Source organism: Aeromonas tecta, from assembly GCF_000820185.1.
GTDB lineage: Bacteria > Pseudomonadota > Gammaproteobacteria > Enterobacterales > Aeromonadaceae > Aeromonas > Aeromonas tecta.
In genome coordinates this window covers 56277-171619 of the sequence record NZ_CDCA01000025.1, presented here as the reverse complement: position 1 = coordinate 171619, position 115343 = coordinate 56277, and the positions used below count along the sequence as shown (strand labels likewise).

The window sequence follows — 115343 nt, the reverse complement described above, 5'->3', positions numbered from 1 at the left end:
ACCAGATCGTTGTCCAGCTGCTGAGCATGGATACGGCTTGGTACGACATCGTGGCCAACGAAGCGCCGTGCCACTTCACGGTAGTCGTTGACCCAGCTCTGTTGGGAGCTGCTCGCCTGACGGATCTGCTGGTTGAACTGTTGCACCGGGGTCGAAGCCAGGCGTCCGAACAAGACTTGTGCGCCAGCGTGCGCCGTTGTCACCATCAGCAGTAGTAGCGTGGTAATGAACCCAAGTTTTTGCATGAGGTATTCCGGCTTAAAACGACCATTGTATGACAACAGAAAAGCGGGGTTGGTTCAATCTTGCCTGCCCAGGAGTGCGATATCACTCATTTAGTCGTCGGCTTCAATGGCGCTGCAGCGAGAAGGTCGGCAGTGACAGGTGCCAATAGATGGCCGCTACCCGCAGTCCGAACACGGCCGTCATGCAGATAAGCATGGCGACGACCCGATCCACACCGACTTCCAGTGCCAGGGTATAGAGTATGCCGCCCAGGATGCAGGCTGTAGCATAAATCTCTTTCTGCAATACCATGGGCACCTCTCGGGCCAGCACATCCCGGATCATGCCGCCAGCGACCCCGGTCATGGTGCCCATGAGTACCGCGATCAGACCCGAGGTACCGAAGTTCAGTGCCTTCTGTGCACCGATCACGGTAAACAACGCCAGGCCGAAGGCATCCGCCACCGGCAGCACATACCAGGGCATGCGCCTTGGCAGCTTGACCATCCACATGCCAAACAGCGCCGTGGCGATGACCACCCAGATATAGAGAGGATCGCGCACCCAGAACACCGGGGTTGCCCCCAGGATCATGTCGCGGATGGTGCCGCCGCCGATGGCGGTGACCGCCGCCAATACCATGACACCGAAGCCATCCATTCGCAGGCGGCCCGCGACCAGCACCCCGGAGAACGCGAAGACCGCAGTACCAAACATGTCGCTGATGTAAACAATCTGCTCAACCAGTGTCTGCATGGAGAACAACTCACGTCCGATAAATGATGGGCGGCGATTTTAGGGGCAAGCCGTGGGTGCGAGCAACGGTGCTGTGCAAAAGTGGGAGCCAGCGCCAGTTTCTTGGGGCGTTCGTCGCGGGCAGCACAGTCGTTGAGGAAGAGTTCGGGGCTTCGCCCGATCTGAGCCCAGGTCTGCCACTCGGTAAAAAATCTCAAACAATGTTCTCAAGCATCCCTGATACAGGCCGATATATAGGGTAGGCGGCGATAACAGTATCAAAGGCTTTAAAAAAACAATTAAAGCATCCTTAAAAGGCGCCGTTAACTAAACATATCAGGCACACAACAAAACAAAGCCTGAGTGAATTAAAGATAAAATTTAATAGCTTAGGAGAAAAGTTATGAGCCTGTTTATTAATACCAACGTTTCATCGCTCAACGCTCAGCGTAACATGATGAACAGCACCAAATCCTTGGATACCTCTTACACTCGTCTGGCCTCCGGCCTGCGCATCAACAGCGCCAAGGACGATGCGGCGGGTCTGCAGATCTCCAACCGTCTAACCTCCCAGGTGAACGGATTGGATCAAGGTAACCGCAACGCCAACGACGGCATCTCTCTGGCACAAACTGCCGAAGGGGCCATGGATGAAGTGACTGGCATGCTGCAGCGCATGCGTACTCTGGCGCAGCAATCTGCCAACGGCTCCAACTCCGCCAAAGATCGTGAAGCCCTGCAAAAAGAAGTGGATCAGCTGGGTGCTGAGGTCAACCGTATCTCCACCGCGACTACCTTCGCGGGTACCAAGCTGCTGGATGGCTCTTTCGGTGGCTCCTTCCAGGTCGGTGCCGATGCCAACCAGACCATCAGCTTCAGCCTGTCTCAAGCAGATGGCTTCAGCATCTCCGGGATCGCGGCGGCGGCGGCAACCACCATTGCTGGTACAGCGGCTGCGGTAGGTATCTCAACCGTTTTTGTTGGTGGTAGTGCCGGTGGTATCAGTATCAGCAGCCAGAGCAATGCCCAGAACGTGCTGGCGGCTGTTGACTCCATGTTGACAGTGGTCGATGGCAAGCGTGCCGAATTGGGTGCGGTGCAGAACCGGTTGGATTCAACCATACGCAACCAATCCAATATCTCCGAAAACGTCTCGGCTGCGCGCTCCCGCATTCGTGACGCGGACTTCGCGACCGAGACTGCCAATATGACCAAGCAGAATATTCTGCAGCAGGCGGCGTCCAGTATATTAGCCCAAGCCAATCAGCGTCCGCAGTCAGCACTCTCCTTGCTGCAGAACTAATCGGGAATTAAAGAAAAAGAAAAGGGCGGTTGTTCAGGCCGCCCTGGTAAGAAAGATGGAACAATGGGGTGTTCGGATTTACGCCTTGTCCTATCGAAAGAGATGTTCTCTTATTGGTATACCCCTCGAGTGTTGCGCAGATCGTTCACTCTGTCACCCTCGAGGTTGTTCTCCTGAGCGTAAGCTCTTCTTTGGCCGACACTGTCGGCCTTTTTTATGGGCGTCGAAAAATCGACACCCTATAAAACAAAGCACAAATTGTGCCAGTGATGACACCATATGATGCGGATGTGTGGCTTCTACTTAGAGGCAATGAGTGATGGGTCATTACATGTTCTAGTGAATCAGTAGTTGCCTCTTTGTTGATGAGAGCGGTAATAAATTCTTTAAAGCTTCTGGTGGGGCGGCCGTTACAGAGTATGAAGCAAATTGAGGGGTGTTCGGAAATCCAACATTTGCGCGACTGCGGGTCCGATGTCCGTTCAAACAGCGGATCCGCCAGATGGTACAGACCGTTCAATCTGTCCGTCTGAACGGTGGGATCCTGACTGTGTTAATACCAGCAGAGCCCGCAGTTTCTTGTTCATCAGGAGAAATCTTTTATGGCCATGTTTATCAATACCAACACTTCATCACTGAACGCCCAGCGTAACTTGATGAACACCACCAAGTCGTTGGATACCTCGTACACCCGTCTGGCATCCGGACTGCGCATCAACAGCGCCAAGGATGATGCGGCGGGTCTGCAGATCTCCAACCGTCTCACCTCCCAGGTCAACGGTCTGGATCAGGGTAACCGCAACGCCAACGATGGCATCTCCCTGGCGCAGACCGCCGAAGGGGCCATGGACGAAGTGACCGGCATGCTGCAACGTATGCGTACCCTGGCTCAGCAATCAGCCAACGGCTCCAACTCCGCCAAGGATCGTGAGGCTCTTCAGAAGGAGGTGGATCAGCTGGGTTCCGAGATCAACCGTATCTCTACCGATACTACCTTCGCTGGCACCAAGCTGCTGGATGGCAACTACAACGGTAGCTTCCAGGTTGGGGCGGATGCCAACCAGACCATCGGTTTTAGTCTTTCCCAGGCAGGGGGGTTCAGCATTTCAGGTATTTCTGCTGCGGCGAACACGACTGTAACCGCAGCAAGTGGTGGTACCCTTGCAGTGAGCACCATCTTCTTGAGTGGTAGCGCAGGTGGCATCAGTATCAGTACTCAGACTAATGCGCAAAATGTGCTGGCCGCAGTTGATTCTATGTTGGGCATTGTCGATGGCAAACGTGCCGAGCTGGGTGCGGTGCAGAACCGCTTGGATTCAACCATTCGTAACCAGTCCAACATCTCCGAGAACGTGAGTGCCGCGCGCTCCCGTATCCGGGATGCGGATTTTGCGACTGAGACCGCCAACATGACCAAGCAGAACATTCTGCAGCAGGCGGCGTCCAGCATCTTGGCCCAGGCCAACCAGCGCCCGCAGTCAGCCCTGTCTCTGCTGGGTTAAGCAAAAAGAAAAGGGCGGTTGTTCAGGCCGCCCTGGTAAAAAAGATGGAACAACGGGGTGTTCGGATTTACGCCTTGTTCTATCGAAAGAGAGATTCTCTTAATTGTGGTATACCGCCTCGAGGGTTGAGCAGACGTTCACTCTGCTACCCTCCAGGCTGTTCTCCTGAGCATAAGCTCTTCTTTGGCCGACATTGTCGGCTTTTTTATGGGCGCCATAAAAGCAGCGACTCATAGCCCAAGCATGAACCATGCCATTCTTCATGTGTGCTATAGAACCCAAACAGGGTGGATTCTCTGCATTTGGATGTGGATTGAATGGTTTATCCCTATCCGCCAGTTCATGAAGGCGGATGGGTCTTGCCTCTTTGCTGATGAATGCGGCAATAAATTTCCTAAAGCTTCTGTTGGGGCTGCCGTTACAGGATATGAAGCAAATTGAGGGGTGTTCGGAAATCCAACATTTGCGCAACTGCGGGTTCGATGTTCGTTCAAACAGCGGATCCGCCAGATGGCACAGACCGTTCAATCTGTCCATCTGAACGGTGGGATCCTGACTGTGTCGGTATCAGCAGAGCCCGCAGTTTCTTGTTCATCAGGAGAGTTATTTTATGGCCATGTTTATCAATACCAACACTTCATCATTGAACGCCCAGCGTAACTTGATGAACACCACCAAATCGTTGGATACCTCGTACACCCGTCTGGCGTCCGGTCTGCGTATCAACAGTGCCAAGGACGATGCGGCCGGTCTGCAGATCTCCAACCGTCTGACCTCTCAGGTTAACGGGTTGGATCAGGGGAACCGCAACGCTAATGATGGCATCTCCCTGGCGCAGACCGCAGAAGGGGCCATGGACGAAGTGACCGGCATGCTGCAGCGCATGCGCACCCTGGCTCAGCAATCAGCCAACGGCTCCAACTCTGCCAAGGATCGCGAGGCCCTGCAAAAAGAAGTGGATCAGCTGGGGTCCGAGATTAACCGCATCTCCAAAGACACCACCTTCGCCGGTACCAAGCTACTGGATGGCTCTTACGCTGGGAATTTCCAGGTAGGCGCAGATGCCAACCAGACCATCGGCTTTAGTCTGTCTCAGGCTGACGGTTTCAGCATCTCTGGTATTGCGGCAGCGGCCAACACGACTGTGGATGTAGGTACTGTCATCGGGACAGCCATCAACGTCACTGCGATTTTCGCCGCGGGTAGTTCTATCAACATCAGTACTCAGAGCGGCGCTCAGCAAGTTCTGGCTGCTGCTGATGCCATGTTGGGCGTGGTTGACAGCAAGCGTGCCGAGCTGGGTGCGGTGCAGAACCGGTTGGATTCGACCATCCGTAACCAGTCCAACATTTCCGAGAACGTCAGCGCCGCGCGCTCCCGTATCCGTGATGCGGACTTTGCGACCGAAACAGCCAACATGACCAAGCAAAATATCCTGCAACAGGCGGCTTCCAGCATCCTGGCCCAGGCCAACCAGCGTCCACAGTCAGCCCTGTCGCTGCTGGGCTAAGCGGTTAAACCGTCAACATTGACATAAAAAGGAGCAGCAGATGGCCACTGAATCGATAGTCTTGCCTTCTGTTACTTCGACGCTAACTCAACATGGCGGCCCCCAGGCCGCCATGTCTGTTTCTTCGCCAATCATTGGAGGAGAAACTCAGGTCGAACAGACGGGTGTCGAATCGACAGCCAAGGTGTCGCAGGAGCAGCCCGCGCATGCCAAGGCCTCCGAATTACGTAAAGAGCAGGCCTTGATTGAAAAAGAGGCCCAGGAATTGCAAGAAAGATTGGACAGTCTGAGCAAGCTGAAAGGATGGACCATCAATTTCAGTCTGGTCCCGGAGTTCGATCAACCCGTGATCAAGGTGATAGACGCGGATACCAAGCAGGTGATTCGCCAGATCCCGAGTGAAGAAATGCTGTTGATAAGCAAGCGGTTACAGTCGCTGGATCAAACGAGCAGCGGTGGAGTCAGCCTTTCTGGACTGCTGTTCGATGGTCAGGTGTAACCTACATTTTTAAGTTGATAGACAGGAGGACGTGATGGCAATTACCTCTGCGGGGGCGGGTTCTGGACTCGATCTTGAGAGTGTGATCGCGGCGAGTGTGGCAGCCAAGAAAGCCCAGTTGCAACAGCCGATCGTGACTAAGCAAAACAGTACTCAGATCACCTTGTCTGGCATAGGTCAGCTCAAGTCCTCCATCTCTGCTTTCACCGACATTCTCGACAAGTTGAGTGCTCCCGGCGCTTTCAACAAGCGCGCCATCAACATTACCCAGAGCAAAGACGATCCCATCTTGAAGGTGGAGAGCAAGTCTGGCGCCTCCAACGGGCAATACAACATCACCGTCAATAAGTTGGCAGAGACGAGCCGTCAGGAGGGGGTCTTCGATAGCTCTACCACTCCCATGGTGACTCAGGATGGTCAGCTGACGTTCAAGGCCGGTGACAAGACGTTCAAGGTCGATGTGAAGGCGGGTTATACCCTGCAAGATATCCGTAAGAGCATTAACAGCAACGGAGACAACTTCGGTCTCAGTGTCAACATCGTCAACACGGCGGATGGCAAGGCCAAGCTGATGATTGACTCCGGTATCTCGGGGGATGGCAAGGATCTGACCATCACTGGGAGCACTTCTGAGCTTGAGGTTTTCGATGTGAAGACACCGGGTAGTGCGATGAGCCAGACACGTGGGGCCAGCAGCGCCGAGATCAACGTGGATGGCAACGTTCTCAAGAGCGATACCAATACCTTTGATGACTCCGTTCAGGATCTCAAGATAACTGTACTGCGCGTCTCGGACGCGGACAAGGACAGTGGCGTAGCGGGAGCGAAAAAGTCAAACAAGGTGGATATCACCACCGACAAGACCTCTATCCAGGAACTGGTTCAGCAGTTTGTCGATGGCTACAACACGCTGCAAGACAAGATGAACGCCCTGGACAAGCGTGGCACCTTCGTCGGTGGGGTGAAGCAGGATGACGGTGGCGCCCTGGCTGGAGACGCGACTACCCGCGCCATAAGTTCTTTCATGAGCAATTTGCTGGTCAGCCCCTCCAAGAACAGTGGCACCTATTCCACCGTCTTCGAGATCGGCATGAAGATGGATAACAAGGGTAAGTTGTCTCTGGACAAGACGAAGTTCAGCGAGGCTATCGACAAGAATTTCGATCAGGTCGTGGCACTGTTTGGTGGGGATGATGGCTTGGCATCCACCTTGAACAAAGGTCTGAAAGAATACACCAAGAGCGGTGGCATGCTGGCACAGCGGGAAGACGTGCTGAATTCAGATTTGCGTGCTCTTACTCAGAAAGCATCTACCGCCACGACGCAATTGGCCAAATATGAAGCAGCCTTACGCGCTCAATACGGCAGTCTGGATGCCTTGCTGGTTAAAATGAATAATTCTGCATCCGCCCTGACGTCGCTGCAAATAAACAATAAGAATTGATTAATCGTGATATTACGAGGATTCATATCATGTACAACCGTAATCTGAAGGCATATAAGGCAACCAGCATCGCTGCTGATTTAACGGTTGCCGATCCTCATCGTGTCATTCAGCTTATGATGCAAGGCTTTCTCGAACGCTTGGCCCAGGCCAAAGGTGCCATCGAACGGCAAGATATGGAGGCAAAGTCGATTGCCATCTCCAAAGCGCAAGGACTACTGCACGGCCTGCAGGATGCGCTCGATCTGAGCCAAGGCACCATGGCCGAGGATCTGTATGGACTCTATGCCTATATGGATGAACGTATCTGGGATGCCAGTCTGGCACGGGATATTGCGCCGCTCGAGGAAGTTATGGGTCTGATGGTGACCATCAAATCCGGTTGGGACCAGCTGCCAGAGGCAGAAAAACTGCAAGGCTATCAAATGCGGCAGCAGTTGGGGGCATTGTGAGTACAACCCTCGCCGTCCTCGATAAGGCATTGAAGCAAAATGCCCATCAGATGGAGGCGCTGCTACAACAGCAACAATATGATGAGGCGCTGCGGTGCATGGATGAGCGGCTGGCCTTGATCGCGAGTCTTGTGCAGTTAGCTAAGGAGGATCCTGCGCAGCAGCAGGGCGTCGCTACGCTGGCAAGCGAAGTCGCCATTCAAGAAGCCAGCATGACAGCCCTGGCTGAAAATCATCATCAAACCATTTTCAAGCAGCTGACTCAGGTTGGGAGAGCCAACAAGGCTGGGCGAGCTTATCGAGTGAACAGCAAGGAGTTCTGATGTCCGTCAATATGGATGCTGCCCTGGTCAAGGCCGAACAAGAGGCACTGCGACTTCAACAACAAGCAGAGCAGGAAGCAGCCATGGCGGCGGCGTTACCGCTACGGTTTGAACAGAATATGGCTGCGTTTCGCCAATATATCCCTCACATCGCCGATATGTACGAAGTCTACCAACCCCAGCGCCCTTTCCGGTTCTTCTGTAACGAGAATGGTCAACCCAATCTGGCGTGGCTAGATGATAAGGTCGCCGTCTACGGCAAAGAACCCTACCTTATTTGCGAAACCCTGGTGAAGGAATTCATGGAGAAGGGGGCATTGTCCAAATTCTCCTTCAGCCAGGAAGCCAATACTATTGGCTTTGTACATGTGGAGTACCTCAACAAGCTCAACGCCTATCTCGACTACATTGCCTCGCGGGAAGAGATGCTGACCCAGGTGCCCCACGAGGTACCGAGTGCCCTGGTGTTTGGGGTCGGATTGGGTTATCACCTCGGCTATCTCTATGAACAGTGCAAGATAGGTACCCTGTTCCTGTTCGAGCCGGACTTGGATCTGTTCTACGGCTCGTTGTTCTGTTTTGACTGGGCGCCTCTGCTCTCCTATTTGCATCAAGAGAACCTCGGTCTGCATATTCTGCTTGGGCAGGATGAAGAGACCATCGTCAAGGACTTCTCATCAGCCATTCATAGCCGTGGCTCCTTCCTGATTGCCAATGCCTTCATCATGTGGGGGTATCAGAATGAAAAAATCAGGAAACTGATAGAGAAGGTGCAGCAGGAGTATTACCTGCTGGTGATGGGATGGGGCTTCTTTGACGATAACCTGATCGCCTTGTCCCACACCATCAACAATATCGAGCGTGCCGTCCCCTTCCTGAAAAGTGGCCTCAGGATCTCGCCCAAGCATCAGCGTACCCCCATTTTCATCGTTGCAAATGGCCCCTCGCTGGACGAGTCCATTGCAGTCATCAGGAAGAATCAAGACAAGGCCATCATCATCTCTTGCGGCAGTGCCATCTCTGCCTTGCACAAGGTGGGGATCAAGCCGGATATCCATGTTGAAACCGAGCGCACCAAGATTGTCTATGACTTCCTGGTCAATCTGGATGACCCCGAATATTTGCGGGACGTGTTGTTCCTGAGTACCGACGTCATTCATCCGGATTGTGCCACCCTGTTCAACCATTCGGCACTTGTTTTCAAACTCAGTGAACCTGGTGTCGTACTCTACCGCAACTATTTCTCGGGCTTGCAATCTTGCGCCGCCCTGGGCGGCGTCAACCCGCTTGTGGGTAATATAGGCATCAGCGCACCCGTTCATCTGGGCTTCAAAAATCTCTACCTGTTCGGTGTGGATAATGGCTACAAGCACAAGGGTCATCACCATTCTAAGCTCAGCTCCTACTACAACAATGAGGAGAGTGCCGGGACCTTGGGAGACCTGATGTATGGGGATAGTCCGTGGCAGCGAGAAGGCAATTTTGGTGGCATGGTCACCAGCAATGCAATGTTTGATACTTCCCGTCGTGTGATGGAACAGGTATTGGCCACCAACGACGATGTCCAATGCTTCAACTGCAGTGATGGCGCCAAGATTGAGAAGACCAGGGCTCTGCCAAGTGCCGAGATTAGTCTCGTCACGCCGGTTGATAAGCCGGCTATGATTGCGGAAATTGCCGCGCTCTGTGTGCCTATCCCCTTGTCAAAGCAAGATTTTATCACGCTGCTCGACATTGAGTTCTTCAATGTTTTTGTCGACAAGATGATAGTAGAGTGGCAGCAGGAGTTTTCATCCCGCAACGAGTTGAACCAACTGATGCTGCGTAACTTTGGCTACCTAGCCCAGATCGCAGCCACCCGTCAGCAACACATTTCCCAGACCATGGTGGGGTCGATGAACTATGTGTTTACCCTGCTGAGCTCCATCCTCTATTCGTTCGAGGGGGAAGAGGAGACGCTGGCGCTGATGAGACCCGCCATCGAGCTGTGGTTGGAGTTCCTGACCAAGGTGAGGGAGATGTATCCCAAGGCATTCGACAGCGTTGATATGAATGACAATGAGCTGATGGCCCTGTTTAGAAAGAAAAGTTAAAAGGCCTTTTTGAAGGGATTCTTGATTGATTTAAAAAATAAAAAAATGCCGACCTCAGGGTCGGCATTTTTTATCGCTTTGGATAGGGATTTTGTGCCGCCAGTAGACGTGCATCCTTGCGCAAGATCTGCACCGAGATCAGCGCATCCGGCTCCAGTTCGGTGCCGCCATCATGATGTTGTACGTGCTCGAACAATCTATGGTAACTCGGGTGCCAGCCAAACAGTCCGCCGTAATTCATCTTGTAGCTGAAGAGATTGGCGTGATGCTGGTAGTCGTTGCGATAGTGCCCCGCCGGTGGATTGAAATCCAAGATGGTCATCAGGCCTCGATCGGTCAGCAGGGCATCACTACCGGCGGCGATCTTGAATAGATCCTGCGGGTCGCACAGATAGAGGCAAAAACCGAAGATGATGAGGTCGACGGGCTCAATCTCGGGCAAACTATCGGCCGTGCCTACGAAGAGCTGCAAGCCGGGATAACGGGAGAGGCCATCCTGGATGGCGCTGGTGGACGGGTCTACCCCATAGCAGTGAGCGCCGTAATGTTCGGCCAATTGCGCCAGTCGCCAGCCGTTGGCACAGCCTATCTCCAGGATCCTGACGGGTTTGCTACCAAGATATTCCAGCGCCTTGAAGATGGGATCGCTCGCCAGGGACTTGCCGAGAATGGCCGCCCTGTTGCGCTCATACCACTCGTTCCCTTCCTGCGCCATGAAGACGTTTTTCTGTTTCATCTCTAACTCCTTCGCCATTTCAGGAAACCAAAGACCAGGTCATGGGTGTGCCGGCTTCAATGTCCTGGCTGGCGCTGCGACCCAGCAGGGATGGCAGGTGAACAGGAGCCAGCCCATGAGCGGGGCGAATTGATCTCAGGTTGCGAGGGGTAAAGGCTTCACCCGCCTTCACATCTTCACAGACGAACAAGGAGCGGGAGAACTGGCGGCTCAGCATCGCCTTGTCGCTCAGCAGATAGCTGACCTCGCCCAGTGCCGCTTCTGCTTGTCGTATTCCTTCAACCATTGAGCTGAACTCGCTCGGTATCATCGAGAAAGAGGCATCAGGCCCACCGATGGCACGATCCAGAATGAAGTGTTTCTCGATCACTGTGGCGCCGAGGGCGGTGGCGGCGATGGCGACGGCATGGCCAAGGGTGTGATCCGACAGCCCGACCTTGACCCCGAAGGTCTGCGCCAGGTTGGGAATGGTGAGCAGGTTGGCCTCTTCCACCGGTGCAGGGTAGGAGGAGGTGCACTTAAGCAGGGTGATATCCTGGTTACCCATGCGCCGGCAGGCCTGCACGGCAGCATCTATGTCTGCCAGGGTGGCAATCCCTGTCGAGATCAGCATGGGTTTACCCTTACTGGCAGCATATTCGATCAGCGGTATGTCGGTGATCTCGAACGAGGCGATCTTGTAGAGCGCTACCTCGAGGGTCTCCAGGAAGTCGACCGCGCTGAAGTCGAAGGGGGTGGAGAAAAAGACCAGCTCTTCCTTCTGCGCCTCGGCCTGGATGGCTGCATGCCACTCCCAGGGGGTATAGGCCTGCTGATACAGCTTATGGAGGGTGGTGCCATCCCAGATGGTCCCCTGCTTGATCTGGAAATAGTCGTTGTCACAATCCAGGGTGATGGTGTCCGCGGTATAGGTCTGGATCTTGATGGCATCTGCGCCGCACGCCTTAGCTGCGCGCACCGTTGCCAACGCCGTCTCCAGGGAGTGGCCATGATTGGCCGATAGTTCGGCGATGACGAAGCATCGATTCGGATTGATGGCCTGAGCCATGGCTTGGGTCATGGGTGTCTCCACTCCTGTTCGGTGATCCCCATGAGCAGGAGATCGATAAAACTGTGTTGATCCTGGCGATAGACGGCTTCTCGCCAGGCGCCCTCGTGGCGAAAACTGGCTCTTTGATAGGCCTGGATGGCTCGCTCGTTATCGGCGGCTACCTCCAGTTTGAGGCTGTGCAGACGGGCAACATCAAATGCCAGCTGACCGACGGTCGCCAGCAGACGCGCACCCAGGCGTTCCCCGTGCCGCGAGGGGTTGCGGTAGATTCCGAGCCAGGCGAGGCTATTGTGCCAGTCCAGTTGGTGCAGGGAAACGACCCCGGCGGGGCCCTGGCTATCTAGGCAGAGGTAGTTGAAGTTGCGGGTCTCGTGCTGCTGGCGCGCCATAAAGACCTGATGCGCAGCTAAGGGGATTTCCCCCCCCGAACTCATCCAGTGGGCGACATCCGGGTGGTTGCGCATCTGCCAGACGGTTATCACTTGCTGTTCATCCAGATCGGCGAAGGGGATGAGTGTCAGCCCCCCGAGCTCGAAGCGCTGCTGTAGCACTAGGGCCGATTGAGCCATGTGAGAGCCTCCAGGGTGCCATTTCCGCTCATCCGTGCCTGCAGCTCGCTCACCCGTCTGGCCCGTTCATCTTGGCCGAGCAAGGCCATGCCTTGCGTCAGCCGGGTAAATAGTTCGTCCTCGTGCCACCAACCGCCACAGACAAAACCGTCCGGGCCGCACCAGCCGGCGAGTTGCTCGGCCTGATTGTCGGCGACCCCGATGAGGAGGCCGGGCAGGCCGCAGCGGGCCAGCTCGTAGGTGACCTGGCCGGCACTGCTGATGGCGAGATCGCAGCGGGACATGAGATCGGTCATCTGCTCGGCATCGAGACCGTGGTGCTGATGACAATGGGATAGACGGGGATCTGGCGCAGCGGTGACAACCTCCAACTCAATGCCGGGATATTGGCCGTGCAACCAGGTCACCAGTCTAGGGGTCAGATCGCGGATATCTGTGCCCCCCATGATGATCAGGATGCGCTCGATGCGGGCAGAGATCCGAGTGCGGGCGGGCACCGACCAGAATGGGGGGCGCAGCGGTTGCCAAGCCGGCCCCCACTGCCAGCGGGCAGCGCCTTGCGGATGTCCCGGCGTACCTGGGCTTGCATGGATCACCAATCCCGCCGGGTAGGGCAGACGCTTGGTGTCATCGAGGTAGATGACCCGCACAAAACCTGCCGAGATGCTCTCCAGAGTGGTGAGGCTCGCCGAATAGGAGTCGACGATGGCGACCGCTTGCTGGGGGGGAATGTCATTGTGCTGCCAGCTTGTCCAGCTGACTTTCTGGTCTTTGAGCCGATCCCGGGCGAGCGCATCCCCGTCCACTACCCAGTGGACGGCGCCCCCCAGCTGTTGCCAAGCCGAGGCATAGGCACTGCAGCGACTGAGGTGACCAAGCCCTCGCGCCTTGTCTCCTTCGGTGAAGATCCAGAGTGGCAGCACTCAGCGCACCTTGAACACAGGCTGGATGGGTTCGCCATCCAGGGCCTGGTGGATGGCCCCCTCGGCATCCAGGCGGATCAGTGCAGGCAGCACCTCGGCATAGACTGCGAGCAGACGGGCAACGTCGGCCTCGCTGTGCGCCAAGTTGATGTTGTGGCTGCCGAGGCTCAGGATCCCCCGTTTGCACAGCTCCTGGATGAAGTAACTCTTGAGCAGCCAGCTGGAGTGGTTGGCCGAGTCACCGATGAGCAGGAAGCTCCAGCTCGGGTGGCCGGCGCTCTGCAGCCAGCTCGGGGCATCCAGCGTTTGCAGCAGGGTATCGAGCTTGTTAAGCAGTAGTTGACCACGTTCGGCCAGTCGGGCGGGCACATCCAGCTGACGCATCTTCTTGATCACGGCGTTGGCGGCCGCCAGGGCGATGGCATCGCCGCCAAAGGTACCGGAGAAGAAGATATCCTCCATGCGCTGCATGTGCTGGCGGCGTCCCACCACGGCGGAGATGGGGAAGCCGTTGGCCATCCCCTTGCCGAAGGCGGCGAGATCCGGGATGACGCCGAACAGGGTCTGGGCACCGCCAAGATGGAAGCGAAAGCCCGTAATGGTCTCATCGAAGATGAGCAGGGCACCGTGCTCATCGCACAGCTGGCGCAGACCTGGCAAAAATTCCTGGGTCGGCCAGGCGACGTTCATGGGCTCCAGGATCACGGCGGCAAACTCATCCGGGTGAGCCTCGAGCTGCGTCCGAAGGGAGTCCAAGTCGTTGTAATCGAAGCGATGGGTGAGCTCGCGCACACACTCGGGCACCCCCAGGTGGCGGGTGGTGGAGCCTATATACCAATCCTGCCAGCCGTGGTAACCGCAGACGGCGACCCGCTCGCGACCTGTGACGGCGCGGGAGAGGCGAATACAGGCAGAGGTGGCGTCTGTGCCGTTCTTGCCAAAGCGCACCATCTCGGCGCAGGGAATGAGCTCGATAAGCTGCTCGGCCACCTCGGTTTCCAACCTGTGGGGCAGGGAGAAGATGGAGCCCAGATTGAGCTGTTCCATCACGGCCTGATTCACATCGGGATCGCAGTAGCCGAGGCTGATGGCCAGCAGGCCGCTGGCAAAGTCCAGATACTGGTTGCCATCCACATCCCAGACCGTTGCGCCCTCACCGCGTTCGATAAACAGGGGGGCGGCACCATAGGGGAAGCAGAGGCGGCTCTTGGAGAAGGTCTGGGAGCCGAGAGGAATACTCTGTTCGGCCCGGGCGGAGAGTGCCAGTGAATGCTGATAGCGTGAGGTCATGAATGATGCTCCTTGGCCAGCGAGCTCGCCAGCCCTTCATTGCGCTGATGATGGGTATTCAGGGTCGCGAGATGTGGCTCCCGCGCCAGCAGATCGAGAATGTCATCGGTAGAAAATGCTGGATTTTCCGGATAAAGCTTGTTGTAGATCTGCTCAATCAGCTCAAAGTCGGCAGGTTCATCTACCGTCCAGCGCAGATGAGACAGGCTCGACTGGCGTGCCAATTTGCCAACCTTGAACAGGTCAGCGTGCTGGCGGATGTAGTAGGTGACGTGTTCACGCTGAGCCTGGCTATGGGCCCGCTCGGCCAGCAGCTCCAGGGTGGCCGCGCTCAGGATCTCTGCGTCCAGGCCATCCGGGTAGCTGGGGTCCCAGCAGTTGCTGCTGTAGTCGTAGCCGCCAGCCAGATGCAGTTCGATGAGCTCGTCGATGAGGGCGGGATCTGCCAACGGGCAGTCTCCAGTGAGCCTGACCACATGAGCCGGTGCAAAGGATTGAGCGGCCAAGTGGAAGCGCGCCAGTACGTCGTCCAGAGGACCGCGAAAACAGGGGACCCCGAGCCGCTCACAGAGCAGGGCGATGGCTTCATCGTCGGCCTGAACGCTGGTCGCGACTATCAGTTGGTCCAGCCGTTTGGCACGTTTGAGCCGTTCAATCTGGCGCGCGAGCATGGGTTCGCCTAGCAGGGGCCTGAGCACCTTGCCAGGCAGTCGGCTGGAGCTGGCTCTGGCTTGCAGGATCCCGAGGATCATGATGATGTCCACCTGGCCGGGTTGATGAGGTCGGGTTCGTCACAGGCCAGGGTGGCGAGCTCGGCGTCTTGCCAGGGATGCAGATGGCCGTAGGCTGCGCCTATGGCAGCCAGCTCGTGAGCATGGCAGACCCCCACCACGAAGCGGCTGACCTGGGGCAGGGCCGCAATCAGTGACAGCGCCTTATCGAGGGGGCTGAGATGGGGATGGGCACTGTCCAGCCGCCCTAGCGGGCCAGCGAAGGACTGGAAATAGTCGGGGCGCAGCGCCGGTTGCATCAGCAGCAGCCCTTGCAGGAAGAGGGAGCGTACGTGGATCTCGCAGCCCATATCCTGCAACCGATCGAGCCAGCCCGAGCGCAGGAAGCGCTGATCCAGCAGGTTGGCTGGCAACTGCACCAGTTGTAGGGGATAGCCCTGTTCGAGCCAGTGCTCGAGCTCCTGGGGCGAGTAGACGGAAACCCCCATCTTGCCCACCTTGCCTTGCTGTTGGAGATCCTTGATCTGCTTGAACAGCGCAGGGCTGGCATCCTGGCTGCGATGCAGCAGCAGGCCGTTCAAACAGGGGCGAGCAAGCCTGTTCAAGCTCTCTTCAACCGCGGTGGCGACCCCGGCGGCTGTGATACCCGGAGCCAGCTTGCTGACTAGGTTGAAGTCGGCGGTCTGCTGGCTGCCAAGCCTTGCCTCGGCATTGCCATAGGCCTGGGCCGTGTCCAGAGTATCGATCTTGAGGCGACGGGCCAGAGCCAGGATGGCGCCGAGTTCGTCATCCGCGACCTGGCCTGCCCGGTTGCTGATGCCGTAATCGAGGCCAAATTGCACTGTGCCAAGGGCTAGGCGCATAGCGCCGACTCCAGAGCCTGGATGACCCTGTCCTGCTCCGCCAGCGACAGCGTGGGGAACAGGGGCAGGCTGATGGCTTGCTGGTAATAGGCCTGGGCACCCGGGTAAGCCGCGGGGTCATGGCCCAGCTCACGGTAGTAGGGTTGGGCCGGGATGGGCATGTAGTGCACATTCACCCCTATGCCTGCGTCTCGCAGGCGGACAAATACCTGGTCGCGGTTGGCAACCTGGATCACGTAGAGGTGATAGCCGGAGTGGCGATCATCGCATTGACGCAGGGGTTGCACCGGCAGCCGGGTTAGCAGCTCATCGTAGCGGGCTGCCAGTTGTTGGCGCTGGTCGATAAAGTGGGGCAAGCGGCTCATCTGGCTCAGACCCAGCGCGGCCTGGATATCGGTCAGGCGATAGTTGAAGCCCAGCACCTGTTGCTCGTAGTACCAGCCACCCGGGCTGGGACTGTGCATCAGTTCGGGATCCCGGGTGATGCCGTGACTGCGATAGAGCCTCAGCTTGGCCGCCAGTTCGTCATCACGAGTAGTGACGGCGCCGCCTTCTCCGGTGGTGATGGGTTTCACCGGATGGAAGCTGAAGACAGTCATGTCGCTGTGGGCACAACTGCCGATGGGCATCTCTTGATAGTGGGAACCCAGGGCATGGCAGGCATCCTCGATGAGACGAACGCCATATTGCCGACACAGGGCACCGATCTCTTCAAGATCGCAGGGCTGACCCGCCAGATGCACGGCGACCAGCGCCTTGGGCTGGGCGGGTGTCCCCTGAACTGCTTGCAGCTTGGCGCGCAGCGCCGCCACGCACAGGTTGCCGGTATCGGGCTCCACGTCGATGAAATCCACTTGGGCACCGCAGTAACGGGCGCAGTTGGCGGAGGCGACGAAGCTGATGGCGGAGACCCAGACCCAGTCACTGGGCTCGAGATCCAGCACGGCGCAGGCGAGGTGCAGGGCCGTGGTGCCATTGTTGCAGGCCACCACATGAGGCACCTGACAGTAATTGGCAAGCCCCTGCTCGAAGGCGGGGACCATCTGACCTTGTGTCAGATAGTCAGATTTCAGGACGGCGACGACGGCATCGATATCATCATCTGTGATGGATTGGCGTCCGTAGGGGATCATTCGATTAGCACCTGCTGATTCATCTTCTGTAGCTCGTCTATCGACAGGAAGTGCTGATTGTTTAGGGAATTGTATTCAAAACCGGGCTCGACCAGAGTGGCGGTTTCTCCCAGGGCATTGGTCGCAAAGTCATTGTTGCGACTGCTGAAACTGATGCTGGGGGAGATGACGTAATAGTCCTTGAACTCGAAGGTGTGGTAGGAGTCGTCTGCCGGGCACATGACTTCGTGCAGCTTTTCGCCTGGGCGAATGCCGATGATCTCCTGGGGCAGGTCGGGCGCCATGGCACTGGCCAGATCCGTGATGCGTACGGACGGGATCTTGGGAATAAAAAGTTCCCCCCCCTTCATGCGCTGGAAGTTGGTCAGCACGAAGTCGACCCCTTGTTGCAGATTGAGCCAGAAGCGGGTCATCTCCGCATGAGTGATGGGCAGATGGCTAGCACCCTCTCTGATCAAGCGGTCGAAGAAGGGCACAACGGAGCCGCGCGACCCTACCACGTTGCCATAGCGGACGACGGAGAAGATGGTGGGGTTGTTACCCGCCATATTATTGGCGGCGACAAACAGCTTGTCGGAGCACAGCTTGGTAGCGCCATAGAGGTTGACCGGGTTGGCGGCCTTGTCGGTGGAGAGGGCGATGACCTTTTCGACCCCGTTGCTGAGGGCCGCCTTGATGACGTTTTCCGCCCCCCCAACGTTGGTCTTGATGCACTCCATGGGGTTGTATTCGGCGGCTGGCACCTGTTTGAGTGCCGCGGCATGCACCACGAAATCCACGCCGTGCATGGCCATGTTGAGGCGCTCCGCATCCCGCACATCCCCGATGAAGTAACGCATGCAGGGGTGGTTGAAGCGCTGTTGCATCTCGAACTGCTTGAGTTCATCACGGGAGTAAACGATCAGCCGACTCGGCTGGTAGCGGGAGAGGATCGTTTCGATAAATTTCTTACCAAAGGAGCCGGTGCCGCCGGTGATCAGGATCGTTTTTCCGTTGAACATGTCGCTGTCCCATTATGAAGGTGTGTGTCTATAAAAATTAAAAGCATATTCTGTGCCAGAACCCATTAGTGGGCACTGAGGTGGTCGGTTCGCGCTAGCAATATGGCTCAGGAGGCCGGGTTGGCGTGGGCGATGGCCTCACACACCTGCTCCACCGCATTGAGGGCGCGCGGGGTGAAGCGGTGCAGCTCATCCGGGTTGATGAGGCGCAGTTGCCTGTGTTTGACGGCATCGAGCATGGGCCACTGCTGCCAGTGGGTCAGCACGGCGGGATCCTGACTGCCGGCCAGGATCAGGCTCGGATTGGCCTTGATCACCTGCTCCAGCCCGATCTGGGGATAGGGGGTCCTGGCCCCGGCCGCGACATTGGTGGCGCCGCACAGCTCGATGGCCTGCGCCGGCCAGGCCGAGCCGCTGACGCTGGTGAGCGGCGGGTTCCAGAGCTGGTAGAACACCGACACCGGCTTGGCCTTGCCATAACGGCGCTTGAGGCCATTGAGCCGCGCCATATAGGCATCGGCCTGGGCATTGGCACTTTGCTCCAGTGCGAGCAGTTTGCCTAGGCTGCGCATCTCGTCTGCCAGAGAGGCAAAGTCGGTCGGCTCGGAATAAAAGACCGGGATACCGAGCTGCTCGACGGGGGCCAGCATGCGGGATTGGGCCGAGCGCCAGGCCACCACCAGATCCGGCTTTTGTGCCAGCAGGGCTTCCAGGTTGATGCTTCGGTAGTTGGCCACCTGAGGCCGGGTTTTCACCTCGGGCGGAAAATCGGAGGCATCGTCGGTGGCGACGATGCGATCCCCTGCGCCTATGTCGAACAGCAGTTCGGTCAGATGAGGGGTGAGGCTGATGATGCGCTGGGGCGCCTGTGCCCATGTCGACAGCGGCCAGCAGAGCAGGCCAAGCAAGGCGCACAACAGGCGCAAGGAGATTGGGTTAACCACGCACTTGCTCCAGCAGGGTTAAAAGGAGCGCCAACCCCAGCCAACCCCAGCCGATCAGCAGCAGACGATTGAGCAGCCGCTGCGGTGTCGAGGCGGTCGGTTCCCCGCTGGCTTCCAGCACCGGGAAGCGTACCAGCTGACCCTGATAGTAACGCGGTCCCCCCAGACGGCAGCCCGAGCCTTGCGCCAGCAGGCTGAGCAGGCAGCCCATGGCTGGATAGGGCCAGTGCAGGGCAACTCGCAGTCGACTGCCGAGCTGACGTAGCTGACTCATGCACAGGGGCAGTGCCAGCAGCAGGATGGCGGGGGTACAGAGTGCCTGATAGAGGGCGGCGGCGGGGCGGCCGAAATGAGCAAAGCCGGCCTGTTTCGGGCTCCAGCCTTGGTTCATCAGTTGAGCGAGACGCCAGAGCAGGGCTCCTTGTACCCCGGCCAGGGCGAAGCCCAGCAAGGGGCCCGCCCATTGGCCGACCAGTCGCAGGGCGCAGCTCTCGCTCACCGCCTTGGTCAGCCCCATCACCGACAAAGCCCCCGTCTCGCGCTTGAGCCAGGGGGATGTCTGTAGCCGCGCCACCACCAGCGTCTCTTTCGTCGCGAGCGCCCGGGTCGCCTTGGCGAACTCGCTCAGGGGCTGGGATTCCAGCATCAGCAGCAGGAACAGCAGATCGAACAAGGGCTCGGACAAAGAGAGGTTGCGCACCGCCCAGAGTCCGGCCGCACAGGGCAGCCAGACCACCAACAGGGCCAGCAGACCGGCCTGGAATTGTTGGCGGGGGGAGCCATCGGGGCGGTGCACCCTGTGGCCTAGGCGGGTCAACAGGGGCAGGGTTGCACCGAGCCGGAAACGGGCAGGCCAAGGCAGGATCGTCTCCAGCAGGGCGGCCCCGATAAGGATGGCCGCCGGCGTGACCAGCAGCGACTCGAGCGCACCAGCGCTTAAGGGATCCCAGCCGGGGAGTGCGATCACAGCTTGCCGAGCAGCTTGATGATCATCTCGGCCGAGTGCTGGCCCGCCACTTCGATGAAGGCATCGAAGGATTCCACCTGCTCTTTGCCGGCGATGTCAGACATGGCGCGCACCACCAGGTAGGGCACCTTGAACATGTGGCATACCTGGCCGATGGCGGCCCCTTCCATCTCCACCGCCAGCATCTGCGGGAAGTCGGCGCGGGCCTTGGCGATGGCGTCCGGCTTGCACATAAACTGATCGCCGGTGCAGATGAGGCCGACCTTGGTCTGGTGCTTGCCTTGCTCGGCGATGCAGGCCTGCGCCACGGCCATCAGCTTCTCGTCACAGGGGAAGGCGGCGGGCTGCTGGGCCATCTGACCCATCTCGTAACCGAAGGCGGTCACGTCCACGTCGTGGAAGCGCATTTCGCTGGCGATCACCACGTCACCGATATGCAGGTCCTGGGCGAAGCCGCCGGCGGAGCCGGTGTTGATGACGCAATCCGGGGCAAATTTTTCCAGCAACAGGCTGGTGGCGACGCTGGCGGCGACCTTGCCGATACCGGAGCGGGTCAGGATCACCTCTTTACCGGCCAAGCGGCCCTGATAGAACTCGCAGCCGCCCAGTTGCAGGGTGGTCAGTTCGCTCAGCTGGCTGCGCAGCAGGGCTACTTCCTGCTCCATGGCGCCGATAATACCTACTTTCATCCTCTACCTCGTCTCTCTGATCTTGCGCGGGGTCGGCCGCTTGGCCGAATAAGTTGGCGCGGATCATAGCAAAAGATAAGGGCGGCGCCGAGTGCCGCCCGTTGAATGGGTCACTAAAGGAGGAGTATGCGCAGAAATAGGCCAGCGTCATGAGCTGCGCGCCTATTCGAGCATCAACCCAGTGCGGTATCCAGCGTCATCATCAGGGCAAAACCCGCCATCAGGCCGAGAGTGGCATAGGTGACATAGACCTGGTGGCCGTTGCGGTGGGTATTCGGGGTCACCTTATGGGAAACCCCTGGCTGCATGGGGTGCCGGGGTATCAGCCGAGCGCGGTATCGAGTGTCATCATCAGGGCGAAGCCTGCCATCAGGCCGAGAGTGGCATAGGTCTGGTGGCCGTTGCGGTGGGTCTCCGGTATCACCTCATGGGAGACCACGAACAACATGGCACCGGCGGCGAGTCCCAGGCCAATGGGGTAGGCGATGGCCATGCCGCTGGCGAGGCCGACCCCGAGCAGGGCACCGAGCGGCTCGAGCAGACCGCTGCCGATGGCCACCAGCACGGCGACCGAGGGGCGAAAACCGGCGGCGCACATGGCGAGCGCCACCGCCAGCCCTTCCGGAATGTCCTGCAGGGCGATGGCAGTGGTGAGTGGCAAGCCGACCGCCATGTCCCCCTGGGAGAAGCTGACCCCGATGGCCATGCCCTCCGGCAGGTTATGCAGGGCGATGGCAAACACGAACAACCAGACCCGGGAGCAGCTCTCGTGGCCGGGACCGCATGGGCCCGTCTTGTCGTGCTCGTGGGGGGTGAACTGATCCAGCCCCAGCATCAGCAAGACACCGAGGGTCATGCCGGTGACCACCACGGCGGCGGCGAGAAAACCGTCCCCCGTGATCCCCTCGGCTGCCTCGAGTCCGGGCAATAACAGCGAGAAAGCACTGGCGGCCAGCATCATGCCGGCGGCAAAGCCCAGCATGCCGTCCTCCACCCGTTGCGGCACCGAGCGCAGGAACAGTGCAGGCAAAGCGCCCAGCGCCGTGGCGGCGAAACCGGCGACCCCGCCGAGGAGGCCATAGCGGGCGCCTGGGCTGATATCACCGGCCAGCAGCATCACCAGGCTCTGCAGCAGGAGCAGCAAGACAGCTACCAGGGCAACGAGCAGGCCAAGAGCGGTGAGGGGACGAGCCTGGATCTGTTCGCGCAGTTGCACGGACCAGGTGGCGGTGAGGGTTGATGCGTTATCCATGAAACGGGCACCTCGGTGGCGGGAGACGATAAGGAGATATGTGGGTGCCATTACATCCTCTGCCCCTGTCTTTGTCCACGCCGATGGTGCGATTGCATCAATCGGCTCAAGTTTCGTGTCAAAGGGTCGATAGTGTGCCGGTGCAAAGCGCCGATTGAAATCGGCCGAGCATGGCGAAAGGCGATGAAGGGGACGGCCAGGTTGTGGTAAGGTGCCGCCCCTTGCGAGGTCTCCTTCCCTTGATCTTTCGCGACTTTTTTCATTTCCCGTCAGGACTTTTCGGGTCATCGCCCACAGGGATGCGATCGCCACAGTGCACCTGCTCATCAGCAGTTGAGGATCACCGCCACCATGTCTTACAAGAATCTCTCCATCGGCAAGAAGATTGCCGTGGTCTTTTCGGTCATTGCCGTCATCAATGTGATTTTCGGTCTGTTTCTCGCCAGCGAGTTGCGCGGCATCAAGGATCGGGTGCTGAACTTCACCGATTCCACCCTGCCCAGCGTCGTCTCGGTAGAGAACCTGCTCTATGACGTCTCCTATGTGCGCCGCGCCCAGTTCGCCCTGATGATGATCGAGGACACCGCGGATCTGCAGGCCCGCCGTGCTCGCATCCAGGACAACATTGGCAAGGTCGAACGTGCCTTCAGCGCCTACGAGGCGACCGTCGGGGCCGACAATGAGCGCCAGGTGTTCAACCGTGCCAAGCAGAACTGGCAGCAGTACCTGAGCCAGGTCAACCGGGTCGATAGCCTGCTGGCTCAGGGCAACATGACCCAGGCCAAGGATGAGCTATTCCAGTCCAACGCCAGCTACACCGAGCTCGAGCGCGCGGTGAATGCGCTGGTGGAGATCAACCTCGGCTTCGTGCAGGAGAACCGGGGCAGCCTGCTTGGCAGCGTCAACATGGTGACCACCTCCGCCACCCTGAGCATCGGTGCGCTGCTGCTGTTTATGGGGTTCATGACCTGGTTCCTCACTCGCCAGATCTGCCTGCCGTTGCAGGCCGTGGTGGCCCAGGCCAATGCCATCGCCGCTGGCGATCTGACCCATCAGCTGGATCGCCAGCACATCGGTCAGGATGAGCTGGGCATGCTGGCCAAGGCGTCTCTCAAGATGCAGGACAATCTGCGTGGCCTCATCGAGGAAGTGGTCGCCGCTGTGACCCAGCTCGGCGCCGCCATCGAGGAGGTGAGCACGGTCTCCGAGCAATCGGCGCAAGGGATCCAGAGCCAGCAGCAGGAGATCGCCATGGTGGCAACCGCCATGGCCCAGATGAAGGCCACAGTCGCCGACGTGGCGGGCAACACCGAGGTTGCCTCCGAATCTGCCAGCTCTGCCAATGCTTTGGCCAGACAGGGTAATCAGGAGGTGCAGGGGGCCCTGGTGGCCATCACCCGCGTCGCCGAGGAGATGGAGCAGGCTGGCGCCCTGGTCACCGAGCTGGAGCGCGAATCTGCCCAGATCAACGTGGTGGTGGACGTTATTCGCGGTATCGCCGATCAGACCAACCTGCTGGCGCTCAACGCCGCCATCGAGGCGGCCCGCGCCGGTGAGCAGGGCCGTGGTTTTGCCGTGGTGGCCGATGAGGTGCGCACCCTGGCGGGCCGTACCCAGGCCTCCACCGGCGAGATCGTCGCCATCATCGAGACCCTGCAGGCCCGCGCCAATCAGGCGAAAGAGGTGACAGGCCAGAGCTGCGAGATGATCCGCCAGTGCGTGAGCCAGAGCGAGCAGACCAGCACCGGCATCCAGCAGATCGAGGTGGCGGTGGGTCAGATAGCCGACATGGCCATTCAGATCGCCAGTGCCTGCGGTGAGCAGGACGCGGTCTCCGACGAGCTGGGCCGCAACGTGGAGCGGATCAACGAGTCCTCCAACGAGGTGGCGACCGGTGCCGATCACACCGCCCGCGCCTGCCTGGAGCTGAGCCAGCTGGCGGCCGGCCTGCGCCAGACCATAGGTCGCTTCCGCCTGGCCTGATGTCAGGCAGCTCGCGGTCAACACTCGGTGCGCTCTAAAACAGGGCGCACTGAGGACCAAGGCAGATAAAAAAACGGGGCCATTGGCCCCGTTTTTTTATTGCTCGCAAATGACTGGCTTAGACGCTTTCGCCCAGACCGGCGCCCGCGTCTTTCTTGGCGATCAGCTCAATCTTGTAACCGTCGGGGTCTTCCACGAAGGCGATGACGGTGGTGCCACCCTTGACTGGGCCCGGCTCGCGGGTGATCTTGGCGCCGGCGGCGCGCAGGGCATCGCAGGTACCGTAGATGTCATCCGCTTCAAGGGCGATGTGGCCGTAGGCCGATCCCAGCTCGTACTCGCTCACGCCCCAGTTGTAGGTCAGCTCGATGACGGCTTCATCCTTCTCGTCGCCGTAACCGACGAAGGCCAGGGTGTACTTGTATTCGCTATTCTCGCTCTTGCGCAGCAGCTTCATGCCGAGCACCCGGGTGTAGAAGTCGATGGAGCGTTGCAGATCGCCGACGCGCAACATCGTATGCAGAATTCTCATGATTTAGCTCTCCGGATAGGATTGATCTTGTACTGAGATTCGATAGAAGAGAGGCCCCAGATCGGCTGATGTGACAGCATGGTGTGCAGAATTCTCATTGCTTGCCTCTCCAGGTTGGTTATTTGTACTGTTTTTATATGAATCAACAGAACAAATGGTAAGTATTATTTGCGCTATTAACAGAGGTCGCTGGGACTAGCTCTCTGGATAGACTTTTTCTTTGTACTCGCACAAGTCTTCGATGATGCAGGAGCCGCAGCGGGGCTTGCGCGCCAGACAGGTATAGCGCCCGTGCAGGATCAGCCAGTGGTGTACATCCAGCTTGAATTCGGCGGGCACCACCTTGAGCAGCTTCTCTTCCACCTGATCCACGTTCTTGCCCACCGCGAAGCCGGTGCGATTCGACACCCGAAAGATGTGAGTGTCGACGGCGATGGTGGGCCAGCCGAAGGCGGTGTTGAGCACCACGTTGGCGGTCTTGCGGCCCACCCCGGGCAGGGCTTCCAGCGCCTCACGATCCTCCGGTACTTCGCCGCCGTGGCGCTCAAGCAGGATGGCGCAAGTCTTGATGACGTTCTCGGCCTTGGTGTTAAAGAGACCAATGGTCTTGATGTACTGCTTCACCCCGTCCACCCCGAGCGCCAGCATGGCGGCCGGGGTATTGGCCACTGGATAGAGCAGGGCGGTGGCCTTGTTGACGCTCACATCGGTGGCCTGAGCCGACAGCAGGACGGCGATCAGGAGCTCGAATGGCGAGTTGAAATGAAGCTCGGTGGTGGGGTGCGGGTTGTTGTCCCGCAGCCGCTCCAGAATTTGTCTGCGTTTTTGGTTATTCATCGATTCTCTGTGTCTGTCTTGGCTCTCTACTCTAACGCCGGGAGCGCCGGGCAAAGCCCTAGAGCTGGGTGGCGCGGGCGCCGGGCGCCGGTACGGCGCAGTGAGCCTTGTCGGCAGCCTGCTTGCGGCCCATGCGATCGTTGATCACATTCTTGGCGGCGACCAGCAGCCCCAGCCCGATGAAACCACCCGGCGGCAGGATCGCTATCAACAGGCTGGCATCGGCGTGGAACAGCTCGATGCGCAGGGACTTGGCCCAGTCGCCAAGCAGCAGATCAGCGCCATCGAACAGGGTACCCATGCCGATGATCTCACGCAGGCCACCGAGCACCAGCAGCACCAGCGTGAAGCCCAGCCCCATCATGAAGCCGTCGGCGGCCGCCAGTAGGGGCGGGTTCTTGGAGGCATAGGCCTCGGCCCGGCCGATGATGATGCAGTTGGTGACGATCAGCGCGATGAAGATGCCGAGGGACTGATAGAGGCCATAGGTGTAAGCGTTCATCAGCAACTGCACGCTGGTCACCAGGGCGGCGATGATCATCACGTAGATCGGGATGCGGATGTCCTTGGGCGCCAGGTTACGCACCAGGGAGATGGCGAGGTTGGAGCTCACCAGCACCACCAGGGTCGCAAGGCCAAGCCCGAGGGCGTTGGTAAAGGTGGAGGAGACCGCCAGGGTCGGGCAGAGTCCCAGCACCTGTACCAGGGAGGGGTTGTTCTTCCACAGCCCCTGCAGCATCAGCTCCTTGAGCTCTTCGCGGCGGCTATTGCCTTCGTTGACGAGGCTCTGGCCGTCAATCACATCAACTTGTTCCATGACTTGTTCCGTTGTATGTGCCATACGGGCTCCGACGTTAGGGGGTGGTGTCACAGGACGGGGCATCCTGCAGCAGTTCGGGATGCTCCTGTTGCAGACGCAGCAGGTTCTTCACCGCCTTGACCACGGCGCGGGGGGTGATGGTGGCGCCGGTGAAGGCGTCGAACTCGCCCCCATCCTTCTTCACCGCCCAGCTCGCCTCATTGTCTGCATTGAGGGTACGGCCGATGAAGCTGTCGATCCAGTTGGATTTTTTCAGCTCTATCTTGTCGCCAAGACCCGGTGTCTCCTTGTGGGTGAGTACCCGCACCGCACTGACGGCGCCCTTGGCATCGGTGCCGACCACCATGCGAATGGCTCCGCTGTATCCGTCGGGGGCGACGGTCTCCAGTGCATAGCCGGTGTGCACGCCGTTCAGGGTCGCGGTATAGAGCGGCATGGCCTGATCGCTACCCAGATATTCCCGGTTGGTGACCAGCCGGCAGCTGGCCACCAGATCGTTGTCATAACTTCCCTCCGGCAGCAGGGCCGCCAGGGTACGCAGTTTTTCCAGCTGCTGCTGGTGGGCGATCCTGTCCTGGGTCAGTTCGTTGGTCAGCACCACCATGGCGGTGCAACCCAGAGCGAACAAAGCCAAGGTGACGCCATTTTTGCGCATGCTCTTTAACATGGGAAGCTTCCTAAAGATGAGAATGGCGTCTGTTTCATTTACGACGAGCCCCATAGACCTTGGGACGGGTCAGGCTATCGATAAGCGGTACACAAAGGTTGGCCAGCAGCACCGCGAAGGCGAAGGCATCCGGGTAGCCGCCGAAGCGGCGGATGAGGTAGACCAACACGCCGATCAGTACCCCGTAGACCAGACGACCGCGCGGGGTGGTGCTAGCGCTCACCGGATCGGTGGCAATAAAGAAGGCCCCCAGCATGGTGGCGCCACTGAACAGGTGCAGCATGGGGGTGCCGGTGGCATCCGGCGTCGCCAGATAGCCGAGAGTGGCCGACAGCAGCAGGGCGCCCAGCACGGCGGCCGGAATGCGCCAGTTGATCACTTTTTGCTGCAACAGGAAGAGGCCACCCAGCAGATAGCCGAGGTTGACCCAGCTCCAGCCAATGCCACCCCAGCCTTCGAACACCTTGTGAGTCATCACTTCGCTGGCGGTGAGGCCCTGGGTCAGCCCGGTCTTCAGGGTGTCGAGCGGCGTGGCCATGGTCAGCCCATCCACCCCCTGCTTGAGCTGCAGCATGCTGTAGCCGTCGAGGCTGAAACCGGTGAAGATCACCGACACCGCGTCCCCAAAGCCCAGGCCATAGGCGGCGATGCTGGCCGGTGGCAGCCAGCTGGTCATCTGGACCGGGAAGGAGACCAGCAGCAGCACATAGGCCACCATGGCCGGGTTGAACAGGTTCTGACCGAGCCCGCCATAGAGGTGTTTGGCGATGATGATGGCAAAGGCGGTGCCGAGTACCAGCATCCACCAGGGCAACAGGGGAGGCAGAGAGAGCCCGATCAGCACGGCGGTGAGGGCCGCACTGCCATCCAGCAGGGCCGGTTTGATGGGGCGGTTACGCAGTTTGAGCACCAGCGCCTCACTGCCCAGCGCCGTCACCAGCGCGAGAAGGATCTGGACCAGAGTGCCCCAGCCGAAGAACCAGGTTTGTGCCAGGAAACCGGGCAGACAGGCCAGGATCACCAGCAACATCAGGGTCTGGGTCTGTTTGCGATTATGGGCAAAGGGCGCAGTCGCGATATTGAACATGGATCAGTGGCTCTTGTCGGAAAGTGGGTCTGACTCGCGCTGGTCGAGTTTGGCCGCCTCGGCGGCCTGCTTCTTGGCCTTGGCGCGGGCGATGGCGGCGGCAATGGCTGCCTTCTTGGGATCGATCTCGGCGGCGGGCGCGGGCTCGCTTGCCGTGGGAACAACCTCATTGACGGCGGCTGGTTCGCTATCGGCATTGTCCTCAGCCACGGCCTGCGCGGCTTTCTTGGCCTTGGCGCGGGCGATGGCCGCAGCGATGGCGGCTTTCTTGGGATCGAGCTCGGCGGCGGGCGCGGGCTCGCTTGCCGTGGGAACAACCTCATTGACGGCGGCAGGCTCGCTATCGGCATTGTCCTCAGCCACGGCCTGCGCGGCTTTCTTGGCTTTGGCACGAGCGATGGCAGCGGCAATAGCCGCCTTCTTGGGATCGATCTCGACAGCAGGTTCGGTCACGGCTTGTGGCTCGGTATTGCTGCCGACGTTCTCTGCTGGCTCGGCAGTATCCCCCGCAGCTTGAGCGGCTTTCTTGGCCTTGGCACGGGCCAACGCGGCGGCGATGGCCGCCTTCTTGGGATCGACCTCGGCGGCAGATCTGGTCACGGCTTGTGACTCGGTATTACTGACCGCGTTATCTGCTGGCTCGGCAATATCCCCCTTAGCCTGCGCGGCTTTCTTGGCCTTGGCACGGGCCAACGCGGCAGCGATGGCCGCCTTCTTGGGATCCTGCGCCTCGGGCGTCACCGCCCTGATGGTATCGGCAGGCTCGCCGGCTTCGGTTGCCTTGGCGGCGCGGCGGGCCAGCGCCTCTTGTTTGCGCGCCTCGCGAGCGGCGGCCATGGCGGCGTTATCGGGCTGATCGGTCGGCACGCTCGAGGCTTCCTGCTTGGCCTTGAGACGAGCAAGGGCGGCGGCGACCGGGTCTTCACCGCCCGTCTTGGTCATGGCCTGACGGCGCTGGGCGGCGGCTTCGGCATGGCGCGCCTCACGAGCGGCTTTTTCGCGCTCGAAGCGGGCCTGCTTGGCCTCGAACCGCTGTTTGGCGCGTTCGGCCTTCTCGTGCTCGGCACGGGCCTCGCGGATATCGTCCTTGGCGACCTTGTAGTACTGCACCAGAGGGATACTGCTCGGGCAGACCCAGGCACAGGCACCGCACTCGATGCAGTCAAACAGGTTGAGCTTCTCGGTTTTCTCGTAGTCCTTGGCGCGGCTGTACCAGTACAGCTCCTGAGGCAACAGCTTTACCGGACAGACGTCGGAGCAGGCACTGCAACGGATGCAGGACTGCTCGGGGCCGGGCACGGGCAATTCGGCCTTGGTCGGGGAGAGCAGGCAGTTGGTGGCCTTGACCACGGGCACCATGGCGTGGGGCAGGGTGAAGCCCATCATGGGGCCGCCCATGATGACCCGCTGATCAGCTTCCGGCTGCAGCTCGAAGCGCTGCAACAGCCAGCGTACCGGCGTGCCGAGGCGTACCCAGGCATTGCCCGGTTGCTTGAAGGCATCGCCGGTGAGGGTGACGATACGCTCGATCAGCGGTTCACCGTCGATGATGGCGCGTTTGATGGCAAACACGGTGGCGACGTTGAGCACCATGATGCCCATGTCCACCGCGCGCCCGCCCTTGGGCACCTGACGGCCGGTGAGCAGCTCTATGGTCTGCTTGGCACCGCCCGAGGGGTATTTGGTCGGCACGGATTTGACCAGCACATCCTCATCGGTGGCGTGACGGGTCAACGCCTCGATAGCCGCTGGCTTGTTGTCTTCCACCCCGACCAGGGTGAGTTTCGGCTTGAGCAGGTGCTTGAGCACCCGGACACCGTCCATGATCTCGTCCGCATACTCCTGCATCAGCCGATCATCGGTGGTGATGTAGGGCTCACACTCCAGTCCGTTGACGATCAGGATCTCGGTGAGCTGGCCGCGGCCGTCGAGCTTGCTGTGGGTTGGGAACACGGCGCCGCCGAGTCCCGCCACGCCGGCCTGCTGGATGCGCTCGAGCAGCTCGCCGCGCTCCAGATTCCAGTAATCGGGGCGGCCGTCGCGCTCGCACCAGGCATCTTCCCCGTCCGGGGTGAGCAGGACGCAGAGATCCTCGAGGCCAGAGGGGTGCGCCACGGTATGGGGCTCGATGGCGCTGACGGTACCTGAGGTGGAGGCATGCACCGGCACGATGCGGCCCTTGTCATAACGGGTCAGCGGCTGACCCTTCTTGACCTTGTCACCGACCTGCACCAGCAGATCGCCGGCGGGGCCCGCGTGCTGGCGCACCGGGATGATGAGTTGGGGCGGCAGGCCCGCGTCCACTACCGGCGTCAGGCTGGATTGGTGCTTGTTCTCGGGAGGATGAATGCCGCCGTGGAAATCCCACAGATTGCCGGCTTTGATACGTTCGAGCAGGTGCTGCATGGTTACTCCACTATCTTGACCGGAATGGTGACCTTGGTCAGATCCCATTTCCAGTTATCGACCGTGGTCGGAACCGGGATCATTTCAATACAGTCGGTTGGGCAGGGATCGACACAGAGATCGCACCCGGTGCACTCATCGGCAATGACGGTGTGCATCGCCTTGGTGGCGCCCAGGATGGCATCGACCGGGCAGGCCTGGATGCACTTGGTGCAACCGATGCACATATCTTCGTGAATGAAGGCGACCTTCTTGACGGGCACCGCGGCCTCGTCACCACCGCCAAGGGGTTGGGGTTCGACCCCCATCAGATCGGCTATCTTGCGCATGGCGGCATCGCCACCGGGCACGCACTTGTTGATCTGATCGCCGTTGGCGAGCGCCTCGGCGTAGGGCTTGCAGCCCGGATAGCCGCATTGGCCGCACTGGGTCTGGGGCAGCAGGGCGTCGAGCTGATCGACGATGGGATCGGCTTCCACATGAAACTTGACGGCGGCGAAGCCCAGAATGATGCCGAAGGCCAGGGCCAGCAGCGCCAGCACCAGAATGGCAAAGAATATGTGAGTCATAGCGCTATATCTTGATGAGGCCGGTAAAGCCCATGAAGGCCAGCGACATCAGGCCGGCGGTGACCATGGCGATGGAGACACCACGAAACGGCGTCGGTACATCGGCGGCCACCAGACGCTCACGCATGGCCGCAAACAGGATCAACACCAGCGAGAAGCCGCAGGCGGCCCCGAAGCCATAGATGATGCTTTGCATGAAGTTGTGGCGTTCGTTGATGCTGAGCAGCGCCACGCCGAGCACGGCGCAGTTGGTGGTGATGAGCGGCAGGAAGATGCCGAGCAGGCGATAGAGGGTCGGGCTGCTCTTGCGGATCACCATCTCGGTGAACTGCACCACCACGGCGATCACCAGAATAAAGCCCAGGGTGCGCAGATAGGCGATGTTCAGCGGGATCAGGATGTAGTGTTCCATCAGATAGGAACAGGCGCTGGCCAGCGTCATCACGAAGGTGGTGGCCAGTCCCATGCCGATGGCGGTTTCCAGCTTGCCAGAGACCCCCATGAAGGGGCAAAGGCCGAGAAACTTCACCAGCACGAAGTTGTTGATCAGTACTGTGCTGATCAGTAAAAGCAGGTACTCAGTCATTGACGATGGGGTATCCGGTATGAAGGCGGCCGTATTATCTGATTTTAGGTGCCTTTAAACAACAGCAAGGCGGCATGGTTATTATTCAAATGGCCAATTCATGCTGGCATTGACCTTCTTTAGTCCATTTCTACCCGGTTAATCGGTGTGCAGCCTGCAGTTTCGAGCCTCATCTGACTTCCAATCCCCTGCTCGATGCCTGGTTGGGCGCTCTGCCGTGCGCCGCCATCGCCTCATGCTGATCTGCTGCGCGCCCGGCGCTGGCTCCCTCGGCCCTATCGGCTACAGTCTGGACAGAGGTATGCCCGCTGCATGCAACACACTCAGGAGCCTGGCGATGAACGACATGATGTTACTGGCAAGGGCGCAGACGCTGCTGACCCATCACCCCTTTACCCTGGCCGATGCGAAGGTGCTGGAGGCACTGGAAGAAGAAGCCGTGGGGGAGGAGGGATTGCGCATCACCGAGCTATGGGAGGCGGCCCTGGCAGTGGCCGATGAGGATGCCAGGCGTTATCTGCAAGGGGAGGCGTGAACCCGGACGTGAGCAACCGGCAGTTCAGCCTGCAAATAAAACACGGAGACGAGCCCCGTGTTTTGTTGTGACGACCGCCTAGTTAGATGGACAAACTTTTGACGGTGTCCGAGACCGAATTGGCATCCTCGATGATCTCCTTGATGACGCTGGAGACGATGTTGGCCTGCTCCTGTCCCGCCACCGCCTTGTCGGAGACGATGGAGACGGTCTGGGTGATCTTCGAGGTGATGTCGGAGTTGTGCTTGATGACCGAGACGATCTCGTTGGTGGAGCTAGAGGTGCGCGCGGCCAGTTGCCGCACCTCGTCCGCGACCACTGCAAAGCCGCGGCCCTGCTCCCCGGCCCTGGCCGCCTCGATGGCGGCGTTGAGTGCCAGCAGGTTGGTCTGATCCGCGATGCCGCTGATGGTCGAGATGATGGACTCGATGCTCTTGGATTGCTGATTGAGCAGATCTATCTGCTTGCTGACCTCGTTGACCGAAGTATTGATGTGGCGGGAAGTCTCCAGCACCTTGTCGATCACCTCGCGCCCCTTGGCGGCGCTCGAGACGGTCTCGCTGGCGATGGCGCAGGCCTTCTGGGCCGCCTCACGGGTGGAGATGGATTTCTCGACCCGCTCGGTGATGTCGCTCGCCAGCTTGATGATTTTTACCACCTTGCCCTCGTGGTTGAAGATGGGGTTGTAGGTCGCCTCCAGCCAGATCTTCTCGCCATGGCGTCCCAACCGCATGAAGAGCCCTGACTTGATGTTGCCCGAGCCCAGATCCCGCCAGAAGTTGGGGTTCTTATGATAAAACTCGGGATCGCAGAATTGGCGGTGGTGCTTGCCGACCACCTCCTCCAGCCGGTAGCCGAAGCAGTGGAGGAAATTCTGGTTGGCGGTGATGACGGTGCCATCCGGTTGAAAGTCGATCACCGCCAGCGACTTGTCGAGTGCCGCCAGCAGGGCCTGGGTGCGCTCCAGTGAGCTTTGTTGCGGGCTCACATCGGAGGCGACCTTGGCGACCCTGGCCACCCGGCCGTCGATCATGATGGGGAAGTAGGTGGCCTCCAGCCAGACGGCCTTGCCGGACTTCGACTGGCGGATGAAGCGGCCATTGCGCGCGGTGCCGCCGCGCAGATCCTGCCACAGGCTCTCGTATTCACGGGTCTTGACGTCTTCCGGGAAGCAGAGCGCGCTGTGGTGCTTGCCGATCAGCTCCTCCCGTTGAAAGCCCACTATCTTCAGGAACAGGTCGTTGACGAAGGTGACTATGCCCGCCGGGGTAAACTGGATGTAGGGAACCTGAGACTGGATGGCTTGTTCGAAGGCCCCCAGCTCCATCACTCTTGCCGCCTGTTCACTCGCTTCCTTGCTGGTTGTGCGTTTCCAGAACATAACAGAGCTCCTCCATGAGACCCTTGAATGACAGACTGACCGTAATCTGAGTAAATTAACAATAGCATCGCTATCCCATGAACCCTACTCGAATCACGGTGAACTTTTTGTATTTTTAATTATCAGTGCCGATTAATTTATTGGGTGAGGAACTATTGAAAATAGGCTAGTCCCTGCGTGGCCAGATAATCACAGGGTGATCTCCCGATCATGCAGGATGCAGCCATAAATACGCATCAATTGGCACCCCATTATTATGGTGCCATTCGGAATGTGATTGCAGGCCTGGGGGCGAGATTATCGGCGTCACACCCATTTACATGAGATCTATTTATATGAGGCCCATCAGATCCGCTGCCCGAGCCGGCGCCGATAGTGCAGGGGGGAAGAACCCATATGGGTCGAGAAAAACCGCGAGAATACCGAGAGGGAAGAGAAACGCAGCCGTTCGCTGATATCCTGAATACTCAGGTTGGTTTCGGCCAGCCAGCGACAGGACTTATTTATTCGCACCTTTTTTAATAGCAGGCTGAGATTGGTTTCCTCCTGACCGAGGCGAATATTGATGGTCCAGCGACTCATGCCCATGACGGCACAAATATGATCCATGAAACTGGTCTCATCCTGGATATGGTCATTCTCGATGACCTCATCGAGCAGGGAATAGATCAGGGATGAAAAACCCTGCTCATGTTCCAGCGCCGCCACCTTGCGGGTGATCAGCTGGTGCTGATTCTTGTTGAGCAGGGGCAGATAGGTCTCGGCCGGGCTGGCCAGATCGGCCCCCTTGAAGTAGATGATGTTGGCCTCCTGCCCAAACTGGCAGTGGCAGCCGAAGGCATCATCGAGCCGCTTGCGCCCGCGCTCATCGTTCCCACGCAGGGAAACGGCGGTCTCGGTGGTGGGGGCATAGAGACGGACGAGGGCCCTGAGCAGCATGAAGTTGCCGATGGCGGAGTAGTTGCGCTGCGGCATGCCTGACTCCTCGACATAGCCGATGGCGAGATGCTCCCCCTCTTTGCGCAGGACGAAGTTGTCGCAGTTGCCGATGATGACCCGGTTGCGGATATAGCCGAGCACTGCCTCCTCGGCATTTTTCTGATTGAGGCAATAACCCACCAGCTCCGGGAATAATGCGTAGGCCCCGCTGATGATCTGGTCATCTGCATCGGTTTGGCGCATGCGCTCTTGCCACAGGAAATCATATGGCTCCGTCTCTCTAATAAAGCGCAGATGCTGTTTGTCCGAGATGCGGCCATCATTCTTATCCAGCTCATATTGGCTGAGTTGACACTGCGCACGGATGGCATCGGTATTAACGCCATTTTCGCGCAGGAAATGCAGCGTCGATCTGGCAATAATATTGGAAACGCTCTTCTCCATATAAGTCCCTTCATGCCTGATAAGTATTATTGTGCTGGCCAGGCAGCATCCTGCTGTGCTGCGCGATTAAGGCATCTTCCCGGTGAGATAACTGCGCGTCAGATCAAATGCAGTGAAACTTAACGTCTGTTGTTGTAACCAAATGTAACGCTGTGATGGCGGTGGTGATATTGAATATCACCACCGCCATGCACAATTCCCGCTCCCGGATGCAAAGCGGGCGCCCTTGTCTTCGCGCTACGCTGCACAGGCTATTCTGGCTTGTTTGTTCACCTGAACATGGAATGAAAGGGAATCATATGAAACATAATAATAACCTCAACAGATGGAGTGGGGTTGCCATTGCCATCGCAGTGGCCCTGGTGGCGCAAGGATGTAATGACAACAGCTCCAGTGCCAAGACAGAGGTCAACAAGGATAACGCCTATTACCGTGCCCTCGCCGAGGGGATGGTGCAGAAGATGACGCCCGAGGAGCGGCTGGGGATGCTGGTGGGGCCTGGCTATGTGTTTGCCAATGGCGCCTTCGTGGCCAACAAGGATGCCCTGAATAACCTCAAGAGCGATGTGCCCGGCAGCGTGGGCTACATCAACGGGGTATACAACGCCGAGTCGGGTCTGGACATCGCGGCCAGCAAGCTGGCGGATGGGCCTGCCGGGGTGCGCATCACGCCGACCCGGGACGGGGAAGCGGGCACCTTTTATGGCACGGCCTTCCCGGTGGGCACTTTGCTGGCCTCGACCTGGGATGCGGCCCTGGTCAAGCAGGTGGGGGCCGCCATCGGCAACGAGATCAAGGAGTACGGGCTGGATGTCTGGCTCGCTCCCGGCATGAATATCCAGCGCGACCCGCTCAACGGTCGCAACTTCGAATACTTCTCCGAGGATCCGCTGGTGTCGGGAGTGATGGGGGCCGCCGAGGTGGCGGGGGCGCAGGCCCAGGGGGTGGGAACCACCATCAAGCACTTCATCGCCAACAATGCCGAGACCTCGCGCTCCATCGTGGACAACATCATCTCCCCAAGAGCCATCCGGGAGATCTATCTGCGGGGCTTCCAATACGCGGAGGAGCACGCCAATCCCTGGGCGGTGATGACCGCCATGAACAAGGTCAACGGCACCTACACCGGGCAGTGGGCCGATCTCAACACCGCTGTGCTGCGGGACGAATGGGGCTTCGAGGGCTTCGTCATGAGCGACTGGTGGTCGGGGGACGGCAGCTATGCCGCGATGATCAAGTCGGGCAACGACCTGATTGAACCGGGTGGACCGGCCTTGCCATACGGTTACGGGGATGCCCTGACCGGCCTGCAGGATGCCTATGCCGCCGGGGATCTGAGCGCCGATACCATAGCGCAGGGGGCGGTGCGGATCCTGACCCAGGTGCTGAAGATGCCATCGAACCAGGGCTATGTGGCCGGCAATGCGCCGGATCTCGACGGCCATGCTCGCCTCTCCCGGCAGGCGGCCAGCGACGGCATGGTGCTGCTGAAAAACAGCCAGGCCAGCCTGCCCTTGACCAAGGGCAGCAAGGTCGCCTCCTTCGGGATCACCCAGATCAACACGCTCAAGGGCGGGGCCGGCAGCGGTGATGTGAACGCGGCCCATACCGTCAATATGGTGGACGGGCTGGCACAGCAGTTCGCCGTCGATGCCGGGCTGAAGGAGTTCTATCGCAGCTTCTTCGAGGCGAACAAGACATCGAGCGACTTCGGTGGCATCTCCACCGTGGTGAGCTGCCCGGAGCCGGCGCTGAGCCCGAGCGACATCGGCGCCTACGCCGCCAGCAATGACGTCGCCGTCATCACCCTGGGCCGCAACTCCATGCAAGGGGTGGATCGCCAGAACCTGAAGGGCGACTACCAGCTGTCGGATGTGGAGCAGAGCCTGATCGACGACGTCGCGACCGCCTTCCACGGCCAGGGCAAGAAGGTGGTGGTGGTGCTCAACATCAGTGGCGTCATGGACACCAGCGCCTGGCAGGATAAGGTAGACGGCATACTGCTGGCCTACATGCCGGGGCAGGAGGCGGGCAATGCGGTGGCCGACTTGCTGTCGGGGGCCGTCAACCCCAGCGGCAAGCTGACCCAGACCTTCCCCCTCAGCTACACAGATGTGCCCTCGTCCAAGGGCTTCCCAGGTACCGACACCGACGGTGATGGCACCATAGATACCCACTACTACAACGAAGGCATCTATGTCGGCTATCGCTACTATGCGACCTTCGGCAAGGGGGTGAGCTATCCCTTTGGCTATGGGCTCTCCTACACCAGCTTCGACTACAAGAACACGGCGATCACGGCCAACAACCTCACCGAGCAAGGGGGCAAGCTGAGCCTGACGACGACGGTGTACAACAGTGGCGACCTGCCGGGCAAGGAGGCCGCCCAGGTCTATGTGGCCGCGCCGGCGGGCACCCTCGGCAAGCCGGCCATCGAGCTCAAGGCCTTTGCCAAAACCCGGTTGTTGTCTGCGGGGGCGAGCGAGACATTGACGTTCGAGATCCCGGCCAGTGACTTGGCCAGCTTCGATAACCTCAACAACGAGTGGGTGCTCGAACCCGGGCTCTACAAGCTCTACGTGGCGCCCTCTTCCGACGTGTCGGCCATCGAGCCGCTGACCTTCACCCTGGCCAGCAAGATCGTGATCAGCAAGACCACGCCGGGGACGCTGGCGCTGCCGGCCGGGGTCACGGAGGCGTCTTTCGAAACGCAGTATTGAGTTGTTGATATGAATCATGGGGGAGCCTGACTCCCCCATGTCGATCTGGCCTGCCGGATCTGGCGTCCAGGCAGGCCTGGCAGCGACGCTATTTCTTCTGCTGCAGGGTCGAGATCTGCTTGTTCAAGGCCTCCATGTCACTCTGATAATGACGGGTCGCGGCCTTCATCTCGGCCGCGGTGCGTGGCCCTTTATCATCGCCAGCCTGGGAGGGAGTCGTTCCCCTCAGCTGATCGTTGTAGCGGGTTATCTCATTGTTCATCTTCTGCTTTTTGGCTTCCGCCTCGGCGCGAAGAGACTCTAGCTGGCGCTGATCCTGGCTCTCGGCGAGCTGCTTCTCGATCGCCTGGGTCTGCTTGCTGGCCTCTGCCACCGCCTCGGCCGGTGGGGTGTAGACGCGCAGATCCATGGGTTTGGCATCGCCGCTGCAGGGAATGTCACTGAAGTGGACAGTGCCGTTGACGGTACATTGATAGACGGCGGCCCGGCTAGCGAACGGGGCGGTGGCAATCAGGCTGGCGAGACAGATGGCCAGAATGCGTGACATAGACTCCTCCTTGAATCCTATCCCTGCATGGCACCACCGGGGTAGTGCCGTTATCTGCAACAGCGGGTACTTGAAACAGTAGTCTCTTCATCGCGCCACTTCCTTGCCGCTCGCCACAGTTTATTGAGGTGTCCGCTGTTGCAGGCTCGTTTGTCGCCGTTCAAACGGGCTCTCATATAACAGAAAACCCCGCCATGGCGGGGTTTTCCATTTAATAGTCAGAGATAATATATATCAGGCGTTGGCCGGGATGCTACAGGTAGCAAGGAATTGGCCGGAAGGCTGTTTTTGGTAAACAATACGCCCACCTCGGCCATATACTTTCTTCACTACTTTAGTCCACTCGTCGCCATATTGATGTATTACCTCTTTCTTCAGCGGATCATGAATAACAAGGGAAGGGGGGATTTCGAAACCACTGCAGAGAATTGGCTTGATACTATCAAGCTCTTCGAAATCACTGACGGAGATATCACGGGCATCAACGGTAAATGTCAGTGAACCACCGTCTTTAATAAAGTCTTGGAACGCTTGAGTTGTTGAGTCTATGATTGCCATCTCATCTCCTTAAAACATCAAGTCACAGTCATCTAACTTCTTGCATAACAGTATGCAGGTGCGAAAATACTCACGCGAGGGGGTCGTGTCAATAGTTTGATCGCGGGTTATATGCTGAAATTTATATTCATCTCTTTGTCAGTGGCGTTTTAATTCCCCAAGGCACAGCTGTGAACGTTATGGACATAATAGTGGTGGAGCCTTTCGAAACAGCATCGCTATTATACCTGCGTACGTTTAATCCATTATCAACCCTGCCAGAGCGCTCCGTCGATACTGCAGTAATAACGCAGGCCATCGAGCATGCTGGATATTTCACTGCCGATCGGGCCCGTCACGGTTGCCACCCCAACCGGCCGAATGAATAGGCCTGAAGGCTTTCTCTCTGGCCGAGGCTATCATCGGGCCTGCGCCTGATGTACCGCTGATGACATCGCGGTCCAGGGCTCTGCTCAACGGTTGTCACACTGGGTGGTTGCCAGGTCGCTGCACTTGATAAACCCCATTGGAGTGGGGGCGTCTTACCTCAAGGGATGGTTCATTGTTTACCTTGGGGGACGGCATTTTGCCTATTTTCCAGGCAGTTCAACACATCAGAGCACCATAGCGGGCCACAATGAGGTATCTTATGCCCCGATTTCATTCATTTAACGGTGTCGAGACCCCCTATGATTATCAAACCCAAGGTTCGCGGCTTTATCTGTACCACCACTCACCCGGTCGGTTGTGAAGCCAACGTTCGTCGCCAGATTGCTTACACCCAGGCCAAGGGCACCATCGAGAATGGTCCCAAGAAGGTACTGGTGATCGGCGCCTCCACCGGTTACGGCCTGGCCTCGCGCATTGCCACCGCCTTTGGCTCCGGCGCTGCCACCATAGGTGTCTTCTTCGAAAAACCGAGCTCCGAGACCAAGACGGGCTCCGCCGGCTGGTACAACTCCGCCGCCTTCGACAAGGCCGCCAAAGAGGCCGGTCTGTACGCCAAGAGCATCAATGGCGATGCCTTCTCCAATGAGTGCCGCGCGAAAGTGATTGAGCTCATCAAGGCCGATCTGGGTCAGATCGATCTGGTGGTCTACTCCCTGGCCTCGCCGGTGCGCAAGATGCCGGATACCGGTGAAGTGGTGCGCTCCGCCTTGAAGCCGATCGGCGAGACCTATACCACCACCGCCATCGATACCAACAAGGATCAGATCATCACCGCCACCGTCGAGCCGGCGAATGAGGAAGAGATCGCGAACACCATCACCGTCATGGGTGGTCAGGATTGGGAGCTGTGGATGGCGGCCCTGCGTGACGCGGGCGTGCTGGCCGAGGGCGCCAAGTCGGTGGCCTACTCCTACATCGGTACCGATCTGACCTGGCCTATCTACTGGCATGGCACCCTGGGCCGCGCCAAGGAAGACTTGGACCGCGCCGCCACCGCCATCCGTGGCGATCTGGCCGCCAAGGGCGGTACCGCTCACGTGGCCGTGCTGAAATCCGTGGTGACCCAGGCCTCCAGCGCCATTCCGGTGATGCCGCTCTATATCTCCATGGCCTTCAAGATCATGAAAGAGAAGGGCATCCACGAAGGCTGCATGGAGCAGGTGGATCGCATGCTGCGTACCCGCCTCTATGGCGAGGCGCTGGTGCTGGACGAGCAGGCGCGCATCCGCATGGATGACTGGGAACTGCGTGACGACGTGCAGCAGACCTGCCGTGATCTCTGGCCGTCCATCACCACCGAGAACCTGTCCGAGCTCACCGATTACACCGGCTACAAGCAGGAGTTCCTGCGCCTGTTCGGTTTCGGGCTGGACGAGGTGGATTACGACGCGGATGTGAATCCGGACGTCAAGTTCGACGTGATTGAGCTGTAATCCCGTCTGACGGCTTGTGATGAAAGAGGGCCCTGTCTGCTGCAGACAGGGCCCTCTGCTATTGGGGGGCGTCACCGAAATGGGCTGACGGCTCATGACAGCAATGAGAGAGGCTCCCATGGGAGCCTCTTGGATTCAAGCCGGTAAACGGGCCTACTGCCTACTGTTTGTACGCCTTCAAGAAGCGGGCGAGACGGCCGATGGCGTCTTCCAGCTCCTCTTCCCTTGGCAGGAACACCAGTCGGAAGTGATCCGGCGCCGGCCAGTTGAAGCCGGTGCCCTGCACCAGCAGCAGTTTTTCCTGCTGCAGCAAGTCGAACACCATCTTCTGATCGTCGCGGATGTCGTACACCTTGGGGTCGAGGCGCGGGAACATGTAGAGCGCCCCCTTGGGCTTGACGCAGGAGACCCCGGGGATCTCGTTCAAGAGCTCCCAGGCCTTGTCCCGCTGGCGCCGCAAGCGGCCGCCGGGCAGGATCAGCTCGTTGATGCTCTGGTAGCCACCGAGCGCCGCCTGGATGGCGTGCTGCATGGGCACGTTGGAGCACAGCCGCATGGAGGCCAGCATCTCCAGCCCCTCTATATAACCTTTGGCGCGGCCCTTTGGCCCGGTGATGACCATCCAGCCCTGGCGAAAACCACAGGCACGGTAGGCCTTGGAGAGGCCGTTGAAGGTCACCACCATGACGTCGTCGCACTGGGTGCAGACGCTGGTGTGGGAGATGTCGTCGTAGAGGATCTTGTCGTAGATCTCGTCGGCGAAGATGATGAGGTTGTGCTGGCGGGCAATCTCGATCAACTCCAGCTGAAATTCGCTGCCGTAGACGGCGCCGGTCGGGTTGTTCGGGTTGATCAGCACCAGGCCGCGGGTGCGCGGGGTGATGCGGGCGCGGATGTCGTCCAGATCCGGATACCAGTCGGCCCCTTCGTCACAGCGATAATGCACCGCATGGCCACCGGAGAGGGTGACGGCAGCGGTCCACAGCGGATAGTCGGGGGAGGGCACCAGCATTTCGTCGCCGTTGTTGAGCAGCGCCTGCATGGCCATGACGATGAGCTCGCTGGCGCCGTTACCGATGTAGATGTCATCGATATCGACCTTGCGCATCCCTTTCTGCTGGTAGTACTGCATCACCGCCTTGCGGGCCGAGAACAGCCCCTTGGAGTCGCAATAGCCCTGGCTCTGGGGCATGTTGAGGATCACATCCTTGATGAGTTCCTCGGGGGCGTCGAATCCAAACGGTGCCAGATTGCCGATATTGAGCTTGATAATGCGGTGGCCTTCGTCTTCGAGACGGCGAGCCTCTTTATGCACCGGGCCGCGAATGTCATAGCAGACATCGTCGAGCTTGTGCGACTTGTCGATAGTGAACATGGTGAGCGTGATTCCTTCCCCTGGGGGCGCGTTGGCAGAAAGCGTTTTTTAGTATCAAATTTTTCTACCCCTATTCTTCACAGAATTGAATGCTAGAACAATCTTATTTATGGAATAAATTGCTGATATTAACCCCTAAAACAGGGTTGCTAATCTGTTAAATTCAGCAGGATCGTTTGCCAGTATCGCAAGAAACCAGTGAAAGATGAGGGGTGATTCCATAAAGCCGCAGGAGTGTATTGAAATATTCCCGTCATCTGGCACGATTGGCTGGACTAAAAACTGATCTCCAACCCCTCATTTCGCACCGAGTCTGCCGCTGGCCGGCGCGTGTTCATCATCTCATCGAGGCTTCATCATGCATGCACCTGCATCCGGCCGTTATCGCCACTTCAAGGGGGGCCATTATCGAGTACTCACCCTGGCCCTGCACACCGAAACCCAGGAGCAGCTGGTCATCTATCAGTCCGAGCAGGATGGCGCCGTCTACGCGCGCCCTGTGGCCATGTTCATGGAGTGGATTGAGCATCAAGGAACCGTGGTGAGCCGCTTCACGCCGCTGGCAGACTGAAGGTCGCTGCGGTTATTACCATGAAAAAAGGCGCCATCAGGCGCCTTTTTTGTCTGCAATGCGTATCGGGATCAGAGACCCAGATTGGCCTTGGCATAGGCTTCGAAGTCGGTGCAGCCACCGATGTGCTGCTCGTCCAGGAAGATCTGCGGTACCGTGGTGACCGGTTTGCCCGCCTTGGCGGCCAGATCGTCCTTGGTCAGACCCTCGGCGTGAATGTCCACGTAGCGGAACTCGAAGTCATCGCGCTCCTCGGTCAGTTGCTCGGCGATCTGCTTGGCACGCACGCAATAGGGGCAACCGGGACGACCAAAAATTTCTACAAACATCGTTTATCTCCGTCAAATGAGGCCAATGGGATCAGGCTGGCCACAGCATAGCCTCGCCACGGGGCTAGTCAAAGTGGAAATTGTCGCTATCGCTCAACATCGTCTTCGATACAGAGCGGAAAATAACTCGGAGTTTGGGCGCCATGACGACAGGTGAGTACCGCCTTGCGGGCAAGGCGGTTCCCAGTCTTTATTGCTCGGCGATCTGGATCGGCTGCTGCTGATAGATGCTCTCCAGCACGCCCTTCTCGAACACAGTCCAGGGCCAGGGGGCTTTGCTGGCGCGGTAGCGCTCGTGAGTGGCCGGGTCCTGCGACAGGCCGCGCTGGAACATCACGAAGGCCTTGCGCTGGCCACCGGCGGTGTCGATGAAGCCCGCCAGGTTGGAGGTACCGGTGATGGTGCCGGTCTTGGCGTGTACCTTGTTCTTCATCATGGGAGCGGTGACACTGCGGCGCCAGGCCAGGGTGCCGTCCACCTGGGAGCTTGGCAGCAGCTTGATGAAGTCGAGCTGGGCGTCATTTTTCTGGATGAAGGTCAGCACCGACAGCATCTGGCGGGCGCTGATGAGGTTGTGGGCGGAGAGACCCGAGCCGTCGGCCAGGGTGGCGTTGCCCAGATCGATGCCGTTCTTAGTCAGGATGGCGCGCACCGCCATGGTGCCGCTGCGATAGCTGCCCGGCTTGTCGTAGTAGTGGCGGCCGACGGTTTTGAGGAAGGTGTCGGCGTAGAGGTTGTCGGATTTTTTCAGCATCTTGGAGAGCATGACCGGCAGGGAGACGGAGTAGTGCGTCGCCAGGGTCTGTGCGCCAACCGGTGCCTTGTGAGTGACCCGCAGCAGGCCATCGTGGCTGATGCCGGCGCGGTTCATGGCCCAGCGGATGTTGTCCCAGCCCCAGGCTTCCACGTCGTGGATGGCGAATCGCAGCCCTTGTGGCTCCTTGTTCGGGGTGATGCAGCCCTTGAGCTCATAGAAGTTACCCTTGGCCATGTCCACTTCCAGAGCGCAGAACTGGCGCGCCATGTCGCCATAGCTCATCACCTCCACGTTGTCGGCGCCGATGCCAATGGGCACGCCGGTGGCCACATTGCCCACCGCCGGTTTGCCAATCTGGGTGGCGGTGACGGTGCCATAGGCGCAGTTCTTGTCGATGATGACCGAGGAGACCGGGGCCGCGAAGCAGAGGGTCTGATCCCCCCATGACCAGCCGTTACCGCGCTCGTAGCCGTTGTAGGCGCCGGTATTGACGTAGACATTGCCCTTGATGCGGGTCACGCCGAGCTGCTTGAACAGAGCGACCAAGTCCATCCGCGACAGGGTGGGATCGCCGACGAAGTTGATCCAGAGATCGCCATTGATGGCATCCCCCTGCTTGGCGCCGGGCTGGGCCTGCACGTCGGTGGCGAAGCGAAAATCGGCGCCGAGTTCGAGCCGGGCGGCCAGCGCGGTGAGCACCTTCATGGTGGAGGCGGGCGCTATCATGTCATCGGCGTGGCTAGCGAATTCCACCCCGCCGCTGCCCTGTACGATGACGGCATACTGGCCTCCCTTGGGCGGGATCAGCGGAGCGGCATGGGCCCCGATAGCAAACAGGGTGGGAAAAAGAGCACAAAAACCAATCAACAGCCGCTGCATAAGATCCTCTAACGTGACGAAAAGGCCGACAGGGTCTGCCAACCTTGGTACTCAAAATGGGTGTATTCATCTACCAGGGTGCCGTCAGTCGAGTGTTTCGGCTGTGCGATAACGACCCTGATAGTCAAAAATTTTCTCCTTCACCTGCCAGAAGCTCCCGGATTTGCGGGCGATGACAAAGTCCGGGTGGCGGAACTTGGGGCCTTCGGCCAGTACGCTCTCCAGGGTGGTGAATTCGGGCTCAAGGCCCGGGGCGGGCCAATGATGACGCACAAAGCGTTGTTGAAACAAGCGCCGCGCACCGCTCGAGTGAAAGCCGAAGTATTCCACCAGGGTCAGACCGTCCTCGTCGTGGTAGGTCACCTCCAGCCGTTCTCCCTGTTTGCCACGGCCGCTGGCGAGGGTCAGGCCGGCGCAGCGGATCACCATGCAATCCTTGAGATTGAGGGCTTCTTTGAGCTTGTCATCCGGATCCACCAGCAGTTGCTCACAGTGCAGACAACGGCGGGCGGCGATGTCGTTCTCGCCCCCACAGGCGGGACAGATCTTGGCGCGAAAGCGGTAGTCGCACTCCTCGCGGTTGCCTTCGTCATCTTCAAACAACCCCTGACAGCGGCGGCCATAGTGTTCGATCACCTTGCCATCTTCATCTGTCTTGCCCCAGAAGGTGTTGGCAAAGCCGCAGGCGGGGCAGGGCACCTGCACCGGCTCGGTGCCGGCGTGGGGCCTGGGTTCACCGACCTCGGGGGCAAACAGGTTGAAGTTGTTGCCCGCATAGTCGAGCACCAGGCAATCGGTCTTGCCCGGCGAGAGGCGCAGGCCACGGCCGACGATCTGCTGATAGAGAGAGACAGATTCGGTGGGGCGCAGCATCACGATGAGATCGACGTGGGGAGCATCGAAGCCGGTGGTGAGCACTGCTACGTTGACCAGGAACTTGAGCTCCCGCCCCTTGAAGGCCTGGATCAGGGCGTCGCGCTCCGGCCCCGGGGTCTCGCCGGTGATCAGCGCCGCTTTCTCCCCCTTGCTCCCCAGCAGGCCGTGAATTTCCCGGGCGTGCTCGACGGTGGCGGCGAAGATCATCACCCCTTGCCGCTCGCGGGCATACTCCAGCACCTGGCTCAGGATATGGGGAGTGACGCGCTGTTGGCGCTTGAGCTCGCCATTGAGATCCGCCTCGCTGAACAGACCGTTCTCGCGGGGAACGAGTTTGCTGAAGTCGTAGTGGACTATGGGGGCATCGACCAGGCGCGGCGGCGTCAGGTAGCCATTTTTCACCATGAAGCGCAGAGGCAGCTCGAACACGCAGTCGCCGAACAGCCGCTCACCGTGGCTCTTCACCATGCCGTGGTAGTGACGGCGGTAAATCCAGCCGAGGCCCAGCCGATACGGGGTAGCGGTGAGACCGAGGATCTTGAGGGCCGGGTTGCCGGCCTTGAGATGGTCGATCACCTGATGGTACTGGCTGTCATCTTCAAGGGAGACGCGATGGCACTCGTCGATGATGAGCAGGGAGAAGGCGCCATCGAAGGCCGCCAAATTGCGGGCCACCGATTGTACCGAGCCGAACACCACCTGCGCCGAAGCCTCCTTGCGATCCAGTCCGGCGGCGAAGATGTCGGCCTTGAGCCCCCAAGCCTCGTACTTGGCGTGGTTCTGCTCCACCAGCTCCTTGACGTGGGCTAGCACCAGCACCCGGCCACGGGCCTTGCGGGCCAGCTCGGCGATGACCAGGCTCTTGCCGGCGCCGGTCGGCAGCACCACCACGGCGGGATCCGGGCGTTGGCGAAAGTGTTGGATGACGGCGTTGACGGCGTCTGTCTGATAGGGTCTGAGAACGAACATGGGGAGACTGACTGGTGCAAGATGGCGCTATTATAGGGATCTTGCCGGCAAAATGCAGCGTGACGGGATCAAGAGTGCGGGAGCGGCAAAATTCAGGAGGCGGGTCTTGCCTGCAAATAAAACGGGCCGGCAGATGCCGACCCGTTGACTGGATAAATGCGTATCTTAGTGGAAGGGGAACAGGTAGTTGAGCCAGCTACCCATGCGCATCAGGATCTTACGCATGATGGCCACGTGGTGGACATGTTCGGTGTAGATGGCGGCCTGACCGCTTGAGCCCGCAATCACCTGATACTTTGCCCATTCGGGGTCGGTTATCTCGAGCACGATAGGCAGGCGACCCGGCAACTGAGCCGTGCTCTGATCGATGAGACCGGCTTGAGCCTGGATGTTACCCGGCGCCATGGCGGGGATCACCGACTGCACCTTGGCCTTGAAGATCCGACCTGGGATACCGTCAAGCACCACCTCGGCCTCATCACCGGCTTTCAGGCGCTGCATGCTGTTTTGCCAGAACCAGCCGACGTAGGAGTTGGCATCTTCATGGATGAAGGTCATCACCGGGCGATACATGAAGGGCGCCGCAATCATGCCTGGGCGCAGTGCCAGCTGCACGATGTGACCATCGCTTGGGGCATAGACAACGGTCTGCTCCAGCTCGTACTTGGCGATGTTGAGCTGGGCGTTGATGTCATCCAGCGCGGCCTTCTGTTGATCGGTCTGGGCGACGATGTCGTCCACGTTGGCCTGGGTGACGTCGAGATCACGTTGCTTGCCGATGCCACGTCGCACCAGCTCCAGGGCGCGATCCCGGTCCAGACTGGCGGAGCGCAGTCTGGCATTGAGGGATGTCAGGAAATCCTTGTTGGAGGCGAGCCGCGCGGTCAGGCTGGCGACTTTCTCCTGGAAGGGCACCGCATCGAGGCGGAACAGCACGTCGCCCTTCTTGACTAGCTGGTTGGGTTTGACCGGCACCTCGGTGACGCGACCCTTGACCAGCGGCACTATGGGAGTGGAGACGTAGTAGTTACGTGCCAGCTCTGAATAGGGGTGGTTGTAGTTCATCAGGGTGATGAGTGCCCCAATGATGAAGACGCCACCGAGTACGGCGGTAGGCACAGTCCACTTGTTGAGCGGGATCTTGAAGATCTTGAAAATGCCAATACAGATGGCGGTATAGGTGAGTATCAGTAGCAAGTCCATGAATGATTACCTATTTGTCGGTCTGTTCGAGCGTGTTCATACGGGCTTGCAATGCGGCCAGTTCTTGCTTGAGCGTCTTGATCTCGTCTTCGTCTTTGTCCAGACGGGTATTGAAACCCCAGCCGCGATCCGGGCGATAAACGGTGGCCCAGATCCAGAGGAAGGGCCATAGCACGTGCAGTGTGAAGAGGCTTACCCAGCCTGCTACGTGAATGGCGTCCTGGTGTGGGTGGTTACGATGCTTGGCGATTTCATACGGAATATCGTGAATGACGATGATCCCGTAGAACATGACCAAGACGACGAACACCAGAATGCCCAGGGCAATGTAGTCAAGTACCATCGATTTCTCCCAGCTAAGTCGCGAATAATGCCCTGTGTCGTCGAGGCAGGGCGTCGGCCATGATGACAGCATATTCGCTCAGTGCAAGAGTGCAACAGGGGAGTTGATATTCCGGTACAGGCGCGGTTCATTGGATGCTCATTAATCACACAAGTTGAAATTCCTTCTATAAAATCAAGCAGGAAAAGAGATTTGGATCACATGGGTCAGGGAGATGATCGCCTCATGAAGAGACTGAGCAGGATGCGGATATGGCTGGTGGGGTCCCTGTTGGTTTGCCTGTCGCTGACTCGTGTGGGCTGGGCGGCAGAGCCCAGAATGGAGCCCACCGCGCAAGAGCAGGCGCAGACCCTGATCCTGCTGCATGAACCCATCGTCATGTTGCAGGCCAAATATGGCAGCCTGGATGGGGCGGCCCGGGTACGGCTGGCCCATGAGCGGATCCAGGCCATGGAAGTATCCGACCTGTTACTGCCGGTGACGGTGCAGCAGGGCACGCGGCACGGTCAGGACAGCCGGGAGTTTCGGGTCAATGGCAAGCGCATCCTGGTGCTCTTGGCCGGCGATCTGGACGAGTTCGATGAGCTGACGCTGGATCAGGCCGCCGAGCGGGTACAGACCCGTCTGGATGGCGTGCGTACCAAATATCTTGAGTTGCACTCGACCTCTTATCTGCTCAAGGCCGTCGGCAAGACGCTGGTGGCCAGTCTGCTGTTCTTCGCCCTGGTCTGGCTGCTGCAAAAAGGATTGCGGCGCGTCAAGAAGTGGCTCGCCAATCGCTTGTTGCTGCAAAAGGGGCTTATTCCCCATCAATGGCGCCAGCTGGTGGGCAATGTCGAGGCTCGGCTGCTCAGTCTGTTGGTGTTGTTGCTGATCTTTATGCTCACCTACGGCTGGCTCACCTATGTGCTTGGGCTCTTCCCCCAGACCCGGGCCTGGAGCGAGCGGCTCGGCGATTCCCTGTTTGCCCTCTGTGGCGACATGCTGGAGGGCATCATCGCCGCCATGCCGGGGCTGGTGACCGTGATGCTGATTGTCATCATCACCCGCTTCTTCATCAAGATGCTGGCCATCCTGTTTGATCGCATCGAGAACGGCCAGCTGCGGGTGCAAGGGGTACATGCCGAGACCATAGGCGCCACCCGGCGGCTGCTCTCGGTGGTGATCTGGCTGTTTGCCCTGACCGTGGCCTACCCCTATCTGCCGGGAGCGGATTCCGATGCGTTCAAGGGGATCAGCGTCTTCTTCGGCCTGATGGTGACCCTGGGCTCGGCTGGCATCATGAACCATGCCATGAGTGGTCTGGTGCTCATCTATTCTCGCGCCCTGAGGCCCGGCGATCTGGTACAGATTGGTGATGTCGAGGGTATGGTGACCGAGCTCAATGCTCTCTCCACCAAGCTGGTGACGCGCCAGGAGCACGAGGTAACCCTGCCCAATGCCGTGGTGGTGGGCGGCCGGGTGACCAACCTCACCCGTCTGGCCGGGGACAAGGGGGTGGCGCTGCTGACCAAGGTGACCATCGGCTACGACACCCCCTGGCGTCAGGTGCACGCCATGCTGGAGCTGGCGGCGCGGCGTTGCCAGCTGATCAATCAGACGGAGCCGCCGCTGGTGCGCCAGCTCAACCTGCAAGACTGGTATGTGGAATATGAACTGCAGGTGCGCATGAAGGGAGATCTGCTGCCAGCGCCGGTCAAGACCGAGCTGCACGGTCACATCCAGGATGTGTTCAACGAGTTCGGGGTGCAGATCATGTCCCCCAACTTCATCGCCCAACCGGAGCAGGCGGTGCTGGTGGCGAGGGAACACTGGTATCAGGCCCCGGCCGCGCCGCCCGAGGTGCCCAGCAAGGAGTGACGAGGGCAGACAATGAAAAGGCCCGGCAGCAATGCCGGGCCTTTTGTTTCATGAGGTTCGATGTGGCGATCAGCTCTCCTTGGCTTCGCTCAGCTGGGACGACCTGAACTTGTACAGGAAGGCCAGGGTCACGAGGACGGTGCCCACCAGGCCGATGACGGTGGAGACGTTCATCGCCAGTCCAAAGCCGATGGGGGCATTGGCCAGGTAGGTGATCACCACGGCGGTCATGAACATGGCGGGGAGGGTGCAGACCCAGTGCAGTTTGCCTTCCTTGATGAGGTAGGCGGCGGCCGTCCACAGCATGACGACGGCGGTGGTCTGGTTGGCCCAGCCGAAGTAGCGCCAGATCACTTCGAACTCGGCCTTGGAGATGATGAAGCCGAGGATGAACATGGGGATGGCGATCAACAACCGCTTGGCCATAGGCTTTTGGGTCAGCTTCAGGAAGTCGGCGATGATGAGGCGGGCACTGCGAAACGCGGTGTCGCCCGAGGTGATGGGCAGGATCACCACGCCGAGGATGGCTAGGATGCCACCTATGGTGCCAAGCAGGCTGGTGGAGACTTCATGCACCACGGCCGCCGGACCGCCGCTCGCCAGAGTGGCGTTGAGCGCCTCCGTGCTGTCGTAGAAGGAGAGACCCAGGGTGCACCAGATGAGGGCGATGATACCTTCACCTATCATGGCCCCGTAGAAGATGAAGCGGCCGGATTTCTCGTTTTGCATGCAGCGTGCCATCAGCGGGGACTGGGTGGCATGGAAGCCGGATACGGCGCCACAGGCGATGGTGATGAACAGCAGCGGCCACAGCGGCAACTCGGTCGGGTGCAGGTTGGAAAAATCCATCCCGGTGTTGTAGAAGCCTTTGCCGGAGACGATGAGACCGACGATGAGGCCGACCGACATGAATACCAGCAGAGCACCGAAGATGGGGTAGAAACGGCCGATGATTTTGTCGATGGGGACTATGGTTGCCAGAATATAGTATGCAAAAATCGCCGCTATCCAGTAGACAAGTGAGGTGGAGGTGAGGTTGGCCAGCAGACCCGCCGGGCTCAGCACGAACACCACGCCCACCAGCATCAGCAATACCACGGCAAACAGGTTCATGAAGTGCTTGGCGGTGGTACCCAGGTGCTCACCGACTACGGTCGGTACCGAGGCACCCTTGGCGCGCACCGACAGCATACCGGAGAAGTAGTCGTGGACTGCGCCGGCGAAGATACAACCGAACACTATCCAGAGCATGGCAACCGGGCCGTAAAGCGCGCCCAGGATGGGGCCGAAGATGGGGCCGACCCCGGCGATGTTGAGCAACTGGACCAGGTAGACCTTTTTGTCTGACATGGGCACATAGTCCACGCCGTCGACCATGGTGATGGCGGGGGTAGCCAGCTCGGGTTTTGGGCCGAATATCCGTTCGATGAATTTGCCATAGATAAAGTAGCCTGCGACCAGCAAGCCGACACAGAGGAAGAACCAGATCATTGTTACGCTCCAGCATTGTTATTTTATGGTGTGCGCGGCGAATCTAGGTGATGTCCCCTGTTAATGGCAGGTAAAGGTCGTGAGCGGCGCCATGGCGCTGCGAGCGGCGCCGGGGTGTGATCGGGCGCACGCTGGCGGGCGTTTACTCCAGTCCGAGTTCATCCCTCAGTGCCTTGAGATAGCGGCGACTGACCGGCACCCTGGCGCCACTCGGCGTGACTATCTCGGCCAGTTGGTTCTCCAACAGCTGGATCTCGAAGATGGCCGTGGGCGCCACCAGATATTGACGGTGAGAGCGCAGCAGCGGGGTCTTCTCCTCCAGAGACTTGAGGGTGAGCTGAGTGTGGAACAGTTCTCCCTGACAGGCGACGTGCACGCCGCCGAGATCCGAGAAGGCAAATTCCACCTGCTCGATGGGCAGCAGCCGCACCCGGTTGTGCAGATAGCCGGGGATGTGGCGGATGCTGGGGGCCAGCACCGCCACGGGTTGCGGGCTGAGATCTTGCCGCAGTCGCCCCAGCGTCTTGGCGAGGCGGGCGGGCTCCACCGGTTTGAGCAGGTAGTCAAACGCGTTCTCCTCAAAGGCCTGGATGGCGTAGTCATCAAACGCCGTGACAAACACGATGCGGGGCAGGGGGTCTAGCATGGCGACCAGCTCCATGCCGCTGAGCTTGGGCATCTGGATGTCGAGAAACACCACATCCGGCTGGAGTCGTTGGATGAGGGGAAGTGCCTCGATGGCATTGGCGGCCGAGCCCAGGATCTCGATATCGGGCTCGGGGGAGAGCAGCTCGGCCAGCTCCTCACGGGCATAGGGTTCATCGTCGACGATCAGGACGCGGATCATGTGCTCTCCTTTGAGGGAAAATGAGGGGCCTTGGGAAGGGTGAAAGAGACCCGGGTCCACTGCTCGGGCTCGCACTGCACCTGGATGCCGAAGGCGTCGCCAAAGGTACTCTTGAGGCGCTTGTCCACAATGCTCATGCCAAGCCCGTCTCCCGCATCCCCTGCCTGCCAGGCCCCGGCGTTGTCCTCCACACAGAGAGTGACCCTGTCTTGACTCTCCTCGGCGAAGAGGCGGATCCGGCCCTGCTCCAGCAGGGAGCAGATGCCGTGCTTGATGGCATTCTCGATGAGGGGCTGCAGGGTGAAGCTCGGCAGCGTGAGAGCGCCCAGATGGGGCGGGATCTCGTTGATCACGGTCAGCCGCTCGCCGAAGCGGGCCTGCTCAATCTCCAGATAGGACTGGCAGTGCGCCTGCTCCTCTTGCAGGGTGGCGAGATCGTCCTGGCGCTTGAGGTTCTTGCGAAAGAAGCGGGACAGGTGCAGCAGCAGCTGGCGGGCCCGCTCCGGATCGCGGCGGGTGATGGCGCTGATGGTATTGAGGGTGTTGAACAGGAAGTGGGGGTTGATCTGGGCCTGGATCAGCTTCAGCTCAGACTGCACCAGCAGCCGCTGCTGCTGCTCCAGCTGGCCGCTCAGCAACTGCTGTGACAGCAAGTTGGCGATCCCCTCTCCCAGGGTGTGGTTGATCTTGAGAAACAGCCGTTTCTTGGGCTCATACAACTTGATGGTCCCGATCACCCCCTTGTCCCCCTGCAGCGGGATCACCAGCACCGAGCCAAGCTGGCACTGGGGGGAGATGCTGCAGCGATAGGGCTGACGGTTGCCGTCGGCAAACAGCACCTTGTTCTGGGCAATTGCCTGCAGGGTGATGGCGGAGGTGATGGGGGTGCCCGGCTTGTGGTGCTCCTCACCGGTGCCGATGAAGGCCAGGATCTTGTCGGTGTCCGTGATGGCGACAGCGCCGACCCCGGTCTCTTCCTGCACTATGTGAGCAATCTTCTGGCTGGCATCACGGGTAAAGCCCTGGGTCATGATACCGACGGTGCGGTTGGCAATGGTGAGCGCCTTGGCGGAGAAGACCCGGGAGAACTTCTCGTACATCTGTTGCTGGTCACGGATCATGCTGATAAACAGCGCCGCGCCGCAGGAGTTGGCCAGGATCATGGGGGTGGCGATGGTGCGCACCAGCTGCAGGGCGTGCTCGAACGGATTCGCGACCAACAGGATGATGATCATCTGCAAAATTTCGGCGTAGAGGGTCGTGAAGAAGGCGACCCTGGGCTTGAACAGCGCATCCACTCGATTGGTGCGCATCAGCCGCCAGTGCACCAGGCCTCCCAGCAACCCCTCGCAGGTGGTGGAGATGGCGCAGGCGAGATCGGTAAAACCACCCAGGGTATAGCGATGCAGGCCGCCAGTCAGCCCCACCAGGAAACCCACCAGCGGGCCTCCCAGCAAGCCCCCCAGTACGGCACCGACGGCGCGGGTGTTGGCGATGGCGTCGTCGATGTCCAGTCCCACATAGGTGCCGAGGATGCAGAAGCTGGAGAAGATGACGTATATCAGGATCTTGTGGGGCAGTCTGACCGAGTAGTTGGCGAGCGGGCGCAGCAGCGGACTCTTGGAGAAGAGATAGGCGATGACCAGGCTGACACTCATCTGCTGCAGCAGAGAGAGGACTAACTGCATAAAAAATGTTCCTTTAAAACCATGCTGACGGTGACACCGGGATGGCGTTTTGTGATCTCGATCGGGTTGCGCTCCCCGTCATGGCCGTATTGCGGGGAGCAGTTTGCCAGAATGGTTGTTTAAAACCACATTAAATCAGCATGTTAAATTGATATTTGTGTAATCGAGGCGAGCTTGATATTGCTGGAGGGAGCATGAAGGTATCCCCTGGATACGCCACACGGAGGTGGCATGCTCCGCCCGGCCTTCGGCTGGGCGTTTTTTATCCAGCCCCAATAGCGGACGATTTTGAGGGGGATTTGGTAATTATTCAGGTTTGTCCAATGAGTTATCCCCAGCTTCTGGGGATAACTCAGAAGGCGAAATAGTAACAGAAGCGTCGGGTCAGGTTGAAAAACAGCCGCTGCCCCTCATCCAGCTCCTCCTGGCGAATGAAGGCGGTGATGGTTCTCTCGTCTTCCCGCAGATCGATCATCGCGACCCCTTCCGGGCGCTGCGCCTTGTAGTAAGGCTGCACCTTGGGTTTGAGTGGCATGCTGGGTTCGGTCGAGAGCACCAGCGCCACCGAATCATCGTCCAGACGCACCAGGGAGCCGGGCGGATAGACCCCCAGCACCTTTATCAGCAATCTGACCAGATCTTGATCGAACTTCTTCTGGGACAACTTGTAGAGCTGAGCGATGGCCTGACTCGGGGCGGCCGGGTTGGCACTGCTGCGTGGGTGCAGTAATTCGTCATAGTAATCCACTAGGCCGATGAGGCGGGCGAGGGGCGGTATCTCGCCACCCTTGATGCCGAGCGGGAAACCACTGCCATCGAGCCGCTCATGATGCAGATGCGCCACCTGGCGGATCTTGGGCTCGAAAGCCTGCAGCTGGTTGAGCATCTCCAATCCGTACTGGGGATGCATGTTGAGAAAGTTGAGCTCGGCCTTGCTGAGTTCCCCCCGTTTCTGGGTGATCTGGCTCGGGATCCTAAGCTCCCCGATATCATGTACCAGCCCGGCTAGCCCCACCTCTTCCATCTCGACGGGGTTCATGCCCAGTTCACGGGCCATCAGCATGGCGATGAAGGCCACGTTAAGGCTGTGTTGCAGCAGGATGTCGGTGTGCTGGCTGCGGATCAGGTGCAGGCCGAGTGGCCCCTCATGAGCGCTGATGCGGGTGGCGGCGTCACGGACTATCTGCGTGGTATTGGCGAGCCCCTCGTCAGGCTTGAGATTGAGGGCGCCCAAGGCATCACGCAACTCGGACAGGGACTGACCGAATGCCTTGTCGGCAGAGCGCAAGGAACGGCGAAAGGCTTTCTCATCGAACGAAAACGGCTCAGGCTGTAAGGGCTCGTCCAGTGCCGGGTGATGGTCCACGGACGAAGGGAGGGTGTCACCGCGCAGTAGGGGCTCGACCGGCAGATCGCTGCGCTCGGGATCCACCATCAGCAGGGTGAGTTCGAGGTGGCGGATGATGTCGAGCTGTTGTTGGTCGCGGATCTTGAAGGCGCTGAACATGAAGGGGTGGCTAGTCCATCCCGTGGGGAGATGAATGTAGTGCCCGACTCTTAATTGCTCGATGGAGGCTTGGATCAGCGCCATAAACTCGCTCTTGTGTCGTGTTTACCTACCAACAAGCTAGCAAAATTAAACAGATAGACAAACAAAAAGCCCGCGCATCTGCGCGGGCTTTTTCATTCAGGCCGGTTATCAGGCCTTGGATTTCTTCTTGCTCTCAACCTTGGTCTCTACCTTGGCTTCCACCTTGGTCGCTACCTGAGCTTCCTCGGTGAAGGGACGGCCGTAGTAGGTGTCCATCAGAATGGCTTTGAGCTCGGTGATCAGCGGGTAGCGCGGGTTGGCGCCAGTGCACTGGTCATCGAAGGCTTCCAGCGCCAGCTGGTCAACCTTGGCCAGGAAGTCAGCTTCGTTCACGCCAGCTTCGCGGATGGAGGCCGGGATGCCCAGGGTGGCTTTCAGCTCATCCAGCCAGGCCAGCAGCTTCTCGATCTTGGCCGCGGTACGGTCGCTGGTGTTGGTCAGACCCAGGTGGTCAGCAATTTCGGCGTAACGACGACGAGCCTGCGGACGATCGTACTGGGAGAACGCGGTCTGCTTGGTCGGGTTGTCGTTCGCGTTGTAGCGGATGACGTTGCTGATCAGCAGGGCGTTGGACAGACCGTGCGGAATGTGGAACTCGGCACCCAGCTTGTGCGCCATGGAGTGGCAGACACCCAGGAAGGCGTTGGCAAACGCGATACCGGCGATGGTGGCGGCATTGTGCACCTTCTCGCGGGCAACCGGGTCGTTGGCACCATTCTGGTAGCTGGAAGGCAGGTACTCTTTCAGCAGTTTCAGGGCTTGCAGCGCCTGACCGTCGGAGTACTCGTTGGCCAGTACGGAAACGTAGGCTTCCATGGCGTGAGTCACCGCATCGATACCACCGAAGGCGCACAGGGACTTGGGCATGTTCATGACCAGGTTGGCATCGACGATGGCCATGTTCGGGGTCAGCTCGTAGTCGGCCAGCGGGTATTTCATGCCGGTGGCATCGTCGGTCACGACCGCAAACGGAGTCACTTCAGAACCGGTACCTGAGGTGGTGGTGATACAGACCAGGTCGGCCTTCACGCCCATTTTCGGGAACTTGTAGATACGCTTGCGGATGTCCATGAAGCGCATGGCCAGATCCTCGAACGCGGTGTCCGGGTGCTCGTACATGACCCACATGATCTTGGCCGCATCCATCGGTGAACCACCGCCCAGCGCCAGGATGACGTCCGGCTTGAAGGAGTGCGCCATTTCGGCACCCTTGCGTACCACGGACAGAGTCGGGTCGGCTTCCACTTCGTAGAAGACTTCCACTTCCATGTTCAGCTTCTTGAGCAGACGAACCACTTCGTCGGCGTAACCGTTGTTGAACAGGAAGCGGTCGGTGACCACCATGGCGCGTTTTTTACCTTCCAGATCGCCCAGGGCAATCGGCAGGGAACCACGACGGAAGTAGATGGACTTCGGAAGTTTGTGCCACAGCATATTTTCTGCCCGTTTTGCGACTGTCTTCTTGTTGATCAAGTGCTTGGGACCGACGTTCTCGGAGATGGAGTTACCACTCCAGGAGCCGCAACCCAGGGTCAGGGACGGAGCCAGGGCGAAGTTATACAGGTCGCCGATACCGCCTTGAGTGGACGGGGTATTGATCAGGATCCGGGCGGTCTTCATCTTGTCGCCGAAGTACTTGATGCGGTCGGCGTTGCGATCCTGGTCGGTGTACAGACCGGAGGTGTGGCCGATACCACCGATGTTGACCATGTCGCAGGCCATTTCAACGGCGTCTTCGAAGTTCTTGGCGCGGAACATACCCAGCGTAGGGGAGAGCTTCTCGTGAGCGAACTCGTCTTCGGCGCACAGCTCCAGACCTTCACCGATGAGGATCTTGGTGGTAGCCGGTACGGTCACGCCCGCCATGGCGGCGATCTTGGTCGCGGGTTGACCCACGATGTCGGCGTTCAGGGCGCCGTTGATCAGCAGCACTTTACGCACCTTGTCGGCTTCGTCCTTGGACAGGATGTAACCGGCGTGGGTGGCGAAACGCTCTTTGACCTGGTTGTAGATGGAGTCAACCACGATGACGGCTTGCTCGGAGGCACAGACCACACCGTTATCGAAGGTCTTGGACATCAGGATGGAGGCGACGGCGCGCTTCACATCGGCGGTTTCGTCGATGACGATAGGCACGTTACCGGCGCCCACACCGATGGCAGGTTTGCCTGAGGAGTAAGCGGCTTTCACCATGCCCGGGCCACCGGTGGCCAGGATCAGGTTGATGTCATTGTGCTTCATCAGCGCGTTGGAGAGCTCAACAGAGGGTTGGTCAATCCAGCCGATGATGTCTTTCGGGGCACCGGCGGCAATGGCGGCATCCAGTACCAGCTTGGCAGCGGTATTGGTGGAGTTCTTGGCGCGGGGGTGCGGAGAGAAGATGATGGCGTTACGGGTCTTCAGCGAGATGAGCGCCTTGAAGATCGCGGTAGAAGTCGGGTTGGTGGTCGGAACGATACCGCAGATGATGCCTACCGGCTCGGCGATGGTGATGGTGCCCATCTCGTCATCCTGGCTCAGGATGCCGCAGGTCTTCTCATCTTTATAGGCGTTATAGATGTATTCGGAGGCGAAGTGGTTCTTGATAACCTTGTCTTCGATGATACCCATACCGGATTCGGCCACGGCCATTTGGGCCAAGGGGATACGGGCGTTGCTGGCGGCCAGGGCTGCGGCGCGGAAAACCTTGTCTACCTGCTCTTGCGAGAAGCTGGCGAATTCACGCTGTGCTTCTTTGACGCGGGCAACCAGTGCATCCAGTTCAGCCAAATTGGTTACTGCCATGTTTATCTCCTGATGATTTGAAAACTGTTTAGTAAGACCTTGGCAATGCCCGGCAATTATAGCCGCCCTGTCAAGGATAGAATCACCATAACGGGGTATTTACATGTCTTAGTAAACTGCTTTCTGACTCGATTATGAGCGGGGTCGCGCCAGAAAAACTTGATCTGGATCATATGTAACAAAAGAACAAAAGAAATTTTGTTTCACAGATGTAGGTCTACCGTGGTCGCAGACGGCCTACGCCCATGGCTGGCGCGTCTCGCTGTGCTACCAGCCTATTTTATTATTTATATTTCATGTGGTTATAGATTAATTGTCGGCGAGGCTCCAAGCCGAGTCCAGTCAGCATGGCAGGGGGGAGCCCCTGGAAATGGGCCCTCAGCCGCTAGCACAAGGGTTTTCCACACAGCGAACAGGGGAAAAATCGTGTTCTTTTTATTCAAAACTGCCGGCACCCATTGGCGATGATACCTCAATAGCAGGAATTGGTATCGTTTGATGCCGTAACGTCTTCGGCAGTCCAGCAGCGTTCCCGTCCAACAAGGTCGGCCGCTAAGCCCCCAGGGGGAGTCATCTGCTCATCATGGGCTCGGTAGCTGCAACTGGCCTTCATCTCTATGGGCAGAGGCTGCGCAAGTCATCAGGAAGATGGGGCTGTTCTGCAATGGCAGGAGCAGCGGAAAGCTGTCAGTAATAGAGGACGAAATAAGAAATGGCAGCGGCAAGGTTAGGCGGCAGAGATCCCGGACTCGGGCCAGACGCAGATCGTGAATGCCTTGTTATGCTCTCCCGATCTCATCCATGAAAGGCGATTTTAGCGAAGGGAAATGTCGCAAGAGTCAACATGGGTAGAATAAAGCGCTGACGGGGTGCATCGAGATGTTAATTTACCAGACTAGATATTAACAACTCAATATGTTGATTTTTGTCGATCCATTAGAGGAACTAACTGAAAAGCCACGGAAAGGGTGAGATTATTTGATTGGTGAAGGTCTTGGCCATGGTGTAAATTTACGCACAGTTTTTGTTGGGATGGCCCATGTGGCCCCGTTTGATTCTGGATGGCGCCTATGGCAGCAATTGACCTCTCTTTATACCTGAAGTTTTTCGTTGGCCTGTTTGCGATCATCAACCCGCTGGGGTTGTTGCCGGTCTTCGTCAGCCTGACCGGCCACATGCAGCCGGACGAGCGGCGCAAGACCAACACCACGGCGCACATCGCCGTGATGGTCATCCTGATCGTGTCCATGTGCATGGGGCAGTTGATCCTGGATGGTTTTGGCATCTCGCTGGCCTCGTTTCGCATCGCCGGTGGCTCGCTGATCACCCTGATTGCCTGGTCCATGTTGCAAGGCAAGCTCGGTGAGGTGAAACACAACAAGCAGGAGAAGGGCGAACTGGCCGCGCGCGAATCCATCGCCGTGGTGCCGCTGGCGCTGCCGCTGATGGCTGGGCCCGGGGCCATCTCCTCTTCTATTGTCTACGCCAGCCAGAAGACCCTGCCCCAGATGCTGGGCATGTTCGTGGTGGTGATGGCATTTGCCTACTGCTCCTGGCTCATCTTCCGCGCCGCGCCACTGCTGTTCAAGCTGATGGGCAACACCGGCATCAACGTGGTCACCCGGATCATGGGGCTGATCATGATGTCCCTTGGCATCGAAATCATGGTGGCAGGCATCAAGGGCGTCTTTCCCGGATTGATGTGATTCAGGTCTGTTTTGTCAGAGCCGGTCCTCGTGACCGGCTTTTTATTGTTTCTTTTTTGGGCACCATTTTTTAGAATCGGGCGGGGCTGTATGTAAAAGCATCACCCCGGCCTGTTTAAATGCTAGGGAATGGCGTAAAAGCTGTTTATTTAACCAGGACCCCGCACCAGTTCTGATGATATCTGTTGCATTATCAGAAATGACAGGGAATTATGCTGACTGCGACCTCAGGCTCGCACTTATGACAAATGCATGGAATGTTCTTGTTGGAGTAAATGGAAATGACTCATAAAAAAACAATGATAAATACCCTTTTATTGGCTGCGCTATTCGGTGGAGCCAGCTTGGCTCAGGCCGCTGATGTTCCCGCTGGTACCAAGCTCGCCCCCGAGCAGACTCTGGTGAAAGGTAACGGTTCAGAACCCGCGACCCTCGACCCGCACAAGACCGAAGGAACGGTCGAATCCAATATTCTGCGTGACCTGTTTGAAGGTCTCGTCTCTTCTGGCCCCAAGGGTGAAACCCTGCCTGGCGTCGCCGAGTCCTGGGAAACCAAGGACAACAAGCACTTCGTGTTCCACCTGCGCAAAGATGCCAAGTGGTCTGATGGCTCACCGGTCACCGCCCATGACTTCGAATATGCCTTCAAGCGTGCCGTGGATCCGAAAACCGCGTCTCCTTACTCCTGGTATTTGGAAATCCCGACCATCGTCAACGCCAGCGCCATCATTGCCGGCAAGCAGCCGTCCGATAGCCTGGGTGTGAAGGCGGTCGACGACTACACCTTCGAAGTGCAGCTGGAAAAAGCGGTCCCCTATTTCGTCAGCATGCTGTCCCACACCACCACCTACCCGGTACCGAAGGCGGTGGTCGAGAAGTTTGGTGACAAGTGGACTCAGCCTGCCAATATGGTCTCCAACGGTGCCTACAAGCTGAAGGATTGGGTGGTCAACGAGCGCGTCGATGTCGAGCGTAACCCCAACTACTGGAACAACGCCAAGACAGTGATCGAGAAGGTGACCTATCTGCCGCTGCAGAACACCGCAGATCTGAACCGCTATCTGGCCGGCGAAGTAGACATGACCTACCAGATGCCCATCGAACGCTTCAAGCAGATGAAGAAGGAGTATCCGAAAGAGGTTCAGGTCAGTGGCTACGTGGGCACTTACTACTACCAGTACAACTTCAAGCACAAGCCGTTTGACGACGTGCGGGTGCGTACCGCGCTCTCCTATGCCATCGATCGCAACGTGATCGCTGACAAGGTGATGGGCAAAGGCGAGACCCCGGGTTACACCCTGGTCCCTGACTTCGTTGATGGCTTCAAGCCGGTCGCCCCGGCCTGGTCCAAGCTGACCCAGGCCGAGCGCGATGCCAAGGCCAAAGAGTTGCTGACCGAGGCCGGCTACGGTCCGGGCAAGCCGCTCAAGTTCGAGCTGCTCTACAACACCGACGACAACCACAAGAAGGTCGCCGTTGCGGTCGCCTCCATGTGGAAGAAGCTGGGCGTGCAGGTGAGCCTGGTGAACCAGGAGTGGAAGACTTACCTGGAAACCAAGAAGCAGGGTAACTTCGATGTGGGCCGTGCCGGCTGGATCGCCGACTACAACGAAGCCTCCTCCATGCTGGATCTGATGCAGACCACCCACGGCAACAACGACGGTAAGTACTCCAACCCGGCGTTCGACAAGCTGATGAACGAGTCCCGTGACCAGGTGGATGCGGATGCGCGCAACAAGCTCTATGTCCAGGCCGAAGATATCCTGGCCAAGGACATGCCGATCGCCCCCATCTATCAGTACGTGACCTCCCGTATGGTGAAACCTTTCGTGGGCGGCTACCCGGCCAACCCGCTGGATAACCTCTACAGCAAAGACATGTACATCATTGCTCACTGAGTAAAGTAACAAGTCGCATAACAAGCAGGCCCGCCGGATGGCGGGCCTTTAAATTACAACCGCGACCCTATTGGAAGCAGTACAGGACAGGAAATGTCTATGTTGAAATTCATTTTTAAACGGCTACTGGAAGCGATCCCGACCCTGCTGGTCTTGATCACCGTCTCCTTCTTCATGATGCGTTTCGCCCCGGGCAATCCCTTTACCAGCGAACGCTCCCTGCCGCCGGAAGTCTTGGCCAACATCGAGGCCAAATACGGTCTGGACAAGCCCATCGGCGTGCAATACCTCACCTACCTGGGCAACTTGGTGCAAGGTGACCTCGGTCCCTCCTTCAAGTACAAGGACTTCAGCGTCAACGATCTGGTCAGCCAGGCGCTGCCGGTCTCGGCCAAGATAGGCTTTGCCGCCTTCGTGCTGGCGGTGACTCTGGGGGTCATCTTCGGCACCATAGCGGCGCTCAAACAGAACACCTTCGTCGATTATCTGCTGATGTCGTCGGCCATGGCCGGGGTGGTGATCCCGGGCTTCGTGCTGGCGCCCTTGCTGGTGCTCTTCTTCAGTATCTATCTCGGCTGGTTCCCGGCCGGGGGCTGGCAGGGGGGAGGGGTGCAATTCATGGTACTGCCGGTGTTTGGCATGATGATGTATTACATCTCCGCCATCTCGCGCATCATGCGTGGCAGCATGATTGAGACCATGAACTCCAACTTCATCCGCACCGCCCGCGCCAAGGGCCTGCCGCTGCGCCACATCATACTGCGCCATGCGCTGCGTCCGGCCATGTTGCCGGTTGTCTCCTACCTGGGCCCGGCCTTCGTCGGCATCATCACCGGCTCGGTGGTGATCGAGACCATCTTCGGTCTGCCGGGGATCGGTCAGTTGTTCGTCAACGGTGCTCTCAACCGTGATTACTCCATGGTGCTCGGTCTGACCATTCTGGTCGGCGCCCTCACCATCACCTTTAACGCCGTGGTCGATATTCTCTATGCCGTTATCGATCCCAAGATCCGTTACTAAGTCGGGAGTTCATCATGGTTGTTTCAACTGAAAAGCGCGACGCCGTCGAGGCGTTTGCCCAGAAAGTGGAAGTGGTGGAAGGACGCTCCCTGTGGAAGGATGCCCGTCGCCGTTTCCTGCGTAACAAGGCTGCCCTCACCAGTCTCATCATCCTGACCATCATCGCTCTGGCGGTAATAGTGGGGCCTCATCTGTCCCAGTTTACCTTCGATGATCCGGACTGGGGTGCCATGCAAACCGCGCCGGACATGGAAACCGGTCACTGGTTTGGTACCGACAGCCTGGGCCGCGATCTGTTCGTGCGTACCCTGCTCGGCGGGCGCATCTCGCTGATGGTCGGCATCATGGGCGCCATGGTAGCCGTGGTCATCGGCACCCTGTATGGCGCGGCCTCCGGCTTTATCGGTGGGCGCGTCGACAGTCTGATGATGCGTATTCTCGAGATCCTCAACGCCTTCCCCTTCATGTTCTTCGTGATCATGCTGGTGACCTTCTTCGGTCGCAACCTGGCGCTCATCTTCCTCGCCATCGGCGCGGTGAGCTGGCTGGACATGGCGCGGATCGTGCGAGGCCAGACCCTGAGCCTCAAGAGTAAGGAGTTTATCGAGGCGGCCCACGTCTGTGGCGTCTCCAAGTGGAAGATCATCACCCGTCACATAGTGCCGAATGTGCTCGGTATCGTGGCCGTTTACGCCACCTTGCTGGTGCCGGGTATGATCATGTTCGAATCCTTCCTGAGTTTCCTTGGGCTCGGTGTCCAGGAACCCATGACCAGCTGGGGCGCCCTGCTGGATGAAGGCTCCAAGTCGATGGAAGTGGCCATCTGGCAACTCTTGTTCCCCGCCGGTTTCATGGTGGCGACCCTGTTTTGCTTCAACTTCCTCGGGGATGGTCTGCGTGACGCGCTCGATCCCAAGGATCGCTAACGAGTGCAGCCAAGGCGCAGTAATAGCGCCAATGGCCTGGTCAAGCATCCCGAAGAATTGATAAGAGCCACGAGGTTCGATAAGGAGTTTTTTATGAAATTACTGGATGTGAAAGATCTGCGGGTCGAGTTCAAGACCCCGGACGGCAATGTGGTGGCGGTCAACGATCTCAACTTCTCCCTGGCGGCAGGCGAGACCCTGGGGATCGTTGGCGAGTCAGGCTCCGGCAAGTCCCAGACGGCATTTGCCATCATGGGCCTGCTGGCCAAGAACGGGGTCATCACCGGTTCGGCCAAATTCCAGGGGGAGGAGATCCTCAACCTGCCGGAGCACAAGCTCAACAAGATCCGCTCCGAGAAGATCGCCATGATCTTCCAGGACCCCATGACCTCGCTAAACCCCTATATGAAGGTGAAGGATCAGCTGATGGAAGTGCTGATGCTGCACAAGGGGATGAGCAAGGCGGCGGCGTTTGAAGAGTCGGTGCGCATGCTGGACGCGGTGAAGATCCCCGAGTCGCGCAAGCGGATGAACATGTACCCGCACGAATTTTCCGGCGGCATGCGCCAGCGGGTGATGATCGCCATGGCGCTGCTCTGCCGTCCGCAGCTGCTCATCGCCGATGAGCCCACCACGGCGCTGGACGTGACGGTGCAGGCCCAGATCATGACCCTGATGAACGAGCTCAAGAGTGAGTTCAACACCTCCATCGTCATGATCACCCACGACTTGGGCGTGGTGGCTGGCATCTGTGACAAGGTGCTGGTGATGTACGCTGGCCGGACCATGGAGTACGGCCGAGTCAACGACATCTTCTATCGCCCGAGCCACCCCTACACCGAAGGCTTGCTGCGCGCCATTCCCCGCCTCGATACCGAAGGGGAAGAGCTGCCCACCATCCCCGGCAATCCGCCCAACCTGCTGCGTCTGCCCACCGGCTGCCCCTTCCAGGAGCGTTGCCACCGAGTGCACGCAATTTGTGGTCAGCAATCCCCGATCCTGACGCCCTTTGGCGACGGGCGGGAGCGGGCTTGCCACTGGGTATCGGATGCCATGGTCAAGGGAGTGAACTAAATGGGTACTGACAAGAAACTGCTGCTGGAAGTGTCTGATCTTAAAGTCCACTTCAGCATCAAGAGTGACAAGGCCTGGCCCTGGGCCAAACCCTCCGCGTTAAAGGCGGTGGACGGGGTGACCCTGCGGCTGTACGAGGGGGAGACCCTCGGTGTGGTCGGGGAGTCCGGCTGTGGCAAGTCCACCTTCGCGCGGGCGCTGATCGGCCTGGTGCCGGCCACCGACGGCAAGGTGGTCTGGCTTGGGCAAGATCTGACCAAGCTGGAACAGGGGGCGCTGCGCGAAAAGCGCAAAGAGATCCAGATGATATTCCAGGACCCGCTGGCTTCCCTCAACCCGCGCATGACCATAGGCGACATCATCGCCGAGCCGCTCATCACCTTCTATCCCAACCTCTCCAAAGAGCAGGTGAGGGAGAAGGTGCGCGCCATGATGACCAAGGTGGGGCTGTTGCCCAACCTGGTCAACCGCTACCCCCACGAGTTCTCCGGCGGTCAGTGTCAGCGTATCGGCATAGCCCGGGCGCTGATCCTCGAGCCCAAGATGATCATCTGTGACGAGCCGGTGTCGGCGCTGGATGTCTCCATCCAGGCCCAGGTGGTCAACCTGCTCAAGTCCCTGCAAAAGGAGATGGGGCTGTCGCTCATCTTCATCGCCCACGATTTGTCGGTGGTCAAACACATCTCGGATCGGGTGCTGGTGATGTATCTGGGCAACGCGGTGGAGCTCGGCACCCGCCAGGAGATCTTCGCCAACCCGCTGCACCCTTACACCAAGGCGCTGATGTCGGCGGTGCCCATCCCGGATCCGGACTTGGAGCGCAGCAAGGTCATCCAGATCCTGGAAGGGGATCTACCGTCGCCGATGAATCCGCCGTCCGGCTGCGTGTTCCGCACCCGTTGCCCGGTCGCGGGCCCGGAATGCGCCAAGACCCGCCCCATGCTGGAGGGGAATTTCGACCATGCGGTCTCCTGCCTCAAGGTGGATCCGCTCTAAGGTCGATGCCATGAAGAGGGGCGCCCAGCTGGCGCCCCTCTTTTTTTGCATGGCAGATAAGATGCCCCTTGGCGTTATCTTTCGAGGTTGCTATTATCCGCCCAACAAGGGGAGTAACTTCTCGCTGGTTTGTCGTCATTACGGTGCACCCATTTCCTGCAGTGCACCCGGCAGCCAGGCAGCAATCCAATTGCTGTAAGTGAGACCTTGCCGAGAGGCAAGGTGTATCTGCTCCAACGCAAACCCACGCCTCTCGGTCGTGGGTTTTGTCGTTTTTGGGAGAAGTGAACATGGGTGAATGGTGGATGTGGACCGGTTTCTTCAGCATAGTGCTGGTCCTGTTATGGATTGACATCCGTTTTGTCGGCGGTGGCAAGGCGCACAAGGTGTCGCTCAAGGAGGCGGGCATCTGGTCCCTGGTCTGGATCAGCGTGGCCTTGCTGTTCAACCTGGCCATCTGGTTCTGGCTGGATCACAGCGCAGGCCGGGAAATTGCCAACCAGAAGGGGTTGGAGTTCCTCACCGGCTACCTGATTGAGAAGGCGCTGGCGGTGGACAACGTCTTCGTCTGGCTGATGCTGTTCGGTTACTTTGCCATTCCGGCCGAGCTGCAGCGCCGGGTGCTGCTGTACGGGGTGCTGGGTGCCATCGTGATGCGGGCCGGCATGGTGTTCGCCGGCAGCTGGCTCATCGAGCAGTTCCACTGGATCCTCTACCTGTTTGGTGCCTTCCTGCTGTTGACTGGGGTCAAGATGTTGTGGGCCGCCGACAAGGAGCCGGATCTGGCCAACAACCCACTGCTGGGTTGGATGCGTCGTCGCTTCAAGGTGACGGAGACCCTGGAAGGGGAGAACTTCTTCGTCTGGCGTGATGGGGTGCGCTATGCCACACCGTTGCTGTTGATCCTGGTGCTGGTGGAGGTGAGTGACCTCATCTTCGCGGTGGACAGTATCCCGGCCATCTTCGCGGTGACCACGGATCCCTTCATCGTGTTGACCTCCAACATCTTCGCCATCATGGGTCTGCGCGCCATGTACTTCCTGCTGGCGGGTGTGGCCGAGCGCTTCAGTCTGCTCAAGTACGGGCTGGCGCTGATCCTGATGTTTATCGGGGTCAAGATGCTGCTGCTGGACGTGTTCAAGATCCCGACCGGCATCGCCTTGGGTGTAGTCGCGCTGATCTTGGTGACCTCCATGGGGTTGAGCCTCTGGGTCACTCGCAAGAAAGACGGTGTGAAAACGGCTTGATTGCCAAACCATTAAAAAGGGCTCCTGCGGGAGCCCTTTCTTATTTCCGATCCGCTATCAGCGCTTGATCTTCTTGGGATTGGTGTAGCCCCAGATGGTGTACATGTCCGCCAGCAGGGCGCCATTGTACTCTTCCAGATCCGCCTGCTTTACCTCGGCGTCGCCCTGGCGGCCAAACAGCACCACCTCGTCACCGGGTTTCACGCCCTTCAGATCGGTCACGTCCACCATGATGGTGTTCATGGAGGTCTTGCCGACCACCGGCACCTTCTGACCCTGGATCAACACATAGGCCTTGTTGCTCAGCGCACGGCGATAGCCATCGGAGTAACCGAGCGGCAAGTTCGCCAGCAGGGAGTCACGCTTGAGGGTGAAGGTGCGGTCATAGCCGACGGTATTGCCAGCCGGGTAGTGATTGACCGAGGCGATCTGGGTCTTGAACGCCATGACGCGCTTGTATTCGGTGTAGGAGGGGATGGAGTCGCCGTACAGCAGGCCGCCCGGGCGCACCATGTCGAAGTAGGCGTCAGGTACTTCCAGGGTGGCGAAGGAGTTGGCGGCATGGATGGTGATCTTGCTGCGATCCAGCTTGCCCGCTTCCAGCAGCCACTGGCTGTCGAGCTTGAACTGGGCCAGGCCCAGCTTGACGTCCTCTTTCTCCTCCACCGGGAAGTGGGTCATGATGCCGACCGGGGTGATGCCCTTGAGTTGGAGCATGGCCAGGGCCTCGTCCTTGGCGCCGGATTGGCGCAGATCGATGCCGTTGCGGCTCATGCCGGCTGAGTTCAGGCCGATGTGCACCGGGATCTGGGTGTTGTGACGCAGGGCGATGTCGGAGATGCCCTTGGCGCTTTCCAGGCTGCCGATGAGCTCTTCCAGCTTGTAGGGCAGCGCCTGCTCCACTTCATTGGGGGTGGCGGCACGGACCCGCATCAGTCGGCCTTCGAAGCCCTTCTCGCGGGCCACGCGGGCCTCTTCGTTGCTGGCGATGCCGATGCAGGGAATATTGGCTTTGACCACGGAGGGCACCAGCAGATCGATGCCATGACCGTAGGCATCGGCCTTCATGATGGCGCAGATCTGCGGGCCCTTGTCGCCGAGGCGATCCTTGAGGGTCTGGATGTTGTGCTCAAACGCACCCAGATCTACTTCCAGCCAGGCGTTGGCGGCGGTCTGCTCCTGGCCGTTGCGGGTGTCGCTGGCGAGTGGCAGGTAAGGGGCGGCGACCGCCTGACCGGCGAGCAGGCCGAAGACCAGGGTCGCGAGCAGGGTTTTCTTGTGCATGGGATGATTCCTTCTTATTGTTCCTGTTGAGGAGGTCTTGGTTCAGATGCGAGAGACGGTGTTGCTGGGCTGTTGTTTCTATGTAGATGATCTCTTTAACTTTTTACCCAGTCACCGGCGATGCGAGTGTATCTCATTGGTGCCATTCGTGGCACTTTTTACAGGAAGAAAATATGCGTTTCGAGCTCCGAATCCCACCTTTGTTGCTGTTTGTCGTCATCGCGCTCGCCATGTGGCTGGGGAGCGAGGAGGCGAGGGGGAGAGGTGTCTTGCTGGTACTGACCGGGGGGCTTTGGTTGGCGGGCGCTGTGCTCGGGGGCGGGGCGCTCCTGCACTTTCAAAAGCAACGCACCACGGTCAATCCGATCCGTTTGCAGCAGAGCCGGGTGCTGGTGACGGAGGGGGTCTATCGCATCAGCCGCAATCCCATGTACCTGGGGCTGCTGTGCTGGCTGATGGCGCTGGCTTGCTATCTTGGCGGTGTTTGGGTCTGGCTTGGTCCCTTGCTGCTGGTGGCCTGGCTCACCCGCTTTCAGATCCTGCCAGAAGAGCGGGCCCTGCGCGCCCGCTTCGGTATTGCCTACGTACAGTACTGCCATCGGGTGCGGCGCTGGTGCTGACACAGGCACAACAAAAAGGCCCGCAGTTGCGGGCCTTTTTCATGATGCGAGTCATCACGCCTTGGCGAGTGTGGGCTCGTCCAGAGGCTGGGTCTCTCCCAGGCTGTCCTCGGTCTTGGCCACCACGCTGGCTGCGATGGCGTTGCCCAGCACGTTGGTGGCGGAGCGGCCCATGTCGAGGAAGTGATCGATGCCCAGCAGCAGCAGGATACCGGCTTCCGGGATGTGGAACTGGTTCAGGGTGGCGGCGATCACCACCAGCGAGGCGCGCGGCACACCCGCCATCCCCTTGGAGGTGACCATCAGCAGCAGCAGCATGGTGATCTGCTGCGCCATGGAAAGCTCGATGCCATAGGCCTGGGCGATGAACATGACCGCGAAGGTGCAGTACATCATGGAGCCGTCCAGGTTGAAGGAGTAGCCCATCGGCAGCACGAAGCTGGCGATGCGCTTGTCACAACCGAACTTTTCCAGTCGGTCGAGCGTCTTGGGATAGGCGGCTTCGGAGCTGGCGGTGGAGAAGGCGAGCAGGATGGGCTCGCGGATCATGGCCAGCAGGGTGAATATGCGGCGGCGGATAAACAGGCTGCCCATGGCGATCAGCAGCAGCCAGAGGCAGGCCAGAGCCAGATAGAACTGGGCCATGAAGCTGCCGTAGGTCACCAGGATGCCGAGCCCCTCTTTGGCGACCATGGCGGAGATGGCGCCAAACACCGCGAAGGGGGCGAAGTTCATCACGTAGCCGGTGACTTTGAGCATGATCTCGGCGGTGCTGGCCATCAGGGTGACCACGGGTCTGGCCAGATCGCCGAGGGCGGCGGCCGCCAGGCCGAAGAACAGCGAGAACACCACGATCTGCAGGATCTCGTTGGTGGCCATGGCCTCGATCACGCTCTTCGGAATGGCGTGGGTGACGAAGTCCTTGAGGCTGATGGCGCCGGCGACGACCCCTGAGCTGGCGGTGTCATCCGGCAGGGAGAGGGAGAGGCCGACACCCGGTTGCATCAGGGTCACCATCACCAGTCCCAGGGTCAGGGACATCAGCGAGGCCAGCATGAACCAGCCGAGGGTCTTGGCGCCGATGCGGCCCACGGTGCGGGTGTCGCCCATCTTGGCAATGCCCACCACCAGAGTGGTGAACACCAGAGGAGCGATGATCATCTTGATAAGACGCAGGAAGATGTCGGTCAAGATGGTGATGTCATTGGCAAAACCGGCGGCCTGATCGGGCGCCAGCAGGCGGTAGCCTTGGCCAGTAGCAATGCCAAGCAGCATCGCGATAAGGATGGCTACCGTCAATTTGTTCATTTTCATGGGGGTGTCCCAGTGTCGATATGTGCAGTGCGTGTGTCGGTGGCAGGGTGCCACCGTAGTCCGTTTTTGTGATCCGGGCCATGGAATCCTGACAGCCGGTGTGCTGGCAGCATGCCTAATCACGGAATGGAAATCCAGCGGCTTATGGCAGAACTTTATGTTGTTATTAGTTGTATGTGATATAGATCTTGCATTTAACTTATATTAATCACTGTTTATTTTTACGTTTGCAATATAAACAGCTTCCAGACTCTTGTCGTCCAGTGGGCGGTGGCTGAGGGAGAAGGTCAGCAGGGCCGAGATGCGATGCTCCACGTGCATGTCGTCCATGAAGGTATCGGGTTCGTATTCATCGAAGCCAAATTGCGGGCGCGTCGGGGTGACTCTCACCGCGTCCCGCGCCATGGTCAGCTCCTGCACGTTTACCCAGGCGTAGCCTTGCGCCAGCGCCATCTCCCCCGCGCGTTTGAGCACGTATTTACGGGCCGTCTCCCTGTCCACCAGATCGTTGCCGACAAACTCCAGTTGCCACTTGTCAGCCCCGAGCCGGGTCTCGGAGAAGCCGGTCTGGCCGTTCCAGAAGGATTTTTCGCTGTCATAGGCGGTGGCGCAGCCGCCGAGCAGGGTCAGCAGGCTCCCGCACAGGGCGAGGCAAAGGAGGGCAGAGCGGGGAAAGGACATCTTGCGGGCCGATTGACGAAACACCGCATCACTACAACACAAACCGATCGGCGAGACAATCGCGGGTCGGCTGATAGCGCCACAGGGGCCACTCGCCGCACAAAAGAAAAGGCCTTGTCGTTTGACAAGGCCTTTCTCGGGGAATTTGGTCGGTGTGAGAGGATTCGAACCTCCGACCCTCTACACCCCATGCAGATGCGCTACCTGGCTGCGCTACACACCGACGGAGTCAGCTCGGCTGACGGGGGCTGAGTTTATGGAGATGGTCCTGCCCTGTCAACAGAGGAAATGGTACTTCGAGACTGTTCGCCTGCTTTGCGAGCAACTTCGGATCAAAGTGCGACCAAGGACTCCCTTTTTCGGCATCAATCCGCCTGCCGCTATGAAAAACGGCCGCCCTGATGGGCGGCCGTTTGGCACTTAATTACCAGGAGGCAGAGATCAGCGATTGAAGGTCAGCCGCTTGCCGAGCACCTGATCGGTGACCTGACCGTTTTGCCAGGCGATCTGGCCGTTGGCCAGGGTCACCATCAAGGATGGCGCTCTGGAAGCGGTTAACCTCTCATATCAGCGGTTGAAGGTCAGGCGTTTGCCCAGTACCTGATCGGTGACCTGACCGTTTTGCCAGGCGATCTGGTCATTGACCAGGGTCATCTCAATGATGGCGCTCTGGAAGCGGTTAACCTCTCAGATCAGCGATTGAAGGTCAGGCGCTTGCCCAGTACCTGATCGGTGACCTGGCCGTTTTGCCAGGCGATCTGGCCGTTGACCAGGGTCATCTCGATGGTGCTCTGGAAGCGATAGCCGTTGAACGGCGACCAGCCGCACAGGTAGAGCAGGTTGCTGTCGTTGACCACATAGGGCTTGCCGAGATCCAGCAGCACCAGGTCGGCGAAGTAACCCTCGCGGATGTAGCCGCGATCCTGCACCTGGAAGCGCTCGGCCACAGCGTGGGAGGTCTTCTTGACAATGGTCTCCAGTGAAAACACGCCGTTGTGATAGAGCTCAAGCAGGGCCTGCATGGAGTGCTGTACCAACGGCACGCCAGACGGCGCCTTGAAGTAGCTGTTCTGCTTCTCTTCCCAGGTGTGGGGGGCGTGGTCGGTGGCGATGATGTCAAGCACGTCGTTGCGTACCGCATCGAGCAGGGCGTGCTGGTCGGCGGCTGTCTTCACCGCCGGGTTGCACTTGATCTGGCTGCCCAGGGTGTCGTAGTCCGCCTCATTGAAGAACAGATGGTGAACACACACCTCGGCGGTGATGTTCTTGTCTTTGAGATCCTTCAGATCCGGGGTGGCGGTAAAGAGTGACAGCTCCTTGGCGGAGGTCAGGTGCAGCACGTGCAGCTTGGCGCCGTATTTCTTTGCCAACCCCACCGCCATGCTGGAGGACTTGTAGCAGGCATCGGCGCTGCGGATGCGGCCATGCTCGCGCATCGGCACATCCTCGCCCCACTTGGCGCGGGCTTCATCTTCCAGCACCTTGATGGACGGGGTGTCCTCGCAGTGGGTGACGATCATCACCGGGCTCTCGCGGAAGATGGCGGCCAGGGTCTCCTGGTTGTCCACCAGCATGTTGCCGGTGGAGGCGCCCATGAAGATCTTGATGCCGCAGGACTGCTTGGGATCGAGTTTCTTGATCTCTTCCAGGTTGTCGTTGGTGGCACCCAGATAGAAGCTGTAGTTGGCGGCGGCACCCTTGGCCGCTATCTCGTATTTTGCTTCGAGGGCGTCGATGGTGGTGGTCTGGGGATTGACGTTGGGCATTTCCATGAAGCTGGTGGTGCCACCGGCCACGGCGGCGCGGGATTCGCTGGCGATGGTGCCCTTGTGGGTCAGGCCGGGCTCCCGGAAGTGGACCTGATCATCGATCATCCCGGGGATGAGGTGACGACCGGCGGCATCGATCACCACCGCATCGGGGGCACTGATATCCGGGGCGATGCGAGCGATCCTTTCCCCCTCGATCAACACGTCGGAGGCATAGATGCGGCCTTCGTTGACCAGGGTGGCATTCTTGATAAGCAATTTGTTCATGGGGAGTTCCAGTTCCTTTGCCGGGAATTACAGATATTTATAGTTACAAATCAACAGCTTACTACTTGTTCTGTTCTTCATGGGGCGTATCGGGGCAACCAGGTCCCGCGACAGCATCTGTTCCCAGATCCGATTTGCCACAGCGCTGTGGGTTGAGGCAAACCATTTTCCGTAGACCGATTGTAACATTGCAAGGTCTGCGTGACCCATTTGCGCAGCAATATATGCGAGATTTTAATGGGCGCTCTGCTACTCGCTGGCAACCTCATGTTGTACGGGCTGTTGCGCCGCTCTTGCGTCTCGGCGAGTCCCATTCACTCTTCCTGCAGATGGACGAGAAGTGTTTCGAGATGCTCTGTGAGAGTTCACCCATCTTTGCTGCTCGATGCCTGGCTCAGCATAGCGCCATGCTGAGGTGTGAGATTGCAGGTTGAGGGGATCGAGATACGCCTTGGTGGGGGAGTCATGGCGAGGCCTCGCAAGTGTTGGGGTTGCCAAGGCTCTACATGGACCCTACCCAGCCGCAAGGTATGAGGTCTGAGCTGGGAGTTGTTCGGCGTTAAATATAGTGTTTATTATCAATGCCTTATAAAGATGGCATAGGGAATAATAACGATGCATTTTCCCGTCATGGCGTCATAGATAACGACTTTTTCGTGGTCTAGCCCCGATAGCTGAAGGTCGCCACCCCCTATCCTGTTGTTTAGCCCCCGTTTGTTTTTGCTAGTGCTGGGGGAGTTAAATCTCTACTGGCACTTATGTCAGTAGAGGGGGCCGTGTACTCCAACTAGGTTTCTCGAGCGGTATATCGCCGCAGCTAGAACCAAAAGGAGTTTGAAAATGGCTGAAGTAGATAAGGCAGTACAGACCCTGCAAGACATGTGGTATTTGGCGGCGGTGGATGGCTTGGGACTGGACAAGTCCTCGTTCATGCTGCTCCAACCCGGGGTGGCGTTGCCCTACACCACAGGTGATCTGTGGCAGGTGATCGATGCCATTCCACCCAAAGCGCTGACCACTGTGCTGTCTCTTGGGTCCCTCAACAGCTTCTATCAGGACTACGGTGGCCTGTTCAGCGCAGTCATTGCTCCCATGAGCGATGACTTCAAGCGGGTGATGGGTGACTACTTGAGTGAATGGATGGACTACAAGAAGAAAGTGACCCCCAAAGAGCTCAAAGAGGCCGACGGGTGGCCGGGACTGTTCGAGTTCTGGGCCGGCCAGAATCTACCGGACAACGTGGCCACGACCGCCATTTCAGTCTTTAACAAAGACACCCACAACATCGTCAACGTCGCCTCCAAGAAGTACTACACCAACAGCGATGCGGATCACCCGTTCGATCCCAAGAAAGACACCCTGTACAACATCAAGATCGACGACATCGTCGGCGGTGCCATCGCACATGGCCCGAAAAAAGAAGTGCATGTTGATAGCAAGACCTCCTCCTCCGATGTGTCCACTACCTGGGCAAAAGGTGGGGTGAGCGGCTTCTTCGACATCTTCTCCCTGGGTGGCAGTGGCGGCTACAGCAAGACCACCAGCAAGTTCACCAGCTCGGAAGTCACCATCGACGCCACTTTCCAACATGTGGTGACCGTGCAGACCTTCAAGCCGGGTGATTGGTACAACTCCAGCTTCCTGAACTACGCCTACAAGGGTGAAAATGCCTGGTCCACCGGTAACCCCATCACCTGGGCGAACACCTTCGGGCCGGATGGGAATCTGCAACGCATCATCGAAGGGTTGATCATCGTGGATGGGATCGACATCGTGATGACCTCAGATGCTACTTACTCTGCCGAGGAGCAGAAGGAGATCAATGCACAGGCAAAAGGCGGGGTATGGCCGTTCTTTTCTGTCAATGCCAGCGGGGGTTATAGCTCCAAGGTGAGCTTTAACGATCAGGGCAAGATGACGGTGAAGACCTCCTGTCCCGTGGGTAACCCGGCCATCTTTGGCGCCAATGTGAGGGCGGTTTCGGCCTATGTCTCCGCCTTGGCGCTCCAAGCCTCGGCCATGGCAAAGTGAGGTTCAGAGAGATGCGGAAGATCTTCTTCGCCAGTGTGGCGATGGTGTTCCTCCTTGGCTCACAGCCCGCGATGGCCGCCTATCTCGATTTCTCCACGAATTGGGATGCGCCATCCACGAAGCCGATGAGTAAAAGAGCGGCGACCAATGTGGTCATGCAGTGCAAGACAGTCGCGGCCTATAGCAACATGGCCGGGGCCAGGTCGGGGGCCATGGTGGTTGCGGGTCCCCATGAGACAGCGACGGATAAAAAGACCCACCTGACGGTGCGGCTCTATAAAGACAACGTGCATGAGAAGTCATGCCACGTATACACGGGAAAGAACTTGGACTACAGCAGCTGTGGCTGTGAGTATGTCGATTGACCTGTTGTCATGATGCGCCTGCCTTTGCAGGCGCTTTTTCATGTGTCCTGTCCCAATCAACGCATTATTCCCGCTTGCTCTGCCTTGGCCGTCGCATGCCGTGCTGAAAGGTTTTTCGGTGTTGCTGAATTGCTGGATATTTTGGGACGCGTTGGGGCGGAGGTGTGCTCTAACAAGGAGAGAGTGGGGCTCTTGGCTATGTCGGAGAGGCTGCCACAACCCTCTCACCATATGACTCCGGCCATGTACCGGTAGTAATCGACCGTTCCTTTGCCGATAATCCGGGGTCATAATATCCCAAACCGCACTTTCTCTTTAGCAAGGTCTGAGTGATGAAGTTATTTGTAAGAGATTTGACCGTTATCGACTCCAGCTATCTGTGCGAACGCCGTGGCATGGTCGGGGAGAGCTGGCTGGTCGACATCGAAATGAGCGGTGAGCTCAACGAAATGAGCATGCTGCTGGACTTCGGCCGGGTGAAGAAGCTCATCAAGTCGATCATCGACGAAGAGGTGGATCACAAGCTGCTTGTGCCGACCGGCTGTGGGCTGGTGCACATCGACGCGCTCGACAACGACGAGTGCACCGTGGATCTGCTGCGCCCGACGCGCTCCATCCATCTGCGCAGCCCCTCCCAGGCATTCGCCTTCATTCCCGCCACTCAGGTGGACAAGGAAGCTGTGACCCGCTATCTGCTGGGGGTGTTGGCCACCCGCTTGCCGGGCAATATCAAGGACTTGTCGCTGACCCTGCGCCAAGAGCGCCTCGACGGCGCCTTCTATCACTACAGCCATGGCCTCAAGAAGCACGACGGCAACTGTCAGCGTATCGCCCACGGTCACCGCTCTCCCATCGAGATTTTGGTGGATGGCGAGCGAGACGAAGAGCTGGAGCTGAACTGGGCCGAGCGCTGGAACGATATCTACCTCGGCACCGAAGAAGACAAGGTAGCCCTGTCAGAGCTGGCGTTGAGCGATCTCGCCAAGGCGCATCTGGGTGAGCATCATCTGGGCTTCAAGTACGTGGCGCCCCAGGGGCTGTTCCAGCTCGCCATGCCGGCGGCGGAGGTCGAGATGATCGACACCGACACAACCATTGAGCTGCTGGCCCATTACATCGCCCGCGAAGTCAAAAAGCAGGTGGGTGACAAGTTTGTGAAAATTGTCGCCTATGAAGGGGTTGGCAAGGGCGCTATCGCCTACGCCTGATCTGGCATCCCTGTTCATCGTAAAAGGCTCCCAATGGGAGCCTTTTTGTTGTCTGTGTGATGGAGGCCAGGCGCCTAACTGCGACCCTGGGCTAGCAGGCGGACGGCGAGCAGGCCGAATACCGTGGCCATCCTGTGTGACTGCACGCCTAACTGCGGCCCTGGGCCAGCAGACGGACGGCGAGCAAACCGAGCACGGTGGCCATCAGATAGCGCTGCACCGCGAGCCAGAGCCGGTGGCGGGCAAACCAGCCGGAGATATGGACGGCAGACAGGGCTACTCCCAAGTTGACGGCAGCGCTGATGAGCAGCTGCACCGTGCCGAGCTGCAGGCTCTGGCCGAGCACGGAGCCCGCCTCTGGGCTGATGAACTGGGGCAGCACCGAGAGGTAGAAGATAGCGACCTTGGGGTTGAGCACGCTGGTGAGCAGGCCCATCAGAAACAGTCGGCCGGCGGAGTGGGCCGGCAGGGGCGATGGCTCGAACGGGGAGGTCGAACCCGGCTTTATCCCCTGCCAGGCCATCCACAGCAGGTAGAGGGCGCCGGCGACTTTGAGCAGCTCATAGCCCATGGGGATCGCCATGAAAAGCGCGGTCAGGCCGACGGCGGCGCACAGCATGTGGACGCTGAAACCGAGCACCACGCCGCCCCATGACATGAGGGCCGCCATCCGTCCCTGACAGAGGGCGCGGGAGAGCAGATAGATCATGTTGGGGCCCGGGGTCAGGGCCATCAGCAGGGAGGCGGCGGCAAACAGCAGTAACTGGCTGAGGGAGATCATGACAACATCCTGGGCGCGACAGGGCCGCAAAGGGAAACATAGGGCCATGCTGGCCGAGGGGAGGGCGGCTGTCCGTGACCGGGATCCGGCTTTCATCCTCTGGCCTGCGCGGCAATGAAAACGGCAATGAAAAAGGGGCCAGCTGGCCCCTCACAATGATCTATTTCGACCCTTAGGCACTGAGCCGGAAGCGCTGCACCAGCCCTTCCTGCTGCTCGGCCAGGGTGTCGAGCTGTTGGCTGGTCTCGGCCACTCGCTCTATGCCTTTGTAGTTGAGATCCGAGATGTCGGAGATGCGGTTGAGATTGGTGGCGATGTCGGCGCTGGTGGCTTGCTGCTGTTCGGCGGCGGAGGCTATTTGGCTCGACATGTCGCTGATCAACACCACTATGCCCTGCACCTCTTCCATGGCGTTGTTGGCCTGGGAGCTCTGATCCATGCAGCTGTCCATCTCGCGGGAGCACTCCTGCATCACTGAGACCGCCCGGGCAACCCCCTGCTGCAGGTTCTCGATCATGGTCTGGATCTCGCTGGTGGACTGGGCGGTGCGCCCGGCCAGGCTGCGCACTTCGTCCGCCACCACCGCAAAGCCGCGACCTTGCTCACCGGCGCGGGCGGCTTCGATGGCGGCGTTCAGTGCCAGCAAATTGGTCTGCTCGGCGATGCCGCGGATGACATCGAGAATGTTGCCAATCTGGCCGCTCATGGCGCTCACATCGGCAATGACAGCACCGGTCTGCTGCAGTTTTCCCGCCAGCTGATGGGTGGTGGTGATGTTGCCGGCCATCACCTTGCGGCCCATCTGGGAGGCCTTCTCCACGTCCATCACCCGCTCCAGAGTCTGGTTGGCGGCCTGGGCCACCTCCCGCACCGAAGCTTCCATCTCGGTCATGGCGGCGGCGACCGAGGCGGTCTCCTGGCGCTGCTTCTCGAGATCCGCCCGCACCGATTCGGTGGTGTGGCGGTTGTCATGGGCGGCGCTGTTGAGCTGGTTGGACGCCAGGGAGAGCTGCTTGAGCACATCCCCCATCTGCTGGATCAGCAGATTGATCTGGCTGCCGAGCTGGCCGAATTCGTTCTGGCTCTTGAAGCCAACCCGCTGGGTCATGTCGCCCTGGGTCACCTCGGTCAACACCCGCAGCAATTCTTTCAGCGGACGGCGAATGGCCTTGCCGAGGGTAAAGGCCACCAGGATGGCGATCAGGATGGCGATGGCGATGCTGACAGCCTGGGTGAGGGTGCTCTGGGTCTGCACCTGATCGGAGGCGCGGATGCTGGCGTTCATCAGCTGCTGGCTCTGGGCGGTGATCCCCTCCAGCTGGTTCTGGATGCTGACGATGAGCTGGCTGGCCTGCTTGCTTTGCTCACGCATGGCCTGTTGCTGTTTCATCAGCGCCAGATATTGGGAGAGCAGGCCGTCGGGGGCGCTGGTGTCGCGCACGAAGGCCCGCACATGGTGGCCCACGTCGTTGTCGAAATTGGCAAGCTCCCCTTGCAGATCCTTGATGGTGCTGTTGAAGCTCTCGATCTGCATCTTGTTGCGTTTGAGCGCCGCCTCTATGGGGGTCGGGATGCTCTGATTGAGCGCATCCATGGTGGAGAGCTCGATGGCGGAGAGCTTGGTGGTCAGGGTCTCGGACAGCATCTTGATGAAGCTGTCGTCGATGGAAACCATCATGTCACCGAGGTTCTTCTTGAACTGGGGCAGGCTGACCTGGAACTGGCCCTTGGCCTGATTGACCTTGTGCAATCGGGTGAGCAGGGCTTCGTGCTCGGTGGGCAGGGTCTGGGTCAGTTGCAGATAGTCGCCGACCAGCTTGAGGAGGGCGCTCATCTCCCCTTGCAGCTCAGGGTGCGCCGCGACCTGCTGCTTGAGGGTGGCCAGCATCTTGTCGACTTGCAGCTTGCTCTGCTGCAATTCGGCTACTTCTCCCGGCAGCAGCTTGAGATCTTGCTCGGTCAGCACGTCGGTGAGCCACTTGTTGGCGCTGAGCAGGCTTATCTGGGTTTGGCTGCTGGCGATCACCAGCGGCATTGATTGTTGCGTTACCTGATCCAGCGCCTGGTTGAGCTCGCGCTGGCTGCGAAAGGTCAGCACCGAGGTGGCTACCATCACGGCGACCAGGATGGCAAAGCCTAAATAGACTCTCTGTAAGATAGAGAGGTCTGACATGGTTTGTTTCATTATTGTCCCGCTGTCTATGCAAAAGTCCCTTGCCTGAGTACCCCGTCCCTTTGATACCCTGCACTCCACCTTGTGGGGCTATGCATCGGGTCATGCCGAGGACGTCTCCCTGACTATCGGTATTTTTAACAATAACTGAAGAGAATGGGACAACGGCTGTGTCAAATATCGGCTTGTGTCACACTTGGTGAACCTCGCCGGCAAATTTGGGATTCGCTTGAGGTTTGTGTAGAATTTTCTTTTTCATATAAAGGAGTTACCCATGGCGCATGAAACCATTTTCAGCAAAATAATCCGCAAAGAGATCCCCGCCGACATCCTTTATCAAGACGATCTGGTGACCGCATTTCGCGACATCCAGCCCAAGGCCAGGACCCACATCCTGATCGTGCCCAACGTGCTGATCCCCACCGTCAACGACGTGGAACCGGATCATGAACTGGCGCTCGGTCGCATGTTCACCGTGGCTCGCAAGCTCGCGCAGGAGGCCGGGATCGCCGAAAACGGCTATCGCCTCATCATGAACTGCAACCGCCACGGCGGGCAGGAGGTCTATCACATCCACATGCACCTGGTCGGTGGCCAGCCGCTGGGACCTCTGCTCAGCCTGTGATGCGTCCCGTTTCTATGGCCGGCCTGCTGTTGGCCGGTTTGCTACTGGGGGGCTGCGCCTCCCACTGGCAGGATCTCTTCGTCTCCTATTCGGATCAGATGGTGCCGCTGCGCAACCAGTTGTTGCTGGGTCATGCCGCAGACGCGCTGCCCGAGGTGCGCGAGTCCACCCTGGGGGACGACACCTATGTGCTGGACAGGCTCGAGCAGGGGCGCATCGCCTGGCTCGCCGGGCAGGATGCGGGCAGCAAGCAGGCCTTCGCTGCCGCTGACAGCCGCCTCGCCTGGGAAGACGAACAGGCCCAATACCGGCTGAGCCGTGGCCTGGCTCAGGCGGGCAGCCTGCTCACCAACGACCAGACCATGGCCTATCAGGTGCCCGACTACGAGCGCACCATGCTGCACCATTATCAGGCGCTCAATTATTTGCAGCGGGGCGACGCCGAGGGTGCCCTGGTGGAGGTGCGCCGCGCCAACCAGGTGCAGGAGCGCGCCCTCAAGGCCCGCGCCGACGAGGTACGGGCGGCCAAGGCGCAAGAGGAAGAGGCTGGGGATGAGCAGATGCGCCAGCTCATGTCGCGCGGGGCACCGAGCCTCGATCGGCTGATAGGCCAGGTGAAGAACGGCTTTCAGAACGCCTATACCTTCTATTTCTCGGGAGTCTTGTATGAGGCGAGCGGGGATCTCAACGATGCCTGGGTCGACTATCAGCGTGGCTACCAGATAGCGCCGGATAACCGCAGCCTGCAGGATGCCCTGCTGCGCCTGGCTCGCCTGCGTGGCTCCCCCGACGAGCTGCGCGAGACCGAGCAGAAGCTGGGCCGCAAGGCGCCGCCACTGGTGAAAAATCAGGGCCAACTGGTGGTGCTGTTTGAAGATGGCTTGATCCCGGCGCGACGGGAATTCTTCCTGCCGCTGCCCATTGCCACCTCGGGCGGCGATTTTCGTACCTTTACCGTGGCGGTGCCTTATTACGACAATAGGGCCAGCGACAGCGGCCCCCTGGCGGTGAGCCTGGGGAGTCGCCATGAGCAGACCAGCCCGCTGGTACGGCTCGAGGCGCTGGCCGCCAAAGACTTGCAGGAGCGGCTGCCGGGCATGTTGACCCGTCAGGCGCTGCGGCTGGTGGCCAAGGAGCAGGTGCGGCGCAGTGCCGCCAAGGAGGGGGGAGATGTGGGCAATATTCTGGTTGGTATCTTCAACACCCTGTCCGAGCGGGCCGATACCCGCAGCTGGCTGACGCTGCCGGCCCAGGCCTCCAGTTGGCAAGGGTCACTGCCCGCGGGGGACATAAGGCTCACCCTGGGGGCGGGCAGCGCCATGCGCGAGTTGCCACTCAACATCCATGCCGGGAGCACCACGCTGGTGTGGGTGCAGCGCCTCGGCGCCGGTCTGACCACCCGGGTGATGCCGCTCTAGCGGCAGCGCCAAAGATAATTGATGCCCTTGAGGGTGGCCACCGCTGGCCACCTTTGACGGTCGATAAGGAGACGAGAATGAAAGCTTATGGTGCGGCCCTTGGCCTGATGCTGCTGTTGTCAGCCTGTACCACCAACACCTCCGGCGTGGCGCTCTATGCCCCGGCGGGGGGCGCAGCCCCCCTGGAGACCCATAACAGCTCTCTGGACGTGACCCTGACCGAGCAGAGCCGCCGCCAGCAGAACGGCTTGTTGCAGGTCAACGTGATCCTGGCCAATACCCAGTCCGGGGATAACCATCTGCAATACCTGTTCTATTGGTATGATGGCAGCGGCCAGGAGGTGGCCAGCGATGGTCGCGGCTGGACGCCGATCAAGTTGCACGGCCACCAGAGCCGTACCCTGTCCGCCCTGGCGCCGAACCCGACGGCTCAGGGGTACAGGGTCTATGTCCGTGAAGTGATTGAGGAATCGAACTGATGAAAATGAATCATGCCCTGCTGATGCTGAGCGGCGCCCTGCTGCTTGGCGGCTGTTCCAGCACCACCGTCAGCTATGGCGATGCGACCGAAACCGAGACGGTGACCGTGGATTACGGCTCAAGCGACCTGCAGGCCATAGCTGACAAGATGGCAGACTCCATGCTGAGTTCGCCGGCGACCAGCGAGATCACCGCCGGTGGCCGCCCCGTGATGTTTATGGACTCCATTCGTAACAAGACCTCGGAGCACATCGATACCGAGGCCATCACCGACACTATCCGTACCAAGCTGCTGCGCGCCGGCAAGTTCCGCTTCGTCGACATGAGCAAGGTGGTGGCGGTCAAGCAGCAGCTCGAATACCAGCAGGGCAGTGGCATGGTGGATCCCGCGACCATGGTGCGCCTTGGCAAGCAGACCGGTGCCCGCTACATGGTCTATGGCAACCTGGCCAGCATCGTCAAGGACAATGGCAAGCTGAAGGATGTCTACTACCAGATGACCATGAACCTGATGGATCTGGAGAACGGTGAGCTGCTCTGGGCCGATCAGAAAGAGATCCGCAAGCAGGCTAAGACCTCCACCTTTGGTTGGTAAGTGGCATCAGCCCTGTGGCGATCTTGCTGAGCTGAGTCTGCTGGCCAGCCTGCCGGCACCCTGGTGCCTGGGACGGCTCGAATCCCTGAGCCTTGGCCTCACCAACTGCAACTACCGGCTGCGCCTCCCCTCGGGGCGCAGCTATTTTTTGCGCTGCGGACACCCGGATCCGCTACGGCTCGGCATAGACCGCGCCACCGAGTGGCAACTCTACCAGGGGGCGGTGGGGCAGGGGCTGGCCTTACCCTGTCATTACAGCGACCCCGCCACCGGCCTGATGTTGCTGGACTGGTGCGACGAGCCAAACTGGGCCGCCGCGCCGCCACCATTGGCAGAACAGCCAGCCTTGTTGGCCGAGGTGCTCGGCCGCCTACACCGGCTACCGCTGCCTCGCGTGGTGATGGCGGTGCGAGCCCATGCGAGCGCGTATCGCGACCGTCTTGCCCGCATTCCGGCCTGGCTGCCGGCGCTGGAGCGGGGGCTGCTCGCCAGTCGTGAACCGGACGATTGCTGGCTCCCTTGCCATCATGATCTCAATCCGGCTAACTTGTTGGGGACGCGGCCCTGGGTCATCGACTGGGAGTATGGCGCCGCCGGTCATCCGGGGTTCGAGCTGGCCAGCATAGTGCGCACCCATGGTTGGAGCAAAGAACAGCAGTGCCAGTTGGAGAGCTGCTATCTTGAAGGCAGGGATGGTGCTCATAAGCTGCTAAATGGCAAAGGATTTCAGGCAGACGCCTTCCTGCCCTGGGTCGATTACATCGGCCTGCTGTGGGGCTTGCTGATGGCTGAGCAGCAAGCGGGGCCCGATTATCAGGCCTTGATCGACACTAATCGCCGACGGCTGGAATAGACAGAGTGACGGCGAGTATCCCGGCTGGCTCGGCCCTGATACTACACAGGCTAAGAACGCGGGCCACGAGCCTTTGATGACGCTTATTGTTCAACGAATTGGAGACACGCATGGTAACCACATTCTCATGGCGTCAACCCCGCAGCTGGAGTCTGCTGCTGCTCTGCCTGCTGCTGACGGGCTGCGCCACCCGGGTGATCTATTACTGGCTCGACTCGGCCATCGTCTGGCAACTGGATGACTATTTCTCGCTGGATCGCAGCCAGAAGCAGCTGCTCGACAGCGAAGTGAAGGGGCTGATGGCCTGGCATCGCCAGCATGAGCTGCCTATCTACACCCGGGATCTGGATGCCCTGGCCAAGGCGGTGGCGAGCCCCATGAGCCCGGAGCAGGTCGCCGTGCATCTGGACAAGACGCAGGCCAGCCTGACCCGCACCCTGGAGAACGCCATTCCCCGCACGGTGCGCCTCGCCCGCACCCTCACCGATGCCCAGGTGGCGCACTTCATGCACGATCGGGTGAAACGCCAGCAGGAGCGGCAGCACGACTTTGCCACCGAGTCGAAGACCGAGATGCTCAAGGGTTTTCGGGACAAGATGAACGAGCGGCTGGAGTTCTGGATTGGCAAGGTCAAGCCGGCTCAGGCGCCGCTGATCGCCCAGTGGGCCGAGTGGCAATACGAGATGATGGGCCCCTGGCTCGAGTTTCAGGGGGCCTGGACCATGGAGCTGGAGCGGCTGATGAAGCAGCGCCAGAGCCCGGACTTTGGCAAGGAGCTGACCCGCTTGTTGCAGCAGGGGGATGGCCTGATGGACGGGCGCTTCACCGGCTATACTGATCAGTCCCGCCAGCGCACCATCAAGTGGTTGAGCGATCTTAGCCAGTCGATGGATCTCTCCCAGCGCGCCCACCTCTATACCCTGCTCAAGGACTATGCCGAGGACTTCGCGGCGATGACCAACAACAGCTGATATGACCCCGTCAGCAAGGCCAAGGGCGACCGGCTGCGAGGCTTGTCGCCCTTGTCCTTACGGGGCCGCTATGGTAGTTTGCCCTTTCTATTGTATGGGAATTAACTTTTTGAGCCTGTTGGACAAAGTGAAACTGGCGGCGATGACTCTGCTCATCACCCTCGTACTCTTGTTCTCTACCTTGTCGGTGGAGGGGTTCAAGCTATCTGGCAATCAGTCTGTCCCCGAGCAGACGCTGATTGTCCACGACGTCAGCAACAGCGACGATGGCGTGGTGAAGTTTGTCGGTTCTCATCAAAATTACATGCTGCGCCTCGAACATTCGCTGCGCAGCGACAATGCCCCTCATAACGTCGTCTACGAGCTGGTCATGAGCTGGTCTCAGCAGGCCATCTTGCTGCTGCTGTACGGCCTTCTGCTCTACGCTGCCCTGTTCTACCCCAGAAGCAGCTTCCTCGATCACTTCGCCACCATTCATCGACGCCGCTTGCAGCGCCGACATCTGCAATACCGCTTCTCCCAGAGTTATATCGCCTGACTCCGATGGGGTCCGGTTTCCCGCTGTAGCCTCATCTTCTTCTCTATCTGTTCACTTTTAGTGAACGGAATGTCTGTCTTGTTTCATTTTCCTGCGTGGTGCGAACCCTCGGCTTCGTGCCCGCCGCCTTCTCCTGACAGAGGCTTTTGCCATGAGAAAAAAGAGTCGTCTTACCCTGAACCGCATGAGCATGTGGCAGTACGCCCTGCTGCTGCTCATGCTGCTCACCTTTACCTTTTATTCCCTGCCCACCTTCTTCGGTGAGCAGCCTTCCCTCGGCCTGCACGGCCAGACCAGCCTGACCGAGGCGCAGCGCACTCTGCTGCGCGATAACCAGATAGAGCCGGTCAAGCAGGTGCAACAGAAAGAGCGGGTCGAGCTGGTGTTCAACAGCCAGTCCGAGCAACAGCGCGCCAAGCAGCTGCTGGAGCAGCAAGGCTATGACAGCGCGGCCCTGACCCTGGAGTTCTACTCCAATGCCCCGACCTGGATAAGCCAACTCGGCGCCGCTCCCATCAAGCTTGGGCTGGACTTGCGTGGTGGCTCCCAGCTGCTGATCGGGGTCGATCTCAGCTTCGTGGTGGACAACCAGACCAAGAACCTGGTGGACTCCCTGCGCACCCAGTTTCGCGAGGCGCGCCTGCGAGGCGCCAACGTGGCACGGGTAGCGGAAGGGGAGGTGCGCGTCATCTTGCCGGAGGCGGTGGACGAAACCCCCTGGCTCAACATCATCAAGGAGAGTGCCGGTACCCGTCAGGATCAGTGGACCCAGAAGCGCAGCGGCAACGAACTGCGGCTGGTGATGAGCGAGGCCGAGCGCACCCTGCTCGCCAACAACGCCGTGACCCAGAACCTGTCGATTTTGAAAAAGCGGATCAACGAACTCGGCATCGTCGAGGCCTCGGTTCAGCGTCAGGGCCTGGACGGCATTCGCATCGAGCTGCCCGGGGTGCACAACCCGAAACAGGCCAAGGAAGTGATCGGTGCCACCGCGTCGCTCGCCTTTTATCAGGCCAAGCCGGACAGCCACTTCTTCATGGCGGATCGCAACGGTCAGGCCGTGGGCATGGCCCGCAAGCCGGTGCTGACCGGTGAGCACATCGTCGATGCCCGCGCCGGCATGGGGGAGATGGGTCAGCCTCAGGTGAGCATAGTGCTCGATACCCTGGGGGGCAGCAAGATGAACCAGTTCAGCCGCCAGCACGTGGGCAGCGCCATGGCCACCGTCTTCACCGAATACAAGACCAACAGCCAGGGCAAGCTACGCGCCCAGAGCGAGGTGATCAACGTCGCCACCATTCAGACCGCGCTCGGTAACCAGTTCCGCATCACAGGCCTTGCCAGCGTGCCGGAAGCCCAGGAACTCGCCATGCTGCTGCGCGCCGGCGCTCTCACCGCGCCGCTCAAGATCCTGGAGGAGCGCTCCATAGGCCCGACCCTAGGTCTGCAGAACATCGAGGCGGGCTTCACCGCCCTGGCGTTTGGCATGGCCGGCATGATGCTGTTCATGATGGCCTGGTATCGCAAGTTCGGCTGGGTCGCCATCACGGCGCTCATCGGCAACCTGCTGATGCAGGTGGGCATGTTGGCGGTGTTGCCGGGGGCCGTATTGACCCTGCCGGGTATCGCCGGCCTGGTGCTCACCGTCGGCATGGCGGTGGATACCCACGTGCTTATCTTTGAGCGGATCAAAGACAGGCTGCGGGAGGGTGGGAGTCTGGCCAACGCCATCGATTTTGGTTATCGCTCGGCCTTCAGCACCATCTTCGATGCCAACATCACCACCCTGATCTGCGCCGTGGTGCTCTACTCCATCGGCTCCGGCCCGTTGCAGGGCTTCTCCATCACCCTGATCCTGGGGCTCATCTCCAGCATGGTGACCGGCATCTGGGGCACCCGCGCCATCATCAACCCCCTGTGGGGCAAGAGCAGCGCCAAGCTGCTGAGGGTATGACCATGAGCAGAGAGACCAAGCTGTGTCATGGCGCCGCGCATCGCGCCACTTGCCTCCCGCAGGAGATCCTGCGTCATCTGTTGCCGAGGGTAGAACAATGCTGAGAATGATCGTTGCCATGGGCCTGACCCGCTGGCGTTACATTGGTTTGTGGATGTCCGTGCTGCTGACCGTGGCCAGCATCGCCGTGCTGGCCATCAACGGCCTGTCGCTCGGGCTCGACTTCACCGGCGGCATCCTGCTGGAGTTTCGTATCCAGACCCTGAAGGAGGCCCATGAGCTCAACGCCCTGCTGAGCGCTCCCCTGGCGGGGGCGGTGGAGCTGAGCGGCGCCGGTATCCCGGGGGAGTGGCTGATCAAGCTGCCGCCCCACGAGCTGCCCTGGCCGGCCGAGGAGCTGGCGACCATGCTGGGTCAGCAGCTGAACCTGCCGGTAGAGCTGCTGCGCACCACCATAGTCGGGCCTCAGGTGGGCGCCGAGCTGTTCCAGCAGGGCATGCTGGCGGTGCTGGTGGCGTCCCTGGCCATCTCCGGTTATCTGGCGGTGCGCTTCGAGTGGCGCCAGGCTATTGGCATCCTGGTGTCGGTACTGCACGACGGCCTGGTGGCGATGGGGCTGCTGGCGCTGTTTAACATCGAGTTTGACCTCAACGTGATTGCCGGTTTGATGGCGGTGATTGGGTATTCGCTCAACGACAGCATCGTCATCTCTGACAGGTTGCGGGACCTGCTCAGCTCGCGCACCCAGATGGGGATCCACGAATGTTCGGACGTGGCCATCAAGGCTACCTTCAGTCGCACCATGATCACCTCGGGCACCACGCTCTTTACCGTAGGCGCCTTGCTGCTGTTTGGCGGCGATGCACTCTACGGCTTCTCCTTCACCCTGTTCGCCGGCATCCTGGTGGGGACGCTCTCCTCCATCACCGTGGCCTCCACCGTGCAGGAGCTGCTGGGACTCTCGCCCCAGGCCTATCAGAAGAAAGAGGAAGAGACCCTGGCCGAGGCGGCCTGACGCTTTGCTCTTAGCATTGAGAGACTATGTCGCAATAAGAAACGGGCCAGTTGGCCCGTTTTTTTATGTTTTGGCACACTGCCGCCGACCTAGAATCCCGAACCGGGCTGCTGCAAGAAGGCGGTCTCTTCCCCTTGGTCGGTGCGGCCCAGAATGGCGTTGCGATGGGGGAAACGGCCGAAGCGCTCGACGATCACCTGGTGGCGGCGGGCGAAATCCGCAAAACCCTCGAAGGTGGTGCTGGCAGGCGCGCTGGCCTGCTCGGCCGCCAGCGCCTCGAACAGGGCCACGCTCCTGGCCTGTTGCTCGCGCGATTCCGTATGTTCGAGGGGCAGGTAGAAGAAGACCCGGCCAAGGGGCGAGAGCGCCTGATCCGCCCCCAGCACCAGCCCCTTCAGGCAAAGCTCCCGCGCCTTGGCATCCTGGGCGAAGGCACCCGGGGTACCCCGATGGATGTTGCGCGGCAGCTGATCCAGCAGCAGGATCAGCGCGAGCCGTCCGGCGGGCACCTCGGCCCAGGCATCCAGCGCGCCTGTGGCGGCGGCCTCGGCCAGTTCACCGAAGCGGTTTTCGAGCAGAGCATCGGTCTCGTCACTCTTTCCCCACCAGAGCGGGGATTGGCGCTTGGCGCGGGTGCTGTCGTCGGCGTCATCGCCAAACCAGAAATCGAGTAAAGGTTGCCAGGGCTGCATGGAAACTCCTTGAGACAAGAGGGCTCATGGGGGAACAAGGCCAATTGACCCTGTCATGGGTGCTGCCGAAACGGCGGCTTCTCGCTACACTGTGCCATCTTTTGCCCGAAATGAGGAAGTCTCCATGATGCCCGGAGCCCCTTTGTTGCCACTGCTCGACGCCGTGGCGCAGATTACCAAGGCGCGCGTCTGGATATCGAGGGACTGTCTCGCTACCGATATGAGGAATGCTTGATATGGCCGGAACCAGTTTGTTGGCCCTGCTCGATGACATTGCCAGCGTGCTCGATGACGTGGCGTTGATGACCAAGACTGCGGCCAAGAAGACCGCCGGGGTGCTGGGGGACGATCTCGCCCTCAACGCCGAGCAGGTCTCCGGGGTACGGGCGGAGCGGGAGCTGCCGGTGGTGTGGGCGGTGGCCAAGGGGTCGTTTCGCAACAAGCTCATTTTAGTGCCGGCGGCCATCGCCATCAGCGTGCTGGTGCCCTGGCTCATCACCCCCTTGCTGATGTTGGGAGGTGCCTACCTCTGCTTCGAGGGGGCGGAGAAGCTGGCTCACAAGTTTCTGCCTCACGAGGCCGAGGGGGAAAAGGCGGCGGCCATCCCGGACGATCTGCACGCCTACGAGCAACAGAAGATCAAGGGGGCCATTCGCACCGATTTCATCCTCTCCGCCGAGATCATCGTTATCGCCCTTGGCACTGTGCAGGGCACCAGCCTAGGTCTGCAGATCTCGGTGGTGGCGGGCATCGCCCTGCTGATGACGATCGGGGTCTACGGTCTGGTGGGGCTCATCGTCAAGCTCGACGACATCGGCCTGCACCTGCTGCAAAAACCGGATGGTGGCGCTCTGCGCCGGGCGGTTGGGCGGGGGTTGCTGGCGACGGCGCCCCGTTTGATGCACCTGCTGGCTCTGGTCGGCACCATCGCCATGTTCATGGTCGGTGGCGGCATCCTGGTCCACGGCTGGCCCTTCGTTCATCACCTCATCGAAGGATTTGCTGCGAGCCTGGCTCCCCTGGCCGGGGTGGGCGCTGTGCTTGCCGCCGTGACGCCGACCCTGCTCAACGCCCTGGTGGGGGTGCTGGCGGGTCTGGTGCTGGTGCTGGCCATGACCCTGGTGAGTAAGCTAAAACCCGCCAAATAACGACGCCTTGGGTGAGTGTGACCCCGACCGACAGGGGCCGTCACATCCCCCATGGATTGTCCTCTTTGTTGACCAGGATGGGGGCTAGGCAATCGCCAGCCCCCTTCGTACTATTTGGCGGCGACTGCCCACAGAGGCGGCGCCACCCGATTTGGACGCAAACCAACAAGGAAAGTTATGACTCCACTCGTCTGGCAGGATGATCACATCTATGCCGCCCCCGACTGCCCGGCCGTCGACGCCGATTTTCACCACGCCGAACACCTGCTTGCCACCCTGAGCCCATTGCTTACCGAGCTGCCCGCGACCCGAGAGATCAACGGGCTGCGCCACCTGCTGCGCGCCATTGGGGGGCAGGCCGATGAGGTGACGCGGCTGGCCCATAATGCCCGGGTCTACGGCTACAACCGGCTGAGCCGCAATGGCCGCGATGAGCCTGCCAAGCGGCTGCTCTCGCGTGCTCAGCGGTTGCAGGCCAGCCTGGCTCAGCTCATCAAACCGGTGGACCTGTTCTGGGTGAATCTGCCCGAGCCGCAGCTGCGGCTCTTGCTGCAAGATCCCGAGCTGTTCGAGCAGGCCTATGCCATTCGCCACGCCCGCCGCCTGCAGGAGCAGCGCCTGTCGCTCGAGTCCGAGCAGTTGATAGAGGCGCTCGGGGTGGACGGCCTGCAAGCCTGGGGAGATCTCTACGACGGCCTGGTGGGCCGGCTTTGCCCCCTGGTGGAGGGGGAAGCCATGGGGCTGGCGCAGGCGGACAATCTGCTGTCCCACCCGGACAGAGTGCGGCGTGCCCAGGCCTGGCACGGCATCCAGGCTGCCTGGGCCGGGGAGCAGGAGACGGTGGCGGCAATCTTGAATGCCATCAACGGCTGGCGCAACGAGCTCGCCGCCCAGCGCGGCAAGCAGCGGCTGCTCGATGCGCTGGACGTTTCTTGTCATCAGGGTCATCTCGAGCGCATCACGCTGGAGACGCTGATGGGGGAGGTTGAGGCCCACAAGACGTTGGGCAGGCGGGCCTTGCAGGCCATGGCCAGCGCCCAGGGGATAGCGGATTTCGCCCCCTGGGATCTCTATGCGCCGCCCCCGGCGACGAGTTCGGTCGCTATCAGTGCGGAGCAGGCCCTCGCCCTGGTAACGGATGCCTTCGCCAGTTTCGATCCCGAGATGGGGGCCTTCGTGCAGATGATGGTCGAGCGGGGCTGGATTGATGCCAACCCGAGCGAGCACAGGCGCAGCGGCGCCTACAGCAACGAATATGCCCATCCCGCCGAGCCGCGGGTGTTTCTCACCTTCGAGGGCACCCTGGACAACGTCATCAGCCTGGCCCATGAGCTCGGCCACGCCTGGCACGGCTGGTTGCTGCGTGATTTGCCGCTGGCACAGCGGGATTACCCCATCACGCTGGCCGAGACGGCCTCCCTGTTTGCCGAGACCCTGGTACGGGAGGCGCTGTACGAGCGCACGGAGACCCGGGAGCTGCGCCGGGACATCGCCTGGATGGAAGGGGATCGGGCCGCCAGCATGCTGCTCGACATTCCGTCACGCTTCCAGTTCGAGCGGGTGCTGGCGACGGCGCGAGGGCAGGGCTATGTGGGGGCGAGCCAGCTCAGCGCCATGATGAAATCTGCCAGGGAGCAGTGGTATGGTGACAGCCTCAGTCAATATGACGAGCTGTTCTGGGCCAGCAAGTGCCACTTTTCCCTCGCCGAGTGCGGTTTTTACAACTACCCCTATCTGTTTGGCTACCTGCTCAGCCTGGGGCTCCATGCCCAGAAGGCGCGGACCGGGGCGGAGTTTGCCCCGGCCTACCGGGCGCTGCTGCGTGACACCGGCCGCATGAGCGCCGAGGATCTGGTGGAGAAGCACCTGGGAGTCGACATTCGCGAGCCCGCCTTCTGGCAGGAGAGCCTGCATCAGGTGGAGGAGGCGATCAGCCGCCTCGAACGGCTGGTGTGATAAACCCGCCCCTGAGCAGGCCGGAGAGTCAGCACCCTGTCGCAGAGGCGTTCGGCCGCCTCGAGCGGTTGGCGTAGTCCATTTTCATAGTGGCTTTTATTCGTGGCCCTTTATGGTGGCCACCCCATGCTATGACGGGCCAGTCCCGTCGCTTGATAACGAGTCAACACGAGCGTCCGATGCAACAACGAGCCTACCCACAGCAGTGGCACAACCAGCATATCTACCCCTCCCTCGACAGCAGCGTGCTGGAGGCGGACATGAGCCTGGCCCGCGCCAGCCTCGCCGAGCTTGCCAGCTTCATCGAGGGGCTGGCGGCGGTGCGTGAGCAAGCCGATGCCCTGCGGGATTTCCTGCGCGAGGTACGCCTGCGTGCCCAGCGCATTCGCAACATCGGCTGGAACATCTCGGTGCTGGCGGCCTCACAGGGCAGTCAGGATGCCAGGGATGCGCTGGCCAAGCAGCTGGCCTCTCGCGCCCGCGCCCTCAATGCGGATCTGTTCAAGACCCTGGCGCCGGTGGAAGACTTGATGCTGGGGCTACCAGCGCCCGAGTTTGAGCAGCTGATGCAGGATCCCCTGCTCGGCGAAGAGGATTACCGTCTGCGCCATGAGCGCCGGTTGCAGGATCAGCGCCTGCCGGTGGAGGCGGAGCAGTTGGTGATAGGGCTTGGCACCGATGGCCTGCACGGCTGGGGCAACCTCTACAACGATCTGGTGGGTAAAATTCGCCTGACCATCGCCGGACAGGAGCGGGGGCTGGCCGAGGCGAGCAACCTGCTGTCGAGCCCGGACAGGGCCCTGCGCCGTGAGGCGTTCGATGCCATCAGCGCCGCCTGGGCGGGGGAGCAGGAGACGGTGGCCGCCATTCTCAACGCCTTGAATGGCTGGCGCCTCGAGCTGGCGCGTCAGCGTGGCAAGCTGCGGTTGCTGGATGCCCTGGATCTCTCCTGCCACCAGAGTCACATCGAGCGCGCCACCCTGGATACCCTGATGGCCGAGACCTATCAGGCCCGCGGACTGGGCCAGCGCGCGCTGGCGCTGATGGCCGGCAAGCTCGGCATCTCGGACCTTGGGCCGGAGGACTTGTTCGCGCCGCCCCCGGCCGCGATCAGTCGGGTCATCTCCTTCGAGGAGGCCATCGAGCTCATCGCCGAGGCTTTCGCCCGCTTCGATCCCGAGATGGGGGCGTTTGCCCGCATGATGGCCGAACGCGGCTGGATCGACGCGGCGCCCACCCCGAACCGGCGCACCGGTGCCTATTGCACCAAGTTTGCCGATCCGGTGGAGCCACGGGTCTTCATCACCTACGCCGGCACCATGGACAACGTCATCACCCTGGCCCACGAGCTGGGCCATGCCTGGCACAACTGGCTCATTCGCGATCTGCCCATGAGCCAGCGCAGCTACCCCATGACCCTGGCGGAAACCGCCTCCATCTTCGCCGAGACGCTGGTGCGCAGCGCCTTGTTCGAGCAGGCCGACAGTCCGGAGCAGCGCCAGGCCATCGCCTGGGCCGAGGCCGATGGCGCCGCCACCTTCCTGGTCAATATTCCGGCCCGTTTTGACTTCGAACGGGCGCTGGTGACGGCTCGCGAGCAGGGCTATGTCTCGGCCGAGCGGCTCAAGGCCATGACGGACGAGGCCTGGGGCCGCTGGTATGAGGGCAGCCTCAGCCGCTATCACCCCATGTTCTGGGCCGCCAAGGCGCACTTCTCCATCGCCGGACTCGGCTTTTATAACTATCCCTACCTGTTTGGCTACCTGTTTAGCCTCGGAGTCTATCACCAGCTGATGAGCCGCAAGGCCGCAGGAGAAACGGATGTGGCCCAGGCCTATCGCGCCCTGCTGCGCGACACCGGCCGCATGAGCGCAGAGGCGCTGGTGGAGAAACACCTGGGGCAGGATATTCGCGAGGCGGCCTTCTGGCAGGGCAGTCTGGCGCTGGTGGCCGAGGCGGTGACGCGTTTCGAGCAGACGCAGGGCTGAGGCCCGGCGATTTGTTACACAGAACGAGGTCCCGCCGAGATGGCGGGATTTCTTTTGTCGGGCTGTGCCGGCGGCGCTCCAACAGGGCCGATTTGTCCGCGAAGCGTCATAAACACCGGATGAAATGCGTTTTATGGCGGCCGGGGGCGTGATCCAAAGCAAGAAAGTTGGATGTTGTGGTGGCGCATGGGCCCGCCGCTGGAGTAGTTTCGATAGAACCGACACAGTTTCCGAGGTCTTATCCATGATCATCTATCTGCATGGCTTTGATGCCACCAGCCCCGGCAATCATGAGAAAGTGCTGCAGTTGCAGTTTATCGATGATGATGTGCGCTTCGTGCACTACAGCACGGTTCATCCCCGCCATGACATGAGCCATCTGCTCAAGGAAGTGAAGAAGCAACTCGACATGAGCACGGACCCCAAGCCCCTCATCTGCGGCGTCGGGCTCGGTGGCTACTGGAGCGAGCGGATCGGCTTCCTGTGCGGCATCAAGCAGGTGATCTTCAACCCCAATCTCAACCCGGCGGAGAACATGCAGGGCAAGATCGACCGGCCGGAAGAGTACGACGACATCGGCACCAAGTGTGTAACCGAATTTCGTAATAAAAATTCAGGAAACTGCCTGTGCATCCTTTCCGTTCAGGATGAAATCCGCGATAATCGGGACACTGAACGTGAATTGAAGAACTATTACGACATCGTATGGGATGAGCACGAGACTCACAAATTCAAGAATATCTCGTATCATCTGCAGCGGATGAAGGCCTTCAAGGAAGCTTGAACCATCACGTCAACCGATTTCGTTTTAGGGAGCCAATGGCTCCCTTTCGTTTTGAGGAACCAAGGGAAATTATCATGATGAATATTGTCGTTGTAGGTGGTGGCGCCGGCGGTCTCGAGCTCGCGACCAGCCTGGGCCGCAAGCTGGGCAAGAAGAACAAGGCCAAGGTCACCCTGGTCGATCGCAATCGCACCCACCTGTGGAAACCCCTGCTGCACGAAGTGGCCACCGGCTCCATGGATGCGGGCATCGATGCTTTGAGCTACCAGTCTCACGCCAAGAACCACGGTTTTGACTTCCAGCTTGGCAGCCTGACCGACATCAAGCGCGATGAGAAACGCATCGTGCTGGCGCCTATTCACGACGAGAACGGCGAGCTGGTGGTGCATGAGCGGGAAGTCGCTTATGACGTGCTGGTGATGGCGATCGGTTCTGTTTCCAACGACTTCAACACCAAGGGCATCAAGGATCACTGTATCTTCCTGGACAGCCCCTCCCAGGCCCATCGCTTCTACAACAGCATGATGAACCGCTTCCTGCAGTTCGCCACCGAATATAAGCCCGGCGACAAGGTGAAGATCGCCATCGTCGGCGGCGGTGCCACCGGGGTCGAGCTCTCCGCCGAGCTCTATAACGCGGTAGAGCAGCTCTATGCCTACGGCTTCAAGAATCTGACCACCGACAGCCTGAAGGTGACCCTGGTAGAAGCGGGCCCCCGTATCCTGCCGGCCCTGCCGGAGCGCATCAGCGGCGCCGCTCACCAGGAGCTGTCCAAGCTCGGGGTAGATGTGCGCACCGCCACCATGATCACCGAAGCCACGAGCGAGGGGCTGCACACCAAGGATGGCGAGCTGATTGAAGCGGACCTCATGGTGTGGGCTGCCGGTATCAAGGCGCCGGACTTCATGAAGGACATCGCGGGTCTGGAGACCAACCGCATCAACCAGCTGGTGGTGAAAGAGACGCTGCAGACCACCCGTGACGAGAACATCTTCGTGATCGGCGATTGCGCGGCCTGCCCGCAGCCGGATGGCAAGTTTGTGCCGCCGCGCGCCCAGTCTGCCCACCAGATGGCGAGCCAGGCGTTCAAGAACATCCTGGCCAAGATGAACGGTGGCGAGATGAAGCCCTACCTCTATCACGATCACGGCTCCCTCGTTTCCCTCAGCCGCTTCTCCACCGTGGGCAGCCTGATGGGCAACCTGATGCGTGGCTCCATGATGGTGGAAGGCTATCTCGCGCGCATGGTCTACATCAGCTTGTACCGGATGCACCAGGTCGCCCTGCACGGCTACATCAAGACCGGCCTCATCATGCTGGTGGGTCGCATCAACCGGGTCCTGCGCCCGAGCATGAAGCTGCACTGATACCGATAATGGCCCGGCTCACCCCGGGCCTTTTTGCATCTCACCATCGATGAGGCCCGTTTGTGAATACCACTTCTTGCGAGGAGATTGGCTTCCAGGGGCCAATAACCCCTCTGACCACGCTCCTGCTGGCGGCATGTGACATCCTGTTCCTGCTGCTGCTCACTCTGGTGCCGACCCTCACCGTCGCCCTCGATCTGCGCTGGCTCCATAACGGGGTGGGGGAGATCTCCATCACCGAATTGCTACAGGAAGGGGTGCTGCTTGCCATCGTCATCGGTCTGTACTGGAAGGGCCGGGTCCTGCCCGAGGTGCGCGCCTTCTTGTGGCTCATCGCCGGCTTCTTTGGCTGCCTGCTGATCCGCGAGCTGGACATGTTTTTCGATATGATCTGGCATGGCTTCTGGATCTATCCGGCCCTGTTGCTGGCCGCCGTGACCCTGCTTCATACCTGGCGTCACGGCCGCGCCACCTTGCTCAGTGGTGCCGCCCGCTTCGCGCAGCATCGCAGCGCGCTGTTCACGCTGTTTGGCTTGCTGCTGGTGGCGGTGTTCAGCCGGGTGTTTGGCAGTGGCTCCCTGCTGTGGAACGAGATCCTGGGGATGAGCACGGCCTTCGAATTCAAGACCGCCCTGCAGGAGGGGATAGAGCTGCTGGGCTACTCCTATGTCGCTTACGGCATACTGTCCCACGGTGGCTACTTGCGTTAGGCACCTCTGCTGTTTTAATGAAAAAGCCGCACCCTGAGCGGCTTTTTTGATGGGCTTTTTCTATGGGTTTTGGGGCGCTTAGAAGCGGGTGTTGTAGTTGACGGCGAAGAAGTAGAGCGCCGGGCTGGGGTAGTGGCCGGAGAGACTGCCCTCCTGGACGCTGGCGCTCTCTACATGCACATATTCGAACCCGGCCCCCAGGGTGTCTTGCGCATTGAAGGCGTAGGTGGCGCCGGTGCCAAGGCGCAGTGCCACACCGCTTGGCACCGTCAGGGCGGTGTTGTTCTGATCCCGATAGGCGCTGCTGTCATAAGCCAGTCCGCCATTGAGGGTCCACTGGGGGGTCAGCTTGTGCTGCACTCCGGCGGCCAGGTGGTAGGTATCTTGATAGAGGATTGCCGCTGCCAGGGGCCGGTCAAAGACGGTGACCTGGTTGTCGTTGTAGCGGCTCCAGTCCTGCCAGTCGAGGTTGCCCATGATGGCCCAGTCGGGGGCAAACTCGTGATAGCCGCTCAGCATCAGCTGTTGCGGACTGTTGACCAGGCTCGCGATGGGGAGCGTTGCGTTGACGGCGGGCTGGTTGGGCCGCTGGAAGCTGACCTCGCGATCGATGTCGAAGTGATACTGCATCTCGCTGCTGTAACCCAGGCCAAAGCGGGTCGTCGAATTGAGCTCATACAGCACCCCCAGCTTGGCGTTGAAGGCCCAGTCGGTGTCATCCTGCTTCTGCTCCCCCTGACTGTCCTCGCGTTTGAGGGCAAACAGGCCGTAGTTGATGCCAAGCCCAGCCCCGACCGACCAGTGATCGTCGATCCGGTAGGCGAGCGATGGCTGCAGGGTCAAGCCTATCAGGGTCGCTTCTTTTACCAGCTGCTTGCCCGCCCAGTCACCGTAATCCAGGCCCAGGCCAAAGTTGCCATAGCTGGCAAAGCCCAGGGTCCAGCGATCGTCGAGCTGCTGGCTGTAGTAGAAGGAGGCACCGGGGAACCAGCCAATCACGGTATCGATGTCTTCCTGCGCCGGATCGTCCAGATCGTAGGGCGCATCCCCATACAGCATCTGGCCTGCCACGGTCAGGTTGCGGCCCTCGAGGTGGCTCAAGCCCGCCGGATTCATGAATTGCACCGTCGCATCTTGGGCCCTGGCCGCCATGCCGGCGGTCGCCAGGCCAAGATCGTTGGTGCCGGTCTCATACAGATAGAGACCCGCGCCCTGGCTGGGGGCGGCCATGAGCATGCCCAATGGCAACAGCAGCAGTTGTCGTCTCATAAAGGTCCGGTTTGCATCATTCCTGATCATCTGCGTTGCGCTCCTGCGACTGACACGGGCATGGTGGTATAGACGAGTAAAAAGGTTATGACCAGGTCATGATAAATACAAGTTTGGGTGCCAAATCAGCCACTTGCTACCGCCTGATATGCTTGGTTGCGGTTCACCTATATGGGGTGGCCAGGCTTATGATTTTGACGCGCCGCTGTTACCATGCCGCCAGATGCGCAACCTGCGCGATGTTCACACCACAGGAGCCCTTATGATCCTCTCGACTACCCCCACCCTGGAAGGCCAGACCATTCGCGAATACCGCGGCATAGTGGTAGGCGAAGCCATCCTCGGCGCCAACATCTTCAAGGATTTGTTCGCCGGCATTCGCGACATCATCGGCGGCCGCTCCGGCGCCTATGAGAAAGAGCTGGCCCGCGCCCGCGAGATTGCTTTTGATGAGCTCAAAGAGCGGGCAGCGGCGCTCGGTGCCAACGCCGTGGTCGGCATCGACATCGACTACGAGGTGGTGGGGCAAAATGGCAGCATGCTGATGGTCAGCATCAGCGGTACCGCCGTGGTGCTTTAACCTCTACGGGTGTGGAAGAGAGCCGATAACGTCGTTATCGGCTTTTTTATTGCGCTCGCGCCGCTCGCCATCGGCCGGATCAATTGAGCCGGGCCGCCTGATAACCCGCGCACTTGCCCATCAGATAGCCGACCTCCAGCTTGCTGAGGTTGCGGGTGAAGCGGGAGACCGGGAAATAGTCTGCCGGGGCGATCACCGCTATCTGGCAGTCATCCGGCGGATTGGCGATGAAATCGAGCGCCTCGTTGTAGCGGCGATCCCGCTGCGCTAGCGCCTTGGCCAGGGCGGGACGGGCCTTGAGCAGGGTGCGGATCATCCAGGGGAAGGGCATGGGTTTGAGCCGATAGCCCAGTGGCTCGGAGAGGATCACCGTCATCTGGCGAGCCCCGCGTCGATAGGCCTCGATCACCGGAATGGAGTCGGCCACCCCGCCATCCGTCATCGGGATGCCGTGCACCTGCGGATAGTCCCGCGAGACGAGGGGAATGGCGCAGCTGGCGGGCAGCACCTCGTGCATGTTCTCCGGCTTGACCCGGATGTACTGTGCCTCGCCGGTCAGGGTATTGGTGACCACCGCATAGAAGGGGATGGCGCTGGCCTTGAGGGTACGAAGATCGAGGGGATACTGGCGACAGCTGGTACGCCAGAGCCAGTGAATATCCACCAGATTGCCTCCCTTGGCGAAGCGCAGCGGATCCATGAAGCGCTGCGAGCAGGCCAGCTTGGTCATGATGTCGTGGCTGCGACCGTGCTGGCTGGCGAGATAGGCCAGCAGGTTGGTGGCACCGGCCGACACGCCGATCACAAAGTCGAAGGGGCGATAGTCATGTTCGAGGAACGCATCCAGCACTCCGCTGGCAAATATGCCGCGCATGGCGCCGCCTTCGACAACCAGTGCGCTGGGAGAGGGGTGCTTGATCATGATGGTGACCTCATCAAAGGAGCGGCAATGGAGATGCCGAGAAACCGGTCGCCAGCGGGGCTGGCCGACAATGTGGGGCCATTCTAGGTCGCGCTTTTTGTTTAGAATATCTGTCAATGCCAAACAAGTTGTTTGGTTTTTCTAAACAAAAACCGACCCTGAAGCGGCTTGTGAGGCGGGTCGGCCATGGCTTAGGATGGAGCCTGAACTGGTTTTTAATCACTTGGCCCTGAGGTCGCTGGGCCACTGCATTCCCATCCCAAGGTAGGCATCCCAAGGCAGGTATCTCATGGCATTACTCAAGCCCGCCGGGCTTAAACCCGGCGACACCATCGGCTTTTTCTCCCCCTCCAGCGCGGCCACCGCCTGGGCGCCAAACCGGTTCGAACGTGCCAAAGAGTATCTGACGACTCGGGGGTTCAAGCTCAGGGCCGGCAGCCTGACCGGCGCTCAGGATCATTGGCGATCCGGCTCCATTGCGGCGCGGGCCGAGGAGCTCAATACCCTCATTCGCGATCCAGAGGTGCGCGCCATCATGTCGGTGATCGGCGGCAACAATTCCAACTCCCTGCTGCCCTATCTCGATTACGAGGCACTTAAAAACGATCCCAAGATCCTCGTCGGCTATTCGGACGTGACGGCGCTGCTGCTCGGCATCCACGCCAAGACCGGGCTGGTGACCTTCTATGGTCCGGCGCTGGTGGCCTCGTTCGGTGAGTTGCCGCCGCTGGTGGACCAGACCCTGGCTGGGTTCCGGGAGATCTGCATGGCCGGTGGGGCAAAGGTACCCCACCGGTTGCCAACGCCGGCCCACTGGAGCGAGGAGCGGCTCGACTGGGAACACCAAACCCGCGCCAAGCAATGTCAGTCCAACCGACTCGTCTCGGTGGGGACGGACAAGGTACGGGGCAGACTTATCGGCGGCAACCTCAATACCCTGTATGGGATCTGGGGCTCCCCTTATATGCCGCCCATCGAGGCGGGAGACATTCTGCTGCTGGAAGATAGCCTGCTGTCCGCCGAAACCGTTGAGCGATCCTTTGCCCACCTCAAGCTGTGCGGGGTGTTCGAGCGCATCGGTGGCCTCATCCTCGGCAAGCACGAGCTGTTTGACGATCGGGGCAGCGGCAAGCGGCCGCTCGACATCCTGCTGGAGGTGGTGGGGGAGCCCGGCTTCCCCATACTGGCGGAGTTCGACTGCGCCCACACCCACCCCATGCTGACCTTGCCGCTGGGTATCCAGGCCGAACTGGATCTCGATAGCCAGCGCCTGACCCTGCTGGAGTCCTGGCTGCGTTAGTCGGGGCTGGGAGATAAGGGGGAATAAAAAGAGGCCGCAGTTGCGGCCTCTTTCAGGTGATGGCGAGAGAAATGGGCCTCTCTCGTCACTGTCATGGTTTCATTGGCTTCAGGGCCGCACATTGGCCCTGAAGCCAATGGCAAGGATCTGCGGTCTTGTCATCGTTGTTTGCTCCGTTGACATCAGGGCAGAGCATCGGCGCGGAAACTGGCGCGGATCTGCGGCACCAGCGGCGAGGGATCGAAGCCTTTTTCCTCCCCCAGCACCGGGTGGAGCAGGGCCACCTCCGGGATCGGGGTGAGATCCCCGGCCAGCAGCTGGCGGGTGGCCTGACCCATCTGATAGAGCTGGCGCACCGGCGCAAACTGGCGCTCGAGTGAGAGGGCGCCATCGTCGCGGGTGAAGGCCATCATAGGGATTTGGTAAGGCGCATCCCGGGGCGGTTTGGCACCGTGAATGCCCTTGCCCGCCGACATCAAGAACGGCTGATGATCGCCAAAGGCCACCACCAGATAGCGCTTATCGGTGCGATCCAGGGTCTTGAGCAGCCGCTCGAGGGAGGCCATGGCATCCACCACCCCGGTGTAGTAGGTGTTGAGCAGCTGCTTGTCGGCGGCGCTCTGATCCGGGCAGGCCTTGTCGAGTTGCTGGGCCTGGTAGCGATCGCCATCGAAGGGGCCGTGGCCCTGCATGGTGACCGCGTAGGCAAAGAGCGGCTGGGCATCCTGCTCGCTGCGCTTGAGTAGATGATCGATCAGTGCATCGTCGGAGATGTAGAGTCCTTTATGTTCGAGGCTGGTGAAGCGGGTGTCGAACCAGCGCTCCTCGTAGCCCAGCGCCGGTATCGCCTTGGCGCGGCCCCAGAATTTTTCCACATAGGGATGGGCGAATAGGGTGTGATAGCCGCTCTGTTTGGCGCTCTGCGCCAGCCCAGGCACCTGCTCGGAGAGGTAGTAGTAGGGCACCACCCCCTGCTTGAGCAGCCCCACCGGCAGGCCGGTGTTCATCTCGAACTCCGCCAGCACCGTCATGCCGCCGGTGGTGGGAGAGTGAATGGTTTTCTGCCACTGCTGCACCCCGACGGGCAGACTCAGGGTGGGGGCGGGGGCGCAAATTTTGCCTTGCCAGTCGAGCCAGAGCGACTCGTATTGCAGCACGATCACCAGATCGAAGCGGGTCGATTGGGCAACGGCGGGCGGGACGGACTCCCGGTGGCCAAGTTCAGGGGTGCGTTCGTTGATCTGCAAGGGGTAGCGGAAGATGCTGCCGCTTTGCAGCATCTCGTCCACCAGGTTGAACAGATAGAGACCGGGGCCGGCGCGGATGATGTCGCGGTGGTAATTGACCGCCCTGTCCACGTAGCGCACGTTGGCTCCCAGCAGCTTGTTGCCGGTCTGGGTGGCGAACACGCAGAGTGCGAAGAAGGCCGCGGTGGCGGCGATGGTGCGCAGTACCCAACGCGACAGCGCGAAGCGCCAGCACACAAACAACAGTAACAGGACGCCGAGCACCGGCAACACCGGGTGTTGATCGAGCAGTATGTGCACCAGCGCCAGCAGGTTGCCAAGATCGTCACCGCCAAGCGGCACCCCATAGATGGCGATCTTCATGAAGTTGGCGAGCAGACCGATGCCGGACAGCGCCGTGAACACCAGCCCCATGTAGAGGTTGAAGCCCGCCAGGGCGCACAGACTCCAGCCCAGCACCATGCTGCCCCAGGCCAGGTAGTAGTGCTCTGGCCGAAACCCTGACCAGAGCAGAAACTCCCCGAGTTTGAACACCACGAAGCCGTGCAGCAGCACGAAGGTGAGGTTGCCGAGCAGCAGGCTGCCAAGCACCCGGGCACCGTAACTCTGGCGCAGCCGTGGCAGCAGGGCCCGCAGCACCAGCGCGCTGGCCAGCAGCACCAGCAGCAGGCTGGTCATCAGATAGCCGAGGTTGAAGCCGCGCTCGGGCAGGGTCTGCAGGATCTGGCTGTACTCCGCGCTCTCCGGCCTGTCTTTGAGCAGCAGGCCGATGCGCAGCTGGTAGCGGCTGTCCAGCGCATCATCCGGTGCCCGCAGGGTGCTGTTGAGATCCAGGCTGCAGCGCTCCTTGCGGCATTTCTGCCGCTTCTCCACCGCCTGGCTCAGCTGATCGATGCGCTCCCCCTTGTCGTTGAGCAGCTCGACCCGCACCTTGTCCCCCTCCTGCAACGGCTTGAGCAACTGCCACTGACTGTGGACCACCAGATAGAGACCACGGCTGTCGCTCTTGTAGAGCAAGGAGTGACGGCTGAGGGTGGCCAGCGGCTGATCGGCGGGCCCCAGGATCAACGGCTGGGCACGCCCGAGCCAGCTACCGGGATTGATGAGCGGCAGGATCAGCGTCAACAGCAACAGCATGGCCAGCAGACCAAACAGCAGATTGGCCAGCCGGGAAGGGGGGGAGCTGCGGCCACAAACGGGGGCATTCATATTGGGCTCATCCTTGGAGCGGGGTGGGGTCGCGGCAGCGCGACTGCATCTATTTTGACCCGATGGTGCTGGGCTTGTTCCTTCAAGTCAATTTAATGACGGCAAGATGAATATTGTGTGACTGCCGTGACTTGCAAATTGTGATCCCGATCCGGTGAGTGGATTGATTCTGTGATGAAAACGGCATCATGGCACTTTGCTGCTGGTCTGCTTCCGGCTTGCTGCTTAGTCTCTCAATAACGGCTGGAGGTACATGTATGAATCCCAAGGTTGCGGCACGTCAGGCAAGATTGCTCCAGATGCTGGAGAGTAAAGAGGAGATCAAAATCGGGCGTGAGCGGGACTGTCCCCTGCCACTGACTCAGCTGGTGAAATTGACCGAGGCACATCCAGCAGTGCTGAAGGTCTATCGCCACGGGCTCACCGCCGAGGTGTTCCATCTCAAGCTGGAGGGGCATCACTGGTGTTTGAAACGGCGCAGACACGACTCGCTGGTGGCCAATGCCGACGGCAAGACCGCCTTTCTCACCGAGTTGGAGCGGCGCCGTGAAATCGAGGCCCTGCGCGAGCTGCATCCCACCATCCTCGCCCATGTGGTCTGCACCTGTTTCGGCTCTGCCCGGGCCGGGGTCATGGTCTCCCCTTGGCTGCGCGGCGCCCCGGTCAGCCAGTTGAACCAACGCAACCTGGCACAGATGCTGGCGGTCGAGGCGGAGCTGGCTCATTGGGGCTGGTTTGACTGGGATCCGAGCCCAGGCAACCTGCTCGACGATGGCCAACAGATCTCGGTGTTCGATTTCGGCTACATGTGGCCCTTCGATCCGCGCCACGAATTCAACTCAAACGGCCTGTCCGATCCTGAGTTCCACGTACCCGAGCGGCTGGAAACCCGCACCCTGTCAGGGCTCTGGCTGGATGAGGCAGATCCCTTGCCGCTGTTTCGACATTGGCGCGAGCTTTGCCTCGGCTGGGCCAGCGAGGAGCTGCGTTACCTGACGCGCGAGGGGGCCAGCGAGCCTGTGCTGACGCGCTTGCAAGGGCTGCAAGCGCAGTGGCGGTTGGCCTTGGCAAGCGACGAGGCACTCGCCGCCAGTTGGTGGCGCGACATGTATCGCAGCCATCGGCTCGATATCCAGGACGATCTCAGCGGCAAGAGCTGCGGCCCGCTCACCCTGCGCCGCCTCGATTGGCTTGAACGGGCGGTGAGCGACCACTTCCCGGCGCTGGCCGATAGTCTGGGGCCAGAGGAGGCCGCGCTCGGCCAGGCCGGGCTCTTGCAAAAGCTGGCCGGACTGCGTGAGCAGATCCAGGCCAACCTGTTGCCGCCATCTGTCTCTGTGGCCTCGGGGGCGGGCCACGCCACCGTCTAGCCGGGGCTTTCGGAGTCAAATTCGGAGTCAAAAAAAGCGGGGCCTTGGCCCCGCTTTTTTATGTCGAGAATTCAGATGGCGTGGCTCAGTCGAGCAGCTCCTGATGCAGACGGTTGACGATGTGGCCCGCCTCGCTCTCCTTGACCAGGAAGCAGAGGTTGTGGGCGCTGGCGCCGTAGCAGATCATGCGAATATTGTGCTCGCGAATAGCATCAAACACTTGGCTACCGACCCCGACCGCCTCACTCATGTGGTTGCCGATGAGGGCCACCAGTGCGAAGCCGGTTTCGACCTCCACCTTGCACAGCTGACCGAGCTCGGCCAGCACCTTGTCGCTGAGGATGGGCTCACCATTGCTCTGGCTGCCGGTGTGATCCAGGGTCAGCGAGACGCTCACCTCCGAGGTGGTGATGAGATCCACCGAGATGCGGTGGCGGGCCAGGATGCCGAACACCTCGGCCAAGAAGCCGTAGGCATGGAACATGTTGAGGCTGTGCAGGGTGACCAGCACCTGCTGGCGGCGCAGGGCCACGGCCCGGAACAGCGGGTTGGTGCTGGTGCTGGCGCGGATCCAGGTGCCACCGGCGGCCGGGTCCTTGGCGGAGCCGACGAACACCGGGATATCCTGGCGCAGGGCCGGTTGCAGGGTCGCCGGGTGCAGCACCTTGGCGCCGAAGGTGGCCATCTCGGCCGCCTCCACGAAGCTTATCTCGGGGATGGGGCGGGCGCGGGTGACCAGGCGCGGATCCGTGGTGTAGATGCCGGGCACGTCGGTCCAGATCTCGATGCTGCCCGCATCCAGCGCCTCGGCCAGCAGCGCCGCGCTGTAGTCGGAGCCACCGCGACCCAGGGTGGTGGTGCGGCCATCGGCATCGGCGCCGATGAAGCCCTGGGTGATGACGAGGCTGTCACCAATCACCGGGCCCAGGCTGGCCTGGCAGAGGGTGCGGGTCGCGGCAAGATCCACGCTGGCCTTGCCAAAGCGGCTGTCGGTGCGCATCAGCTGGCGCACATCCTGCCACTGGGCCTTGACGCCGCGCTGGCACAAGAGTTCGGTAAAGAGACGGGTGGACATCAGCTCGCCGCAGGCGATGAGCCGGTCCGCCAGCTCCGCATCGGTGTGCTGGCTGGCCTGACGGGCCATGGTGCGGATCTCGCCGAGCTGGGCGTGAATGAGAGCGTTCACTTCGCTGGGATCCCCGAGCGCGCTCAGGATGGCTTGCTGGATGCCGGTCAACTTGGCCAGCTGGGCATCTTGCCCCGCCTCGTCGAGCTCACCCTGAGCCAGCGCCACCAGCAGGTTGGTGACACCGGCGCTGGCGCTCAGTACCACCACCCGCGTCGCCGGATTGGCCAGCACCACGTCGGCACAATGGTTCATGGCCGCGGCATCGGCGACACTGGTTCCGCCAAACTTGGCGACGTTGATCGGGCTCATTACATACTCCTGTCTCAAGGTGAAAATCCGGTTTCATCAGGCAAAAGAGAGGAGGAGGCGAAAAATGGCAGGAATAGCGAAGGATCCCGGCCAGAAGCACTCCATCCGCGGTGCCCATCCCACAAGGATCCAGCGGGATGCCTGTGGGATGTACACGACCGATGACAGCCCGGGGGATTCAGCCCACGTAGCCGACGCAGCGGTGTCCAGTCACCTGCCTCGTCTCGGCGCTGCTCCCCCTGACCCAAGTTCACCGGACGCTGGTGTCCTCCCTTGGGCTGCCTGGGCAGCGCTCCTCTTCTGGTGCCACCTCGGAAGGTGGCGTGCATGTAGAAATACCCCGCACTGGATTGCACTGTCAATCGAGTTTGTAAAAAAGTTAAGAATTGGCAATAACCCAGCACAAGATCAATTGGTTACGTTAAGGTCTCGTACAAACAGTTACGAAATAGTCTTGGACAATACCTTGGAGCGGCGCTGCCAGTTGTAGAGACGCTGGCGCTCTACCGGCAAGTCTTCCACCTCCAGCGGCTCGAAGCCCCGCTCCCGGAACCAGTGAATGGAGCGGGTGGTGAGCACGAACAGGCGGGCGATACCGAGCCGTTTGGCCCGCTCGGCCACCTTGGCCACCAGCTGATCGCCCCGGTTGGAGTTGCGATACTCGGGGTGAATGGCGACGCAGGCCATCTCGGCCATCGCCTCTTCCATGAAGCAGTAGAGGGCGGCGCAGCCGATGATGAGGCCGTCGCGCTCTATGATGGTGAATTTGTCGATCTCCATCTCCAGCTGCTCGCGAGAGCGGCGCACCAGAATGCCTTCTTCCTCGAGCGGGCGGATCAGATCCAGGATGCCGCCGATGTCCTCGATGGCGGCGGCGCGGGCGCGCTCGGCGCTTTCCCGCACTATCTGGGTGCCGAGGCCATCACGGCTGAACAGCTCCTGCAGCATGGCACCGTCGTCCTGATAGCTCACCAGGTGGGAGCGGGGCACGCCGCCACGGCAGGATGCGATGGCCGCGCGCAGGTAGCGGGCGGTGCCGGACATCTCCTCACCGGCCTGCTCGAGTTCAATCAGCAGTTCTTCGGCCTGCTCGGGGAAGAGCTCGGAGATGGCTTCGCCGTGGCGGTCCATCACCCCCTGGGTGCTGCTGAAACAGATGAGCTTGTCGGCGTTGAGATCCACCGCCACCCGCCGCGCCACCTCTTCCGAGCTCAGGTTGAAGCTTTCGCCGGTGACCGAACAGCCGATGGGGGAGATGAGCACCAGCCCATGTTGATCCAGCTGGCGGCCGATCCCTTCCACGTCGATGCGGCGCACCCGGCCGCTGTGGCAAAAGTCGATGCCATCGTCCACTCCGAGCGGCTGGGCGGTGACGAAGTTGCCGCTCACCACGCTGATGCGGGCGCCCTGCATGGGGGTGTTGGCCAGTCCCATGGAGAGCTGGGCGGTGATGTCGTACTGCAAGCCACCGCACACCTGCTTGATGATGTCGAAGCTGGCGTCGTCGGTGACCCTGATGCGTCTGTGGTACTGCGCCTCTATGCCGGCCCGGGCCAGCGCCTCGTCATTTTGCGGGCGGGAGCCGAACACCAATACCAGGCGAATACCCAGCGTCTGCAGCAGGGCGATGTCACTGACGATGTTGGCAAAATTGGGGTGGCAAATGGCTTCCCCGCCCATCATCAGTACGAAGGTGGCGCCCCGATGCACGTTGACATAGGGGGTTGATTGCCGAAAGGCATAGACCAGGCTGGGTTCGCGTTCACGCACTTGAGGCTTCTTCCATAAAAAAACAGCAATTCGCTCAATATATGAAAATAAATTCACAAATCAAGACTAAGTATTGATTTTGCGGTTTTCTTTTGTCATTTGTTGCAGGCGAGGGGCCACTGGGATCGCCCCAGGCTGCCGCGGCGAAGTTGATCCCGACCCATAAACTGTTATCTTCGATATTCCTTTTCGTCAGTCGCGGCGATCCGCGCGTTTTATACAGGGACAGGCCATATGGAGCAGATTATTTCACCGGCAGAGGCGCTGCCGGGTCGGCGGGAGGCACTGGTGATCGGCCAGCAGCATGCGGTCAATGGTCATCCGACCCAGGGCCCCTGGCCCGAGGGGATGGAATCAGCCTGGTTTGGCATGGGCTGCTTCTGGGGTGTGGAGCGTCTGTTCTGGCAGGTGCCGGGCGTCTACTCCACCGCCGCCGGTTATCAGGGGGGGCTGACTCCCAACCCCACTTACAAGGAGGTATGCAGCGGGCTGACCGGTCATGCGGAGACGGTGCAGGTGGTGTTCGATCCCAAGGTGATCAGCTACGGCGACTTGCTCAAGCTGTTCTGGGAGCAGCACGATCCGGCTCAGGGCATGCGCCAGGGCGGCGACGTGGGTACCCAGTACCGCTCGGTGATCTTCTTTGATGACGACAGTCAGGAAGCCATCGCCCAGCAGAGCCAGGCCGCCTTCCAGCAGGCCATGATGGCAAGCGGCGACGTGCGCGCCATCACCACCCGGATCCTGCCGCTGGCGCCTTTCTATTACGCCGAGGATTATCACCAGCAATATCTGAAGAAGAACCCGGAAGGCTATTGCGGACTGGGCGGGATCGGGGTCTGTCTGCCGCCCTCCCTGAATCGCTGAATGTGACAAAAAAGAGCGTTGAATGACGCTCTTTTCATCAAATTGAAAAGAATCTTGAAAATTTATGTCATGGTCGGGAACTTAATTGGACTTAAGCTGACTAAAGTAGGGTAGCTACCACGGATGGCAGCTTAGACCAGACACATTTTCTTGCCTCGATATTCATTCAACTTAGAAAAGCGCGATGAATTGAAAATGATAGCAAGCAGGGCTGCCCATGAGGCGGCCCTTTTCATGGGTGACGATCTGGCAGAGCAGGTGCGGCAGGGAAAGCGTCTGTAGCGCGCGGCGCTTTCCTATCTGATTGATATCTGGCGGCTTAACCGATGACGCTGTCGAACAGGTTCTTGATGAGATCGATAAATTCATCGAGGAAGGCTTGCTGGGCCGGGGTCGGCGCCCGTAGCCAGACCGCGGAGAGCACCTCTTCCAGATCGGCCACCACGGCGTCGGCTTCCTGCATGATCATGAAGCGCACCTTGGGATCGAGTTGCGGGTTCTGCTCACAGATAGCCATCAGGTTGTCGGCTACCCGGCTGCTCACCAGATCCTCGATGGTCTGATTGCCCGTGCCCTGCTGCTGGCTCTCAAACAGTCCAAGACTCTCGACCAGATACTCTATCAGCGCGATATAGCCTTCGCTCTCTACCACCATGCTGGCTGCCTTCATTGATTGATATGCGGAAATGGGGGGTATTTTAGTGGCTGGCCCTAGCTTGGCAAGCGGCAGTGCAGGCGATGGCGGATAAAACTGACCCCGCCGCGTTCGACAGTTTCCAATCCGGTCTGCTCGAAGCCGTGGCGCAGAAACAGCGCCAGGCTGAAGGTGCTCGCCTCCGTGGTGAGAGTGCGCAGCCCCAGGCGCCGGGCGGCCTGCATGGCGGTCTCCAGCAAGCGGCTGCCGAGCCCCATCCGCTGATGGTTCGCGCTCACATAGAGCAGGCTGAGGTGACCGTCCTGGCTCAAGGTCACAAAGCCGAGCGGCCTGGTTGGCTCCGTATCTTGTCCAGCCATCTGCGTATCCCCTTGCTCTGTCACCAGTTCAATCACCCAGCCGTGGTGCTCCCGCAGCTGAGTGACGAGGCCAGGATGGCGAGCGCCCTGGGCCCACCGCTCGACTTGCTCGGGGCTGTAGTGCTCGGGGCCGCACTGTAGCACCGATTGCTCGAACAGGGCGAGCAGGGCCGGGATATGGCGCTCATCCAGAGGAACGATGCGATAGGTGTCGGGGTCGAGGGGTTGCGGGGCTGAGGAGTCAGACATGGGAAGGCTCATGGTTTGATGGGAGAAGATGCGTGGGAAGAGGCCTGTGGCCGTTTGGCTTTGGGCAGACCCGCCACCACGCGCTGGTAGGAGTGTTCAATCCAGCCTTGCCAGAGCTCGGCATCGAGATTGTCGGTCAGGGTCACCGTGTTCCAGTGCTGCTTGTTCATGTGCCAGCCCGGTTTCACCTCGGGGTGGATCTCCCGCAGCAGCAACGCGAGTTCCGGCTCGCATTTGAGGTTGATGGTGAGGGGCGCTGCCTGCCAGTCCACCAGGGCGAACATCTTGCCGGCGATGCGATAGACCAGGATCTCCGGGCCGAATGGCGTATCTTCGGTGGCGCCGGGCTGGCTTAGCAGAAATTCACGTAACGATACAAGGCTCATACAGGACTCCATGCTGGTCCGATGATAAGTGGCAGCATATTCAGCGGGGGGCCCCTTCTGTTAATATGCCCGCCGAGTATATCCCCCAACTCTCCGGGAGCCCATAAGATGTTGTACCACAAGACCTTTGAGCTGAGCCCCGAGCGGGATTGGGTGGTGTTCGTGCATGGCGCCGGTGGCAGCTCCTCCATCTGGTTCAAGCAACTGCGCGCCTATCGCGAGCACTTCAATGTGCTGCTGCTGGATTTGCGCGGCCATGGCCAGTCCAACCAGTTGCAGCAGGTGGTCAAGGGCCACTACAGCTTCAAGGCCGTGACCGAGGACATACTGCGTCTGCTCGATCACCTGCGCATTCCCCGTGCCCACTTTGTCGGCATCTCCTTGGGCACCATTCTCATTCGCCATCTGGCGGAGCTCTGCCCGGAACGGGTCAAGAGCATGGTGCTCGGCGGCGCCATACTGCGGCTCGACATCCGCTCCCAGACGCTGGTGCAGCTCGGCCGGGTCGGCCAGCACATCCTGCCCTACATGTGGCTCTACCGGCTGTTCGCCTTCATCATCATGCCGCGCCAGCACCATCAGGAGTCCCGCAACCTGTTCGTGCGCGAGGCTAGAAAGCTCTGCCAGAAGGAGTTCAAACGCTGGTTCCGCCTCGCCACCGAGGTCAACCCCCTGATGCGCTACTTCAAGGAGCGCGCCCTGCCGATCCCGACCCTTTATTTGATGGGAGAGGAGGACCATATGTTTATTGCCCCGGTGCGCGAACAAGTCGCCCGCGACCCCTACAGCCAGCTCGCCATCATCGAAAACTGCGGCCATGTCTGCAACGTGGAGCAGCCGGAGCACTTCAATCGACAGTCGTTGGCGTTTATATCCAGCCAAGTGGTCATTGCCTAAGTTATTGACTTGGGAGGGTTAGGCGTAGGTTGGGTTGAGCGAAGCGAGGTCCAACACGATGATATTATTATCAACCCATTTATTGCCGGTTTGAACTATCTTAAGTCGACCCAATTTGCGTAACTTAATCGAATGCACGGAAAGGTAATTAATTTAGGTGGGGAATCAGTTTTACTCAAGTTAAGATATCTCTATGGAAATATTAACCCCTTGGTTTTTACATCAAAGTTTTCGCTAATATCGGATTTCATCTTTATAACTAAATATGTTATTTGTGTTCTCCGATTTCTTAACGATATAAAAAACTAAATGTCAATCTAATTTATTATTATTTGTTAATCCTTCTGATGCTCTTATTATTTCGGCTGCTTTCAATAATGTTGAACGATCTTCTTGCTCACCGTTAAGTGTATTGTTGAATGCTAATAGAATTAGAGACTCTAATTCATCTAGTAGATGATAGTATGCACTTGAATTTGCTTTCTCTACATACTGTTCTTGATGAGGTAGTGCAGTAACGATTACTTTCTTTAATCCCTCAGTACTAATAATTTCAGGATAATTTAGACCATTTTTAAGCATATGAATTTTTATTGCTGCATGACCTAAGATAGCTGTATATGCGGAAAAGTATGCCCATGCTACAGGAGAGATAAATGGCCTTATTTTATTAGCATCCGTTGTATCTACAGATGTTAGCTCTACCTTTGCGCCTAACATTTCGAACACTTCTCTGGTCTTTTTGTCTTCTGATGCGTGTTTGACCGCATCGTCGAATTTTATGAAAGATAGGTTTTGAGCTGCGGCTTTAACTGGGGAAAGATAAACAATTTGAGACCAAAGAGTTTCTATTGCTTGGACTTGTTTTTCGAAAAGTGCAGATTGACGCTGTGCAATACCGGTTAATGCAGTGGTTTTAAGTGATTCTAGTTGTAGTTCTTTTGAGCGTAAATCAGCTTTTAGGATCTCCTGTTTTTTAACGAGTTCAGAATTTAGATTGGCTAATTTTTCATCATACTCATGACGAACAGAATTCGTAAGACGCGTAGCTATGACATTTCTGGCTAACCACAAAGCACCAGCTAGCAGGGATGTTGTTGAAATAGCAGGAACCCAATCCATCTCATACTCCATAAATAGGTATAACGTCCAACTCGGTAGGTGTGATTAGCGAAGTACAATCGTTTTTTCGTGGTTTTTCTTGGTCTTACAAACAGATAATAGAAAGTATATGTAACAAGGCCCCAAAGGGGCCAAATTGGGATGTTATCAAGCATCTATCTATCTGCTGAGTAAAAATTCACCCAGCACATGGAATTTGAATGATTTTTTGAAGCCGATCAGATTTCAAGGCGATTAATACCCCGTCATCTCCAGATAGCCCAGCCCTGTTGCATCTCCCTCCACAGTCACGGCTCCCTCCCAGTAATCAAAGCGGCCCGTCATGGCCTGATCCGGCTGGCGGGCACGGATGCGGAGGTTCAAGTCTGCGGCCTTCAACTGCCATTCGATGGGGTAGGGTTGGCCCTTGGGGCCGCGCCAGGTCTTGCCCGGAGTAAGGCGGATTTGATCAGGGCTTAACACCCGGCTGCTGCCATCGCGTTCAATCAGGATGCCGTAGCGGTTCTCGGGCTGGTTTTCGGGATTGGCGCGGCCAGCTTTGGTGCGAAGGCGAAACAGCATCAGCTCGCGACCATCATTTAATTGCAGTGAGAACCAGTCCCAGCCCGCCTGCCAATCCGCCAGCACCGAGCTGCTCCACTCGTGATCGAACCAGCCCTGGCCGCTGACTTTACGGGTCTCCCCGTCCAGGGTCAGAGTGCCGTTTAAGCTAAGGCGAGGGAAGGAGTAGTAAAACGAGGCGTTACCCGGGCTCTTCTCGCTGTAACCGGCTTTGCCTTGCAGCACGGCGGGTTTGCGATTGCTCACTCGAAGTTCCAGCTGAGCGATGGCGCTATCGACGTTGAGGCGCGCCGGAAAGAGCGCCGTCCCTTGGGATTGTAGTGCCCACTCCCTTAGCCAATACTCGCCCTGGCTGGCGCCCGCCAGACCCGGCCCCTGACGACTGGTGCGCTCATCTTGCATATGCTTGCCTGTGGCGAGATCCGTGATGGCAAATTGCGCCAGCCAGAGCTGGGGAGTCAGCCAGGGATTGACGAGTGGTTGCTCTCGCTTCAAACCTTCTTTATCCATTGTCTGCCTATCAACGTTCTGCCTGCCAGCTCCCGGCTTATCAACTATTTGCCACTCGACCCCCTGGCGAAACAGGGTCCACTGCAGGCCGTATTCGCGCCCCTGCTCATCTTTAAGGTTGCCGGTGAGATACCACCACTCGGATCGATAGTCCGGGTGGGCCGCGTGATCTGCGGGCAAGTTTATTGTCTGCCCCTGCTGTGCCTTTTTAAACTGATCGCCACCACTGCCCAGCACGGCGCCGAGATCCTGGGCCTGCACGCTTACGCCCAACACGGTCAGCAGGGCGGCCAGCAGGTTGGTACGTAGTGAGCGCTTCATACCACCCTCCTTGCAGCAAACCAGGAGGCCAGGGCCCCGCAGATGGGCGCTAGCAGCAGCGCCGTGATGGCGTGAGTGGGGGCGGCTTCGAATGCCAACCGCCAGCCGAAGGCGCGGGGGTTGACCACTTCGATGAGCACCCAGGCCAGGCCATAGCCCACCGGCAGGGCGAGCAGGGCGGTGAGCAGCCCCAATCCCGCCCCCTGCCACACCAGTAACTGGCGGCAGCGGTGGGGGCTTAAGCCCAGACTCTGCAAGGTCTGCAACTCGGCTTTGCGGGCGAGCCCCAGCACCATAAAGGCGGAGCCGATGCCGACAAAGGCGATCCCCAAGATCAGCAATTTCAGCAACTCGGTCACCACAAAAGTCTGATCGAACACCCTGAGCGCCGCGGCGTGGATGGTGAGGGCGGGCAGGAGGGTAATTTTTTCGCCAAACTGGGCTCGCAGCGCGTCGGCGAGCCGCTCAGGTTGTGGGCTAAAGAGCGCAAGGGACTGCACAGGCCCCGATTCAAAGACATGCAAGACTTGCCCCTTGTCGCTGCCGTAATCCTGATAGACGCCGGTGACCTGCACCGATCGCGGGCCAGATTCCCCCGTGATCTCCAGCCGCTGGCCGACCTTGACCCCAAGGCGCACCGTCAGCGGCTCGCTTGCCAGCACCTCGTCAGGGGCCGCTGGCCAGCGGCCGCTTAGCAGGGGATAGGCGGCTTTGAGCTCGGGGATGGCGTCCATCTGCGCCCATTCGATGGGTTGCCCCTGCCAGCGGGCGGGCTGCACCGAGCGGCGTGACGCCGCGCTGATATCAGGGCTCGTGAGTATGGCGTCCAGGTTCGACTGGTCGAGGGTGCCCCGGTTGCCTGCCGCGCCCTTGGGGACGCTCACATAGAGATCGGCGGCGAGGCGCTGGTTCAGCCAGATTTCCACGCTGGAGCGAAAACTCGACACCATGACACCGATGCCGATGGCGGCGGCGATGGCGAGTTGCAGCGCCATCACCGCGATGGCGGTGCGATCCAGGTGGTATTGGGTCTCGGCTACCCCCAGCCTCAGGGTGAGGCCGCGGCTGCGACGCCGCAAGTGGCCCAGCAGCCAGCACAGGGCGTCCGGTAGGGCGAGCGCCATCGCCAAGAGCCAGCCGCCGGCGATCAGCAGGGCGCCGGGCAAACCGGTTTGGGGCAGCCACAAGCAGAGGGCGCAGACAAGCAGGATAACCAGCGCCAGCAGGCGCCTGCGCCAGGGATGGGTGGCGGGGCGAGCACTTCCCTCCCGTAGTTGCAGCGGCGACTGGGCAAGCAGTGCCCACCAGCCGGGCAGGTTGGCGGCGAGCGTCCCGAGCAGGCCAAGGGCTGCGGCCTTGGCGAGGCTTATGGGGGAAAGGCGCAAGAGATCGATGGGGTTGGGGCCGTAAAGATCGGCCAGTGCCTGGGTCAGCTGGCCCATCAAGCCTTGGGCGAGCAGCACTCCGAGCACCAGGCCTAGCAGGGTACCGACAGAGGCCAAGAGCGCCAGTTCCAGCCCCAGCCAGAGCAGCACCCGGCGCGGCGGCATGCCCAGGATTATCAGCTGGGCGAGCTGGGGGCGGCG

At 59.8% G+C, this 115343-nt stretch carries 102 protein-coding genes, 1 tRNA gene and 1 riboswitch (2 of these 104 cut by a window edge); of the genes, 45 read left to right on the top strand and 58 right to left on the bottom strand.

The genetic code is table 11. The features are described from left to right. Both BN1137_RS09955 and BN1137_RS09950 read right to left on the bottom strand, forming a co-directional pair. Positions 1-245 carry the 5' portion of a hypothetical protein gene (locus BN1137_RS09955; RefSeq protein ID WP_050718447.1) on the bottom strand. It extends 148 nt beyond the left edge of the window, so only the first 245 of its 393 coding nucleotides appear in the window; it begins with the start codon at positions 243-245; its stop codon lies beyond the left edge, outside the window. Between the two features lie 103 nt (positions 246-348). After that, positions 349-981, bottom strand: a complete 633-nt coding sequence (locus BN1137_RS09950; protein ID WP_050718446.1) for a trimeric intracellular cation channel family protein — start codon at positions 979-981, stop codon at positions 349-351. Positions 982-1363: 382 nt separating this feature from the next. Between BN1137_RS09950 and BN1137_RS09940 the strand changes: the two genes are divergently transcribed. Both BN1137_RS09940 and BN1137_RS09935 read left to right on the top strand, forming a co-directional pair. Then, positions 1364-2263 (top strand): flagellin N-terminal helical domain-containing protein, encoded by a 900-nt coding sequence (locus tag BN1137_RS09940; protein WP_050718444.1) that lies wholly within the window; start codon positions 1364-1366, stop codon positions 2261-2263. A gap of 602 nt (positions 2264-2865) precedes the next feature. Continuing rightward, positions 2866-3765, top strand: a complete 900-nt coding sequence (locus BN1137_RS09935) for a flagellin N-terminal helical domain-containing protein (RefSeq protein ID WP_050718443.1) — start codon at positions 2866-2868, stop codon at positions 3763-3765. Between the two features lie 99 nt (positions 3766-3864). On the opposite strand, the gene BN1137_RS22405 is transcribed toward BN1137_RS09935, so the two are convergent. Next, positions 3865-4302, bottom strand: coding sequence for a hypothetical protein (locus BN1137_RS22405; RefSeq protein ID WP_157433697.1), 438 nt, complete (start codon positions 4300-4302; stop codon positions 3865-3867). Between the two features lie 73 nt (positions 4303-4375). Between BN1137_RS22405 and BN1137_RS09925 the strand changes: the two genes are divergently transcribed. From BN1137_RS09925 to BN1137_RS09900, 6 genes are read left to right on the top strand one after another with little or no spacing between them, the layout of a single operon-like run. Next, the gene (locus tag BN1137_RS09925; RefSeq protein WP_050718441.1) at positions 4376-5275 is read left to right on the top strand and encodes a flagellin N-terminal helical domain-containing protein; all 900 of its coding nucleotides are present in this window, start codon (positions 4376-4378) and stop codon (positions 5273-5275) included. Positions 5276-5315: 40 nt separating this feature from the next. Further along, complete coding sequence (locus BN1137_RS09920; protein ID WP_232306919.1) at positions 5316-5774, top strand: flagellar protein FlaG; 459 nt, start codon at positions 5316-5318, stop codon at positions 5772-5774. Between the two features lie 31 nt (positions 5775-5805). Next, positions 5806-7218 (top strand): flagellar filament capping protein FliD, encoded by a 1413-nt coding sequence (gene fliD / locus BN1137_RS09915; protein ID WP_198150622.1) that lies wholly within the window; start codon positions 5806-5808, stop codon positions 7216-7218. A gap of 29 nt (positions 7219-7247) precedes the next feature. Further along, positions 7248-7670, top strand: coding sequence for a flagellar export chaperone FliS (gene fliS, locus BN1137_RS09910; protein ID WP_050718439.1), 423 nt, complete (start codon positions 7248-7250; stop codon positions 7668-7670). Then, positions 7667-7993, top strand: a complete 327-nt coding sequence (locus BN1137_RS09905; protein ID WP_232306918.1) for a hypothetical protein — start codon at positions 7667-7669, stop codon at positions 7991-7993. Before fliS ends, BN1137_RS09905 begins: the two co-directional genes overlap by 4 nt. After that, positions 7993-10086, top strand: a complete 2094-nt coding sequence (locus BN1137_RS09900; protein WP_050718438.1) for a motility associated factor glycosyltransferase family protein — start codon at positions 7993-7995, stop codon at positions 10084-10086. The genes BN1137_RS09905 and BN1137_RS09900 overlap by 1 nt, the downstream gene beginning before the upstream one ends. A 70-nt stretch (positions 10087-10156) precedes the next feature. On the opposite strand, the gene BN1137_RS09895 is transcribed toward BN1137_RS09900, so the two are convergent. The 13 genes from BN1137_RS09895 to BN1137_RS09835 all read right to left on the bottom strand — a co-directional run bounded on the left by BN1137_RS09895 (position 10157) and on the right by BN1137_RS09835 (position 22235). After that, entirely contained in the window at positions 10157-10822 is a 666-nt protein-coding gene (locus tag BN1137_RS09895) for a class I SAM-dependent methyltransferase (RefSeq protein WP_050718437.1), read from the bottom strand. A 19-nt stretch (positions 10823-10841) separates the two neighbouring features. Beyond that, a complete protein-coding gene (gene pseI / locus BN1137_RS09890) occupies positions 10842-11882 on the bottom strand; it encodes a pseudaminic acid synthase (RefSeq protein WP_050718436.1) in 1041 nt (346 codons plus the stop codon). After that, on the bottom strand, positions 11879-12442 hold the full coding sequence (gene pseH, locus BN1137_RS09885; RefSeq protein WP_050718435.1) for a UDP-4-amino-4,6-dideoxy-N-acetyl-beta-L-altrosamine N-acetyltransferase: 564 nt from the start codon (positions 12440-12442) through the stop codon (positions 11879-11881). The genes pseI and pseH overlap by 4 nt, the downstream gene beginning before the upstream one ends. Beyond that, positions 12424-13365: a hypothetical protein gene (locus tag BN1137_RS09880; RefSeq protein WP_050718434.1), complete on the bottom strand. Its 942-nt coding sequence runs from the start codon at positions 13363-13365 to the stop codon at positions 12424-12426. The genes pseH and BN1137_RS09880 overlap by 19 nt, the downstream gene beginning before the upstream one ends. Continuing rightward, entirely contained in the window at positions 13366-14655 is a 1290-nt protein-coding gene (locus BN1137_RS09875) for an aminotransferase class III-fold pyridoxal phosphate-dependent enzyme (RefSeq protein WP_050718433.1), read from the bottom strand. Further along, entirely contained in the window at positions 14652-15407 is a 756-nt protein-coding gene (locus tag BN1137_RS09870) for a cytidylyltransferase domain-containing protein (RefSeq protein ID WP_050718432.1), read from the bottom strand. The genes BN1137_RS09875 and BN1137_RS09870 overlap by 4 nt, the downstream gene beginning before the upstream one ends. Further along, complete coding sequence (locus BN1137_RS09865; RefSeq protein ID WP_050718431.1) at positions 15404-16249, bottom strand: aldo/keto reductase; 846 nt, start codon at positions 16247-16249, stop codon at positions 15404-15406. Before BN1137_RS09865 ends, BN1137_RS09870 begins: the two co-directional genes overlap by 4 nt. Further along, complete coding sequence (gene pseC / locus BN1137_RS09860) at positions 16240-17382, bottom strand: UDP-4-amino-4,6-dideoxy-N-acetyl-beta-L-altrosamine transaminase (protein ID WP_050718430.1); 1143 nt, start codon at positions 17380-17382, stop codon at positions 16240-16242. Before pseC ends, BN1137_RS09865 begins: the two co-directional genes overlap by 10 nt. Further along, the gene (gene pseB / locus BN1137_RS09855; protein WP_050718429.1) at positions 17379-18383 is read right to left on the bottom strand and encodes a UDP-N-acetylglucosamine 4,6-dehydratase (inverting); all 1005 of its coding nucleotides are present in this window, start codon (positions 18381-18383) and stop codon (positions 17379-17381) included. The genes pseC and pseB overlap by 4 nt, the downstream gene beginning before the upstream one ends. A 107-nt stretch (positions 18384-18490) precedes the next feature. After that, positions 18491-19327, bottom strand: coding sequence for a cobalamin-binding protein (locus BN1137_RS09850; RefSeq protein WP_408605541.1), 837 nt, complete (start codon positions 19325-19327; stop codon positions 18491-18493). After that, on the bottom strand, positions 19320-20294 hold the full coding sequence (locus BN1137_RS09845) for a cobalamin biosynthesis protein CobD/CbiB (RefSeq protein ID WP_050718428.1): 975 nt from the start codon (positions 20292-20294) through the stop codon (positions 19320-19322). The genes BN1137_RS09850 and BN1137_RS09845 overlap by 8 nt, the downstream gene beginning before the upstream one ends. Further along, positions 20291-20983, bottom strand: a complete 693-nt coding sequence (gene mtnN, locus BN1137_RS09840) for a 5'-methylthioadenosine/S-adenosylhomocysteine nucleosidase (protein WP_050718427.1) — start codon at positions 20981-20983, stop codon at positions 20291-20293. Before mtnN ends, BN1137_RS09845 begins: the two co-directional genes overlap by 4 nt. A gap of 322 nt (positions 20984-21305) precedes the next feature. After that, complete coding sequence (locus tag BN1137_RS09835; RefSeq protein WP_050718426.1) at positions 21306-22235, bottom strand: ZIP family metal transporter; 930 nt, start codon at positions 22233-22235, stop codon at positions 21306-21308. Positions 22236-22586: 351 nt separating this feature from the next. On the opposite strand from BN1137_RS09835, the gene BN1137_RS09830 reads away from it, so the two are divergent. Next, positions 22587-24218: a methyl-accepting chemotaxis protein gene (locus BN1137_RS09830; protein ID WP_050718425.1), complete on the top strand. Its 1632-nt coding sequence runs from the start codon at positions 22587-22589 to the stop codon at positions 24216-24218. 118 nt (positions 24219-24336) lie between these two features. Here the strand turns inward: BN1137_RS09830 and gloA are convergent, their stop codons facing one another. From gloA to rsxA, 8 genes are all read right to left on the bottom strand, one after another. After that, positions 24337-24750 (bottom strand): lactoylglutathione lyase, encoded by a 414-nt coding sequence (gene gloA, locus BN1137_RS09825; protein ID WP_050718424.1) that lies wholly within the window; start codon positions 24748-24750, stop codon positions 24337-24339. A 195-nt stretch (positions 24751-24945) separates the two neighbouring features. Then, a complete protein-coding gene (gene nth / locus BN1137_RS09820) occupies positions 24946-25587 on the bottom strand; it encodes an endonuclease III (RefSeq protein ID WP_050718423.1) in 642 nt (213 codons plus the stop codon). Between the two features lie 58 nt (positions 25588-25645). Further along, a complete protein-coding gene (locus BN1137_RS09815) occupies positions 25646-26404 on the bottom strand; it encodes an electron transport complex subunit E (protein WP_050718422.1) in 759 nt (252 codons plus the stop codon). A 37-nt stretch (positions 26405-26441) separates the two neighbouring features. Then, positions 26442-27074: an electron transport complex subunit RsxG gene (rsxG, locus tag BN1137_RS09810; protein WP_050718421.1), complete on the bottom strand. Its 633-nt coding sequence runs from the start codon at positions 27072-27074 to the stop codon at positions 26442-26444. Positions 27075-27108: 34 nt separating this feature from the next. Further along, complete coding sequence (gene rsxD / locus BN1137_RS09805; protein ID WP_050718420.1) at positions 27109-28161, bottom strand: electron transport complex subunit RsxD; 1053 nt, start codon at positions 28159-28161, stop codon at positions 27109-27111. Between the two features lie 3 nt (positions 28162-28164). Next, on the bottom strand, positions 28165-30567 hold the full coding sequence (rsxC, locus tag BN1137_RS09800) for an electron transport complex subunit RsxC (RefSeq protein ID WP_050718419.1): 2403 nt from the start codon (positions 30565-30567) through the stop codon (positions 28165-28167). A gap of 2 nt (positions 30568-30569) precedes the next feature. Continuing rightward, positions 30570-31136 (bottom strand): electron transport complex subunit RsxB, encoded by a 567-nt coding sequence (rsxB, locus tag BN1137_RS09795; RefSeq protein ID WP_050718418.1) that lies wholly within the window; start codon positions 31134-31136, stop codon positions 30570-30572. 4 nt (positions 31137-31140) lie between these two features. After that, entirely contained in the window at positions 31141-31722 is a 582-nt protein-coding gene (rsxA, locus tag BN1137_RS09790) for an electron transport complex subunit RsxA (RefSeq protein ID WP_050718417.1), read from the bottom strand. Between the two features lie 337 nt (positions 31723-32059). Between rsxA and BN1137_RS09785 the strand changes: the two genes are divergently transcribed. Then, a complete protein-coding gene (locus tag BN1137_RS09785) occupies positions 32060-32257 on the top strand; it encodes a hypothetical protein (protein WP_050718416.1) in 198 nt (65 codons plus the stop codon). An 82-nt stretch (positions 32258-32339) separates the two neighbouring features. Here BN1137_RS09785 and BN1137_RS23165 read toward each other — a convergent pair whose 3' ends face one another. After that, entirely contained in the window at positions 32340-33638 is a 1299-nt protein-coding gene (locus BN1137_RS23165) for a methyl-accepting chemotaxis protein (protein ID WP_050718415.1), read from the bottom strand. 345 nt (positions 33639-33983) lie between these two features. Next, complete coding sequence (locus BN1137_RS09775; protein ID WP_050718414.1) at positions 33984-35021, bottom strand: AraC family transcriptional regulator; 1038 nt, start codon at positions 35019-35021, stop codon at positions 33984-33986. Positions 35022-35320: 299 nt separating this feature from the next. Between BN1137_RS09775 and BN1137_RS09770 the strand changes: the two genes are divergently transcribed. Next, positions 35321-37741 carry a beta-glucosidase gene (locus BN1137_RS09770; RefSeq protein ID WP_050718413.1) on the top strand — a complete coding sequence of 807 codons (2421 nt, stop codon included), beginning with the start codon at positions 35321-35323 and terminating at the stop codon, positions 37739-37741. A gap of 88 nt (positions 37742-37829) precedes the next feature. Here the strand turns inward: BN1137_RS09770 and BN1137_RS09765 are convergent, their stop codons facing one another. Both BN1137_RS09765 and BN1137_RS22395 read right to left on the bottom strand, forming a co-directional pair. Next, entirely contained in the window at positions 37830-38288 is a 459-nt protein-coding gene (locus tag BN1137_RS09765; RefSeq protein WP_050718412.1) for a DUF4124 domain-containing protein, read from the bottom strand. A gap of 234 nt (positions 38289-38522) precedes the next feature. Next, positions 38523-38846 (bottom strand): hypothetical protein, encoded by a 324-nt coding sequence (locus BN1137_RS22395; RefSeq protein WP_157433696.1) that lies wholly within the window; start codon positions 38844-38846, stop codon positions 38523-38525. Between the two features lie 668 nt (positions 38847-39514). On the opposite strand from BN1137_RS22395, the gene fabV reads away from it, so the two are divergent. Beyond that, positions 39515-40708: an enoyl-ACP reductase FabV gene (gene fabV, locus BN1137_RS09755; RefSeq protein WP_050718410.1), complete on the top strand. Its 1194-nt coding sequence runs from the start codon at positions 39515-39517 to the stop codon at positions 40706-40708. A gap of 160 nt (positions 40709-40868) precedes the next feature. Here fabV and BN1137_RS09750 read toward each other — a convergent pair whose 3' ends face one another. Beyond that, on the bottom strand, positions 40869-42083 hold the full coding sequence (locus BN1137_RS09750; RefSeq protein ID WP_050718409.1) for a pyridoxal phosphate-dependent aminotransferase: 1215 nt from the start codon (positions 42081-42083) through the stop codon (positions 40869-40871). A 358-nt stretch (positions 42084-42441) separates the two neighbouring features. On the opposite strand from BN1137_RS09750, the gene BN1137_RS09745 reads away from it, so the two are divergent. Further along, the gene (locus BN1137_RS09745) at positions 42442-42654 is read left to right on the top strand and encodes a DUF1653 domain-containing protein (RefSeq protein ID WP_050718408.1); all 213 of its coding nucleotides are present in this window, start codon (positions 42442-42444) and stop codon (positions 42652-42654) included. Positions 42655-42725: 71 nt separating this feature from the next. On the opposite strand, the gene BN1137_RS09740 is transcribed toward BN1137_RS09745, so the two are convergent. The 5 genes from BN1137_RS09740 to BN1137_RS09720 all read right to left on the bottom strand — a co-directional run bounded on the left by BN1137_RS09740 (position 42726) and on the right by BN1137_RS09720 (position 48010). Further along, positions 42726-42983 carry a GrxA family glutaredoxin gene (locus BN1137_RS09740; RefSeq protein WP_050718407.1) on the bottom strand — a complete coding sequence of 86 codons (258 nt, stop codon included), beginning with the start codon at positions 42981-42983 and terminating at the stop codon, positions 42726-42728. A gap of 190 nt (positions 42984-43173) precedes the next feature. Further along, the gene (gene dacB / locus BN1137_RS09735) at positions 43174-44619 is read right to left on the bottom strand and encodes a D-alanyl-D-alanine carboxypeptidase/D-alanyl-D-alanine endopeptidase (RefSeq protein ID WP_050718406.1); all 1446 of its coding nucleotides are present in this window, start codon (positions 44617-44619) and stop codon (positions 43174-43176) included. A gap of 84 nt (positions 44620-44703) precedes the next feature. Further along, positions 44704-46464 (bottom strand): DNA repair helicase RadD, encoded by a 1761-nt coding sequence (locus tag BN1137_RS09730; RefSeq protein ID WP_050718405.1) that lies wholly within the window; start codon positions 46462-46464, stop codon positions 44704-44706. A gap of 165 nt (positions 46465-46629) precedes the next feature. Continuing rightward, positions 46630-47667 (bottom strand): HlyD family secretion protein, encoded by a 1038-nt coding sequence (locus BN1137_RS09725; RefSeq protein WP_050718404.1) that lies wholly within the window; start codon positions 47665-47667, stop codon positions 46630-46632. 10 nt (positions 47668-47677) lie between these two features. Beyond that, on the bottom strand, positions 47678-48010 hold the full coding sequence (locus tag BN1137_RS09720) for a DUF3302 domain-containing protein (RefSeq protein ID WP_050718403.1): 333 nt from the start codon (positions 48008-48010) through the stop codon (positions 47678-47680). Positions 48011-48253: 243 nt separating this feature from the next. On the opposite strand from BN1137_RS09720, the gene BN1137_RS09715 reads away from it, so the two are divergent. Then, on the top strand, positions 48254-49870 hold the full coding sequence (locus BN1137_RS09715; protein WP_050718656.1) for a mechanosensitive ion channel family protein: 1617 nt from the start codon (positions 48254-48256) through the stop codon (positions 49868-49870). Positions 49871-49939: 69 nt separating this feature from the next. On the opposite strand, the gene BN1137_RS09710 is transcribed toward BN1137_RS09715, so the two are convergent. The 5 genes from BN1137_RS09710 to adhE form a co-directional block, all read right to left on the bottom strand. Then, positions 49940-51361 carry a carbon starvation CstA family protein gene (locus BN1137_RS09710; protein WP_050718402.1) on the bottom strand — a complete coding sequence of 474 codons (1422 nt, stop codon included), beginning with the start codon at positions 51359-51361 and terminating at the stop codon, positions 49940-49942. A 142-nt stretch (positions 51362-51503) separates the two neighbouring features. Beyond that, complete coding sequence (btsR, locus tag BN1137_RS09705) at positions 51504-52208, bottom strand: two-component system response regulator BtsR (protein WP_050718401.1); 705 nt, start codon at positions 52206-52208, stop codon at positions 51504-51506. Continuing rightward, a complete protein-coding gene (locus BN1137_RS09700) occupies positions 52205-53896 on the bottom strand; it encodes a sensor histidine kinase (RefSeq protein ID WP_050718400.1) in 1692 nt (563 codons plus the stop codon). The genes btsR and BN1137_RS09700 overlap by 4 nt, the downstream gene beginning before the upstream one ends. 352 nt (positions 53897-54248) lie before the next feature. Next, the gene (locus BN1137_RS09695; RefSeq protein WP_050718399.1) at positions 54249-55487 is read right to left on the bottom strand and encodes an HD-GYP domain-containing protein; all 1239 of its coding nucleotides are present in this window, start codon (positions 55485-55487) and stop codon (positions 54249-54251) included. Between the two features lie 108 nt (positions 55488-55595). Beyond that, complete coding sequence (gene adhE / locus BN1137_RS09690; protein WP_050718398.1) at positions 55596-58271, bottom strand: bifunctional acetaldehyde-CoA/alcohol dehydrogenase; 2676 nt, start codon at positions 58269-58271, stop codon at positions 55596-55598. A gap of 1070 nt (positions 58272-59341) precedes the next feature. Here adhE and BN1137_RS09685 point away from each other — a divergent pair. From BN1137_RS09685 to BN1137_RS09655, 7 genes are all read left to right on the top strand, one after another. Continuing rightward, on the top strand, positions 59342-59977 hold the full coding sequence (locus BN1137_RS09685; protein WP_050718397.1) for a YchE family NAAT transporter: 636 nt from the start codon (positions 59342-59344) through the stop codon (positions 59975-59977). Positions 59978-60258: 281 nt separating this feature from the next. Beyond that, complete coding sequence (locus tag BN1137_RS09680) at positions 60259-61875, top strand: ABC transporter substrate-binding protein (RefSeq protein WP_050718655.1); 1617 nt, start codon at positions 60259-60261, stop codon at positions 61873-61875. Between the two features lie 99 nt (positions 61876-61974). Then, positions 61975-62895, top strand: a complete 921-nt coding sequence (oppB, locus tag BN1137_RS09675; RefSeq protein WP_050718396.1) for an oligopeptide ABC transporter permease OppB — start codon at positions 61975-61977, stop codon at positions 62893-62895. A 14-nt stretch (positions 62896-62909) separates the two neighbouring features. Beyond that, positions 62910-63821 carry an oligopeptide ABC transporter permease OppC gene (oppC, locus tag BN1137_RS09670; protein WP_050718395.1) on the top strand — a complete coding sequence of 304 codons (912 nt, stop codon included), beginning with the start codon at positions 62910-62912 and terminating at the stop codon, positions 63819-63821. Between the two features lie 93 nt (positions 63822-63914). Next, complete coding sequence (oppD, locus tag BN1137_RS09665) at positions 63915-64895, top strand: ABC transporter ATP-binding protein (protein ID WP_050718394.1); 981 nt, start codon at positions 63915-63917, stop codon at positions 64893-64895. Continuing rightward, entirely contained in the window at positions 64896-65891 is a 996-nt protein-coding gene (gene oppF, locus BN1137_RS09660) for a murein tripeptide/oligopeptide ABC transporter ATP binding protein OppF (RefSeq protein WP_050718393.1), read from the top strand. A gap of 290 nt (positions 65892-66181) precedes the next feature. Beyond that, entirely contained in the window at positions 66182-67138 is a 957-nt protein-coding gene (locus tag BN1137_RS09655) for a TerC family protein (protein ID WP_050718392.1), read from the top strand. A 57-nt stretch (positions 67139-67195) separates the two neighbouring features. Here BN1137_RS09655 and alr read toward each other — a convergent pair whose 3' ends face one another. Continuing rightward, the gene (gene alr / locus BN1137_RS09650) at positions 67196-68422 is read right to left on the bottom strand and encodes an alanine racemase (RefSeq protein ID WP_050718391.1); all 1227 of its coding nucleotides are present in this window, start codon (positions 68420-68422) and stop codon (positions 67196-67198) included. A gap of 173 nt (positions 68423-68595) precedes the next feature. On the opposite strand from alr, the gene BN1137_RS09645 reads away from it, so the two are divergent. Further along, entirely contained in the window at positions 68596-69042 is a 447-nt protein-coding gene (locus BN1137_RS09645) for a methyltransferase family protein (RefSeq protein ID WP_050718390.1), read from the top strand. Between the two features lie 54 nt (positions 69043-69096). Here the strand turns inward: BN1137_RS09645 and BN1137_RS09640 are convergent, their stop codons facing one another. The 4 genes from BN1137_RS09640 to BN1137_RS09625 form a co-directional block, all read right to left on the bottom strand. After that, positions 69097-70356, bottom strand: a complete 1260-nt coding sequence (locus tag BN1137_RS09640) for a dicarboxylate/amino acid:cation symporter (protein ID WP_050718389.1) — start codon at positions 70354-70356, stop codon at positions 69097-69099. 204 nt (positions 70357-70560) lie between these two features. Then, entirely contained in the window at positions 70561-71037 is a 477-nt protein-coding gene (locus BN1137_RS09635; protein WP_050718388.1) for a CC0125/CC1285 family lipoprotein, read from the bottom strand. Positions 71038-71183: 146 nt separating this feature from the next. Beyond that, a tRNA-Pro gene (locus BN1137_RS09630) sits at positions 71184-71260 on the bottom strand. A 469-nt stretch (positions 71261-71729) separates the two neighbouring features. After that, positions 71730-73073, bottom strand: a complete 1344-nt coding sequence (locus BN1137_RS09625; RefSeq protein ID WP_050718387.1) for a dihydroorotase — start codon at positions 73071-73073, stop codon at positions 71730-71732. A gap of 840 nt (positions 73074-73913) precedes the next feature. Here BN1137_RS09625 and BN1137_RS09620 point away from each other — a divergent pair. The 3 genes from BN1137_RS09620 to BN1137_RS09610 all read left to right on the top strand — a co-directional run bounded on the left by BN1137_RS09620 (position 73914) and on the right by BN1137_RS09610 (position 76677). After that, positions 73914-75104 (top strand): hypothetical protein, encoded by a 1191-nt coding sequence (locus BN1137_RS09620; RefSeq protein ID WP_050718386.1) that lies wholly within the window; start codon positions 73914-73916, stop codon positions 75102-75104. A gap of 11 nt (positions 75105-75115) precedes the next feature. Next, positions 75116-75469: a hypothetical protein gene (locus BN1137_RS09615; RefSeq protein WP_050718385.1), complete on the top strand. Its 354-nt coding sequence runs from the start codon at positions 75116-75118 to the stop codon at positions 75467-75469. 332 nt (positions 75470-75801) lie between these two features. After that, complete coding sequence (locus tag BN1137_RS09610) at positions 75802-76677, top strand: 6-carboxytetrahydropterin synthase (protein ID WP_050718384.1); 876 nt, start codon at positions 75802-75804, stop codon at positions 76675-76677. A 148-nt stretch (positions 76678-76825) separates the two neighbouring features. Here the strand turns inward: BN1137_RS09610 and BN1137_RS09605 are convergent, their stop codons facing one another. Then, on the bottom strand, positions 76826-77458 hold the full coding sequence (locus tag BN1137_RS09605; protein WP_050718383.1) for a LysE family translocator: 633 nt from the start codon (positions 77456-77458) through the stop codon (positions 76826-76828). Positions 77459-77630: 172 nt separating this feature from the next. Beyond that, positions 77631-79631 (bottom strand): methyl-accepting chemotaxis protein, encoded by a 2001-nt coding sequence (locus BN1137_RS09600; RefSeq protein ID WP_408605540.1) that lies wholly within the window; start codon positions 79629-79631, stop codon positions 77631-77633. Between the two features lie 274 nt (positions 79632-79905). Between BN1137_RS09600 and hinT the strand changes: the two genes are divergently transcribed. The 9 genes from hinT (at position 79906) to secF (ending at position 88080) form a co-directional block, all read left to right on the top strand. Beyond that, positions 79906-80256, top strand: a complete 351-nt coding sequence (hinT, locus tag BN1137_RS09595) for a purine nucleoside phosphoramidase (RefSeq protein ID WP_050718381.1) — start codon at positions 79906-79908, stop codon at positions 80254-80256. After that, positions 80256-81674, top strand: a complete 1419-nt coding sequence (locus tag BN1137_RS09590) for a COG3014 family protein (RefSeq protein WP_050718380.1) — start codon at positions 80256-80258, stop codon at positions 81672-81674. Before hinT ends, BN1137_RS09590 begins: the two co-directional genes overlap by 1 nt. A 77-nt stretch (positions 81675-81751) precedes the next feature. Continuing rightward, a complete protein-coding gene (locus BN1137_RS09585) occupies positions 81752-82153 on the top strand; it encodes a YcfL family putative periplasmic lipoprotein (RefSeq protein WP_050718379.1) in 402 nt (133 codons plus the stop codon). Continuing rightward, positions 82153-82749 carry a penicillin-binding protein activator LpoB gene (lpoB, locus tag BN1137_RS09580; protein WP_050718378.1) on the top strand — a complete coding sequence of 199 codons (597 nt, stop codon included), beginning with the start codon at positions 82153-82155 and terminating at the stop codon, positions 82747-82749. The genes BN1137_RS09585 and lpoB overlap by 1 nt, the downstream gene beginning before the upstream one ends. Beyond that, positions 82739-83602, top strand: coding sequence for a phosphotransferase (locus BN1137_RS09575; protein WP_050718377.1), 864 nt, complete (start codon positions 82739-82741; stop codon positions 83600-83602). Before lpoB ends, BN1137_RS09575 begins: the two co-directional genes overlap by 11 nt. A gap of 110 nt (positions 83603-83712) precedes the next feature. Beyond that, positions 83713-84573: a DUF6279 family lipoprotein gene (locus BN1137_RS09570; RefSeq protein WP_050718376.1), complete on the top strand. Its 861-nt coding sequence runs from the start codon at positions 83713-83715 to the stop codon at positions 84571-84573. Positions 84574-84643: 70 nt separating this feature from the next. Continuing rightward, positions 84644-85111 (top strand): hypothetical protein, encoded by a 468-nt coding sequence (locus BN1137_RS09565; RefSeq protein ID WP_050718375.1) that lies wholly within the window; start codon positions 84644-84646, stop codon positions 85109-85111. Between the two features lie 151 nt (positions 85112-85262). After that, a complete protein-coding gene (secD, locus tag BN1137_RS09560) occupies positions 85263-87065 on the top strand; it encodes a protein translocase subunit SecD (RefSeq protein ID WP_050718374.1) in 1803 nt (600 codons plus the stop codon). A 97-nt stretch (positions 87066-87162) separates the two neighbouring features. Next, positions 87163-88080, top strand: coding sequence for a protein translocase subunit SecF (gene secF, locus BN1137_RS09555; protein WP_198150621.1), 918 nt, complete (start codon positions 87163-87165; stop codon positions 88078-88080). Between the two features lie 89 nt (positions 88081-88169). Here secF and BN1137_RS09550 read toward each other — a convergent pair whose 3' ends face one another. Continuing rightward, on the bottom strand, positions 88170-88772 hold the full coding sequence (locus BN1137_RS09550; RefSeq protein WP_050718373.1) for a DUF924 family protein: 603 nt from the start codon (positions 88770-88772) through the stop codon (positions 88170-88172). Between the two features lie 236 nt (positions 88773-89008). Here BN1137_RS09550 and BN1137_RS09545 point away from each other — a divergent pair, with 236 nt between their 5' ends. From BN1137_RS09545 to BN1137_RS09520, 6 genes are all read left to right on the top strand, one after another. Then, positions 89009-89920, top strand: coding sequence for a DUF808 domain-containing protein (locus BN1137_RS09545; RefSeq protein ID WP_050718372.1), 912 nt, complete (start codon positions 89009-89011; stop codon positions 89918-89920). Between the two features lie 177 nt (positions 89921-90097). Continuing rightward, complete coding sequence (locus tag BN1137_RS09540; protein ID WP_050718371.1) at positions 90098-91876, top strand: M3 family oligoendopeptidase; 1779 nt, start codon at positions 90098-90100, stop codon at positions 91874-91876. A gap of 179 nt (positions 91877-92055) precedes the next feature. Next, complete coding sequence (locus BN1137_RS09535; protein WP_050718370.1) at positions 92056-93864, top strand: M3 family oligoendopeptidase; 1809 nt, start codon at positions 92056-92058, stop codon at positions 93862-93864. 244 nt (positions 93865-94108) lie between these two features. After that, positions 94109-94648: an alpha/beta hydrolase YcfP gene (ycfP, locus tag BN1137_RS09530; protein ID WP_050718369.1), complete on the top strand. Its 540-nt coding sequence runs from the start codon at positions 94109-94111 to the stop codon at positions 94646-94648. Between the two features lie 74 nt (positions 94649-94722). Further along, positions 94723-96015 carry an NAD(P)/FAD-dependent oxidoreductase gene (locus BN1137_RS09525; protein ID WP_050718368.1) on the top strand — a complete coding sequence of 431 codons (1293 nt, stop codon included), beginning with the start codon at positions 94723-94725 and terminating at the stop codon, positions 96013-96015. Between the two features lie 62 nt (positions 96016-96077). Next, entirely contained in the window at positions 96078-96725 is a 648-nt protein-coding gene (locus tag BN1137_RS09520) for a hypothetical protein (RefSeq protein ID WP_050718367.1), read from the top strand. Between the two features lie 78 nt (positions 96726-96803). Here BN1137_RS09520 and BN1137_RS09515 read toward each other — a convergent pair whose 3' ends face one another. Further along, on the bottom strand, positions 96804-97994 hold the full coding sequence (locus tag BN1137_RS09515; protein ID WP_083443425.1) for an OmpP1/FadL family transporter: 1191 nt from the start codon (positions 97992-97994) through the stop codon (positions 96804-96806). A 262-nt stretch (positions 97995-98256) separates the two neighbouring features. On the opposite strand from BN1137_RS09515, the gene BN1137_RS09510 reads away from it, so the two are divergent. Beyond that, on the top strand, positions 98257-98574 hold the full coding sequence (locus tag BN1137_RS09510; protein ID WP_050718366.1) for a heavy metal-binding domain-containing protein: 318 nt from the start codon (positions 98257-98259) through the stop codon (positions 98572-98574). A gap of 79 nt (positions 98575-98653) precedes the next feature. On the opposite strand, the gene BN1137_RS09505 is transcribed toward BN1137_RS09510, so the two are convergent. Further along, the gene (locus tag BN1137_RS09505; protein WP_050718365.1) at positions 98654-99496 is read right to left on the bottom strand and encodes a patatin-like phospholipase family protein; all 843 of its coding nucleotides are present in this window, start codon (positions 99494-99496) and stop codon (positions 98654-98656) included. Between the two features lie 289 nt (positions 99497-99785). Between BN1137_RS09505 and BN1137_RS09500 the strand changes: the two genes are divergently transcribed. Then, positions 99786-100796 (top strand): S66 family peptidase, encoded by a 1011-nt coding sequence (locus BN1137_RS09500; protein ID WP_050718364.1) that lies wholly within the window; start codon positions 99786-99788, stop codon positions 100794-100796. A 182-nt stretch (positions 100797-100978) separates the two neighbouring features. On the opposite strand, the gene BN1137_RS09495 is transcribed toward BN1137_RS09500, so the two are convergent. After that, on the bottom strand, positions 100979-103252 hold the full coding sequence (locus tag BN1137_RS09495) for an LTA synthase family protein (protein WP_050718363.1): 2274 nt from the start codon (positions 103250-103252) through the stop codon (positions 100979-100981). A 257-nt stretch (positions 103253-103509) separates the two neighbouring features. Here BN1137_RS09495 and BN1137_RS09490 point away from each other — a divergent pair, with 257 nt between their 5' ends. Then, positions 103510-104622, top strand: coding sequence for a protein kinase family protein (locus BN1137_RS09490; protein WP_050718362.1), 1113 nt, complete (start codon positions 103510-103512; stop codon positions 104620-104622). A gap of 85 nt (positions 104623-104707) precedes the next feature. Here BN1137_RS09490 and lysC read toward each other — a convergent pair whose 3' ends face one another. Together lysC and argA are read right to left on the bottom strand one after the other, a co-directional pair. Next, positions 104708-106060, bottom strand: coding sequence for a lysine-sensitive aspartokinase 3 (lysC, locus tag BN1137_RS09485; RefSeq protein WP_050718361.1), 1353 nt, complete (start codon positions 106058-106060; stop codon positions 104708-104710). Between the two features lie 86 nt (positions 106061-106146). After that, positions 106147-106368, bottom strand: a riboswitch (Lysine riboswitch). 133 nt (positions 106369-106501) lie between these two features. Further along, the gene (gene argA, locus BN1137_RS09480; RefSeq protein WP_050718360.1) at positions 106502-107830 is read right to left on the bottom strand and encodes an amino-acid N-acetyltransferase; all 1329 of its coding nucleotides are present in this window, start codon (positions 107828-107830) and stop codon (positions 106502-106504) included. A 234-nt stretch (positions 107831-108064) separates the two neighbouring features. On the opposite strand from argA, the gene msrA reads away from it, so the two are divergent. Continuing rightward, positions 108065-108697 carry a peptide-methionine (S)-S-oxide reductase MsrA gene (msrA, locus tag BN1137_RS09475; RefSeq protein ID WP_050718359.1) on the top strand — a complete coding sequence of 211 codons (633 nt, stop codon included), beginning with the start codon at positions 108065-108067 and terminating at the stop codon, positions 108695-108697. A gap of 319 nt (positions 108698-109016) precedes the next feature. On the opposite strand, the gene BN1137_RS09470 is transcribed toward msrA, so the two are convergent. Genes BN1137_RS09470 through BN1137_RS09460 form a run of 3 tightly spaced genes read right to left on the bottom strand, consistent with a single transcriptional unit; the run spans position 109017 to position 110346 of the window. Then, positions 109017-109352 carry a DUF3802 family protein gene (locus BN1137_RS09470; protein WP_050718358.1) on the bottom strand — a complete coding sequence of 112 codons (336 nt, stop codon included), beginning with the start codon at positions 109350-109352 and terminating at the stop codon, positions 109017-109019. A 56-nt stretch (positions 109353-109408) separates the two neighbouring features. After that, positions 109409-109960, bottom strand: coding sequence for a GNAT family N-acetyltransferase (locus BN1137_RS09465; protein WP_050718357.1), 552 nt, complete (start codon positions 109958-109960; stop codon positions 109409-109411). A gap of 8 nt (positions 109961-109968) precedes the next feature. Then, positions 109969-110346, bottom strand: a complete 378-nt coding sequence (locus BN1137_RS09460) for an MmcQ/YjbR family DNA-binding protein (RefSeq protein WP_050718356.1) — start codon at positions 110344-110346, stop codon at positions 109969-109971. A 108-nt stretch (positions 110347-110454) separates the two neighbouring features. Here BN1137_RS09460 and BN1137_RS09455 point away from each other — a divergent pair, with 108 nt between their 5' ends. Continuing rightward, positions 110455-111243 carry an alpha/beta fold hydrolase gene (locus tag BN1137_RS09455; protein ID WP_050718355.1) on the top strand — a complete coding sequence of 263 codons (789 nt, stop codon included), beginning with the start codon at positions 110455-110457 and terminating at the stop codon, positions 111241-111243. 312 nt (positions 111244-111555) lie between these two features. Here the strand turns inward: BN1137_RS09455 and BN1137_RS22390 are convergent, their stop codons facing one another. From BN1137_RS22390 to BN1137_RS09445, 3 genes are all read right to left on the bottom strand, one after another. After that, on the bottom strand, positions 111556-112365 hold the full coding sequence (locus tag BN1137_RS22390; protein ID WP_157433695.1) for a hypothetical protein: 810 nt from the start codon (positions 112363-112365) through the stop codon (positions 111556-111558). A 234-nt stretch (positions 112366-112599) separates the two neighbouring features. Next, positions 112600-113757 carry a lipocalin-like domain-containing protein gene (locus BN1137_RS09450; protein WP_050718354.1) on the bottom strand — a complete coding sequence of 386 codons (1158 nt, stop codon included), beginning with the start codon at positions 113755-113757 and terminating at the stop codon, positions 112600-112602. Then, positions 113754-115343, bottom strand: the 3' portion of a protein-coding gene (locus BN1137_RS09445) for an ABC transporter permease (protein ID WP_050718353.1). Its footprint extends 810 nt past the window's final position; only the last 1590 of its 2400 coding nucleotides appear in the window; its start codon lies off the right edge, out of view — the gene reads right to left on this strand; the stop codon is at positions 113754-113756. Before BN1137_RS09445 ends, BN1137_RS09450 begins: the two co-directional genes overlap by 4 nt.

What these genes read in the sequence shown, in the direction of transcription:
- rsxC (WP_050718419.1), bottom strand. Translation starts at nt 30,567, where the DNA reads ATGCAGCACCTGCTCGAACGTATCAAAGCCGGCAATCTGTGGGATTTC.
- BN1137_RS09720 (WP_050718403.1), bottom strand. Translation starts at nt 48,010, where the DNA reads ATGGTACTTGACTACATTGCCCTGGGCATTCTGGTGTTCGTCGTCTTG.
- BN1137_RS09785 (WP_050718416.1), top strand. Translation starts at nt 32,060, where the DNA reads ATGAACGACATGATGTTACTGGCAAGGGCGCAGACGCTGCTGACCCAT.
- BN1137_RS09460 (WP_050718356.1), bottom strand. Translation starts at nt 110,346, where the DNA reads ATGAGCCTTGTATCGTTACGTGAATTTCTGCTAAGCCAGCCCGGCGCC.
- BN1137_RS09715 (WP_050718656.1), top strand. Translation starts at nt 48,254, where the DNA reads ATGCGGATATGGCTGGTGGGGTCCCTGTTGGTTTGCCTGTCGCTGACT.
- BN1137_RS09615 (WP_050718385.1), top strand. Translation starts at nt 75,116, where the DNA reads ATGCGGAAGATCTTCTTCGCCAGTGTGGCGATGGTGTTCCTCCTTGGC.
- rsxA (WP_050718417.1), bottom strand. Translation starts at nt 31,722, where the DNA reads ATGACTGAGTACCTGCTTTTACTGATCAGCACAGTACTGATCAACAAC.
- lpoB (WP_050718378.1), top strand. Translation starts at nt 82,153, where the DNA reads ATGAAAATGAATCATGCCCTGCTGATGCTGAGCGGCGCCCTGCTGCTT.
- BN1137_RS09740 (WP_050718407.1), bottom strand. Translation starts at nt 42,983, where the DNA reads ATGTTTGTAGAAATTTTTGGTCGTCCCGGTTGCCCCTATTGCGTGCGT.
- BN1137_RS09925 (WP_050718441.1), top strand. Translation starts at nt 4,376, where the DNA reads ATGGCCATGTTTATCAATACCAACACTTCATCATTGAACGCCCAGCGT.
- BN1137_RS09490 (WP_050718362.1), top strand. Translation starts at nt 103,510, where the DNA reads ATGAATCCCAAGGTTGCGGCACGTCAGGCAAGATTGCTCCAGATGCTG.
- BN1137_RS09865 (WP_050718431.1), bottom strand. Translation starts at nt 16,249, where the DNA reads ATGCGCCTAGCCCTTGGCACAGTGCAATTTGGCCTCGATTACGGCATC.
- rsxD (WP_050718420.1), bottom strand. Translation starts at nt 28,161, where the DNA reads ATGTTCAATATCGCGACTGCGCCCTTTGCCCATAATCGCAAACAGACC.
- oppC (WP_050718395.1), top strand. Translation starts at nt 62,910, where the DNA reads ATGGTTGTTTCAACTGAAAAGCGCGACGCCGTCGAGGCGTTTGCCCAG.
- BN1137_RS09465 (WP_050718357.1), bottom strand. Translation starts at nt 109,960, where the DNA reads ATGTCTGACTCCTCAGCCCCGCAACCCCTCGACCCCGACACCTATCGC.
- BN1137_RS09570 (WP_050718376.1), top strand. Translation starts at nt 83,713, where the DNA reads ATGGTAACCACATTCTCATGGCGTCAACCCCGCAGCTGGAGTCTGCTG.
- BN1137_RS09830 (WP_050718425.1), top strand. Translation starts at nt 22,587, where the DNA reads ATGTCTTACAAGAATCTCTCCATCGGCAAGAAGATTGCCGTGGTCTTT.
- BN1137_RS09510 (WP_050718366.1), top strand. Translation starts at nt 98,257, where the DNA reads ATGATCCTCTCGACTACCCCCACCCTGGAAGGCCAGACCATTCGCGAA.
- BN1137_RS09515 (WP_083443425.1), bottom strand. Translation starts at nt 97,994, where the DNA reads ATGAGACGACAACTGCTGCTGTTGCCATTGGGCATGCTCATGGCCGCC.
- BN1137_RS22395 (WP_157433696.1), bottom strand. Translation starts at nt 38,846, where the DNA reads ATGGCAATCATAGACTCAACAACTCAAGCGTTCCAAGACTTTATTAAA.
- BN1137_RS09935 (WP_050718443.1), top strand. Translation starts at nt 2,866, where the DNA reads ATGGCCATGTTTATCAATACCAACACTTCATCACTGAACGCCCAGCGT.
- fliS (WP_050718439.1), top strand. Translation starts at nt 7,248, where the DNA reads ATGTACAACCGTAATCTGAAGGCATATAAGGCAACCAGCATCGCTGCT.
- BN1137_RS09765 (WP_050718412.1), bottom strand. Translation starts at nt 38,288, where the DNA reads ATGTCACGCATTCTGGCCATCTGTCTCGCCAGCCTGATTGCCACCGCC.
- secD (WP_050718374.1), top strand. Translation starts at nt 85,263, where the DNA reads ATGAGAAAAAAGAGTCGTCTTACCCTGAACCGCATGAGCATGTGGCAG.
- BN1137_RS09620 (WP_050718386.1), top strand. Translation starts at nt 73,914, where the DNA reads ATGGCTGAAGTAGATAAGGCAGTACAGACCCTGCAAGACATGTGGTAT.
- BN1137_RS09950 (WP_050718446.1), bottom strand. Translation starts at nt 981, where the DNA reads ATGCAGACACTGGTTGAGCAGATTGTTTACATCAGCGACATGTTTGGT.
- rsxB (WP_050718418.1), bottom strand. Translation starts at nt 31,136, where the DNA reads ATGACTCACATATTCTTTGCCATTCTGGTGCTGGCGCTGCTGGCCCTG.
- pseC (WP_050718430.1), bottom strand. Translation starts at nt 17,382, where the DNA reads ATGATCCCCTACGGACGCCAATCCATCACAGATGATGATATCGATGCC.
- BN1137_RS09920 (WP_232306919.1), top strand. Translation starts at nt 5,316, where the DNA reads ATGGCCACTGAATCGATAGTCTTGCCTTCTGTTACTTCGACGCTAACT.
- BN1137_RS22390 (WP_157433695.1), bottom strand. Translation starts at nt 112,365, where the DNA reads ATGGATTGGGTTCCTGCTATTTCAACAACATCCCTGCTAGCTGGTGCT.
- BN1137_RS23165 (WP_050718415.1), bottom strand. Translation starts at nt 33,638, where the DNA reads ATGTTCTGGAAACGCACAACCAGCAAGGAAGCGAGTGAACAGGCGGCA.
- BN1137_RS09725 (WP_050718404.1), bottom strand. Translation starts at nt 47,667, where the DNA reads ATGGACTTGCTACTGATACTCACCTATACCGCCATCTGTATTGGCATT.
- ycfP (WP_050718369.1), top strand. Translation starts at nt 94,109, where the DNA reads ATGATCATCTATCTGCATGGCTTTGATGCCACCAGCCCCGGCAATCAT.
- msrA (WP_050718359.1), top strand. Translation starts at nt 108,065, where the DNA reads ATGGAGCAGATTATTTCACCGGCAGAGGCGCTGCCGGGTCGGCGGGAG.
- secF (WP_198150621.1), top strand. Translation starts at nt 87,163, where the DNA reads ATGCTGAGAATGATCGTTGCCATGGGCCTGACCCGCTGGCGTTACATT.
- BN1137_RS09450 (WP_050718354.1), bottom strand. Translation starts at nt 113,757, where the DNA reads ATGAAGCGCTCACTACGTACCAACCTGCTGGCCGCCCTGCTGACCGTG.
- oppD (WP_050718394.1), top strand. Translation starts at nt 63,915, where the DNA reads ATGAAATTACTGGATGTGAAAGATCTGCGGGTCGAGTTCAAGACCCCG.
- BN1137_RS09600 (WP_408605540.1), bottom strand. Translation starts at nt 79,631, where the DNA reads ATGTCAGACCTCTCTATCTTACAGAGAGTCTATTTAGGCTTTGCCATC.
- oppF (WP_050718393.1), top strand. Translation starts at nt 64,896, where the DNA reads ATGGGTACTGACAAGAAACTGCTGCTGGAAGTGTCTGATCTTAAAGTC.
- BN1137_RS09545 (WP_050718372.1), top strand. Translation starts at nt 89,009, where the DNA reads ATGGCCGGAACCAGTTTGTTGGCCCTGCTCGATGACATTGCCAGCGTG.
- BN1137_RS09775 (WP_050718414.1), bottom strand. Translation starts at nt 35,021, where the DNA reads ATGGAGAAGAGCGTTTCCAATATTATTGCCAGATCGACGCTGCATTTC.
- BN1137_RS09645 (WP_050718390.1), top strand. Translation starts at nt 68,596, where the DNA reads ATGCGTTTCGAGCTCCGAATCCCACCTTTGTTGCTGTTTGTCGTCATC.
- lysC (WP_050718361.1), bottom strand. Translation starts at nt 106,060, where the DNA reads ATGAGCCCGATCAACGTCGCCAAGTTTGGCGGAACCAGTGTCGCCGAT.
- BN1137_RS09585 (WP_050718379.1), top strand. Translation starts at nt 81,752, where the DNA reads ATGAAAGCTTATGGTGCGGCCCTTGGCCTGATGCTGCTGTTGTCAGCC.
- rsxG (WP_050718421.1), bottom strand. Translation starts at nt 27,074, where the DNA reads ATGTTAAAGAGCATGCGCAAAAATGGCGTCACCTTGGCTTTGTTCGCT.
- pseB (WP_050718429.1), bottom strand. Translation starts at nt 18,383, where the DNA reads ATGTTCAACGGAAAAACGATCCTGATCACCGGCGGCACCGGCTCCTTT.
- BN1137_RS09525 (WP_050718368.1), top strand. Translation starts at nt 94,723, where the DNA reads ATGATGAATATTGTCGTTGTAGGTGGTGGCGCCGGCGGTCTCGAGCTC.
- adhE (WP_050718398.1), bottom strand. Translation starts at nt 58,271, where the DNA reads ATGGCAGTAACCAATTTGGCTGAACTGGATGCACTGGTTGCCCGCGTC.
- BN1137_RS09470 (WP_050718358.1), bottom strand. Translation starts at nt 109,352, where the DNA reads ATGGTGGTAGAGAGCGAAGGCTATATCGCGCTGATAGAGTATCTGGTC.
- BN1137_RS09695 (WP_050718399.1), bottom strand. Translation starts at nt 55,487, where the DNA reads ATGGCGCTGATCCAAGCCTCCATCGAGCAATTAAGAGTCGGGCACTAC.
- mtnN (WP_050718427.1), bottom strand. Translation starts at nt 20,983, where the DNA reads ATGAAAGTAGGTATTATCGGCGCCATGGAGCAGGAAGTAGCCCTGCTG.
- BN1137_RS09640 (WP_050718389.1), bottom strand. Translation starts at nt 70,356, where the DNA reads ATGAAAATGAACAAATTGACGGTAGCCATCCTTATCGCGATGCTGCTT.
- BN1137_RS09895 (WP_050718437.1), bottom strand. Translation starts at nt 10,822, where the DNA reads ATGAAACAGAAAAACGTCTTCATGGCGCAGGAAGGGAACGAGTGGTAT.
- BN1137_RS09875 (WP_050718433.1), bottom strand. Translation starts at nt 14,655, where the DNA reads ATGACCTCACGCTATCAGCATTCACTGGCACTCTCCGCCCGGGCCGAA.
- BN1137_RS09770 (WP_050718413.1), top strand. Translation starts at nt 35,321, where the DNA reads ATGAAACATAATAATAACCTCAACAGATGGAGTGGGGTTGCCATTGCC.
- BN1137_RS09745 (WP_050718408.1), top strand. Translation starts at nt 42,442, where the DNA reads ATGCATGCACCTGCATCCGGCCGTTATCGCCACTTCAAGGGGGGCCAT.
- gloA (WP_050718424.1), bottom strand. Translation starts at nt 24,750, where the DNA reads ATGAGAATTCTGCATACGATGTTGCGCGTCGGCGATCTGCAACGCTCC.
- nth (WP_050718423.1), bottom strand. Translation starts at nt 25,587, where the DNA reads ATGAATAACCAAAAACGCAGACAAATTCTGGAGCGGCTGCGGGACAAC.
- BN1137_RS09655 (WP_050718392.1), top strand. Translation starts at nt 66,182, where the DNA reads ATGGGTGAATGGTGGATGTGGACCGGTTTCTTCAGCATAGTGCTGGTC.
- fabV (WP_050718410.1), top strand. Translation starts at nt 39,515, where the DNA reads ATGATTATCAAACCCAAGGTTCGCGGCTTTATCTGTACCACCACTCAC.
- BN1137_RS09495 (WP_050718363.1), bottom strand. Translation starts at nt 103,252, where the DNA reads ATGAATGCCCCCGTTTGTGGCCGCAGCTCCCCCCCTTCCCGGCTGGCC.
- BN1137_RS09750 (WP_050718409.1), bottom strand. Translation starts at nt 42,083, where the DNA reads ATGTTCACTATCGACAAGTCGCACAAGCTCGACGATGTCTGCTATGAC.
- BN1137_RS09590 (WP_050718380.1), top strand. Translation starts at nt 80,256, where the DNA reads ATGCGTCCCGTTTCTATGGCCGGCCTGCTGTTGGCCGGTTTGCTACTG.
- BN1137_RS09635 (WP_050718388.1), bottom strand. Translation starts at nt 71,037, where the DNA reads ATGTCCTTTCCCCGCTCTGCCCTCCTTTGCCTCGCCCTGTGCGGGAGC.
- BN1137_RS09730 (WP_050718405.1), bottom strand. Translation starts at nt 46,464, where the DNA reads ATGTTCGTTCTCAGACCCTATCAGACAGACGCCGTCAACGCCGTCATC.
- BN1137_RS09505 (WP_050718365.1), bottom strand. Translation starts at nt 99,496, where the DNA reads ATGATCAAGCACCCCTCTCCCAGCGCACTGGTTGTCGAAGGCGGCGCC.
- pseI (WP_050718436.1), bottom strand. Translation starts at nt 11,882, where the DNA reads ATGACCCAAGCCATGGCTCAGGCCATCAATCCGAATCGATGCTTCGTC.
- BN1137_RS09455 (WP_050718355.1), top strand. Translation starts at nt 110,455, where the DNA reads ATGTTGTACCACAAGACCTTTGAGCTGAGCCCCGAGCGGGATTGGGTG.
- BN1137_RS09835 (WP_050718426.1), bottom strand. Translation starts at nt 22,235, where the DNA reads ATGGATAACGCATCAACCCTCACCGCCACCTGGTCCGTGCAACTGCGC.
- BN1137_RS09625 (WP_050718387.1), bottom strand. Translation starts at nt 73,073, where the DNA reads ATGAACAAATTGCTTATCAAGAATGCCACCCTGGTCAACGAAGGCCGC.
- BN1137_RS09550 (WP_050718373.1), bottom strand. Translation starts at nt 88,772, where the DNA reads ATGCAGCCCTGGCAACCTTTACTCGATTTCTGGTTTGGCGATGACGCC.
- dacB (WP_050718406.1), bottom strand. Translation starts at nt 44,619, where the DNA reads ATGCAGCGGCTGTTGATTGGTTTTTGTGCTCTTTTTCCCACCCTGTTT.
- BN1137_RS09685 (WP_050718397.1), top strand. Translation starts at nt 59,342, where the DNA reads ATGGCAGCAATTGACCTCTCTTTATACCTGAAGTTTTTCGTTGGCCTG.
- BN1137_RS09500 (WP_050718364.1), top strand. Translation starts at nt 99,786, where the DNA reads ATGGCATTACTCAAGCCCGCCGGGCTTAAACCCGGCGACACCATCGGC.
- BN1137_RS09680 (WP_050718655.1), top strand. Translation starts at nt 60,259, where the DNA reads ATGACTCATAAAAAAACAATGATAAATACCCTTTTATTGGCTGCGCTA.
- hinT (WP_050718381.1), top strand. Translation starts at nt 79,906, where the DNA reads ATGGCGCATGAAACCATTTTCAGCAAAATAATCCGCAAAGAGATCCCC.
- alr (WP_050718391.1), bottom strand. Translation starts at nt 68,422, where the DNA reads ATGCACAAGAAAACCCTGCTCGCGACCCTGGTCTTCGGCCTGCTCGCC.
- oppB (WP_050718396.1), top strand. Translation starts at nt 61,975, where the DNA reads ATGTTGAAATTCATTTTTAAACGGCTACTGGAAGCGATCCCGACCCTG.
- btsR (WP_050718401.1), bottom strand. Translation starts at nt 52,208, where the DNA reads ATGATCCGCGTCCTGATCGTCGACGATGAACCCTATGCCCGTGAGGAG.
- BN1137_RS22405 (WP_157433697.1), bottom strand. Translation starts at nt 4,302, where the DNA reads ATGGACAGATTGAACGGTCTGTGCCATCTGGCGGATCCGCTGTTTGAA.
- BN1137_RS09940 (WP_050718444.1), top strand. Translation starts at nt 1,364, where the DNA reads ATGAGCCTGTTTATTAATACCAACGTTTCATCGCTCAACGCTCAGCGT.
- BN1137_RS09870 (WP_050718432.1), bottom strand. Translation starts at nt 15,407, where the DNA reads ATGATCCTCGGGATCCTGCAAGCCAGAGCCAGCTCCAGCCGACTGCCT.
- BN1137_RS09540 (WP_050718371.1), top strand. Translation starts at nt 90,098, where the DNA reads ATGACTCCACTCGTCTGGCAGGATGATCACATCTATGCCGCCCCCGAC.
- BN1137_RS09815 (WP_050718422.1), bottom strand. Translation starts at nt 26,404, where the DNA reads ATGGAACAAGTTGATGTGATTGACGGCCAGAGCCTCGTCAACGAAGGC.
- BN1137_RS09535 (WP_050718370.1), top strand. Translation starts at nt 92,056, where the DNA reads ATGCAACAACGAGCCTACCCACAGCAGTGGCACAACCAGCATATCTAC.
- BN1137_RS09565 (WP_050718375.1), top strand. Translation starts at nt 84,644, where the DNA reads ATGGTAGTTTGCCCTTTCTATTGTATGGGAATTAACTTTTTGAGCCTG.
- BN1137_RS09605 (WP_050718383.1), bottom strand. Translation starts at nt 77,458, where the DNA reads ATGATCTCCCTCAGCCAGTTACTGCTGTTTGCCGCCGCCTCCCTGCTG.
- BN1137_RS09710 (WP_050718402.1), bottom strand. Translation starts at nt 51,361, where the DNA reads ATGATCTGGTTCTTCCTCTGTGTCGGCTTGCTGGTCGCAGGCTACTTT.
- pseH (WP_050718435.1), bottom strand. Translation starts at nt 12,442, where the DNA reads ATGGCTCAATCGGCCCTAGTGCTACAGCAGCGCTTCGAGCTCGGGGGG.
- BN1137_RS09610 (WP_050718384.1), top strand. Translation starts at nt 75,802, where the DNA reads ATGAAGTTATTTGTAAGAGATTTGACCGTTATCGACTCCAGCTATCTG.
- BN1137_RS09900 (WP_050718438.1), top strand. Translation starts at nt 7,993, where the DNA reads ATGTCCGTCAATATGGATGCTGCCCTGGTCAAGGCCGAACAAGAGGCA.
- BN1137_RS09700 (WP_050718400.1), bottom strand. Translation starts at nt 53,896, where the DNA reads ATGCAGTTAGTCCTCTCTCTGCTGCAGCAGATGAGTGTCAGCCTGGTC.